The 113,821-nt window shown below is 65.3% G+C and carries 101 protein-coding genes and 1 tRNA gene (2 of these 102 only partly in view); 57 read left to right on the top strand and 45 right to left on the bottom strand.

Translation table 11 applies throughout. From position 1 onward, the window contains the following. Nucleotides 1-707 carry the 3' portion of a glycosyltransferase family 4 protein gene (locus tag AC56LR_RS01930; protein ID WP_497126801.1) on the top strand. 463 nt of this gene lie to the left of the window's left edge, so only the last 707 of its 1,170 coding nucleotides appear in the window; the start codon falls outside the window, past its left edge; it ends in the stop codon at nt 705-707. A gap of 53 nt (nt 708-760) precedes the next feature. Here AC56LR_RS01930 and AC56LR_RS01925 read toward each other — a convergent pair whose 3' ends face one another. The 3 genes from AC56LR_RS01925 to AC56LR_RS01915 form a co-directional block, all read right to left on the bottom strand. Beyond that, a complete protein-coding gene (locus AC56LR_RS01925; RefSeq protein ID WP_497126799.1) occupies nt 761-1,294 on the bottom strand; it encodes an REP-associated tyrosine transposase in 534 nt (177 codons plus the stop codon). Between the two features lie 167 nt (nt 1,295-1,461). After that, nucleotides 1,462-2,454 carry an HD domain-containing phosphohydrolase gene (locus AC56LR_RS01920; protein WP_497126797.1) on the bottom strand — a complete coding sequence of 331 codons (993 nt, stop codon included), beginning with the start codon at nt 2,452-2,454 and terminating at the stop codon, nt 1,462-1,464. Nucleotides 2,455-2,476: 22 nt separating this feature from the next. Beyond that, nucleotides 2,477-5,776: an MHYT domain-containing protein gene (locus tag AC56LR_RS01915; protein ID WP_497126795.1), complete on the bottom strand. Its 3,300-nt coding sequence runs from the start codon at nt 5,774-5,776 to the stop codon at nt 2,477-2,479. Nucleotides 5,777-6,016: 240 nt separating this feature from the next. On the opposite strand from AC56LR_RS01915, the gene AC56LR_RS01910 reads away from it, so the two are divergent. Next, entirely contained in the window at nt 6,017-6,775 is a 759-nt protein-coding gene (locus AC56LR_RS01910) for a substrate-binding periplasmic protein (protein ID WP_497126793.1), read from the top strand. Nucleotides 6,776-6,932: 157 nt separating this feature from the next. Here AC56LR_RS01910 and AC56LR_RS01905 read toward each other — a convergent pair. The 8 genes from AC56LR_RS01905 to hutC all read right to left on the bottom strand — a co-directional run bounded on the left by AC56LR_RS01905 (nt 6,933) and on the right by hutC (nt 13,526). Further along, nucleotides 6,933-7,017 (bottom strand) — tRNA-Leu (locus AC56LR_RS01905). Between the two features lie 96 nt (nt 7,018-7,113). Beyond that, nucleotides 7,114-7,581, bottom strand: coding sequence for a hypothetical protein (locus AC56LR_RS01900; RefSeq protein ID WP_497126791.1), 468 nt, complete (start codon nt 7,579-7,581; stop codon nt 7,114-7,116). Between the two features lie 236 nt (nt 7,582-7,817). Beyond that, complete coding sequence (locus AC56LR_RS01895) at nt 7,818-9,539, bottom strand: ArnT family glycosyltransferase (RefSeq protein ID WP_497126789.1); 1,722 nt, start codon at nt 9,537-9,539, stop codon at nt 7,818-7,820. 131 nt (nt 9,540-9,670) lie between these two features. Continuing rightward, nucleotides 9,671-9,940 carry a type B 50S ribosomal protein L31 gene (locus AC56LR_RS01890; RefSeq protein WP_497126787.1) on the bottom strand — a complete coding sequence of 90 codons (270 nt, stop codon included), beginning with the start codon at nt 9,938-9,940 and terminating at the stop codon, nt 9,671-9,673. A 379-nt stretch (nt 9,941-10,319) separates the two neighbouring features. Next, nucleotides 10,320-11,582 (bottom strand): transcription termination factor Rho, encoded by a 1,263-nt coding sequence (rho, locus tag AC56LR_RS01885; protein WP_171087695.1) that lies wholly within the window; start codon nt 11,580-11,582, stop codon nt 10,320-10,322. A gap of 139 nt (nt 11,583-11,721) precedes the next feature. Then, nucleotides 11,722-12,048, bottom strand: a complete 327-nt coding sequence (gene trxA / locus AC56LR_RS01880; RefSeq protein WP_497126785.1) for a thioredoxin TrxA — start codon at nt 12,046-12,048, stop codon at nt 11,722-11,724. 240 nt (nt 12,049-12,288) lie between these two features. Beyond that, a complete protein-coding gene (locus tag AC56LR_RS01875; RefSeq protein ID WP_497126783.1) occupies nt 12,289-12,690 on the bottom strand; it encodes a response regulator in 402 nt (133 codons plus the stop codon). A gap of 101 nt (nt 12,691-12,791) precedes the next feature. Next, nucleotides 12,792-13,526 carry a histidine utilization transcriptional repressor HutC gene (gene hutC / locus AC56LR_RS01870; protein WP_497126781.1) on the bottom strand — a complete coding sequence of 245 codons (735 nt, stop codon included), beginning with the start codon at nt 13,524-13,526 and terminating at the stop codon, nt 12,792-12,794. Nucleotides 13,527-13,666: 140 nt separating this feature from the next. Here hutC and ada point away from each other — a divergent pair, with 140 nt between their 5' ends. The 8 genes from ada to hutI all read left to right on the top strand — a co-directional run bounded on the left by ada (nt 13,667) and on the right by hutI (nt 23,974). Beyond that, the gene (ada, locus tag AC56LR_RS01865; protein ID WP_497126779.1) at nt 13,667-14,731 is read left to right on the top strand and encodes a bifunctional DNA-binding transcriptional regulator/O6-methylguanine-DNA methyltransferase Ada; all 1,065 of its coding nucleotides are present in this window, start codon (nt 13,667-13,669) and stop codon (nt 14,729-14,731) included. A 127-nt stretch (nt 14,732-14,858) separates the two neighbouring features. Next, nucleotides 14,859-16,529: an amidohydrolase gene (locus AC56LR_RS01860; protein ID WP_497126777.1), complete on the top strand. Its 1,671-nt coding sequence runs from the start codon at nt 14,859-14,861 to the stop codon at nt 16,527-16,529. A 170-nt stretch (nt 16,530-16,699) separates the two neighbouring features. Further along, nucleotides 16,700-18,403 (top strand): urocanate hydratase, encoded by a 1,704-nt coding sequence (hutU, locus tag AC56LR_RS01855; protein WP_497126775.1) that lies wholly within the window; start codon nt 16,700-16,702, stop codon nt 18,401-18,403. Nucleotides 18,404-18,413: 10 nt separating this feature from the next. Beyond that, nucleotides 18,414-19,961, top strand: coding sequence for a histidine ammonia-lyase (hutH, locus tag AC56LR_RS01850; RefSeq protein ID WP_497126773.1), 1,548 nt, complete (start codon nt 18,414-18,416; stop codon nt 19,959-19,961). Nucleotides 19,962-19,982: 21 nt separating this feature from the next. Continuing rightward, nucleotides 19,983-20,771: an N-formylglutamate deformylase gene (hutG, locus tag AC56LR_RS01845; protein WP_497126771.1), complete on the top strand. Its 789-nt coding sequence runs from the start codon at nt 19,983-19,985 to the stop codon at nt 20,769-20,771. Then, nucleotides 20,768-22,135 (top strand): formimidoylglutamate deiminase, encoded by a 1,368-nt coding sequence (locus AC56LR_RS01840; RefSeq protein ID WP_497126769.1) that lies wholly within the window; start codon nt 20,768-20,770, stop codon nt 22,133-22,135. The genes hutG and AC56LR_RS01840 overlap by 4 nt, the downstream gene beginning before the upstream one ends. Beyond that, a complete protein-coding gene (locus tag AC56LR_RS01835; protein ID WP_497126767.1) occupies nt 22,132-22,734 on the top strand; it encodes a HutD/Ves family protein in 603 nt (200 codons plus the stop codon). The genes AC56LR_RS01840 and AC56LR_RS01835 overlap by 4 nt, the downstream gene beginning before the upstream one ends. Continuing rightward, on the top strand, nt 22,727-23,974 hold the full coding sequence (hutI, locus tag AC56LR_RS01830; protein WP_497126765.1) for an imidazolonepropionase: 1,248 nt from the start codon (nt 22,727-22,729) through the stop codon (nt 23,972-23,974). Before AC56LR_RS01835 ends, hutI begins: the two co-directional genes overlap by 8 nt. Nucleotides 23,975-24,199: 225 nt before the next feature. On the opposite strand, the gene AC56LR_RS01825 is transcribed toward hutI, so the two are convergent. From AC56LR_RS01825 to AC56LR_RS01810, 4 genes are all read right to left on the bottom strand, one after another. Next, entirely contained in the window at nt 24,200-24,688 is a 489-nt protein-coding gene (locus AC56LR_RS01825; RefSeq protein WP_497126763.1) for a GNAT family N-acetyltransferase, read from the bottom strand. Next, nucleotides 24,685-25,623 (bottom strand): DMT family transporter, encoded by a 939-nt coding sequence (locus tag AC56LR_RS01820; protein WP_497126761.1) that lies wholly within the window; start codon nt 25,621-25,623, stop codon nt 24,685-24,687. Before AC56LR_RS01820 ends, AC56LR_RS01825 begins: the two co-directional genes overlap by 4 nt. A gap of 162 nt (nt 25,624-25,785) precedes the next feature. Next, nucleotides 25,786-26,232 carry an Mpo1 family 2-hydroxy fatty acid dioxygenase gene (locus AC56LR_RS01815; protein WP_497126759.1) on the bottom strand — a complete coding sequence of 149 codons (447 nt, stop codon included), beginning with the start codon at nt 26,230-26,232 and terminating at the stop codon, nt 25,786-25,788. Nucleotides 26,233-26,264: 32 nt separating this feature from the next. Continuing rightward, nucleotides 26,265-27,224: a LysR family transcriptional regulator gene (locus tag AC56LR_RS01810; RefSeq protein ID WP_497126757.1), complete on the bottom strand. Its 960-nt coding sequence runs from the start codon at nt 27,222-27,224 to the stop codon at nt 26,265-26,267. A gap of 138 nt (nt 27,225-27,362) precedes the next feature. Here AC56LR_RS01810 and AC56LR_RS01805 point away from each other — a divergent pair, with 138 nt between their 5' ends. The 7 genes from AC56LR_RS01805 (at nt 27,363) to AC56LR_RS01775 (ending at nt 35,703) form a co-directional block, all read left to right on the top strand. Next, nucleotides 27,363-27,533 carry a hypothetical protein gene (locus AC56LR_RS01805; protein WP_497126755.1) on the top strand — a complete coding sequence of 57 codons (171 nt, stop codon included), beginning with the start codon at nt 27,363-27,365 and terminating at the stop codon, nt 27,531-27,533. Next, a complete protein-coding gene (locus AC56LR_RS01800) occupies nt 27,530-28,366 on the top strand; it encodes an alpha/beta hydrolase (RefSeq protein WP_497126753.1) in 837 nt (278 codons plus the stop codon). Before AC56LR_RS01805 ends, AC56LR_RS01800 begins: the two co-directional genes overlap by 4 nt. A gap of 141 nt (nt 28,367-28,507) precedes the next feature. Continuing rightward, complete coding sequence (locus tag AC56LR_RS01795) at nt 28,508-29,719, top strand: efflux RND transporter periplasmic adaptor subunit (RefSeq protein WP_497126751.1); 1,212 nt, start codon at nt 28,508-28,510, stop codon at nt 29,717-29,719. 4 nt (nt 29,720-29,723) lie between these two features. After that, entirely contained in the window at nt 29,724-32,906 is a 3,183-nt protein-coding gene (locus AC56LR_RS01790; protein ID WP_497126749.1) for an efflux RND transporter permease subunit, read from the top strand. 1 nt (nt 32,907) lies between these two features. After that, a complete protein-coding gene (locus tag AC56LR_RS01785; protein WP_497126747.1) occupies nt 32,908-34,368 on the top strand; it encodes an efflux transporter outer membrane subunit in 1,461 nt (486 codons plus the stop codon). Nucleotides 34,369-34,511: 143 nt separating this feature from the next. After that, nucleotides 34,512-35,120 (top strand): PH domain-containing protein, encoded by a 609-nt coding sequence (locus tag AC56LR_RS01780; protein WP_497126745.1) that lies wholly within the window; start codon nt 34,512-34,514, stop codon nt 35,118-35,120. A 28-nt stretch (nt 35,121-35,148) separates the two neighbouring features. Then, nucleotides 35,149-35,703 (top strand): DNA-deoxyinosine glycosylase, encoded by a 555-nt coding sequence (locus AC56LR_RS01775; protein ID WP_497126743.1) that lies wholly within the window; start codon nt 35,149-35,151, stop codon nt 35,701-35,703. 17 nt (nt 35,704-35,720) lie between these two features. Here AC56LR_RS01775 and AC56LR_RS01770 read toward each other — a convergent pair whose 3' ends face one another. Both AC56LR_RS01770 and AC56LR_RS01765 read right to left on the bottom strand, forming a co-directional pair. Next, nucleotides 35,721-36,893: a tetratricopeptide repeat protein gene (locus AC56LR_RS01770; RefSeq protein WP_497126741.1), complete on the bottom strand. Its 1,173-nt coding sequence runs from the start codon at nt 36,891-36,893 to the stop codon at nt 35,721-35,723. A 66-nt stretch (nt 36,894-36,959) separates the two neighbouring features. Further along, nucleotides 36,960-37,826, bottom strand: a complete 867-nt coding sequence (locus AC56LR_RS01765) for an HDOD domain-containing protein (RefSeq protein ID WP_497126739.1) — start codon at nt 37,824-37,826, stop codon at nt 36,960-36,962. A gap of 162 nt (nt 37,827-37,988) precedes the next feature. Between AC56LR_RS01765 and AC56LR_RS01760 the strand changes: the two genes are divergently transcribed. After that, nucleotides 37,989-38,567 carry a DNA-3-methyladenine glycosylase gene (locus tag AC56LR_RS01760; protein ID WP_497126737.1) on the top strand — a complete coding sequence of 193 codons (579 nt, stop codon included), beginning with the start codon at nt 37,989-37,991 and terminating at the stop codon, nt 38,565-38,567. Nucleotides 38,568-38,569: 2 nt separating this feature from the next. Here AC56LR_RS01760 and AC56LR_RS01755 read toward each other — a convergent pair whose 3' ends face one another. Together AC56LR_RS01755 and AC56LR_RS01750 are read right to left on the bottom strand one after the other, a co-directional pair. Continuing rightward, nucleotides 38,570-40,288, bottom strand: coding sequence for a methyl-accepting chemotaxis protein (locus AC56LR_RS01755; protein WP_497126735.1), 1,719 nt, complete (start codon nt 40,286-40,288; stop codon nt 38,570-38,572). A gap of 37 nt (nt 40,289-40,325) precedes the next feature. After that, entirely contained in the window at nt 40,326-40,781 is a 456-nt protein-coding gene (locus AC56LR_RS01750; protein WP_497126733.1) for a cache domain-containing protein, read from the bottom strand. 334 nt (nt 40,782-41,115) lie between these two features. On the opposite strand from AC56LR_RS01750, the gene AC56LR_RS01745 reads away from it, so the two are divergent. From AC56LR_RS01745 to AC56LR_RS01735, 3 genes are all read left to right on the top strand, one after another. Next, nucleotides 41,116-42,534 (top strand): KamA family radical SAM protein, encoded by a 1,419-nt coding sequence (locus tag AC56LR_RS01745; RefSeq protein ID WP_497126731.1) that lies wholly within the window; start codon nt 41,116-41,118, stop codon nt 42,532-42,534. A gap of 19 nt (nt 42,535-42,553) precedes the next feature. Beyond that, nucleotides 42,554-43,843, top strand: a complete 1,290-nt coding sequence (locus AC56LR_RS01740) for an MFS transporter (protein ID WP_497126729.1) — start codon at nt 42,554-42,556, stop codon at nt 43,841-43,843. Between the two features lie 97 nt (nt 43,844-43,940). Next, the gene (locus tag AC56LR_RS01735) at nt 43,941-45,260 is read left to right on the top strand and encodes a PQQ-dependent sugar dehydrogenase (RefSeq protein ID WP_497126727.1); all 1,320 of its coding nucleotides are present in this window, start codon (nt 43,941-43,943) and stop codon (nt 45,258-45,260) included. Between the two features lie 148 nt (nt 45,261-45,408). On the opposite strand, the gene AC56LR_RS01730 is transcribed toward AC56LR_RS01735, so the two are convergent. Genes AC56LR_RS01730 through AC56LR_RS01715 form a run of 4 tightly spaced genes read right to left on the bottom strand, consistent with a single transcriptional unit; the run spans nt 45,409 to nt 49,536 of the window. Continuing rightward, nucleotides 45,409-45,738 (bottom strand): hypothetical protein, encoded by a 330-nt coding sequence (locus tag AC56LR_RS01730; protein ID WP_497126725.1) that lies wholly within the window; start codon nt 45,736-45,738, stop codon nt 45,409-45,411. 3 nt (nt 45,739-45,741) lie between these two features. Beyond that, a complete protein-coding gene (gene ctaD, locus AC56LR_RS01725; protein ID WP_497126723.1) occupies nt 45,742-48,258 on the bottom strand; it encodes a cytochrome c oxidase subunit I in 2,517 nt (838 codons plus the stop codon). Continuing rightward, a complete protein-coding gene (locus tag AC56LR_RS01720) occupies nt 48,255-49,184 on the bottom strand; it encodes a cytochrome c oxidase subunit II (protein WP_497126721.1) in 930 nt (309 codons plus the stop codon). Before AC56LR_RS01720 ends, ctaD begins: the two co-directional genes overlap by 4 nt. 7 nt (nt 49,185-49,191) lie before the next feature. Beyond that, nucleotides 49,192-49,536, bottom strand: a complete 345-nt coding sequence (locus AC56LR_RS01715; RefSeq protein ID WP_497126719.1) for a c-type cytochrome — start codon at nt 49,534-49,536, stop codon at nt 49,192-49,194. Between the two features lie 143 nt (nt 49,537-49,679). Between AC56LR_RS01715 and AC56LR_RS01710 the strand changes: the two genes are divergently transcribed. The 3 genes from AC56LR_RS01710 to AC56LR_RS01700 all read left to right on the top strand — a co-directional run bounded on the left by AC56LR_RS01710 (nt 49,680) and on the right by AC56LR_RS01700 (nt 51,505). Continuing rightward, on the top strand, nt 49,680-50,222 hold the full coding sequence (locus tag AC56LR_RS01710; protein WP_497126717.1) for a c-type cytochrome: 543 nt from the start codon (nt 49,680-49,682) through the stop codon (nt 50,220-50,222). Next, a complete protein-coding gene (locus AC56LR_RS01705) occupies nt 50,219-50,578 on the top strand; it encodes a c-type cytochrome (protein ID WP_497126715.1) in 360 nt (119 codons plus the stop codon). Before AC56LR_RS01710 ends, AC56LR_RS01705 begins: the two co-directional genes overlap by 4 nt. A gap of 78 nt (nt 50,579-50,656) precedes the next feature. Then, a complete protein-coding gene (locus AC56LR_RS01700) occupies nt 50,657-51,505 on the top strand; it encodes a fumarylacetoacetate hydrolase family protein (protein WP_497126713.1) in 849 nt (282 codons plus the stop codon). 15 nt (nt 51,506-51,520) lie between these two features. Here the strand turns inward: AC56LR_RS01700 and AC56LR_RS01695 are convergent, their stop codons facing one another. Then, nucleotides 51,521-52,075, bottom strand: coding sequence for a carboxymuconolactone decarboxylase family protein (locus AC56LR_RS01695; protein WP_497126711.1), 555 nt, complete (start codon nt 52,073-52,075; stop codon nt 51,521-51,523). Nucleotides 52,076-52,191: 116 nt separating this feature from the next. Here AC56LR_RS01695 and AC56LR_RS01690 point away from each other — a divergent pair, with 116 nt between their 5' ends. Next, nucleotides 52,192-53,517: an aspartate aminotransferase family protein gene (locus tag AC56LR_RS01690; RefSeq protein ID WP_497126710.1), complete on the top strand. Its 1,326-nt coding sequence runs from the start codon at nt 52,192-52,194 to the stop codon at nt 53,515-53,517. 163 nt (nt 53,518-53,680) lie between these two features. On the opposite strand, the gene AC56LR_RS01685 is transcribed toward AC56LR_RS01690, so the two are convergent. The 3 genes from AC56LR_RS01685 to yjgA are packed head-to-tail and all read right to left on the bottom strand — an operon-like array spanning nt 53,681 to nt 55,580. After that, on the bottom strand, nt 53,681-54,349 hold the full coding sequence (locus AC56LR_RS01685) for an alpha/beta hydrolase (RefSeq protein ID WP_497126708.1): 669 nt from the start codon (nt 54,347-54,349) through the stop codon (nt 53,681-53,683). A gap of 12 nt (nt 54,350-54,361) precedes the next feature. After that, nucleotides 54,362-54,997, bottom strand: a complete 636-nt coding sequence (mog, locus tag AC56LR_RS01680; protein ID WP_497126706.1) for a molybdopterin adenylyltransferase — start codon at nt 54,995-54,997, stop codon at nt 54,362-54,364. After that, nucleotides 54,975-55,580, bottom strand: coding sequence for a ribosome biogenesis factor YjgA (gene yjgA, locus AC56LR_RS01675; protein WP_497126704.1), 606 nt, complete (start codon nt 55,578-55,580; stop codon nt 54,975-54,977). Before yjgA ends, mog begins: the two co-directional genes overlap by 23 nt. A gap of 95 nt (nt 55,581-55,675) precedes the next feature. Between yjgA and pmbA the strand changes: the two genes are divergently transcribed. The 3 genes from pmbA to AC56LR_RS01660 are packed head-to-tail and all read left to right on the top strand — an operon-like array spanning nt 55,676 to nt 57,712. Beyond that, nucleotides 55,676-57,028 (top strand): metalloprotease PmbA, encoded by a 1,353-nt coding sequence (gene pmbA, locus AC56LR_RS01670; protein ID WP_497126702.1) that lies wholly within the window; start codon nt 55,676-55,678, stop codon nt 57,026-57,028. A gap of 12 nt (nt 57,029-57,040) precedes the next feature. Then, a complete protein-coding gene (locus tag AC56LR_RS01665; protein WP_489872546.1) occupies nt 57,041-57,283 on the top strand; it encodes a hypothetical protein in 243 nt (80 codons plus the stop codon). Nucleotides 57,284-57,292: 9 nt separating this feature from the next. Continuing rightward, nucleotides 57,293-57,712, top strand: coding sequence for a DUF1801 domain-containing protein (locus AC56LR_RS01660; protein ID WP_497126700.1), 420 nt, complete (start codon nt 57,293-57,295; stop codon nt 57,710-57,712). Here the strand turns inward: AC56LR_RS01660 and AC56LR_RS01655 are convergent, their stop codons facing one another. From AC56LR_RS01655 to paaX, 5 genes are all read right to left on the bottom strand, one after another. Next, nucleotides 57,713-63,103, bottom strand: coding sequence for a type I secretion C-terminal target domain-containing protein (locus AC56LR_RS01655; protein ID WP_497126698.1), 5,391 nt, complete (start codon nt 63,101-63,103; stop codon nt 57,713-57,715). 221 nt (nt 63,104-63,324) lie between these two features. After that, nucleotides 63,325-68,499: a type I secretion C-terminal target domain-containing protein gene (locus tag AC56LR_RS01650; RefSeq protein ID WP_497126696.1), complete on the bottom strand. Its 5,175-nt coding sequence runs from the start codon at nt 68,497-68,499 to the stop codon at nt 63,325-63,327. A 220-nt stretch (nt 68,500-68,719) separates the two neighbouring features. Next, the gene (locus tag AC56LR_RS01645; RefSeq protein WP_497126694.1) at nt 68,720-68,953 is read right to left on the bottom strand and encodes a hypothetical protein; all 234 of its coding nucleotides are present in this window, start codon (nt 68,951-68,953) and stop codon (nt 68,720-68,722) included. A 13-nt stretch (nt 68,954-68,966) separates the two neighbouring features. Next, on the bottom strand, nt 68,967-70,106 hold the full coding sequence (locus AC56LR_RS01640) for a M14 family metallopeptidase (RefSeq protein WP_497126692.1): 1,140 nt from the start codon (nt 70,104-70,106) through the stop codon (nt 68,967-68,969). A gap of 52 nt (nt 70,107-70,158) precedes the next feature. Continuing rightward, nucleotides 70,159-71,085: a phenylacetic acid degradation operon negative regulatory protein PaaX gene (gene paaX / locus AC56LR_RS01635; RefSeq protein WP_497126690.1), complete on the bottom strand. Its 927-nt coding sequence runs from the start codon at nt 71,083-71,085 to the stop codon at nt 70,159-70,161. Nucleotides 71,086-71,178: 93 nt separating this feature from the next. Between paaX and paaA the strand changes: the two genes are divergently transcribed. Genes paaA through AC56LR_RS01570 form a run of 13 tightly spaced genes read left to right on the top strand, consistent with a single transcriptional unit; the run spans nt 71,179 to nt 83,420 of the window. Then, complete coding sequence (gene paaA / locus AC56LR_RS01630) at nt 71,179-72,168, top strand: 1,2-phenylacetyl-CoA epoxidase subunit PaaA (RefSeq protein ID WP_497126688.1); 990 nt, start codon at nt 71,179-71,181, stop codon at nt 72,166-72,168. A gap of 21 nt (nt 72,169-72,189) precedes the next feature. Next, a complete protein-coding gene (paaB, locus tag AC56LR_RS01625; RefSeq protein ID WP_497126686.1) occupies nt 72,190-72,474 on the top strand; it encodes a 1,2-phenylacetyl-CoA epoxidase subunit PaaB in 285 nt (94 codons plus the stop codon). An 8-nt stretch (nt 72,475-72,482) separates the two neighbouring features. Then, complete coding sequence (paaC, locus tag AC56LR_RS01620; RefSeq protein WP_497126684.1) at nt 72,483-73,244, top strand: 1,2-phenylacetyl-CoA epoxidase subunit PaaC; 762 nt, start codon at nt 72,483-72,485, stop codon at nt 73,242-73,244. Further along, nucleotides 73,244-73,756, top strand: a complete 513-nt coding sequence (gene paaD / locus AC56LR_RS01615; protein WP_497126682.1) for a 1,2-phenylacetyl-CoA epoxidase subunit PaaD — start codon at nt 73,244-73,246, stop codon at nt 73,754-73,756. Before paaC ends, paaD begins: the two co-directional genes overlap by 1 nt. Before the next feature lie 16 nt (nt 73,757-73,772). Next, nucleotides 73,773-74,849 (top strand): 1,2-phenylacetyl-CoA epoxidase subunit PaaE, encoded by a 1,077-nt coding sequence (gene paaE, locus AC56LR_RS01610; protein ID WP_497126680.1) that lies wholly within the window; start codon nt 73,773-73,775, stop codon nt 74,847-74,849. A 49-nt stretch (nt 74,850-74,898) separates the two neighbouring features. Next, nucleotides 74,899-75,690: a 2-(1,2-epoxy-1,2-dihydrophenyl)acetyl-CoA isomerase PaaG gene (paaG, locus tag AC56LR_RS01605; RefSeq protein WP_497126678.1), complete on the top strand. Its 792-nt coding sequence runs from the start codon at nt 74,899-74,901 to the stop codon at nt 75,688-75,690. A gap of 4 nt (nt 75,691-75,694) precedes the next feature. Next, nucleotides 75,695-77,233 carry a 3-hydroxyacyl-CoA dehydrogenase PaaH gene (paaH, locus tag AC56LR_RS01600; protein ID WP_497126676.1) on the top strand — a complete coding sequence of 513 codons (1,539 nt, stop codon included), beginning with the start codon at nt 75,695-75,697 and terminating at the stop codon, nt 77,231-77,233. Further along, nucleotides 77,226-77,663 carry a hydroxyphenylacetyl-CoA thioesterase PaaI gene (paaI, locus tag AC56LR_RS01595; RefSeq protein WP_497126674.1) on the top strand — a complete coding sequence of 146 codons (438 nt, stop codon included), beginning with the start codon at nt 77,226-77,228 and terminating at the stop codon, nt 77,661-77,663. Before paaH ends, paaI begins: the two co-directional genes overlap by 8 nt. A 30-nt stretch (nt 77,664-77,693) precedes the next feature. Further along, nucleotides 77,694-79,010, top strand: coding sequence for a phenylacetate--CoA ligase PaaK (gene paaK / locus AC56LR_RS01590; protein ID WP_497126672.1), 1,317 nt, complete (start codon nt 77,694-77,696; stop codon nt 79,008-79,010). A 12-nt stretch (nt 79,011-79,022) separates the two neighbouring features. Further along, entirely contained in the window at nt 79,023-80,225 is a 1,203-nt protein-coding gene (pcaF, locus tag AC56LR_RS01585) for a 3-oxoadipyl-CoA thiolase (protein WP_497126670.1), read from the top strand. A 2-nt stretch (nt 80,226-80,227) separates the two neighbouring features. Continuing rightward, entirely contained in the window at nt 80,228-80,827 is a 600-nt protein-coding gene (gene paaY / locus AC56LR_RS01580; protein ID WP_497126668.1) for a phenylacetic acid degradation protein PaaY, read from the top strand. Between the two features lie 48 nt (nt 80,828-80,875). Beyond that, a complete protein-coding gene (gene paaZ / locus AC56LR_RS01575) occupies nt 80,876-82,927 on the top strand; it encodes a phenylacetic acid degradation bifunctional protein PaaZ (protein WP_497126666.1) in 2,052 nt (683 codons plus the stop codon). Nucleotides 82,928-82,955: 28 nt separating this feature from the next. Next, nucleotides 82,956-83,420: a cupin domain-containing protein gene (locus AC56LR_RS01570; protein WP_497126664.1), complete on the top strand. Its 465-nt coding sequence runs from the start codon at nt 82,956-82,958 to the stop codon at nt 83,418-83,420. A gap of 20 nt (nt 83,421-83,440) precedes the next feature. On the opposite strand, the gene AC56LR_RS01565 is transcribed toward AC56LR_RS01570, so the two are convergent. From AC56LR_RS01565 to argH, 3 genes are all read right to left on the bottom strand, one after another. After that, nucleotides 83,441-83,668: a hypothetical protein gene (locus AC56LR_RS01565; protein ID WP_497126662.1), complete on the bottom strand. Its 228-nt coding sequence runs from the start codon at nt 83,666-83,668 to the stop codon at nt 83,441-83,443. Between the two features lie 63 nt (nt 83,669-83,731). Then, the gene (locus tag AC56LR_RS01560) at nt 83,732-84,412 is read right to left on the bottom strand and encodes an HAD-IA family hydrolase (RefSeq protein ID WP_497126660.1); all 681 of its coding nucleotides are present in this window, start codon (nt 84,410-84,412) and stop codon (nt 83,732-83,734) included. A 131-nt stretch (nt 84,413-84,543) separates the two neighbouring features. Then, nucleotides 84,544-85,935, bottom strand: a complete 1,392-nt coding sequence (gene argH / locus AC56LR_RS01555) for an argininosuccinate lyase (protein ID WP_497126658.1) — start codon at nt 85,933-85,935, stop codon at nt 84,544-84,546. A gap of 135 nt (nt 85,936-86,070) precedes the next feature. Here argH and AC56LR_RS01550 point away from each other — a divergent pair, with 135 nt between their 5' ends. From AC56LR_RS01550 to AC56LR_RS01530, 5 genes are all read left to right on the top strand, one after another. Next, complete coding sequence (locus AC56LR_RS01550) at nt 86,071-86,628, top strand: hypothetical protein (protein ID WP_497126656.1); 558 nt, start codon at nt 86,071-86,073, stop codon at nt 86,626-86,628. A gap of 107 nt (nt 86,629-86,735) precedes the next feature. Continuing rightward, complete coding sequence (locus AC56LR_RS01545; RefSeq protein ID WP_497126654.1) at nt 86,736-87,173, top strand: GNAT family N-acetyltransferase; 438 nt, start codon at nt 86,736-86,738, stop codon at nt 87,171-87,173. A gap of 68 nt (nt 87,174-87,241) precedes the next feature. Continuing rightward, nucleotides 87,242-88,525 carry a cyanophycinase gene (locus AC56LR_RS01540; protein WP_497126652.1) on the top strand — a complete coding sequence of 428 codons (1,284 nt, stop codon included), beginning with the start codon at nt 87,242-87,244 and terminating at the stop codon, nt 88,523-88,525. 97 nt (nt 88,526-88,622) lie between these two features. Continuing rightward, entirely contained in the window at nt 88,623-90,038 is a 1,416-nt protein-coding gene (locus tag AC56LR_RS01535; RefSeq protein ID WP_497126650.1) for an IgA Peptidase M64, read from the top strand. 142 nt (nt 90,039-90,180) lie between these two features. Then, nucleotides 90,181-90,669 carry a hypothetical protein gene (locus tag AC56LR_RS01530; protein WP_497126648.1) on the top strand — a complete coding sequence of 163 codons (489 nt, stop codon included), beginning with the start codon at nt 90,181-90,183 and terminating at the stop codon, nt 90,667-90,669. Nucleotides 90,670-90,717: 48 nt separating this feature from the next. On the opposite strand, the gene parC is transcribed toward AC56LR_RS01530, so the two are convergent. Then, nucleotides 90,718-93,063 carry a DNA topoisomerase IV subunit A gene (gene parC / locus AC56LR_RS01525; RefSeq protein WP_497126646.1) on the bottom strand — a complete coding sequence of 782 codons (2,346 nt, stop codon included), beginning with the start codon at nt 93,061-93,063 and terminating at the stop codon, nt 90,718-90,720. Nucleotides 93,064-93,114: 51 nt separating this feature from the next. Further along, entirely contained in the window at nt 93,115-95,112 is a 1,998-nt protein-coding gene (locus tag AC56LR_RS01520) for a DNA topoisomerase IV subunit B (RefSeq protein ID WP_497126644.1), read from the bottom strand. Between the two features lie 153 nt (nt 95,113-95,265). Between AC56LR_RS01520 and AC56LR_RS01515 the strand changes: the two genes are divergently transcribed. Together AC56LR_RS01515 and AC56LR_RS01510 are read left to right on the top strand one after the other, a co-directional pair. Then, the gene (locus AC56LR_RS01515) at nt 95,266-96,090 is read left to right on the top strand and encodes a response regulator (protein WP_497126642.1); all 825 of its coding nucleotides are present in this window, start codon (nt 95,266-95,268) and stop codon (nt 96,088-96,090) included. Between the two features lie 145 nt (nt 96,091-96,235). After that, nucleotides 96,236-97,237 carry a gamma-glutamyl-gamma-aminobutyrate hydrolase family protein gene (locus AC56LR_RS01510; protein WP_497126901.1) on the top strand — a complete coding sequence of 334 codons (1,002 nt, stop codon included), beginning with the start codon at nt 96,236-96,238 and terminating at the stop codon, nt 97,235-97,237. 44 nt (nt 97,238-97,281) lie between these two features. Here the strand turns inward: AC56LR_RS01510 and AC56LR_RS01505 are convergent, their stop codons facing one another. Beyond that, nucleotides 97,282-98,424, bottom strand: coding sequence for a YbdK family carboxylate-amine ligase (locus AC56LR_RS01505; RefSeq protein ID WP_497126640.1), 1,143 nt, complete (start codon nt 98,422-98,424; stop codon nt 97,282-97,284). Next, nucleotides 98,414-99,604, bottom strand: a complete 1,191-nt coding sequence (locus AC56LR_RS01500) for a cation:proton antiporter (RefSeq protein ID WP_497126638.1) — start codon at nt 99,602-99,604, stop codon at nt 98,414-98,416. The genes AC56LR_RS01505 and AC56LR_RS01500 overlap by 11 nt, the downstream gene beginning before the upstream one ends. A gap of 412 nt (nt 99,605-100,016) precedes the next feature. Here AC56LR_RS01500 and AC56LR_RS01495 point away from each other — a divergent pair, with 412 nt between their 5' ends. From AC56LR_RS01495 to AC56LR_RS01485, 3 genes are read left to right on the top strand one after another with little or no spacing between them, the layout of a single operon-like run. After that, complete coding sequence (locus AC56LR_RS01495) at nt 100,017-100,427, top strand: hypothetical protein (RefSeq protein ID WP_497126636.1); 411 nt, start codon at nt 100,017-100,019, stop codon at nt 100,425-100,427. After that, the gene (locus AC56LR_RS01490) at nt 100,424-101,755 is read left to right on the top strand and encodes a KGGVGR-motif variant AAA ATPase (protein ID WP_497126634.1); all 1,332 of its coding nucleotides are present in this window, start codon (nt 100,424-100,426) and stop codon (nt 101,753-101,755) included. The genes AC56LR_RS01495 and AC56LR_RS01490 overlap by 4 nt, the downstream gene beginning before the upstream one ends. Next, entirely contained in the window at nt 101,752-103,221 is a 1,470-nt protein-coding gene (locus AC56LR_RS01485; RefSeq protein ID WP_497126632.1) for a hypothetical protein, read from the top strand. Before AC56LR_RS01490 ends, AC56LR_RS01485 begins: the two co-directional genes overlap by 4 nt. Nucleotides 103,222-103,258: 37 nt before the next feature. Here the strand turns inward: AC56LR_RS01485 and AC56LR_RS01480 are convergent, their stop codons facing one another. From AC56LR_RS01480 to AC56LR_RS01470, 3 genes are read right to left on the bottom strand one after another with little or no spacing between them, the layout of a single operon-like run. Further along, nucleotides 103,259-104,428, bottom strand: coding sequence for a vWA domain-containing protein (locus AC56LR_RS01480; protein WP_497126630.1), 1,170 nt, complete (start codon nt 104,426-104,428; stop codon nt 103,259-103,261). 4 nt (nt 104,429-104,432) lie between these two features. Next, on the bottom strand, nt 104,433-105,035 hold the full coding sequence (locus tag AC56LR_RS01475) for a GNAT family N-acetyltransferase (RefSeq protein WP_497126628.1): 603 nt from the start codon (nt 105,033-105,035) through the stop codon (nt 104,433-104,435). Continuing rightward, nucleotides 105,032-105,886, bottom strand: a complete 855-nt coding sequence (locus AC56LR_RS01470) for an AAA family ATPase (RefSeq protein WP_497126626.1) — start codon at nt 105,884-105,886, stop codon at nt 105,032-105,034. Before AC56LR_RS01470 ends, AC56LR_RS01475 begins: the two co-directional genes overlap by 4 nt. 187 nt (nt 105,887-106,073) lie before the next feature. Between AC56LR_RS01470 and AC56LR_RS01465 the strand changes: the two genes are divergently transcribed. Both AC56LR_RS01465 and AC56LR_RS01460 read left to right on the top strand, forming a co-directional pair. After that, nucleotides 106,074-106,412 (top strand): c-type cytochrome, encoded by a 339-nt coding sequence (locus AC56LR_RS01465; protein WP_497126624.1) that lies wholly within the window; start codon nt 106,074-106,076, stop codon nt 106,410-106,412. A gap of 8 nt (nt 106,413-106,420) precedes the next feature. After that, on the top strand, nt 106,421-106,759 hold the full coding sequence (locus tag AC56LR_RS01460; RefSeq protein ID WP_497126622.1) for a c-type cytochrome: 339 nt from the start codon (nt 106,421-106,423) through the stop codon (nt 106,757-106,759). A 76-nt stretch (nt 106,760-106,835) separates the two neighbouring features. On the opposite strand, the gene AC56LR_RS01455 is transcribed toward AC56LR_RS01460, so the two are convergent. Further along, nucleotides 106,836-107,264, bottom strand: coding sequence for a DUF1841 family protein (locus AC56LR_RS01455; protein ID WP_497126620.1), 429 nt, complete (start codon nt 107,262-107,264; stop codon nt 106,836-106,838). A gap of 180 nt (nt 107,265-107,444) precedes the next feature. Further along, nucleotides 107,445-108,092, bottom strand: coding sequence for an RNA pyrophosphohydrolase (locus AC56LR_RS01450; protein ID WP_497126618.1), 648 nt, complete (start codon nt 108,090-108,092; stop codon nt 107,445-107,447). A gap of 204 nt (nt 108,093-108,296) precedes the next feature. Here AC56LR_RS01450 and AC56LR_RS01445 point away from each other — a divergent pair, with 204 nt between their 5' ends. The 4 genes from AC56LR_RS01445 to AC56LR_RS01430 all read left to right on the top strand — a co-directional run bounded on the left by AC56LR_RS01445 (nt 108,297) and on the right by AC56LR_RS01430 (nt 113,582). Then, on the top strand, nt 108,297-110,015 hold the full coding sequence (locus AC56LR_RS01445; protein WP_497126616.1) for a proline--tRNA ligase: 1,719 nt from the start codon (nt 108,297-108,299) through the stop codon (nt 110,013-110,015). A gap of 5 nt (nt 110,016-110,020) precedes the next feature. Next, on the top strand, nt 110,021-110,638 hold the full coding sequence (locus AC56LR_RS01440) for a lytic transglycosylase domain-containing protein (protein WP_497126899.1): 618 nt from the start codon (nt 110,021-110,023) through the stop codon (nt 110,636-110,638). Between the two features lie 95 nt (nt 110,639-110,733). Then, entirely contained in the window at nt 110,734-112,191 is a 1,458-nt protein-coding gene (locus AC56LR_RS01435; protein WP_497126897.1) for an alkaline phosphatase, read from the top strand. A gap of 20 nt (nt 112,192-112,211) precedes the next feature. Then, the gene (locus AC56LR_RS01430) at nt 112,212-113,582 is read left to right on the top strand and encodes an alkaline phosphatase (RefSeq protein WP_497126614.1); all 1,371 of its coding nucleotides are present in this window, start codon (nt 112,212-112,214) and stop codon (nt 113,580-113,582) included. Nucleotides 113,583-113,730: 148 nt separating this feature from the next. Here the strand turns inward: AC56LR_RS01430 and AC56LR_RS01425 are convergent, their stop codons facing one another. Next, nucleotides 113,731-113,821, bottom strand: the 3' portion of a protein-coding gene (locus AC56LR_RS01425) for an SWIB/MDM2 domain-containing protein (protein WP_497126612.1). 299 nt of this gene lie beyond the right edge of the window; the window shows 91 of its 390 coding nt (coding positions 300-390); the start codon falls outside the window, past its right edge; its stop codon occupies nt 113,731-113,733.

Below are 113,821 nucleotides of genomic sequence, written 5' to 3'. Positions count from 1 at the left end.
CGGTGCTGGCGCGCTACCGCGACAAGACGCGCGTGATCACCTACGGCCTCGATAAAACCACCTATCCAAGCGCCGACCCCTGCCGCCTGGCGCACTGGCGCGCGCGCGTGGGGCCGAAGTTCTTCCTGTTCGTGGGCGTGCTGCGCTACTACAAGGGCCTGCATATCCTGCTCGAGGCAGCCAAGGGGCTCGACTACCCGATCGTGATCGTCGGCACCGGCCCGGAAGAGCAGGCGCTGAAGGAACAGGCCGCGCGCCTGGGCTTGAGCAACGTCGTGTTCACCGGCGCGCTGGACGAAGCCGACAAGGCGGCGCTGCTCACGCTGTGCTACGCGCTCGCTTTCCCTTCGCACCTGCGTTCGGAAGCCTTCGGCATCTCGCTGCTGGAGGGCGCGATGTACGGCAAGGCCATGATCTCCTGCGAGATCGGCACCGGCACCACCTATATCAACATCGGCGGCGAGACCGGCCTGGCCGTGCCCCCATCCGACCCGCAGGCCCTGCGCGGCGCCCTGCATACGCTGTGGGAAAACCCCGAGCTCACGCGCCGCATGGGCGCGCAGGCCGAGGCCCGCTATCACGAGCTGTTCACGTCCGAGCAGATGGCGGCCAATTACACGGCCCTGTACCAGGAGCTGGTGGCGCGCAAGGCGCCGGCCAGTGCGGGAGGAAATGTCGGGCTGGCTGGATTACCACCTACCCCGTAGGGTGGGCGGGTCCCCCGCCCGCGCGTTCGACCGGACGATGCTCTGCCGCGACCTTATTCGAACTCCATCCCCTCACACGCCGGATTCCCGCCCCAATCCGCCGCGTACATCCCGTCACGCACATACCGTCCGAACGTCGAATATGGCCATGCCGAGGCCGCATCGACCAATCCATGCTTCACCGGGTTGAAATGGATGTAATCCACGTGCCGCTCCATGTCGTGTTCATTCCGAATCTGGTGTTCCCAGAAGCGGCGCTGCCAGAAAGCGCCTGAGCCCCGGCGTTGCTGGGACTTCGACAGCGCCGTGGGATACAGGTCGCTGCACACGTAAGAGACGTGGTGCTTGATCTGCGCCCAGCGGGATGAGAAGTTTGCGTCTCCGTCGGGAAGCGTCCAGATGCAGTGCAAATGATCAGGCATCAGCACCATGGCATTCGTGTTGAATGGAAGGCGGCGCCGAACCTGTGTGATGGCGTCACGCAGTGCGTTGCGCACCGCGTCGTCGCACAAGATGGGGCGGCGGCGGTGCGTGACGACCGTGAAGAAGAAGGAGGTGCCGGTCAGGGCGCGGCGGTAGTGAGGCATGGCGCATGGTAGGCCGGCGCCAGAGTCAGGATGTGCGACGAATCAAACGTAAGTTGAACGCGCGGGCGGGAGACCCGCCCACCCTACGGATTCGTCTTCGTAGGGTGGGCGGCTTTGCCGCCCGCGCGTCCAACTATCGGATGCACTCCCGCCACGCCGTTCAAACCCTACGCTTCGGCCCAGCGCTGCTGCACCGTGCGCACTGCATCCATCTGTTCGAGGAACAGGTCGACCAGCGCCGGATCGAAATGGCGGCCGCGCTGCTCGCGCAGGAAGACCAGCGCTTCTTCTTCGGTCCATGCCTTCTTGTACGGCCGCTTCGAGGTGAGCGCATCGAACACGTCGGCGATCGCCACGATGCGTCCGACCAGCGGGATCTCGTCGCCGCGCAGGCCGCGCGGGTAGCCGCTGCCGTCGTATTTCTCGTGGTGGGTCAGGGCGATCTGGCCGGCCAGGGCCAGCATGCCGCCATCGTGCTCGCCGATGATCTCGGCGCCGATGGTCACGTGGCTCTGCATGATCTTCCACTCGTCCGGGTCGAGCGGCCCGGGTTTTTGCAGGATGCGGTCGGGGATGCCGATCTTGCCGACGTCGTGCATCGGCGCGGCGTGCAGCAGGTCGTCGGCTTGTGCTTCGGACATGCCGGCGGCGATGCCGATGATGCGTGAGAAGTGGCTCATGCGGATCACGTGCATGCCGGTCTCGTTGTCCTTGTACTCGGCCGCGAGGCCGAGGCGCTGGACGATCTCCAGGCGCGTGGCGCGCAGTTCTTCCATGCGCACCAGCGACAGGTGGGTGCGCACCCGCGCGCGCACGATCGGCGGGCTGACCGGCTTGGTGATGTAGTCCACCGCGCCCGCATTGAAGCCTTCCAGCTCGTCGGCGGTGTCGGTCAGGGCGGTCACGAAGATCACCGGGATCGAGGCCGTCGCCGAATCAGCCTTGAGCGCGGCGCAGACTTCGTAGCCGGACATCCCCGGCATCATCACGTCCAGCAGGATCAGGTCGGGATTTTCCTGGCGCACCAGTTCGAGCGCGCGCGCGCCGTCTTTGGCGAACAGCAGGCGGTAGTGGTCTTGCAGGATCTGGCGCAACAACTGCAGGTTGCTGGCCTCGTCATCGACCGTGAGGATCAGCGGCCGGTTGTTCGGTTGGGTCATGCGGATGCGTCCTGATGTGGTCTTATTCGCCCAGCGTGGCCATCACGGCCTCGAGCTGTTCCAGGGCGAGGTCGAATTCGAAATCGCCGATTGCGCCCTGCACCTGGGCCACGCGCGGCGCGGCCGGGTGGCCGGCCAGCGCCGTTGCCAGCCCGGCCAGCGCGGCATCGTCCAGCGCCCCGCGGCGCAGGGCCTGCAGCAGCAGCGTGCCGGCGCGGTGGGCGCGTGCCAGGTCGACGCCGGCAGCCGCTTCCGGCGCCGCCGGCTGGGCGCTGTCTGCGCGGATCGCGGCCAGCGCCTGGCCAAGCGCCGCGGTCGAGCTCTCCAGTGCGCCGGCGGCTTCGCGCTCGTCGGTCGGTACGGTGTTGGTTGCCTGTTCGAGCCTGGAGAGCGCGTCCGACAGCTGCTCCAGGCCGACATTGGCGGCCACGCCGCGCACCTTGTGCGCCAGCATGCGCAGTTCCTGGTGGGCGCCGCCGGCCGCATGCAGTTTCAGCGTCGTGGCGAGATCGGCGTACTGGCGGCCGAAATGATCGAGCGCCTCGAGGTAGACGTCTTCCCTGTCGGCCCAGCGGCGCAGGCCGACGCGGCGGTTCAGCACCTCTCGCGCCGGGCCCGGGATGCCGTCGGCGTCCTTGTCGGCGGCGGCCTGCGGCAGGCCCAGGACACGCGCGATCTCGTGCGACAGGGTGAACCAGTCGACCGGCTTGCTGGCGAATCCGTCCATCCCCACCTCGACGCTGGCGCGGCGGTGCTCGGCAAGCACGCTGGCGGTCATCGCGATCACCGGCACGCGCGTGCGGCCAGTCGCGGCTTCGTGGGTGCGGATCGCGCGGGTGGCCGACAGGCCGTCGAGCACCGGCATCTGGAAGTCCATCAGGATCAGGTCGAGTTCGCCGGAGGCGGCCTGTTCGACCACGGCGGCGCCGTCCGACACCGCCGTGAGCGTATGGCCGCGGCGCGACAGCAGGAGCTGCAGCAGTTCCAGGTTCTGCGGCACGTCGTCTGCAGCCAGCACGCGCAGCGGCGGCAGCACGGCGGCGCTGCGCACGCGCGGCGCCTGTTGGGCGAAGCGCGCCGGCACCAGCGGCAGGCGCACGTGGAAGGTGGCGCCCTTGCCCGGTTCGCTCTCGGCCCAGATCCGGCCGCCCATCAGCTCGACGAGCTGCTTGCAGATCGTGGTGCCCAGGCCCGTGCCGCCGAAGCGACGCGTCATCGAGGCGTCGGCCTGGGTGAAGGGGTCGAAGATCGCCTGCAGGCGGTCCGGTGCGATGCCGATGCCGGTGTCGATGACCGCGATGCACAGCTGGTCGGCATCGGCCGTCACGCGCAGCGTAACGGTGCCGGACGGGGTGAACTTGATGGCGTTGTCGATCAGGTTGGTCAGCACCTGGCGCACGCGCAGCTCGTCGCCGCGCAGGCCGGTGGGCAGCGCCGGGTCGTACTGGATGTCGAGGTGCAGGCCCTTGGCGCGCGCGTTCGCGGCCAGCGTCGACGAGAGTTCGTCGATCAGCGACAGCAGGTTGTAGTCGTGCTGCTCGAGCTCCACCGCGCCTTTGTCCAGCTTGGCGGTGTCGAGGATCTCGTTGAGCAGGCGCAGCAGGGCGCGGCCGGCGCTGCGGATGGTGTCGAGGTGGCGGCGCTGGTCCTTGTCCAGTTCTCCGTCGAGCAGCACGTCGGTGAAGCCCAGGATCGAATTCATCGGGGTGCGGATCTCGTGGCTCATGTTGGCCACGAAGGAGGCGCGCGCGGCGGCGGCCTGCTCGGCCTTTTCCTTGGCTCCGCGCAGCGCTTCTTCCATCTGGCGGCGCTCGGTGATGTCGAGGATGACGCCGTCGAGCCAGGCGAGCTTGCCCGTATCGTCGCGCACGCCGCTGCCGTTTTCCCACAGCCAGCGGATGCTGCCGTCGGCATGCAGCAGGCGGTACTCGACCAGGTAGGGGCGGTCTTCGCGCATGGCGAGGTCAAGCTCTTCATGCACGCGTATCCGGTCGGTGGCGTGCATCAGGGTGCCGAAGGCACGGCGCGGAGGTGCGCCCACGAAGTCGGCGGCCGGGTAGCCGGTGACCCGTTCGACCGCATCGCTGATGAAGAGCATCGGCCAGTCGCCGTCGATCTCGCTGCGAAAGGAGATGCCGGGAATGTTGCCGATCAGGGAGCGGAACTGCGCTTCGCTGGCGCGCAGCGCCTGCATGATGGCGCGGCGTTCGCTGATGTCGGTAATGAAGCAGACGTACAGGTCCTGCTTGTCCAGACGCGCGTGGCCGATCGCGCGGCGCACCGGCACCATGCTGCCGTCCTTGCGCCGGCCCAGCACTTCGCTGCCCTTGGACAGCGCGTCGGAATGGCCGTCGCGCAGGAAGGCGAGCAGGCCGTCGCGCGCGGAGCTGTCTTCGTCGGCGATCAGGAGGCTCACGCTGCGGCCGACGATCTCGTCGCGCCGCCAGCCGAAGATGCGCTCGGCCGCGGCGTTGAATTCGGTGACGATGCCGTCGCCCCCGATCGTGATGACGCCGTCGACGGTGGTCGTCAGGAGGGCGCGCATCCAGGCTTCGCCGCGCTGCAGCTCATGGAACATCTGGCGGTAGCGCAGCAGGCCGTTGGCGGCCACCACCAGGCCGGTGAAGATCACGGTGGTGAGCGAGATCGCCAACGCCAGGAAGGAGCTGTTGGTGGAGCCGACGCCGCCCACCACCACCTGGCCGACGAAGCGCGCCGCCGCCATGCCGGTGTAGTGCATGCCGGCGATGGCGCAGCCCATCACGATCGCCGACAGCAGCAGGCGGCGCGATTCGCCCAGCGACTGGAAGCGCGACAGCCCCGAGCGCACGCCCAGCGCCACCGTGGCCAGCACGACTGCGACCACGATCGACAGCGCGAACATGGCCGGGTCATAGCGCAGTTCCACGCGCATGCGCATGCCGGCCATGCCCGAATAGTGCATGGCGCCGATGCCGGCGCCGACCACCACGCCACCGATCAGGAGGCCCACCACGCCGAGGCGCTGGCGCGAAATCAGCGACAGGGCAACGGCCGACGCTCCGATGCTCGGCAGGGCCGACAGGATGGTGGTGAGGGGATCGTAGGTGATCGGCGTGCACAGGTTAAAGGCGAGCATGCCGATGAAGTGCATGGCCCAGACGCCGGCGCCCAGCGCCAGGCTGCCGCTGCCGAGGACGATCGCGCGATGGGTGCGGCCGGCCGCGGCCTGGCCGGTAATCTGCAGGCCCATCCATGACGAGAAAATGGCGATCAGGACCGATAACAGCACGAAGCGCGGGTCGTGCGTGCCAAAAGTCAGCAGCGACGGATCATCTGGCACTGAAAATAATTGCAGCATGGTCGGCTTGTTTTGCGTAATTTGGGCATGAAGAATGCCCGGAAGTGTCTTGGCAGTATCTCATTTCCCTAAGGGAAAGTCTTGTTGAGCGCAGTAAACATGCGGGTTTCGGGCGTGTTGTGTCGCATGGACACCACCTCTTGTCACATGCAGTGTGGAAATTCACGCCATCCTGATATGCTGTATTTATCGACGCGCAAGCGTTGTCCGTAGGATACGAAGATGTTGTTCAAGCGATTTATCGCCTTGGCCATGAGCGGCCTCGGCGGCCTGGCCTGTGCTGCGCCGGCGCCGCCGGCGCAGCCGCGCCTGTACATTGCGACCGAACTGTCCGCGCCGTCGAGCATGCTCGATGGGGGAAGGGTGGTGGGCATTGCCACCGACAAAGTGCGCGAGGCTATGGATCGCGCCGGCGTCGCCTACACGATCGAGATGCTGCCCTGGAAGCGCGCCTACAATGCGGCGCTGCAGCGGCCGGATGCCTGCGTGTATTCCACCACCCGCACGCCCGACCGCGAGCCGCTGTTCAAATGGGTCGGCCCGACCGATATTGCCCAATGGGTGCTGATGGGACGCGCCGACCGCAAACTGCAGCTGCGCACACTCGAGGATGCGCGCGGCCTGCGCATCGGCACCTATAACGGCGATGCGCGCGACGCCTATTTGCGTGCGCGCGGCATGATCACCGACCCGACCTCGAACGACGTCTCGAACCCGCAGAAACTGATGTTGGGGCGCATCGACCTGTGGGCAGCCAGCCTGCGCAGCGGCAGCACCGTGCTGTCCCGCTACGGCTACGACAAGCAGATCGTGCCGCTGCTCGTGTTCAATGAGATCGGCGTCTACCTGGCCTGCAACCGGGCCGTGCCGAACCACGTGATCGCGCGGCTGAACGCGGCCTTCGACCAGATCGCGCAGGACGGCACCGGGCGGCGCATCGAGCAGCGTTACGAACGCTGGATGCCGGCCCGGCGGCGCTGAGTGATAAAGGGGTGCGCAACACGGCAAGCTGTAAGATTTATCGACGCAGGAAAATGCAGGCGGATGCCGGGTGCACGATGTTGTCGGGAAATTTTACAGCCGCGCGCGGCGGTAGGCAGGGAAACTGACGAGAGCGGGGTATTGCCGATTGTTGGGATGGTGCCTCCGGCCGGAATCGAACCGGCACGCCTTACGGCGCTTGATTTTGAGTCAAGTGCGTCTACCAATTCCGCCACAGAGGCCCAACAGCAGGCGCGAATCTTAGCACACCCCTTGCCCCGCTGACCAGTACCGTCGCGCTCCTCGATGAATAGGCCGTAGGAAGTCCCGGCGCGGGCTCAGCAGGCAATGCGCTGCTGGAGCAGGCGCAGGCTGCCGACCGGGCCGATGACCTGCAGTGCGGTGGGCGTGACGGCGACCTCGATCGCGCCTTCGCGGCCGCGCAGCCAGGGCCGTGGGCGGAAATAGCTGATGTGATCGGTCTCGGAGGCGGTGCGGCGGTAGCCCAGCGAGGTCAGGGCGTCGTCGAGCGTGCTGATCATGTGGCGGGCGTCGAAACGGGTGTTCATCTCGAAGCGGCCCGGGCCCATCATGGCGACGGGCATGAGCCCGCCTGCCAGCGCCGGCAGGACGATGAAGGGCAGCGGCGTAGCCGGGTCGATCAAGTGCAACACCAGCATCAACAGAGGCAGGCCCAGCGCCAGGGTCAGCACCCAGGGCAGCAACTGACGCCAGGTTCCGCGTCGGCCGAGAAAAAAGGGGCGCTCGTGGATCCGGACAATTTCCGAAAATGTAATGCTTTTCATGACTATCTCCTCGCAGCGCTGCTTGACCGGTGGGGCGCATGACAACAAGCGACCGATTTATTCTGACCACCAACCTGACGGCGAAGTTGACTCCGCTCAAACGCACTGCCATCAAGACGCAGGTTCTCATATCAGGCGGGGGTGGCGCGCACTGGTGGATAAACCATGCATGAATCGTGCCAGCAAAGAAAAAGCCGCCGGCGATGACGCGGGCGGCTTGTCAGGAGGAGATAAACTCAGCGGCTGCGGCGGAATAAACGGAAACGTTCGTCGCGGTCGGAGGCGCGCCGGCCCTCCCACAGCACGGCCGCGCCGCGCACGCCGTAGCGGCGCGCCAGGATGTTGTCGTCGCGGTTCCTGATGCGGTCCTGGAGCAGCACGTAATTGCATTCCCCGCCCGCCAGGCTGGCGAAGGGCAGGCGGCCGAAGTAAGCGAACGAGGCGCGCTGGGCCGGGCCGACATTGGTGTCGATACAGCCGGCGTCGGCCGGCAGGCGCGCCGCGATCTGCTGGGCCACGCCGGCGTAGCTCTTGCTGTAGTTCAGGTCCGGCAGGAACAGGGTCATCAGGAGCACCCACACCAGGATCAGGCCGCTCGACGAGAGCACCACCGCGCGCCACAGCACCGAGGGCTGGCGCGACAGGCGCCAGTGGACCAGCATGATCCAGCCGATGCTGGCTGCGGCGGCCACCAGGAAGGCGATGATGCCTACTTCCGGCTTGAAACCGGGCACCAGCTTGAGCGCATTCTTGGCCAGCTGGGCCGGCCAGCCGGTCAGCTTGGCGATCCAGAACAGCCAGATCAGCGCGCCCAGGATGGTCAGCACCATCACCGAGAACCAGTCGATCGCATTGATGGTGCCGCGCTTCATGGTCGGCAAACCAAACGCGGCCATCAGCGCCAGGGGCGCGAGCATCTTGAGGAAGTCGGCGTTTTCCGGTTCCGGGTCGCACAGCATCAGCAGCATCAGGGCCAGGAAGAACATCACCGGCATCACGATGTGCAGCAGGTGCTGCTGGCGGCGCCAGGCCCAGATCGCCCACAGCGCGAACGGCCAGGCCGGCCAGAAGAACCATACGCCGATGCGCAAGAACCCTTTGAACGAGGCCGCGCCGGGCAGGGCGACCTGGGCCGCGTTCCAGCTCAGCCACTCGCCCACCGGCGACAGGCCGAAGGGCTGGACCAGTGCGGCCGGGACGATCCAGGCCAGGGTGATAAGAAATCCGACACCTGCGGCGATGCCCAGGTGGCGCAAGCTGGCGGCGGTTTGCAGCTTGAGGTAGCGGGTGCAGGCGAACAGGGCCAGCACCAGCACCACGGGCGGCATGATGCCGCGCGTGAGCGCCAGCAACCCCAGCGACAGGCCGACCAGCACGGCGTTGCGGGTAGTGGCGCTCTCGACATAGCGCACCGCGCGGTACAGGAAATAGGCGAGCAGGGCGCCCTGCAGGGTGGCGGACAGCGTCAGGTGGCTCTGCACCAGCAGGCCCAGGCAACCGAGGTAGATCAGGACGGCGGTGTCGCCCAGGGTGCGGCCGTAGTCGTCGGGCTCGGGCTGGCCGCCGAAGGCCAGGCGCAGCGGCTGGGCCTCGGCGCGGCGGCCGAGGTGGAAGGCGGTGTACCAGAGCGACATCGCGCCGGTAACAAAAATGCCGATGGTCGAGACGCGCGCGGCCAGCACGTCGCCCAGGATCCAGCCGAACAGCTTGATGCACAGGGCGCCGAGCCAGAAGGCCAGCGGGCCCTCGTGGCTTGCCGCCAGGCCGGCGATGTTCGGGTAGAGCCAGTCGTGCAGGCCTCCATGCGCCATGGTCCACATGATGCCGAAGGGACCGGCGTCTTCCTTCCACGGGTCGCGGCCGATCAGGCCCGGCAGGATGTACAGCATGCCCAGCGCGAGCAGGGCCCAGCGGGGCAACGCCAGCGTGGCGGCGGCGGGGAGGCGGACGGGTTTCATCGGGGTAGTCTGTTGCAGGATGAGAATAGTCGCGTAGTATAGCCGCGAAAAAAAAAGAAGCCGGTGAACCGGCTTCTTCTCTGGCAACGCCGGGCGCAAGGGCCCGGGTGTGCGTGTCGTGCTGTGGCGAATTAGCCGTTGGCGACAGCGGTCTTCGAACCGACTGCACCGAACTTCTGGCGGAACTTCTCGACGCGGCCAGCGGTGTCGACGATCTTGTGCTTGCCGGTGAAGAACGGGTGCGATTCAGCCGAGACTTCGATCTTGATCAGCGGGTATTCTTTACCTTCGTGCTGGATCGTTTCGCGGGTGTTGATGGTCGAGCGGGTGATGAATTTGAAGTCGCACGACAGGTCGTGGAACACAACTTCACGGTAATTTGGGTGGATATCGTTCTTCATGGTATTGCTTTCTAAGAGTTGGTAGCCAAACAGCACTTCGTCGGTCGTCCTGCTTCTTGACCCGATTGCCGATCACTTGCCAGGGTTGATGACTGCTGAACCGACGATTATAAAACGCTTGGGGCGGCAAGGCAACCGTAGGGTGGGCGGCTCTACCCGATTGTCGGAATTCCTGCGGCATTGACGCCGCCCGCGCGTTCAACGAACGGCTGAGCGACGCGGCTGTGCGCAGGATGGTTGAACGCGCGGGCGGCGCCCAAGGTGCGACGGATCCGGCCATTGGGTGGAGCCGCCCACCCTACAGAAACCACGAACAAGACAGACGTCACCAAAAAAAAGCGGCCCGAAGGCCGCCTCTCGCGCGTCGCTGCGTCGGCGTTTAGCCGCCGCGGCGCATCATGTCAAAGAATTCGACATTGTTCTTGGTCGCGCGCATCTTGTCGAGGATGAACTCCATCGCTTCGATCTCGTCCATCGAGTACAGCAGCTTGCGCAGGATCCAGATCTTTTGCAGCTGGTCCGGCTTGATCAGCAGCTCTTCGCGGCGGGTACCCGATTTGTTCAGGTTGATCGCCGGGTAGACGCGCTTCTCGGCCAGGCGGCGCTCGAGGTGCACTTCCATGTTGCCGGTGCCCTTGAATTCTTCGTAGATCACGTCGTCCATGCGCGAGCCGGTTTCGATCAGGGCGGTCGCGATGATGGTCAGCGAGCCGCCTTCTTCGACGTTACGGGCGGCGCCGAAGAAGCGTTTCGGACGCTGCAGCGCGTTGGCGTCGACACCACCGGTCAGGACCTTGCCCGAAGCAGGGATCACGGTGTTGTAGGCGCGCGCCAGGCGGGTGATCGAGTCGAGCAGGATGATCACGTCTTTCTTCATTTCGACCAGGCGCTTGGCTTTTTCCAGCACCATCTCGGCGACCTGCACGTGGCGGGTGGCCGGCTCGTCGAAGGTCGAGGCGACCACTTCGCCGCGCACGGAACGCTGCATCTCGGTTACTTCTTCCGGACGCTCGTCGATCAGCAGGACGATCAGGGTGCAGTCGGGATGGTTGGCGGTGATCGCGTGGGCGATATGCTGCAGGATGACCGACTTGCCTGACTTCGGCGAGGCCACCAGCAGGCCGCGCTGGCCCTTGCCGATCGGCGAGATCAGGTCGATGATGCGGCCGGTGATGTTTTCCTGGCCGTTCATGTCGCGTTCGAGGCGCAGCGGCTCGTTCGGGTGCAGCGGCGTCAGGTTTTCGAACAGGATGCGGTGCTTCGAGGCTTCCGGCGATTCGCCGTTGACCTTGTCCACCTTGACCAGCGCGAAGTAGCGCTCGCCGTCTTTCGGCGTACGCACTTCCCCTTCGATCGAGTCACCCGTATGCAAGTTGAACCGGCGGATCTGCGACGGCGAGATGTAGATGTCGTCGGTCGAGGCCATGTAGCTGGCGTCCGGCGAGCGCAGGAAGCCGAAGCCGTCCGGCAGCACCTCGAGGGCGCCGTCGCCGAAGATCTGCTCGCCGCTCTTGGCGCGCTTCTTCAGGATCGCGAACATCAGTTCCTGCTTGCGCAGGCGTGCTGCGTTGTCGATATCGAGGCCGATAGCCATCTCCAGCAGCGCGGAGACGTGCATTGCCTTCAGTTCAGATAAATGCATGTTTGTGTGGGTGTCCCGTGACGGGAAAGTAAAGGTAGGGGAGGGAACTACGTGGGTTATCAATAAAGTTGGGAAGCACCGGAGCCGGTCGGCTTCCCGATATTGACGGCAGCGCGGGCGCGCTGCCGTCGCTATGGTATCAGATGTTGCTGTCGATAAACTGGGTCAATTGACCCTTGGCCATTGCGCCAACTTTTTGGGCAGCCGCTTCACCGTTCTTGAACAGGATCAGGGTCGGGATGCCGCGGATGCCGAACTTGGCCGGTACGGCCTGGTTCGCGTCGACATCCACTTTAGCGATGATCAGCTTGCCTTCGTATTCTTTTGCGACTTCTTCCAGGATAGGTGCAATCATCTTGCACGGACCGCACCACTCGGCCCAGAAGTCTACCAAGACCGGAAGCTCGGATTTGAGCACTTCGGTATCGAAGTTTGCATCGCTGATATGTTTAATGTTTTCGCTCATAGGTTCCTCAAAAGAGGTAAGGATCAATTAACGCCTGGCGGCCAATGCCGATCCTGCGTCGTCCCAGCCGGCTTCCGTGCATCGCTTATCGCGCATTGCCACTGAATGACTACCGCTACACAATGGTGGAGGCACTGTGTGCACAATTCAATATGGAAGGACGGCAAGGGGGTGTCAGGCGGGGATGTGCCGAATAATACCCCATTTTTTTAAAAAGTGTGGGCAGGTTTGTACAAAATCTTAACATTGCACCGCAAGGCGCAGCTGCTCGGCAGCGACCGGCTTGCGGAAGGCCCCCGCCACCTGCAGCCCGAGCGCGCGCGCCAGCTCGGTCGCGGCGTCGCGCACACCGTCTCCCAGCGCCGAGACCACGATCACCCGCCCGCTGAATCCCTGGCTGGCCGCGGCCTGCAGGAATTCGATGCCATCCATCTCGGGCATGGCCAGGTCGCAGATCACGAGGTCGGGCAGGTGGCGCGGCAGCTCGGCCAGCGCCGCGCGGGCATCGAACTCGGCGTGCACGTCGAAGGCGCCGAAGCCCTCCAGCATGTCGCGCAGGAACGCCAGCATGAACCGGTCATCGTCGAGCAACAGTACGCGTTGGCGTGCGGCGTGCGGCGTGGACGAAGTCGATGGGTTCATGGGACGGAAAAAGATGGCTGCGCTTGGACCGGGGCCATTATGGCGAAGTTTTCCACTCCCGTGGAAATATTGAACAACTAGTGTTGCATGAGTGTTGCTCGCTAGTCGGAAGCAGGCGCTCGGACGCTGCCGGTGAAGCGCGCCAGGTGGCCCGGATGCCACATCGTCGCCACCGAGGCTACCTTCCCGCCCGAGGTGGTGCGGCGGTGCAGCACCAGGCAGGGCAGGCCTGCCTCGATGGCCAGCATGGCGGCGATCTGGCCGGGCGCCGGCTGGGCTTCGATGCCATAGGTGGCGCCCTGCAGCGGCGCGGCCACCATCAGGTGCTCGTTCGGCGTGATGGTGCTGAAGTCCTGTTCCAGGTAGTGGGGCGCGCAGGCCGGATTGACCCAGCGGTCTTCGACCTGGATCGGCACGTCGTTCTCGAAGTGGACGATGGTCGAATGATAGAGCCGCCCGCCAGGCGCCAGCTCGAATTCGGCGGCCAGCTCAATGTCCGCTGTTTCCTCGCGCAGCAGGCGCAGGGCGCTGCGGTGGGCGCGCCCGCGCGCACGGATCTCGTCGGCGATGTTGCGGATCTCGACCAGCGTGGCCTGGTATTTTTGCGGCGCCACATAGGTGCCCGAGCCCTGGCGGCGCGTGAGCACGCCCTCGGCGGTGAGTTCGCGCACCGCGCGGTTGACCGTCATGCGCGAGACCCCGAACTGGCGCACCAGCGCCTGCTCGGAGGGCACCAGTTCGCCTTCCTTCCAGCGTGCGGACGCGATCTCGCCGACCAGGTAATCCTTGATACGCTGGAAAATGGGGGTGCTGTCTTGCGCGATGGGGTCTTCCAAACTACTCTCCGGGAAGGCAATGACGCCGGGTATGCCATGAGCATCGATTCTAGCATTGCAATTCGAAAGCAAGACCCGGAGTGCAGGGGGCGCAGGGGAGGCTTACGCTGACCTTATCGCTACTGCACCGGGACTCCACCATGAACGCCATGACCAGCCTTTACGATACCGACGAAGCACGCTGGGCCGCCGTGCAGCGGCGCGACCTGGATGCCGACGGCCGCTTCTATTATTCCGTGCGCACGACCGGCGTCTACTGCCGGCCGTCCTGCCCGTCGCGCGGCGCGCTGCGCGCCAACGTCGCCTTCCACGCCAGCTGCCTCGAGGCCGAAGCGGCGGGCTTTCGCGCCTGCCTGCGCTGCCAGCCGACGCTGCCGCCCTTGGCCGAACGCCAGGCTGCCGCGGTGGCGCAGGCCTGCCGGATGATCGACGAAGCCGAAGAAGCGCCCGATCTCGACACCCTGGCGCAGGCCGTGGGCATGAGCCGCTTCCACTTCCACCGCATCTTCAAGGCGCAGACCGGGATCACGCCGAAAGCCTATGCCGGCGCACGCCGCGCTGCGCGCCTGCAGCAGGCCCTGGGGGCTGCGCCGAGCGTCACCGATGCGCTGTATAAGGCCGGTTTCAATTCGAGCGGGCGCTTCTACGAAGCCAGCGCCGGCGCGCTCGGCATGACCCCGACCAGCTACCGCGCGGGCGGGCAGGGCGAGACGATCCGCTTCGCGGTGGGCGCCTGCTCGCTGGGCGCGATCCTGGTGGCGGCCACCGGGCGCGGCATCTGCGCGATCCTGATCGGCGACGAGCCCGAACCGCTGCTGCGCGATTTGCAGGAGCGCTTTCCGCAGGCCGCACTGATCGGTGCGGAACCGGAATTCGAACACACGGTGGCGCAGGTGGTCGGCTTCGTCGAGGCGCCCGGCCTGGGCCTGGACCTGCCGCTGGACGTGCGCGGCACCGCCTTTCAGCGCCGCGTGTGGGAAGCCCTGCGCGCGGTGCCGGCCGGGTCCACCGTCAGTTATGCCGAGCTGGCGGAGCGCATCGGCCTGCCGACTGGCGCACGCGCGGTGGCGGGGGCCTGCGCCGCGAATCCGGTGGCGGTGGCGATTCCCTGCCACCGCGTGGTGCGGCTTGACGGCGCGCTGTCCGGCTACCGCTGGGGCGTCGAGCGCAAGCGCACGCTGCTCGAGCGCGAAGCGGGTCAATGACCGGCGACGCGGTGGTGTTCCGCGACGCCGGCTGAGGCGCTTTTCCCGCTGCTTGCATTCCTATACACTGCTCCGTGCCACGCCCACAAGGCGTCGAACCCATCCAACACGGAGAAAAGAACAGCTTATGCGCGCGCGCCGGATCCCCCTGTCTTCCCTGATTGTCCTTGCCGGCCTCGGCGTGCTGTCGTCGGCGCATGCCGACACCGTCATCACCAACGCCAACGGCTACACCCTCAACAGCAAGGGCGAGCTGGTGCAGTTCAGCGCGCTGGCCTATGACGACAAGGGCCGCATCACGGCCGTCGGCACGGCCGCCGAGGTCGCGGCGAAAGCGAAGGGCGCGCGCCAGGTCGACATGGGCGGCCGCACCGTGCTGCCGGGCCTGATCGACGCCCACGGCCACGTGTTCGGCCTGGGACAGCAACTGACCCAGCTCGACCTCTCCGCCACCACCTCGCTGCTTGATGCCACGCGCGCCATCGCCACCTATGCGCGCTCGAACTCCGGCCTGGCCTGGATCCGCGGACGCGGATGGAACCAGGAAAACTGGAAGCTGGGCCGCTTCCCGACCGCCGCGGATCTCGATCCGGTCGAATCAAGCCGCCCGGTATGGCTCGAGCGCGTCGACGGCCACGCCGGCTGGGCCAACAGCCGCACGCTGGCGCTGGCCGGCATCACCAAATCCACGCCCGATCCGGCCGGCGGCAAAATCATGCGCGATGCGAACGGCGAAGCCACCGGCGTGCTGGTCGACGCGGCGCAGGAGCTGGTGACCAAGGTCATGCCGGCGCAGACCGAAGCCGAGGCGAGAACGGTGCTGGACCGCTCGCTGCAGGAACTCGCGCGCGTGGGCCTGACCGCTGTGCACGACGCCGGCATCGGCGTGGCGGAAGACCGCCTGTATCGCGACTACGCCGACAGGAAGAAGCTCACCGCCCGCGTCTACGCCATGATCGGCGGGACCGACAAGGATTTTGACCAGTTGGCAAAAAATGGCCCGCTGCGCGACTACGCCGACGGCATGTACGCGCTGCGCGCGGTGAAGCTGTATTCCGACGGGGCGCTGGGCAGCCGCGGCGCGGCGCTCATCAAGCCGTACAGCGACGAGCCGCATTCGCACGGCCTGCTCTTCTTCAAGACCGCGCAGATGGACGCCATGATGACCAAGGCCATGCGCAAGGGCTACCAGGTCAACGTGCACGCGATCGGCGACGCCGGCAACAAGCAGATCCTCGATATCTACAAGAAAGAAATCGCCGCCACGAAAACCGGCGCCCAGCGCCACCGCATCGAGCACGCGCAGGTCGTGGCCTTGAACGACATCCCGCGTTTCCAGTCGCTGGGCATCATCCCGTCGATGCAGCCGACCCACGCGACCTCGGACAAGAACATGGCCGAGACCCGCGTCGGCCCGGAACGCATCAAGGGCGCCTACGCCTGGCGCAGCTTCCTGCACCAGGGCTCGCGCATCGCCTGCGGTTCCGACTTCCCGGTGGAGTCGCCCAATCCCTTCTTCGGCATCCACGCGGCGGTGACGCGCATGGACGCCGGCGGCCAGCCGGTCGCCGGCTGGTACCCGAACCAGGCGATGTCGCTGAAGGAGGCCTTCCGCTGCTTCACGCTCGACGCCGCCTATGCCGGCCACCAGGAAAACAGCCTCGGTTCGCTGGAGCCGGGCAAGCACGCCGACTTCATCGTGATCGACCGCGATTTGTTCAGGATGCCGACGTATGACATTCACAAGACCGGCGTGCTCGAGACCTGGGTGGGCGGGAAGCAGGTGTTCAAAAAGTAGGGTGGGCGGGTTTTCCCGCCCGCGCGTTCAACCGGCGGGTGATCGAACGGATCGGCGTTTCATACGATGTTTGAACGCGCGGGCGGCGAAGCCGCCCACCCTACAAAAATCGGGTTGACTTGGTTGTATAGACAACCTAGACTTCATCGCACTTCCATTCAGGAGCCGCCATGACCCAGCCAACGCCCACCGACCCGCGCTTCGACCCGACGCGTTCCATCCGCGCCCCGCGCGGCACCGAACTGACATGCAAGAGCTGGCTCACCGAAGCCGCCTACCGCATGATCCAGAATAACCTCGACGCCGAGGTCGCGGAAAACCCGCAGGCGCTGGTGGTCTACGGCGGCATCGGCCGCGCCGCGCGCAACTGGGAATGCTACGACCAGATCCTGGCCTCGCTGCGCGAACTCGAAGACAACGAAACCCTGCTCATCCAGTCCGGCAAGCCGGTCGGTGTGTTCCGCACCCATCCGGACGCGCCGCGCGTGTTGCTGGCGAACTCCAACCTGGTGCCGAAATGGGCCAACTGGGAGCACTTCAATGAGCTGGACCGCAAGGGCCTGTTCATGTACGGCCAGATGACCGCCGGCAGCTGGATCTACATCGGCACCCAGGGCATCGTGCAGGGCACCTACGAGACCTTCGCCGAAGCCGGCCGCCAGCACTTCGGCGGCGACATGGCCGGCCGCTGGATCCTGACCGCGGGCCTCGGCGGCATGGGCGGCGCGCAGCCGCTGGCCGCAAGCTTCGCCGGAGCGGTGTCGCTCAACATCGAATGCCAGCAGACCAGCATCGACTTCCGCCTGCGCACCCGCTACCTCGACAAGCAGGCCAAGGACATCGACGAGGCCCTGGCGATGATCAAGGACGCGGTCGCGAAGCGCGAAGCCGTCTCCATCGGCCTGCTCGGCAATGCCGCCGACGTGCTGCCCGAGCTGGTGCGCCGCGCACAAGCCGGGGGCATCAAGCCGGACCTTGTCACCGACCAGACCTCGGCCCACGACCTGATCAACGGCTACCTGCCGAGCGGCTGGACGGTGGAGGAATGGAAGGCTGCCCAGCAGGACCCGGCCCAGCATGCGCGCCTGAAAGCGGCGGCCGCCGCATCCTGCGCGGTCCACGTGCGCGCCATCCTCGACTTCAAGGCGATGGGCTGCTACGCGGTCGACTACGGCAACAACATCCGCCAGGTGGCCAAGGACGAGGGCGTCGAGAACGCCTTCGATTTCCCGGGCTTCGTACCGGCCTATATCCGTCCCCAGTTCTGCGAGGGCCGCGGCCCGTTCCGCTGGGTGGCGCTGTCGGGCGACCCTGAAGACATCTATAAAACCGATGCCAAGATCAAGGAGCTGTTCCCGCACCACGCGCAGGTGCACCGCTGGCTCGACATGGCGCGCGAGCGCATCGCCTTCCAGGGCCTGCCGGCGCGCATCTGCTGGCTCGGCCTTGGCGAGCGCCACATCGCCGGCCTGGCCTTCAACGAAATGGTGCGCACGGGCGAACTGAAAGCGCCGATCGTGATCGGCCGCGACCACCTGGACACCGGCTCGGTCGCCAGCCCGAACCGCGAGACCGAAGCGATGCGCGACGGTACCGACGCGGTGTCCGACTGGCCGCTGCTCAATGCGCTGCTCAACACCGCGGGCGGCGCCACCTGGGTCTCGCTGCACCATGGCGGCGGCGTGGGCATGGGCTATTCGCAGCACTCGGGCGTGGTGATCGTCGCGGACGGCACCGATGCCGCTGCCGAACGCCTGGCGCGGGTCTTGGTGAACGACAGCGGCTCGGGCGTGATGCGCCACGCCGACGCCGGCTACCAGAGCGCGATCGACACGGCCAAGCGCAACGGCCTGAACCTCCCGATGATCAAATAAGAGTCACAGCATGAACGAATCGAACCACGGCATCACCCTGCAACCCGGCCAGCTCACCCTTTCCGACCTGCGCGCCGTCTGGACCGGCCACGCGCCGCTCACGCTCGCGCCAAGCGCATGGCCGGCGATCGACGCCTCGCTCGCGCTGGTCGAGGCCATCGTCGCCAAGGGCGACCCGGCCTACGGCATCAACACGGGCTTCGGCATCCTGGCCAAGGCCCACATTCCGAACGAGCAGCTGGCCACCCTGCAGCGTAACCTGATCCTGTCGCACGCGGTCGGCACCGGTCCGCTCATCGACGACAAGATCGTGCGCCTGATCGTGCTGACCAAGATCGGCAGCCTGGCGCGCGGCTATTCGGGCGTGCGCCCGGTCATCATCGAAACGCTGATCGCCCTCTACAACGCGGGCATCATGCCAGCGATTCCCTGCCAGGGTTCGGTCGGCGCCTCGGGCGACCTGGCGCCGCTGGCCCACATGACCCTCGCCATGCTGGGCGTGGGGCCGGTGCGCTATCGTGGAGAGATCGTCGAAGCGGCGGACGCCTTGAGCGCGGCAGGCATCGCACCGGTGACCCTGGTCGCGAAGGAAGGCCTGGCCCTGATCAACGGCACCCAGGTCTCGACCGCACTGGCGCTGCACGGCCTGTTCATGGCCGAGCGCGTGCTCGAAGCGGGCATGGTTGCCGGCTCGCTCTCGCTCGACGCCGCCCGCGGCAGCGATGCCCCATTCGACGCCCGCATCCACGCGGTGCGCGGCCAGCCGGGCCAGATCACGGCCGCCGGCATCTACCGCGAGCTGGTGGCGGGCAGCGCCATCCGTGCCTCGCACCTGGTGGGCGACGAGCGCGTGCAGGACCCGTACAGCCTGCGCTGCCAGCCGCAAGTCATGGGCGCGGCGATGGACCTGATCGCCAACGCCGGCCGCACCTTGCTCATCGAAGCCAATGCCGTCACCGACAACCCGCTGCTGTTCCCTGACGATGGCGCGATCATTTCAGGCGGTAACTTCCACGCCGAGCCGGTGGCCTTTGCCGCCGACACGCTGGCCCTGGCGATTGCCGAGATCGGCGCGCTGTCGGAACGCCGCATCGCGCTGCTGATCGACGCCAACCTGTCCGGCCTGCCGGCCTTCCTGGTGCGCGAGCCGGGCCTGAATTCGGGCTTCATGATCGCCCACGTCACCGCGGCCGCGCTGGCATCCGAAAACAAGTCGCTGGCCCATCCGGCGAGCGTCGACAGCCTGCCGACCTCGGCCAACCAGGAAGACCATGTCAGCATGGCCACCTTCGCGGCGCGCCGTCTGGACCAGATGGCGCACAATACGTCGGTGATCGTGGGGATCGAGCTGCTGGCTGCCGCCCAGGGCATCGAATTCCACCGTCCCTTGACCACGTCCAGCCACCTCGAGCACGTGCATGCCCAACTGCGCGAGAAGGTTGCCCCGTACGACGCCGACCGCTTCTTCGCGCCGGACATCGAGGCTGCCCGCAAGATGGTGGTGAACGGCGAGCTGTCGGCATCGATCAAGGAATTGTTTGTAGCGCTGCACCCTTAACAATCTGACCCAGGAGAGGCAATGGACTTTCGGTTCAAGGCAGACAGGCTTCCGGTGCTCGTGTCGATGCCCCATGCGGGCACCGACATTCCGGACGAGGTAGCAAGCACAATGTCGCCCTGCGCGGCCGCGCGTGCGGACACCGACTGGCACCTGCCCGAACTGTACGGCTTCCTGGAAGAGATGGGCGTCTCCACCATCTCGGCGCGCTGGTCGCGCTACCTGATCGACCTGAACCGCCCGCCCGAGAACACCAACCTCTACCCGGGCATGGACACCACCGGCCTGTGCCCGGTCGACACCTTCGGGCGCGAGCCGCTTTACCTGCCGGGCAAGGTGCCGACTGAATCCGAGGTGCAGCGCCGCCTGCAGCAGTACTGGATGCCCTACCACGCCCAGCTGCGCGCGGAACTCGAGCGCTTGAAAGCCGAATTCGGCCGCGTGGTGCTGTGGGACGCGCATTCCATCGCGTCCACCGTGCCGCGCTTCTTCGAGGGCCGCCTGCCGGACCTGAATTTCGGCACCGCCGACGGCGCCTCCTGCGCACCTGGCCTGGAGCAGGCGGTCGTGGGCGTGGCCCGTGCCCAGGACCGCTTCAGCATTGCCGTCAACGGCCGCTTCAAGGGCGGCCACATCACCCGCAAATACGGCCAGCCCTCAGCGGGCGTGCACGCGATCCAGCTCGAGATGTGCCAGTGCCTGTACATGAACGAAGCGCCGCCCTTCGAGTACCGCCCGGATGTGGCGGCGCAGGTGCAGCCGCTGCTGCGCGCCATGATCGGCTCCGCCGCCGAGTGGGTGGCCACATGAGGGCCGTATTTGCCCGCCACGCGCTGTTGCCTCAGGGCTGGCAGCGCGACGTGCTGCTCGAATGGGACGTCCACGGCGACCTGACCCGCGTGGCGCCGCAGTCCGCGCCGCCGCTGGGCGTGGCGCGCGCCGACTATGTGGTGCCGGGCATGGTCAACCTGCACTCGCACGCCTTCCAGCGCGCGCTGGGTGGCCTCACCGAGCGCGCAGGCCAGGGGCCGGACAGCTTCTGGACCTGGCGCGACCTGATGTACCGCTTCGCCGCGCGCATCACGCCGGAACAGATCGAGGCCATCGCCGCCCAGCTGTTCGCGGAATGCCTGCGCCACGGCTATACCTCGCTGTGCGAATTCCACTACCTGCAGCGTGGCCCGGGCGGCGAGCCCTACGCGCGGCCCGCCGAAACCGCCGAGCGGATCGCGGCAGCCGGCCATGCAACCGGCATGGGCGTCACGCTGCTGCCGGTGCTGTACAGCCATGCCGGTTTCGGTGAGCAGCCCCTGCGTGCCGAGCAGCAGCGCTTCCGCACGGGTGTCGACGACATTCTCGGCATCGTCGATGCACTGGGCGCGCTGCGCGGGCCCCAGCTCGAAGTCGGCGCCGCGCCGCATTCGCTGCGCGCGGCAACGATCCAGCAGGTGCGCGAGCTGGCAGCCGGCTTGCCGGCAGGACGCCCGCTGCACATCCATATTGCCGAGCAGCAGGCCGAGGTCGAGCAGAGCATCGCTGCCACCGGACGCCGCCCGGTCGAATACCTGATGGAGCAGGTTCTCGTGGACGAGCGCTGGTGCCTGGTGCATGCCACCCACCTCAACGACGAGGAAGTACGCGCGCTGGCTCTTAGTGGCGCAGTCGCCGGCCTGTGCCCGACCACCGAGGCCAACCTGGGCGACGGCCTGTTTCCACTGCAGCCCTTCATCGAAGCCGGCGGGCGTTTCGGCATCGGCAGCGACAGCCACGTCTCGCAAAGCCCGGTCGAGGAATTGCGCTGGCTGGAGTACGGCCAGCGCCTGGTGCACCAGCGCCGCAATATCGCCTTCACACGCGAACAGCGCGACGTCGGCCAATACTTGTGGCAAGCTGCCTTGCGTGGCGGCGCCCAGGCGACCGGGCGCAAGGTCGGCGCGATCGAGGAAGGCCGCCGCGCCGACCTGCTGGTGCTGGACGGGACCCATCCGAACCTGGATGGCGTGGCGGACGAAGACGTCCTCGGCCGCTTCCTGTTCTGCGGTAACGACAACCTGGTGCGCGACGTGCTGTGCGGCGGGCGCTGGGTGGTGCAGGCAGGCCGCCACATGGCGCAGGACGCGATTGCGCAGCGCTACCGACAAGCCGTCAATGAATTACGCGAGGTGAGCCAATGACCGTACTGATCCCATTCGCAAGCCTGTCGCCGGTACCGTGGAAAAACGGCGGCGGCAGCACGACCGAAATCGCCATCGGCCCGCCCGATTCCGGCTTCGAGGATTTCGACTGGCGCGTCAGCCTGGCCACCATCGAGAAAGACGGCGCCTTCTCGCAGTTCCCGGGCGTGGACCGCACGCTGGCGCTGGTCGAAGGCCATGGCATGCTGCTGGACATCGACGGCGATCCGGTCTTGATTACCGACGGCGATCCGGTGGTCGCCTTCGATGGCAGCTCGGACGTCACCGCAAAGCTCAGCCGCGGCGGCAGCACCGATTTCAATGCGATGACGCGCAGCGACCGCTGCTACCACACCTTCGGGCGGCGCCGGCTCACCGGCATCTCCACGTTCGTCGCGCGCGCCGACATCACGGTGCTGTTTCTGGCCGAAGGCGAAGCACTGGAATTGCGTAACGAAAAGGAGCGCATCGGCTTGGTGCGCTTCGATGCCGTGGTGCTCGAAGCGGGCTCGGTCTGGAAGCTGGAAGCAGGGCAGGCGATGATCTACATCGTCGACATCACCTACCACAGCGAAGAGGATGAAGAGTCGTATGAGTGAGGCGGCGGACCTGCTGTTCACCAATGTGAATCTTGCCACGATGGTGGATGGCTACGGGCTGATGGAAGATGCCGCGCTCGCCGTCAAGGATGGCCGCATCGCCTGGCTGGGCGCGCGCGGTGTTGCGCCGGCGGCAAGTGCAGAACACGATTGCAAGGGCATGTGGATGACGCCGGGCCTGGTCGACTGCCACACCCACATCGTCCACGCCGGCAACCGCAGCAACGAATGGGAAGCGCGCCTGAACGGCGCGACCTACGAAGACATCGCGCGCCAGGGCGGCGGCATCATGTCCACGGTGCGCGCGACGCGCCAGGCGGATACCTCCGCGCTGCTGGCGCAAAGCCTGCCGCGCGTGGCCCAGCTCCTGTCAGAGGGCGTGACCACCATCGAGATCAAGTCGGGTTATGGCCTCGCGTTGGAGGCCGAAGAGTCCATGCTGCGCGCCGCGCGCGAAGTCGGGCAGCGCCTGCCGGTGCGGGTGGCCACCACCTTCCTGGGCGCCCATGCGCTGCCGCCGGAGTTCGCCGGCCGCCCAGACGCCTATGTCGACGAATTGTGCGAACGGATGCTGCCGCAGCTGGCCGAACAGGGGCTGGTGGACGCGGTGGACGCCTTCTGCGAGCGCATCGGCTTCACGAATGCCCAGACCGAGCGGGTGTTTGCCGCCGCCCGCGCGCTCGGGCTGCCGGTCAAGCTGCATGCCGAACAACTGTCCGACCAGGGCGGCGCCGAACTGGTGGCGCGTTTTGGCGGCCTGTCGGCCGATCACCTCGAATACTTGACCCCAGCCGGCATCGAGGCGATGGCGCGCGCCGGCACGGTGGCGGTGCTGCTGCCGGGGGCCTACTACTTCCTGCGCGAGACCACGCCGCCGCCGATCGCTCGGCTACGCGAAGCGGGCGTGCCGATGGCCGTGGCCACCGACTGCAATCCCGGCACCTCGCCCATGACCTCGCTCCTGCTGGCGATGAACATGGCCTGCACGCTGTGGCGCCTGACGCCGCAGGAAGCGCTGTTGGGCGCCACCAGCCATGCCGCGCGGGCGCTCGGCCTGAACACGGAGATCGGTACGCTGGAAGTGGGGAAGGCGGCCGACCTGGCCCTGTGGGACATCGCCCGCCCGGCCGACCTGGCCTATGCGATGGGGTTCAATCCCTGCCGCGCCGTGGTGAACGGCGGCGTGGTACGTGCGGCGCATATCGCGCCTGGGTGTTATGCGTCACGCATGGGTCACTAATCTGCGGCTGACCCCTGCTTTTCTTGATCAGCGTCAAGTCGCCGGATTCCAGCTCGGGAATTATTACCTAAACGGCCGCAATAACAGTAACCGCCGGTAAAGATTAATCCCAAATTAAGGAAGCACACTTATAGTTCGGCTGTGTGTTTCAACATCTCCCCTCCCCATTTGAAAAAATGGGTTCGCCCACGGCGCCTTACGGTCCCGTGGGTTTTTCTTTGTGCTTTAGCTCCGGCGTTCGGCCATCGCGGTGAGGGTGTCGCCGGTCAGTCGGCAGATGCGCCAGTCGGGCATCACGTCCGCGCCCATCGACTTGTAGAACTGGATGGCCGGCTCGTTCCAGTCCAGCACTGACCACTCGAAGCGGCCGCATTCGCGCTCGACGGCGATCTGCGCCAGGCGCGCCAGCATCTTCGTGCCATAGCCCTTGCCGCGGTGCGACTGCAGCACGTAGAGGTCTTCCAGGTACAGGCCCTTTTTAGTCAGGAAGGTCGAGAAGTTATGAAAGAACAGGGCGAAGCAGACGACCTTGCCATCCTCTTCTCCGATGATGGCTTCGCACGACGGACGCACGCCGAACAGGCCTTCGTGCAGCAGGGCTTCGGTGGAGGCCACCAGGTGTTCGAGTTTCTCGAACACGGCCAGCTCCAGGATCATGGCCTGGATGTGCGCGACGTCGGATGGGGTGGCAGGGCGGATGGAAAATTGGGTCATGGAGTTTCGATGGCGTTGTTCAGGTTTGCGGATTGCACGGTGTTGGCTGCGGGTGCGCGCAGGGCCCAGGCCACGCTGGCCAGGCACAGGATCATGCCGGCGAATTCGATCGGGCCCGGGCGGTAGCCTTCGAGCTGGATCGACAGCAGCACCGACAGCACCGGCGTGACGACGCCGATGTAGACGGTCTTCTGCGCGCCGATGCGGTTGATCAGCGTGAAGTAGGCAAAGAAGGCGATCACCGAGCCGAAGATCGACAGGTAGACCAGCCCGGCCCAATAAGTGGCGCTCGCAGGCAGCACGAACCGGTCGCCATTGAGCAGCGACCACACGGTGACCAGCGAAGCGCCCCACAGCATCGACCAGGCCATGGTCAGCGGCAGGTTGGCGCACTCCTTCTGCACCTTGCTGACCACGATGCTGCCGGCCGAACTGGCGATCGTGGCCACCAGCGCCAGCACCACGCCGGCGATGAACTTGGCGCTGCCACCCGCCTGGTAATCGTTCCAGGCGGCGCCGATCGAATGCCAGAACAGCAGCGCCACGCCGGCCATCGCCGCCACGCCGCACGCAATGGTGCGCGGGTTGATGGCGGTGCCGAAGAACAGGCGGCTAAGCAAGGGCGTCCAGAACACCATCAGCGCGAATACCACCGCCACCAGTCCCGACACCACGTATTGTTCGGATTCGTAGGTGCACAGGTAAGAGATGCAGAAGGTCAGGATGCCCTGCAGCGCGATCCAGCGGTGGGTACGCAGCGGCAGCGCCAGGCGGTCGCGCCGCACGATGCAGATGATGAAGAGCGTGGCCGCGGCCAGGAAGAAGCGGTAGGCCACCGACACTGCAGGCGGGGCTTCGCCCAGCTGCAAGGTGATGGCGAAGAAGGTCGAACCCCAGATCAGCGAGGCGACGGTAAAGAGGGCGGAAGAAGGCATCGCGGGAGTATACGTGCTCCCGGGTTTTGACGCACGGTCCGATCAGCCGCGACCCGTAGGGTGGGCAGGTTTCCTGCCCGCGCGTTCAAATCACGTGTGCATGGACGCACCGTGGCTCCATCGCGTTCGTTGAACGCGCGGGCGGCGGAGCCGCCCACCCTACTAGTAGGTGAGCTTGAAGCGCCGGTAAAGGAAGCTCAAAACAAACAGCGGCCCAATCAACAGGAATTTCAGGTCATCAAAAAACGACGGCTTCTTCCCCTCGATCTTGTGCCCGATGAACTGCCCGATCCAGGCCACCACGAACACGGCAACCGACACCGGCAGCACCGTCATCGCCGGCATCAGCGCCAATACACCCAGCATCGCGGCGCTCATCACGCCCATGCCGACTGCAAACCCGCGCGAGAGCTTGAGGTAGTAATACAGCGAGCCAAGCGTGACCGCGATGGCCACCACCGGATGGATCGCCCACAGGATACCCAGCAGGCTGAAGACGATCAGCGGGATGCACACGAAGTGGATGATCTCGTTGGTGTGGTCCTGGTGGCTGTCGCCGTAGCGCGCCAGCAGGATGTCGATATTGCGGGGTTGGGAACTATGGTTCATCGGTGTCTCCGGCGTTCTTGTTTCAGGCGATTCTACACCGTCTCCGCTTGCACAAGGCTGCTTGTGGCGGCCGCCCGCGGCGCCTGCAGCCGCAAGTTCGGATGCCCGGCAAACAGCTCCGACACCCATTCGACGAACACCCGCACCTTGGCCGACAAGTGGCGGTTCTGCGGATAGACGATGTGCACCGGCAGCGGGTCAATGCGCCAGTCGGGCAGGACCTGGACCATGCGGCCGGCCGAGAGGTGTTCGACCAGCAGGTAGTCGGTCATCATGATCACGCCCAGCCCCGCCAGGCCTGCCTTGACGTAAGCGTTCGAATCGTTGAGGGCGATCGCGCCGGGCAGGGCGACTTCGATACGTTCGCCGTCGCGGGTGAAATCCCAGTTCAGGATCTTGCCGCTCTTGGTCGAGAAGTAGTTGACGCAGCGGTGGCGCTCGAGGTCGCGCGGGTGCTCCGGCAGGCCGAAGCGTTCGATATAGCCGGGCGAAGCGCAGGTGACGAAGTTGATCACGCCGATGCGGCGCGCGATCAAGTTTGGGTCGAGCAGTTCGCCGCCGCGCACCGCGCAGTCGACCCCTTCCTCGACCAGGTCGATCACGCGGTCGGTGCTGCCCAGTTCCATCGTGATGTCCGGGTAGCGCTCGAAGAAGGCCGGCAGGGCGGGGATCAGGATTTCCGACGACAGCCCGGTGGGCGAATCCACGCGCAGGCGCCCGCTTGGGCTCAGGCGATGCCGTGACAGCGATTCCTCGGCGTCGCGCACGTCCGACAGAATCTGGATGCAGCGCTCGTAATAGGCCGCGCCATCCGACGTAATCATGACCTGCCGGGTCGTACGGTGCAGCAGCTTGACCGAGAGCGTGGCTTCGAGCGTCTGCACCAGGGTCGAGACGGTGGCCTTGGGCAGGTTCAGCATCTCGGCCGCCTTGGTAAAGCTGCCGCAGTCGACCACCTGGATGAAGACTTCCATGGCCTGGAGTTTGTTCATGTCGGACCCCCTTTGTCCTGTTTTGCTGCGATTGTTCGGAAATCTGAACAATCAATTCGATATTGCCGTCTTTATCCGATTGTAGATGAAGACTATATTGTGTGCATCGCAGCAAAAAGTAAACACAGGGAGCAGCTCATGAGCATTCGGAACTCAATCTTCAACACGGTCGCGCTGGCACTCGGTGCAGTCGCATTGGCGGGCCTGCTGGGAACCGACGTCTATTCCCAGGCCGCTGGCGCAGAAGCGCGCGGCCTGCAGGCGCTCTCGATGCAGGTCGAAACCCTGGCGCCTGGAGGCCAACCATGAGCGCGGCGCTGGAGATCCAGCAGACCGGCACGCTCGCCGTGCGCGATCTCGACGTCGCCGGCGCCCAGGGGCCACTCGCGGCGCGCCTCTACCTGGCCGGCACGCCGGTCAAGCGCGACACGCTGATCGTGTTCTTCCACGGCGGCGGTTTCGTCGACGGCGACCTGCAGGAAGCCGACGAATTCCTGCGCCACCTCGCCGAAAGCAACGAGGAACGCGCCGTGCTGGCCTCGAACTACACCCTGGCAACCGTCAGCCCCTTCCCGGCCGCGGTGGAAGACGCCCACGCGGTGCTGCTGTGGACGACGAAGAACAAGGCGAAACTCGGCTGGTCCGGCAAGAAGCTGGTGGTGGCCGGCATCGAGGCAGGCGCCAACCTGGCCGCGGTCTGCGCCCTGATGGCGCGCGACCGCGCCGCGCCCAAGCTGGCCGGCCAGATTTTAATCATGCCGATGCTCGACCCGGGCCTGTCCACCGGCTCGATGCGCCAGCTCAACGGCTGCCCGGACCGTGAAAAGCTCAGCACCGATTGCGCCGCCGCCTACCGTGGCTACCTGCCGCCTGCGGCCGACCGCGCCCACCCATACGCGTCGCCGCTGCGCTCGACCCGGCTGAAGAACCTGCCGCCGGCCCTGATCCTGTCGGCCGAAGACGATCCATTGTGCGACGAGGCCGAACAATACGGCGCCAAACTGATCAACGCCGGCGTGCGCACGACGGTGCGTCGCATGCCGCCGGCCCCCCTGCAAGACCCGAACGGGCGCAATGAATGTGCATGCAAGGTGCACGCGCTCGCCGAGATGGCGACCTTCCTTGCAGGACTGGATCGCTGACCCCTCAGCACCCGCTCTAACCCTTCGCGCTTCCCCGAATTCCGTGCCTTCCAGGCGCGGAGGGGGCCTTTTTTTCCCGTTTTCTGCTCGCGCTCACGGCGCCGGCAAAGTTTTTGTCTCCACACATAAGAAAGGTTCATCATGAATAACCACCAACAACGCAAGGGCAGCGTCAGGATCCTCGTCGGCGCCCTGGCGGCCGTGGGCCTCGCAGGCGCCATGCTCACCGGCTGCGCCGACGCCAACAGCAAGGCCGACGCGGCTGCCGCTCCCAGCGCGCCGCCGGTCTCCGCCGCGGTCGTGTTCGAGAAGTCGGTCGCCGAGACCCAGGAGTTCTCGGGCCGCCTGGAAGCCATCGAGGTAGTCGAAATCCGTCCGCGCGTCAGCGGCTACATCACCGCCGTCAATTTCAAGCCGGGCGCCGAAGTGAAGAAGGGCGACGTGCTGTTCGTGATCGACCAGCGTCCCTACCAGGCCGAAGCCGACCGCACCAATGCCGCCGCGACCGCGGCACGCGCCCGTGCCGACCTGGCCCGCCTCGAACTGCAGCGCGCCGAACGGCTGCTCGCCGACAAGGCCATCGCCCAGCGCGAATTCGACGAGAAGTCCGCCGCCCAGAAGGAACTCGACGCCGGCGCCAGGGCCGCCCAGGCCCAGCACGAGTCGGCGCGCCTGAACCTGGCCTATACCCGCGTGACCGCACCGATCGACGGGCGCGTGTCGAAGGCCGAGATCACCCTCGGCAACCTGGTGGATGCTACCGCCGTGCTGACCTCGGTGGTGTCGCTGGACCGCATCTATGCCAGCTTCGACGGCGACGAACAAACCTATCTACGCGTCGGCACCCGCGCCCAGCGCGGCGCCCCGGCCGTGGTCAAGGTCGGCCTGACCAATGAAGAAGGCTTCCCGCACGAGGGCAAGCTCGAATTCGTCGACAACCAGCTCGACGCCAACACCGGCAGCGTGCGCATGCGCGCCACCCTGGCCAATCCGGACCGCCTGCTGGCGCCCGGCCTGTTCGCCCGCGTCCAGGTGGGCAGCGGCGTCGCCGGCCAGGCCGTGGTGATCAACGAGCGCGCCGTCGGCACCGACCAAAGCCGCAAATACGTGGTGGTGGTGGGCAGCGACAGCAAGGCCGAGTACCGCCCGGTCACGCTCGGGCCGGTGGTGGACGGCCTGCGCGTGGTGCGCAGCGGCCTGAAGGCCGGCGAGAAGATCGTCGTCAATGGCTTGCAGCGCGTGCGCCCCGGCGCCCCGGTGACCGTGCAAATGGTGGCGATGGACGCCGATCCGACGGCAACAGCGGCCAAGGGCGGCGCCAAGCTCGCCCTGAACACGGCCGGCAAGGAGTAAGGTCATGAACTTTTCCCGCTTTTTTGTGGACAAGCCGATCTTCGCGGTCGTGCTGTCGGTGATCATTTTTGTCGGCGGCCTGATCTCGATCTTCCAGCTGCCGATCTCCGAATACCCCGACGTGGTGCCGCCTTCCGTGGTGGTGCGCGCCCAGTACCCGGGCGCCAACCCGAAAGTGATCGCCGAAACCGTCGCCGCGCCGCTGGAAGAGCAGATCAACGGCATCGAGGACATGCTCTACATGACCTCGCAGAACACCTCGGACGGTGCGCTGGCGCTCACGCTCACCTTCGCCATCGGCACCGACATCGACCGCGCCGAAAGCCAGGTGCAGAACCGCGTCCAGCGCGCGCTGCCGCGCCTGCCGGAAGAAGTGCGCCAGATCGGTGTCACCACCGTGAAAAGCTCGCCCAACCTGACGATGGTGGTGCACCTGAATTCCCCGGACGGCCGCTACGATGACCTCTACCTGCGCAACTACGCGGTGCTCAACATCAAGGACCAGCTGGCGCGCCTGAACGGCATGGGCGAGGTCCAGCTGTTCGGCTCGGGCGACTACGCCATGCGTGTCTGGCTCGACCCGCAGAAGGTGGCGGCGCGCGGCCTGACCGCGGGCGACGTGGTGTCCTCGATCCGCGAGCAGAACGTGCAGGTCGCGGCCGGCGTGGTCGGCCAGGGCCCAACCAAGGACGCCCAGTTCCAGCTGACCGTGAATACCCAGGGCCGCTTGAGCAGCGTGGAAGAATTCGGTGCGATCGTGGTCAAGGCCGGCGAAGATGGCGCCGTCACGCGCCTGAAGGACGTGGCGCGCCTGGAGATGGGTTCCAGCTCCTACGCCCTGCGCTCCCTGCTGAACAACAAGTCGGCCGTCGCAATCCCTATTTTTGAGGCGCCGAACGCCAATGCGCTGCAACTGTCTTCCGACGTGCGCGCCAAGATGGACGAATTGTCGAAAGACTTCCCCGAAGGCGTCGAGTACAGCATCGTCTACGACCCGACCCAGTTCGTGCGCGAGTCGATCGATTCCGTCATTACCACCCTGCTTGAAGCCGTGGTGCTGGTGGCGCTGGTGGTGATCGTCTTCCTGCAGACCTGGCGCGCGTCGATCATCCCGCTGCTGGCGGTGCCGGTGTCGGTGGTCGGCACCTTTGCCGTGATGCTGATGTTCGGCTTCTCGATCAATACGCTGTCGCTGTTCGGCCTGGTGCTGGCGATCGGCATCGTCGTCGATGACGCCATCGTGGTGGTGGAAAACGTCGAGCGCAATATCGGCAACGGCTTGTCGCCGCGCGACGCCACGATCCAGGCGATGAAGGAAGTATCCGGCCCGATCATCGCGATCGCGCTGGTGCTGTGCGCCGTGTTCGTGCCGATCGCCTTCGTGGCGGGCCTGACCGGCCAGTTCTACCGCCAGTTCGCCCTGACCATCGCGATTTCGACCGTGATCTCGGCCTTCGCTTCCCTGACGCTGGCGCCTGCCTTGTCGGCTGCGCTGTTGAAAGCCCACGACGCGCCGAAAGACCGCCTGACCCGCATCATGGACGCCGTGTTCGGCCGCTTCTTCGCCGCCTTCAACCGCTTCTTCGGCCGTGCCTCGCACAGCTACGAGGGCGGCGTGAAAACCGTCCTGCGCCGCAAGACCGCGACCCTGGGCGTCTACCTGGCCCTCGGTGTGGCCGCGGTCTTCATGTTCAAGGTGGTGCCGCCGGGCTTCGTGCCGGCCCAGGACAAGGGTTACCTGATCGGCTTCGCCCAGTTGCCGGACGCCGCTTCGCTGGACCGTACCGACGCCGTGATCCGCCGCATGTCGGCCATCGCCAAGGACATCCCCGGCGTGGAATCGTCGATCGCCTTCCCGGGCCTGTCGATCAATGGCTTCACCAATGCGCCGAATGCGGGCATCGTGTTTACCTCGCTCAAACCCACCAGCGAGCGCAAGGGCAAGGCGCAATCGGCCGAAGCCATCGCTCTTGAGATCAACAAGCGCATGGGCGCGGTGGAAGACGCCTTCGTGATGGTGCTGCCGCCGCCCCCGGTGAATGGCCTGGGCACGACCGGCGGCTTCAAGCTGATGCTGGAAGACCGCGGCAACCTCGGTTACGACGCGCTCTACCAGGCCACGCAGGCGCTGCAGGCCAAGGCCTGGGGCACGCCGCAACTGGCGGGCGTGTTCTCGAGCTACCAGATCAACGTGCCGCAGCTGTTCGCGGACGTCGACCGCGTCAAGGCCAAGCAGCTCGGCGTGCCGCTGGCGACCATCTACCAGACCTTGCAGGTGAACCTCGGCTCGCTGTACGTGAACGACTTCAACCAGTTCGGCCGCACCTACCAGGTGCGGGTGCAGGCCGACGCCCAGTTCCGCTCGCAGCCCGAGCAGATCGCCCAGCTCAAGGTGAGGAGCAGCAAGGGCGAGATGATTCCGCTGTCGTCGCTGATGCAGGTAAAGGACAGCTATGGCCCGGACCGCGTCCAGCGCTATAACAACTACGTGGCGGCCGACCTGAATGGCGGCGCGGCCCCGGGCGTCTCGTCGGGCCAGGCCCAGGCCATCATGGAGCAGCTGGCCAAGGACACGCTGCCGAAAGGGATCGCCTACGAATGGACCGACCTGACCTACCAGGAGATTTTGTCGGGTAACACCATGGTGTATGTGTTCCCGCTGTGCGTGCTGCTGGTCTTCCTGGTGCTGGCCGCGCAGTACGAAAGCTGGACCCTGCCGCTGGCGGTGATCCTGATCGTGCCGATGTCGATCCTGTGCGCCCTGATCGGCGTGAAGCTCACCGGCGGCGACAACAACATCTTCACCCAGATCGCGCTGTTCGTGCTGGTGGGACTGGCCTCTAAAAACGCGATCCTGATCGTGGAATTCGCCCGCGAACTGGAAGACCATGGCCGCAGCGTCGTCGAGGCCGCGCTGGAAGCGTCGCGCCTGCGCCTGCGTCCGATCCTGATGACCTCGATCGCTTTCATCATGGGCGTGGTGCCGCTGGTGTTCTCGACCGGCGCCGGCGCCGAGATGCGGCACGCGATGGGCGTGGCGGTGTTCTTCGGCATGCTGGGCGTGACCTTCTTCGGCCTGTTCCTGACGCCGCTGTTCTATGTCTTGCTGCGCACGTTCGCCAAGCGTTTCGAGAAAAAAGTCCCGGCCGCGAAGCCCCCGGTGCTGGACCTGGAAGGAGTACATTGAAATGAACACCATGATCGCAAGGGGCGTGGCCCCGCTGCTGGCGGCGCTGCTGCTGACGGCCTGCGCCACCCCTGAATTCAGGCAGCCGGCTATTCAAACGCCGACGGCCTTCCGCGAATCGCAAACCGCGGTCGTCGATGGCGTTGACGGCGCGCGCTGGAAACCGGCGCAGCCGGCCGAACAGCAGCCACGCGGGCAATGGTGGTTGGCCTTCCAGGATCCGGCGCTCACCGCGCTGGTCCAGGAAGCCACGGCCAACAACGCCAACCTGGCGGTGGCCGCCAGCCGCGTCAAGCAGGCGAGGGCGATCGCCGGCATTGCCAACGCCGACCGCATGCCGCAGGTCGGCTTGGGGCTCGGCGCCCAGCGCGCCCGCCCGTCGGCGCTGGAAGCCGGCCTGCCGCAGACCAGCTACACGGCCAGCCTCACCGCCAGCTACGAAGTCGACCTGTTCGGCCGCGTCGCAGCCGGCGTGTCGGCGGCGAAGGGCGACGCAGCCACCAGCGAGGCGAACTACCGCTCGGTGCTGCTGGCCCTGCAGGCGGACGTGGCGCAAACCTATTTCCGGCTGCGCGCCCTCGATGCGGAGCTGGGCACGGTGGCGCAGACGGTGAACCTGCGCAGCGAAAGCGTGAAGCTGACCCAGCGCCGCTTCGACCTGGGCGACATCGGCGAATTCGACCTGTCGCGCGCCAGGACCGAGCTGTCGACGGCGCGCGCCGAGGCCATCGGCCTGCAGCGCGACCGCGCCAACACCGAGCATTCACTGGCGGTCTTGCTGGGTAAACCTGCGGCGAACTACGTCCTTGGCGCCAACCCGCTGCTGGACGCCGCCACCTTGCCTGCGATTCCCGCCGGCCTGCCGTCTTCGCTGCTGGAACGCCGTCCCGACGTCAATGCCGCCCAGCGCGCGATGGAAGCGTCGAATGCCCGCATCGGCGTGGCGCGCGGTGCGATGTTCCCGTCCTTGACGATCAGTGCGGCGGGTGGCGGCATCGGCGGCGCCCTGTCGGACGTGTTCCGCTGGAGCAGCCGTTCCTGGGTGCTGGGCTTATTGACCTCGCTGCCGATCATCGACGGCGGACGCAACCGCGCCAATGTCGAGCGTAGCGAAGCGGTGCTGGAAGAATCGGTGGGCGTCTACCGCCAGAGCGTGCTCACGGCCTTTGCGGAAGTCGAGGACAACCTGGCCGGCCTGCGCATCCTGAGTGGTCAAGCCGAGCAGATCGATGCGGCCCAGGTGTCGGCGCGCCGCTCGGCCGACCTGGCGCAAAAGCTGTACGACGCCGGGCGCTCGAGCTATATCGAGCTGCTGGACGCGCAGCGCAACCTCGCCAATGTCGAGCGCACGGCGGTCCAGTTGCGCGGCAACCGCGCGGTGACGACGGTGGCCCTGATTCGCGCGCTGGGTGGCGGCTGGGATGCCAATCCGGCAATCGCCAACACGGTCGCACTGAAGTAAGCCTGTTTCCCAGGTGTTCTGCCCTTTGCGGCGGGTACGCGAGTGCCCGCCGTTTTTTTAGCGCTGTCCATTGGCTTTCCGCTAGCAAAGCAGGCCTGCTTGCATGTATAAATATGGACCTTTCACACGATGGAGACCTGGACATGTTCAAGCGACTGGCAGCAGAAGCCCTCGGCATCAGCGATATCGGCGTGATCATCGCGCCTGCGGATTACGACAAGGTCGACGCCGACGACTACCTGTTCTCGGAAGACGGCGAACAGATCTTCTTCCTCATCAAGAGCAAGAAGGACGAGTACTGCTTCACCAACCTGGCCCTGATCCACGTCGACGGCGATTCCGCCGTGTCGTCGAAGCGCTCGATCAAGCGCTACGAGTACGCGTCGTCCCGCATCGCCAACGTCAGCATCGAGACCGCCGGCACCCTGGACATGGACGTCGAGCTCAAATTCAGCGTGGGCGAAACGCCCTTCAACATCGATATCAAGAAATCCCATATCGAGCAGCTCAAGGACATCTACAAGGCCTTGATCTCGATCGGCAAGCAGCAGCACCGCGATGAGGTCGGCCGCGACAACGCCCTGCGCGCGCTCGACGCCACCGCCTCGATGCACAAGTTGAATGCGGTGCCGGCCGGCGGCAGCGTGGCAGGCCAGTTCGGCGAGCTGCTGGCCGCGGTGAACACCGCCATGCTCGAGACGCATACCCGGCGCGATTTCAGCGACACCTTCAGCAAATACATCCATAACTGATCGCGGTGGCGGGGACTACAATGTCCCCATGCCGCATTCCATCGACATCCCGACGTCCGCCGCGCTCACCGGGCTCGCGCCGGTGATCGCACCGAGCATCCGCGTGCTGGTCCTCGGCAGCTTTCCCGGCGCTGCCTCGCTCGCGGCGCAGCAGTATTACGCGCATCCGCGCAACCAGTTCTGGCCCCTGATCTCCGCCGTGATTGACGAGGACCTGGCGGCGCTGCCCTATGCTGAGCGCCTTCCGCGCCTGCTGGCGCATCGCGTCGGCTTGTGGGACGTGCTGGCTGGCTGCGAACGCGAAGGCAGTCTCGATTCCGCCATCCGCAAGCCCGCCGCCAACGATTTCGAGCGGCTGCGCGCGCTGTGCCCCGAACTGGAAACGGTCGGCTTCAATGGACAGGCTTCCGGCAAGTTCGCGCCGCAGTTCGTCGCTGCCGGTTACCGCACTGTTGTGCTGCCGTCCAGTTCACCGGCGCACCAGGTAATGACGTTCGAGCAGAAGCTGGCCCTGTGGCGCCAATTGGTCGAGCAGCCCGGAACCAGGCAGTCGGCTCCAGCGGCACAATCCACGCTGTTCTGACGCGCGCGGACAGCGGCTCAGCGGATATGCGTCCCCAGTGCACTCGCCCTGCGCAAATGCGCCAGCTTGGCCGAATACACCTGCCGCATCTCCTGCCGGGTGCTGGTGTCGACCGCCCTGGCGATCTGCTCGCGCGCGTGGGTCAGGTCGCCCAGTTGCAGGTGCGACACGCCGAGCCAGAAGCGGAACTCGTCGTTGTACGGAGCGCGTTTGACCTCGCGCTCGAACAGTTCCCTGGCTTTGCCGTAGTCGCCGGCACGCAGCGCGACCATGCCCTTGTCGAAGTGGTGGTAGGGCGGGAAGGGCTCGATGCTGGCGATGCGTTTGGCCAGGGCCGCGGCTTCGCCCTGCTTGCCCAGCGACGCCAGCACCGGCTGCAGGTTGCGCATGACCGCCATGTTTTCCGGCTCGCGCTCCAGGGCCGCGCGGTAGGTCTGCTCGGCCAGTTGCATGTCGCCGTGCTTTTCGTAGATGACGCCGAGCGTGTTCAGGGCGCGGATCATGCCGGGGCGCTGCTGAACCGCCGCACGCGCCCACCAGTAGGCGTCGTCGATGCGGTCTTGCACCAGCATCTCGGCGGCGCGGTTGTTCAGGTAGAGCGCGACGATGTCTTCTTCGTCCAGCTCGCGCGCACGCAGGCGGGCCGCTTCGTTCTGTGGAATGAAATCGACCAGCAGCATTTCGTCCTGGTCGCTGCTGCGTACGCCGCTCTCCTGGCGGTTGCCCAGGCTGATGTTCACGTGCGCGCTGGCCAGGTACAGGCCCGCGGTGCGGCTCCAGCTGTCCTCCACGTCGACGCTGCGGTAGCGCACCGGCATGCCCAACTCTTTCGCGAAGGCCGCGGTCATGATCACCAGCGACAGGCAGTTGCCCGAGCGGTCGGCGTAGGTTTCCGAAGCGGTGCGGGTTTTCGAGGATTCGTATTCGAGCTTGAGGTCGCTCTTGCTGTAGAGCGCAGCGACCAGGCCGTGGCGCTGGCCCTGCTGGCGCAGCGCGATGGTGAAGGACTGGCTATTGAGGTAAGCCCGCATGGCCGGGCTGAGGGTGAACAAGTCGTCGGCGCCGACTTTCTCGCGCGGTGGCGCGAAGCGCGCATCGGCAAACAGGGGAGGGGCCGCAGGCGGCTGCATGCTGGTGCAACCAGCCAGCAGCGATAGCGACAATGACAACAGGACCGCAAAACGCTTCATGACTCACTCCAAAGGCGTACTTACAGAGCGAGTATCTGCCTGTGCCCGAGGCTTGTCAAAGCTTGTTCAGTCCTCGTGGAAGGCTTCCACCAGTTCGTCCAGCAGTTCGGCAGTTTCCTCGTCGGACAGGCCGAGGTAGGCGCAGGCGGCGGCGCCGCCCTTGGCCCATTCGAGCGAATCGCCATGGCCCTGGTAGCGGCTGATGGCCGCTTCGGCCAGCAGCGACAGGGCGACCAGCGAGCGCACCGCGCCGGAGGTCGAGGCGTCTTCCAGCACGGCGAAATCGTGGTGGTGCAGGATGGCCCAGCCGACATCGCTGGAGAGCCCCCAATTGCGCGCCAGCAGGCAGCCGACCGCGGCGTGGGACGTGCTGTGGCGCTCGTCTTCCAGGGCCGTGAAGGGGCGCTCGGCGTCGAGCGAGGCGGCGGCATAGGTGTCGGCGTAGTCGGCGAAGCGGTCGATCAGCAGCGGCACGCCGGTGTCGCAGAACAGGCCGAAGGTGTGCGCCACGTCGGCCTCGCCGATGCGCAGGCGGCGCGACAGGAAGACCATCGCCTGGGCGCGGCGGGTCGAGATGTCCCAGAAACTGGCCAGGCTGGCGCTGTTGACGGGAATCGCCTGACGCGCCAGCAGGCCGGTCATCAGGGCCGCCACCTGGTTAATGCCCAGGAAGAGGATGGCCTGCTCGATCGACTTGGCCTTGCGGTGGCCGCCGTAGATCGAGGAATTGGCCAGCTTGAGCAGGGCGCCGGACATGCCGACGTCGCTCGCCACGATCTTGCCGATCGCTTCCGGCGACGGATCGTTCGACGCCAGTTCGCGCTGCATGTCGGCGAGCAGGCTCGGACGCGGCGGGATGCGGATCGACTTGATCAGGGCATCGACTTGGTCGAGCTGCGCGAGATGCGGGATAGGATCGGCGAGGGTATTCATGGATGGGGCAGGCAGGCGAAGGCTTCGGCGGGAAGCGAGGGGTTAGCCGCCATGATACCCCAGGCAGGTATTTCTTGCACTGAGGCAATGCTCTAACCCGGCCCCGAGTGTGGCGATTCCACCAAAACGACGCCTTGCCTGAGCCCGCGATAAAATTGGCCCATGGTAGTTTCGACAATAGCAGGAATCGATTTTACGGCGCCGGCGGAGATCGTGGCGCGCCAGCTGATCGGCATGACGGTGCTGGTGGACGGGGTCGGCGGACGGATCGTCGAGACCGAAGCCTACGACCGCGAAGACCCGGCTTCGCACGCCTTTTCCGGCCCGACCGGGCGCAATGCGGCGATGTTCGGCCCGCCCGCCCACACCTATGTCTACCGCTCCTACGGCATCCATTGGTGCCTCAATTTCGTCTGCCGCGAGGAAGGCCATGGCGCCGGGGTCCTGATCCGCGCGCTCGAACCCGTCGCGGGGCTGGAGCAGATGCGGGTGCGGCGCGATACGGGAAGCAGCCACAAGGACTTGCTGCTGTGTTCCGGTCCCGGCAAGCTGTGCCAGGCACTGGGCGTCACGCGCGCCCACAACGGCATGGCTTTATCACGCCCGCCGTTCGAGCTGCTGCCCGGCGCGCGCGACCTGGACATCGTGGTGGGACCGCGCATCGGGATTTCGAAGGCGATGGACGTGCCGTGGCGGTTCGGGCTGGCCGGCTCGCGCTACGTCAGCCGGCCGTTCCGCTGAGCTCAAGTACGGCGCTGGCGCTGCGGTTCGGCCGCGCTCAAGGCACGCATCGGACGCCCGCGCATCGCGCTGCCCGGCCCGCGCCGCTCGTCCAGGCCGTGGAAGCCTGCATCGGCATCGATGGCATCGATGCCCGCGATCTCCGCGGCGTCGGTGGCCCCGCCTTCTTCGCTATCGGTGAATTTGAAGATCGAAACCGCCTTGGCCAGGTTGACGGTCTGCTCGTGCAGGCTTTCGGCGGCCGCCGCGGCTTCTTCGACCAGGGCGGCATTTTGCTGGGTCATGCCGTCCATCTGGCCGACCGCCTTGTTCACTTCGGCGATGCCGTCGGCCTGCTCGGTGCTGGCGATGCTGATGCGGCCGATGATGTCGTTCACCTGGCGCACCGAGGCGACGATGTCGCCCATGCTGGCGCCGGCCTGGCTGACCGAGGCGCTGCCGTCCTCGATGATTTTTACGGAGTCGGCGATCAGGGCCTTGATCTCGCGCGCCGCCGCCGCCGACCGCTGGGCCAGGGTGCGCACTTCGGCCGCGACGACGGCAAAGCCGCGTCCCTGCTCGCCGGCGCGCGCCGCTTCCACCGCCGCGTTCAGCGCCAGCAGATTGGTCTGGAACGAGATGCCGTCGATGACCCCGGTGATCTCGACGATCTTGCGCGAGCTGGCCTGGATCGATTCCATGGTGGCCACCGCGCGCCCCACCGACTGGCCGCCGGTGGAGGCCAGCTGCGCCGCCTCCGCCGCCAGGTCCGAGGCGAGACGGGCATTGTTGGCGTTTTCCTTCACCGCCGTGGTCAGTTCTTCCATGGTGCTGGCGGTCTGCTCGAGCGAGCCGGCCTGCATCTCGGTGCGGGTCGACAGGTCGAGGTTGCCGCTGGCGATTTCCTTCGAGGCGGTGTCGATCGAGCGCACCGAGCGCATGATGCTTTGCAGGGCGCCGTTCAGGCGTCCGATGGAATGATCCAGCGCGCGCGAGGTGTCGGCGATTTCGTCGCGGCCGGCGCCGGGCGTGCCGGAAGGCTGCAGGCGGCCGTCGGCCAGGTCGTTCACCACCGTGGCGATCGAGCGGATGTCGGACAGCATGGCGCGCCGCACCAGCATCGTCACGATCAGCGACAGTGCGATCGACAGCACCACCAGGCCCGCCATGCTCATGCCGAGCATGCGGAACTCGGCCTTGGCGGCGGCGTGCGCTTCCACGCTGAGCTTTTTCTCCAGCGCGGCCAGGCGCTGCAGCTCGGTGTCGAGCGCGACGAACTGCTTTTCCGCCTTCTGCATGGAATTGGTGGCGATCGACTGGTCCACCGCGGCCAGTTCGATCGTCTCCGATACCAGCTTGCGGTAGCTCGCCAGCGCCGCCAGCGAGCCTTCCAGCGCGGTACGCTCGGATGGCTCGGCCAGCTTGGCCAGCTCGCCCAGCTTCGTTCCAATCGCGGCGTGCTTCTTGTGGATGTCCGCGGTCAGGGCCGTGAGGCGGTTCTGCGCGAAACTGCCGTTTACCCAGGCCAGCAGCTGGTAGATATTCGCGTGTGCAAAGCGCGCGTCGCCCGCCACGTCGGCCACGGCCTGCAGGCGCGCGGCGCGCACCTGCACCATGTGCTCGAGCGAGGCGTTCTGGCGCACCATGCCGTAATAGGCGGCTGCCGACAGCATGGTCAGCAGCACCAGCACGAGCCCCGGGGCCAGCAGGAGTTTGGGACCAATCCGCAATTTATTCAGCATGCTTGACTCCGGGGAGGGCAGGACGAGTTAAGTCGGCTTACTTTTTGTAGATGCCGGCTTCCAGCACCACGTCGTCGACCCGCTGGATATAGGTGGTCTTCGGCTCGATCTTGCCGCTGGTCGGGTTCTTGTACTGGTAGTCGACCCAGCCCTTGCCCTTGGCAGCAGCGACGTCGATGATCTCGCGGCGGTATTTCTTGCCGTTCGCGTCAGGCACGTCGGTCAGGTCCTTGCCGACGATCGACGGGTTGTAGGGGTGGGCCAGCACGATGCCGGTCTTCAGGTCGCGCATGTCGATGTACAACTCGCCCTGGACGTATTCGGCATCCTTCGCATTAATCTTCTTCATCATCTCGTCCTTGCCCTTGGCCTTCACGAGGGCGACGCCGCGTTCGACCATGGCGATGGCGTCCTTCTCGGTCGGCGAGTTGGCCAGCACGGGGGCGGCGACGAGGGCCAGGGACAGGGCGGCGGTAGTAGCGAACAACTTCATGGTGTAACTCCTTTGGTGAATGTTCTGGGGCCAACATTGCTAAAGTGCATTGCCAAATGTACCGGGGTGGGAAGGAGTTGGATTGCGGTAGCGCAATCGCAGGGCAGGACCACCCTGCAGCGTTGCGTGTTGGTGTCAGGGCTTGGCTGATTAGCAGCGGCGACCAGGGTTTGTCCCGTTCGCATCCCTTCTTGTTTTAACCCCATCTGTAGGATCAATCTGATTGATTGACGGCAACTCTGCATTAATTTCCGTGACGTAAGATGAATTCTTCCCGGCAACGCTTCTTCCTCTGCCGGTCTTTCGTCCAACGTTTCCTGGAGAACTTCCGATCATGACCGACTCGACGCCATCCAAGTTCAAGCCCTATACCCGGCAAACGATCCACCTGGCGCGCCAGTGGCAGTGGATGTCGCCGGACCTGCAGGAAGCGGTGCAGGTGGTGTCGCATGTGCTGCCGTTCCGCGTCAATGCTTATGTGCTTGAAGAGCTGATCGACTGGGACAAGGTGCCGGACGATCCGATCTACCGCCTGACCTTCCCGCACCGCGACATGCTGCCCGCCGCGGAATACGAGCAGCTGCGCGACCTGGTGCTGTACAAGAAGGACGACGCGGCCATCGCGCGCCTGGTGCACGGCATCCGCATGCGCATGAATCCGCACCCGGCCGGCCAGATGACCCATAACGTCCCGCGCGTGAACGACGCGCCGCTCAAGGGCCTGCAGCACAAGTACAAGGAAACGGTGCTGTTCTTCCCGAGCTCGGGCCAGACCTGCCACGCCTACTGCACCTTCTGCTTCCGCTGGCCGCAGTTCGTCGGCATGGACGACATGAAGTTCGATGCGCGCGAGTGCAGCGAGCTTGTGGCCTACCTGAAGACGCACCCGGACGTCACCGACGTCCTGATCACCGGCGGCGACCCGATGATCATGAATACCCGTTCGCTGGCCGAATTCCTCGAGCCCCTGCTGGCGCCGGAGCTGGCCCACATCCAGAACATCCGCATCGGCACCAAATCGGTGGCTTACTGGCCGCAGCGCTTCGTGTCCGACAAGGACAGCGACGACCTGCTGCGCCTGTTCGAGAAGGTGGTCCGGTCCGGCAAGAACCTGGCCATCATGGGGCACTACAACCACGCCGTCGAACTGCGTCATCCAATCGCCCAGCAGGCCGTCAAGCGCATCGTCGGCACCGGCGCCACGCTGCGCATGCAGGGCCCCCTGATCCGCCACATCAACGAAGACCCGAAGAGCTGGGCCGAGCTGTGGACCACCGGCGTGCGCCTGGGTGCGATTCCGTATTACATGTTCGTCGAGCGCGACACCGGCCCGCGCGATTACTTCTCGCTGCCGCTGGCGCGCGCCCACCAGATCTTCCAGGAGGCGTATTCGATGGTGTCGGGCCTGTCGCGCACGGTGCGCGGCCCGTCGATGAGCGCCTTCCCCGGCAAGGTGGTGATCGACGGCGTCGTCACCATCAACGACGAGAAGTTGTTCGCGCTGCAGTTCCTGCAGGCCCGCAATCCGGAATGGGTGCGCCGCCCCTTCTTTGCGAAATACGATCCCGAGGCCACCTGGCTCGACCACCTCAAGCCGGCCTTCGGGCGCGACAAGTTCTTCTTCGAGGAGGGCGGCAGCGCGCATCAGGGCGCACGGGGGCGGGTGATCCCGCTGGTGCCGGCAGGGCAGCGCGCCGGCGACACCGGCTGCAGCGCGGCCCTGCACGGCGGCACCGAGTCCGACGCCGCCTGATCCTCCGGAGACTTGCACCATGCCGGACCAGGCCACCACGCCACGCCTGTCCGGCATGGCGGTATTCTTCTATGTGTTCCTGCCCTTCGCGCTGGGACACTACCTGTCTTCGCTGCTGCGCAACGTGAACGCGGTGCTGGCTTCGCACCTGGTGGGGGCGCTCGCGCTCACGCCGGGCGAGCTGGGACTGCTGACCAGCGCCTTCTTCTTCGCCTTCGCCCTGGTCCAGCTGCCGATCGGGATCGCCCTCGACCGCTACGGGCCGCGCAAGGTGCAGCTGGCGATGATGCTGGTCGGCGCGCTCGGGGCGCTGCTGTTCTCGCGCGGCCACGATTTCGCCCAGCTGGTGGCGGCGCGCGCCATCATGGGTTTCGGCCTGGGCGGCTGCTTCATGGCGGCGGTCAAAGCCGTCTCCACCTGGATCACGCCGAGCCGGCTGCCGTCGGTGCATGGCTACCTGATCGCCGTCGGCGGCCTGGGCGCGGCCAGCGCCACCATGCCGGTGCGCCAGATGCTCCAGTACACCGACTGGCGCGGCCTGTTCGTCATGCTGGCGGCGCTCACCGCCTGCTGCGGCCTCCTGATCTGGCTGCTCTGTCCGCGCACCACGGGCCCGGCGCCCAAGCGCGGCCCGCTGAGACAGGCGCTGCGCGATGTCTTCCGCGCGCCGGTGTTCCGCACCACGGCCTCGCTGGTCTTGATCCCGCACGCGGTCTTCTTCGGCATCCAGGGCCTGTGGATCGGTCGCTGGCTGAGCGACGTCGCGCTGTTTCCGGAAGATGCGGTTGCCTACCTGCTCTACATGGGCATGGCCGCGGTGATCTTCGGGGCGATTGCGGTCGGCATGATCACCGAATGGGCCGGGCGGCGCGGCATCGCCCCGCTCGACGTGGCCGCCGCCGGCATCGGCGTGTTCCTGCTGGTGCAGCTGGCCTTCGTGGTCAGCTACAAGCCGAGCTTCCAGCTGCTGTCGGTGATGTTCACGCTGGTCGGGACGATCACCGGGATCGAATACGCGATCATCGCGCAGTCGATGCCGAAGGAGCTGACCGGGCGCGCCGCGACCTGCCTGAACCTCCTGATCTTCATCGGGGCCTTCGTGGTGCAGGCCGGCTTCGGCCTGATGGTGGGGTTGTGGACGCCGGACGCCGCCGGCCGCGCGCCGGCGCTGGCCTACCAGGCGGCGTTTGCCGTGCTGCTGCTGGCGCAGTTGCCCGGACTGGTGGGCTTCGTGCGGCGCCGGCGGCGCGAATCGAGCGTCGCGGCCGCCACGGCGAACGAGGAAGACGGGCTGGTCGCCCCGTCGTGACGGTCGGGATTTCTCTGCGGTAACGGACGGCACAATATTGCCAAATTGGTAGCATCGCAGCACAATCGATGCCGTCCGTTACCTCCAAGGGAAAACCATGCGCGACCACACCTTGCCTCGCCTGTCGGCGGGCGCCATGCTCCTGCTGCTCGCCGCCTGCGGCGACAAATCGACCCTCCCGGTCGGCGCCGACGTCGGCCTGCAGCCGACCATCAAGGCGCCGGTCAAGCGCGTGATCCCGACCGTCGACATCGCGCCCGCCAAGGGCTGGCCGCCAGGCGCCGCGCCCAGCGCCGCGCCTGGCCTGGCAGTCAGGCTGTTCGCATCCGGACTCGATCACCCGCGCTGGCTGCACGTGCTGCCCAACGGCGACGTGCTGGTGGCGGAAACCAATGCCCCCGAGCGCCCGGAAGGCAAGAAGGGCATCAAGGGCTACATCATGGGCAAGGTGATGGCCAAGGCCGGCGCCGCCGTGCCGAGCGCGAACCGCATCACGCTGCTGCGCGACCTTGACGGCGACGGCGTGGCGGAAACGAAAAAGGTCTTCCTCAAAGGCCTGAACTCGCCCTTCGGCATGGCCCTGGTGGGCGACATGCTGTACGTCGCCAATACCGACGGCATCGTGCGCTTCCCCTACCGCACGGGCGACCTCGAGATCACGGCGGGCGCCCAGCCGGTGGCCGCGCTGCCGGGCGGCCCGCTGAACCACCACTGGACCAAGAACATCATCGCCAGCGCGGATGGCCGCAAGCTCTACGCCACCTCGGGCTCGAACAGCAACGTCGCCGAGAACGGCATCGACAAGGAAGTCGACCGCGCCGCCATCCTCGAAGTGGACATCGCCACCGGCCAGACCCGTTTGTTCGCCTCCGGACTGCGCAACCCGAACGGCATGGCCTGGCACCCGCAGACCGGCGCGCTCTGGACCGTCGTCAACGAGCGCGACGAGCTGGGCAGCGACCTGGTGCCCGATTACCTCACCTCGGTGAAAGAGGGCGGCTTCTACGGCTGGCCGTACAGCTACTACGGCAAGTACGTCGACGAGCGCGTCAAGCCGCCGCGCCCGGACCTGGTGGCCAAGGCACTGGTGCCGGACTACGCGCTCGGCTCCCACGTCGCCCCGCTCGGGATGGCCTTCTACACCGGCGCGCTGCTGCCGCAGTTCGCGGGCGGCGCCCTGATCGGCCAGCACGGCTCATGGAACCGCAAGCCGCTGTCGGGTTATAACGTGGTGTTCGTGCCGTTCACCGATGGCAAGCCGTCGGGCAAACCGGTCGAGATCCTGGGCGGCTTCGTCGACAAGAACGGCGACGCGCTGGGACGGCCGGTGGGGGTGGCGGTGGACAAGCCGGGGGCGATCCTGGTGGCGGACGATGTGGGGAATGTCATTTGGCGTGTGACGCCGGCAGGGCGTTAAATCCAGCCGAAACGACGGCAGATCGCTACATCGTAGGGTGGGCAGGTTTCCTGCCCGCGCGTTCAAATCACGTGTGAATAATCCGCGCGGCTGTTCACAGGCTGGTTGAACGCGCGGGCGGCAAAGCCGCCCACCCTACGAACAATCCTCAGGCGCAGCCTTCGACCAGCAATATCGGCAACCCCGTCCACACAATCGCCACGAACGCCATTACCGCGCTTAAGGCCGCCGCCCAGTCCAGCAAGCCCGCCTTAGAACCCGCCCGCAACATCCCCCGCTCGCGCCACACCAGCCACGCACACACCGCCAGCGCCACCAGCGTCACACCGCCCAGCAGCACCCGGTCCGGCCCACCCGTGCGCATCGCCGCTGGCGAGCACTGCGCCGCCGCCACCAGATAGCAGAAGGTGAAATGCGCTGCCCACACCAGCAGGGGCAGGGTGCCACGCGTGAGACGCCGCCAGAAATGATCTTCCATGACTTACTCCATCAGCAGCGGCAGGACCTGCACCAGCACCATGCCGGCGATGCCCTGCAGGGTCGTGTAGTGCCAGATGAGGGCGATATTGTCCAGCGTCGCGCGGCTGCGCTCGCCCAGCATGCCGCGCCACGCACGCAGGCACAGGTAAGGGGCGGCAATGGCCAGGATCACGATGTGCAGGCCCTGGTAGCTCAGCAGCGTGGCAATCGCCGCGCCCCAGGCGCTGGCGGTCGGGGCCAGGCCCGCGTACTGGTGCCCGCCGAAATCGAGCACGAAGGAGCCCACCGCGCAGCCCAGCGCCAGCAGCACCAGCCAGGGCAGGCGGCGCTTGCCCAGCGCGCGCACCGCCAGGATCATCAGGATCGAGCTGGCCAGCAGCAGGCCGCTTGATGCGAACGCCCACGGCAGCGCCGGCAGCGCGGCGCCGGGCGGCGGGCAGACCTGCAGCCGCATCGACACGTGGATATAGGTAAAGCCGAAGGAGGCGAAGATGCTGGCATCGACGACCAGGGTAACCATCGTGCCCCACCACGACTGCGAGTTCCGTCCCTTGGCGTTGACCGGCAACACCAGGTCGTCGGAGACGCGCGCTTCATCGATCGACGGCTTGCGGTCGGACTGCCACAGCCAGCCCAGGGTGCCGGCCACCGCCATGAAGCCGAAGATCCAGGCCAGCAGGATCATCTTCACCGTCAGCAGCAGGAAGAAGCCCGCGGTGCCGAGCGCCGCGATCACCGGCAGCCAGCTGTCGCCCGGCAGCACCATCAGGTAGCGCGGCTCGGCGCTCACCGGGCTGGTGGCGATGGTCTCGCGCAGGCCGGTGGCGGTATTGGGCAGGTAGTGCTGGCCGCGGTCCACTTCATCGGACAGCGTCGGCTGCTCCCACAGCGGGTTGCTCGAGGTGATGCGCGGGATGCTGCGGTTGCCATAGGATTCGGAGGTGAGCCATTCGAGCGTCGGCGCATTCCAGGGGTTGCCGACTTCCTTGTCGGGCCGGCGCAGGGTGCGCACCAGGTCGACGAAGAACAGTACGACGCCCGCGGCAAACACGAAGGCGCCGATCGTCGAGAGCATGTTCAGCAGGTTCCAGCCGAGGTTCGCATCATAGGTATAGACGCGGCGCGGCATGCCTTGCAGTCCGGTGATGTGCATCGGGAAGAAGGCCAGGTTGAAGCCGCCGAACATCAGCCAGAATACCCAGCGCGCCAGCGTTTCCGACAGCTGGTTGCCGTTGATGAGCGGGGTCCAGTAATACATCGCCGCGAACACCGGGAACACCATCCCGCCGATCAGCACATAGTGCAGGTGGGCCACGATGAAATAGGTGTCGTGCACCTGCCAGTCGAACGGGATCACGGCCACCATCACGCCGGTCAGGCCGCCCAGCACGAAGATGAACATGAAGCCCATCAGGAACATCGTCGGTGGGTTCATCTTCACGCGGCCGTTCCACAGGGTGGCGATCCAGGCGAAGACCTGGATGCCGGTGGGGATGGCCACCGCCATGCTGGCGGCAGAAATAAAACTCATCTCCAGCACGCCCAGGCCGGCGGTGAACATGTGGTGGGCCCACAGTCCGAAGGAGAAGAAGCCCACGCCCACCAGCGCCACCACCACCGCGCGCTGGCCGACCAGGGGCGTGCCGGCGATGGTCGGGATCATCGTCGACACCATGCCGGCGGCAGGCAGGAAGATGATGTAGACCTCGGGGTGGCCGAAGAACCAGAACAGGTGCTGCCACAGGATCGGGTCGCCGCCGCGGTCGGAGATGAAGAAGGGCCAGTCGAATGCGCGCTCCAGCTCCAGCAGGGCGGTGCCCGCGATCACGGCCGGGAAAGCGAAGACGATCATCACGGCCACCACCAGCATCGCCCATGCGTACACGGGCATGCGGCGCAGCGTCATGCCGGGCGCGCGGGTAAACAGGATGCCGACGATCAGCTCGACGGCGCCGGCGATGGCCGAGATCTCGATGAAGCCGATCCCCAGCAGCCAGAAATCGGCGTTCAGTCCGGGCGAGTATTTTTCGCCAGTGAGCGGCGGATACATGAACCAGCCGCCGTCCGGCGCCAGGCTGAAGAACAGGGTGCAGAAGAAGGCCAGGCCCCCGAAGGCGTAGGCCCAGTAGGCATAGGCGGACAGGCGCGGGAAGGGCAGGTCGCGCGCGCCCAGCATGTTGGGCAGCAGGTAGACCGCGATCGCTTCCACGATGGGGATCGCGAACAGGAACATCATCACCGTGCCGTGCATGGTGAAGACCTGGTTGTAGGTGCCGGGGCTGAGCAGTGTGTTGTCGGGCACGGCAAGCTGCGCCCGCATCATGAGTCCCAGGATGCCGGCCAAGACGAAGAACAGCAGCGCCATGCCGATGTAGAGCAGGCCGATGCTGGTGTTGTTCACCGAGGTCATGAAACGCAGGCCGGTCGGCGTGCGCCAGACTTTTTCCAGCTGCTCGAATTCGCCCTCGGGGCGGGGCAGCGAAGACGGCAGGGATGTTGGTACGACGGCGTCGGTCATTTCAGGTGCTCTAGATAGGTGGCCAGCGCGCTCAAGGTGTCGCGATCGAGGTCGTGCGAGCCGGGCATGAACACGCCCGGCTTGGCCTTGTGCGGGTCGGCGATCCAGGCTTGCAGGCTGCTGCGCTGGGTCGGCAAGGCGCCGGCGCCGATGTGCAGGCGGCTGCCGACATGGGTCAGGTCCGGCCCCAGGCGGGCGTCTTCGGCCACGCCGCGGATGGTGTGGCAGGCCTGGCAGCGCTGTTCCAGGAAGGCAGCGCGGCCGCGTTCCAGCACCTGGCTGCTGGCGGGCGCCGCGGGCCGGCCCTGGCGCGCCAGCCAGGCATTGAATTCGCCGGGCGTGGATGCGATCACGTGCAGCGCCATTTTCGCGTGCTGGGCGCCGCAGTATTCGGCGCACTGGCCGCGGTAGATGCCGGGCTTGTCGGTGCGCAGGGTCAGGCCGGTGACGCGTCCCGGCACCATGTCGCGCTTGCCGGCCAGCGCCGGTATCCACAGGCTGTGGATCACGTCAGCCGAATTCAGGCCGAGGTAGACCGCGCGCCCGGTCGGGATATGGATTTCGTTGGCGCTGACGATCTCGCGCCCGGAAACCGGGTCGTGGTAGCGCACTTCCCACCACCACATCTTGGCCGTCACCGAGATGGTCAAGGCGTCGCGCGAGGACTGCGGCGCCAGCTCGGTGCTGCGCCAGGTGCTCCACCCGAGCAGGGCGCTGAGCACCACGATGGGAAAGGCGATGCCCCCGCCCCCGATCCACAAGGTGGCGCGCGCAGGGCGTCCCTGGGGCCGCAGGCTCAGGGCCAGCAGCAGCATCACGGCCACGAAGATCAGGGCGGCGGCGCCGAACAGCACCCAGGCGAACTGGCTGATGATGGTGGCGTCCCAGCCGGCCGGGTGCAGTACCGATTGCAGGTTGTCGTTCATCCCGGCCTTATCGCAGCGTGTACAGGAAGGCCGCCATGTGGCGCGCCTCCTGTTCGGTGAGGCCCATCGGCGGCATCTCGGTGCCGGGTTTGACGGCATGCGGCACGCGCAGCCACTGCACCATGTTGGCAGGCTGGTTGGGGATGCCGCCCGCGATATAGCTCAGGCGGCCGATGGTGTCGAGCGCCGGAGCCTGTTCGCCGGCCGCGCCCTGCACCCCCGGAATGGTATGGCAGGCGCCGCACTGGTACTGGGTCACCAGGCGCAGTCCCTGCTGCACGTCGCCGCCGGGGACCGTCGTGGCGCCGGACTTCTCGCCGCATCCAGCCAGCGCCGCCATACAGGCGATCATCGCGCCGGCGCGTATGGTTTGGGGGACGAATTCGTGGAAAGAGATGGTGCGCACGCCTGGAAATCACAATTGTGGAGTGGCTTTTATAATACACAAAGAATGATGCAATTTTCTTAACTACTCCAATCGGACGCCCCTCTCGCATGCTCTCCAACCGCCACCGGCTGATCATCAAGACCGCCGTATTGACGCTGCTCGCGGCCGGCGTCACCGCAGGCGCGGCCGGCCTGGCCCTGCTGTACGGCGGCTGGTACAACATCGGCGCCACGGCCCAGCACTTCCCCTTCGTGTACACGGTGCTGGAAGAGGGCATGACGCAGTCGGTCCAGAACCACGCGCGGGAGGTGAAGGTGCCGGCCTTCGGCGGCGCGCAGCAGCTGCGGCGCGGCGCCCAGGTCTACCGCGAGAACTGTGTGCAATGCCACGGCGGGCCCGGGGTCGCCCAGTCGACCATCGGCATGAGCATGCAGCCGATTCCCGGTCCCCTGGTCGACGCCACCCAGCGCTGGCAGCCGCGCGAGCTGTACTGGGTGACGAAGCACGGCATCAAGATGAGCGGCATGCCGGCCTGGGAATACCACCTGGCCGACGAGGACATCTGGGCCGTGGTGGCCTTCGTGCGCACCCTGCCGGCGATGAGCGCCGACGACTACCGCGCCGCCACCGCGAAGGAGGCCACGCCATGAAGGCGCTGCGCTTGTCTTCGATGCTGCTGGCGCTGGGCGCGCTGGCCGGCTGCGTGCCGCCCGTGCCCCCTGGCGTGCAGGGCGACCCGGTGCGCGGCAAGATCGCGCTGACCCAGTATGCCTGCCAGTCCTGCCACATGATCCCGGCGGTCCCCGGCTCGAAGGTGTATGTTGGCCGGCCCCTTGCCGATCTTGGCAAGCGCAAGATACTGGTCGGCACGCTGGAGAACAACCAGGCCAACCTGGTGCGCTGGATCCGCGACCCGCAGGCAATCGACCCGCACACCGCCATGCCGAACATGGGGGTGACCGAACCCGATGCGCGCGACATGAGCGCCTATCTCCTCAGCCAGTAAGCCGGTACGCCCCGGCGATCCTTGGTATCATCGCCGCCTCGGCCCTGCATGGGCCTGACTACTCACGGGAAGACAAGCATGAGATTGGTGCGCTATGGCCGCCCAGGCAAGGAAAAGCCGGGCCTGTTCGACGAAGAGGGCCGCCTGCGCGACCTGTCCACGGTAATCGACGATATCGACGGCTCGGTATTGTCCGACAAGGCCCTGCGCAAGCTGGCAAAGCTCGACTGGAAGACGCTGCCGCTGGTACGCGGCAACCCGCGCCTGGGCGTGCCGGTGAAGGGCGTCGGCAAGTTCATCGGCATCGGCATGAACTATGCCGACCACGCCGCGGAGACCGGCTCCGCGGTGCCGGCGGAGCCGGTGTTCTTCACCAAGGCCATCAGCTCCCTTTCCGGTCCGGACGACCCGATCCAGCTGCCGAAAGGCTCGAAGAAGACTGACTGGGAAGTCGAACTGGGCGTGGTGATCGGCACCCGCGCGCAGTACGTGAACGAAGAAGACGCTTTGACATTCGTGGCCGGCTACTGCGTGGTCAACGACGTCTCCGAGCGCGCCTTCCAGTTCGAGATGGGCTCGCAGTGGGACAAGGGCAAGGGCTGCGACACCTTCGGCCCGGTCGGCCCCTTCCTGGTCACGCGCGACGAAGTCTTCGACGTGCAGGACCTCGATCTCTACCTGGAACTGAACGGCAAGCGCATGCAGACGGGGAATACCTCGACCATGGTGTTCACGGTGGCGCACATCGTCAGCTACGTCTCGCGCTTCATGACCCTGGAACCCGGCGACATCATCACCACCGGCACCCCGCCAGGCGTGGGCATGGGCCGCACGCCGCAGCGCTTCCTGAAAAAGGGCGACAAGCTGCGCCTGGGGATTGCGGGGATCGGGGAGCAGCAGCAGGAAGTGGTGGCGTTTCCTAAGTAAGCGGCGCGCGCCCCGCTAGTCCGGCATCGCCTCCACGCTCGATGCCGGCACCGCCGTCCTGGCCGTATTCATCACCATCGCCAGGAAGGTGTAATACCCGTTCACCCCCATCAAATCCACCACCCCCTGCTCGCCGAACAGCGCAAGCGCATCCGCATAGACCCGGTCCGACACCGATTTGCGCTCGTGCAGCTCGACGCAGAAGTCGTGCACCACCGCTTCGTCCACCAGCATGTCCTCGGGCCGGCGCCGCTCGGCGATGGCCGCGATCACCGAACCCGGGATGCCCACCTGGGCCGCGATCGGCGCGTGAATCGCCCATTCCACCTGCTGGTTCCACTGCCGCGCCGTGACCATGATCGCCAGCTCCGACAGCCGCACCCCGATCGCGCTGCGGTAGCGCAGGTATTCGCCCATGCGCTGCGCATACTCCATCAGCTCGGGGCTGCGCAGCAGCGGCACGAAGGGGCCATAGACCGCGCCGCGCGGGCCGTCGATGATGGCTTGTGCGGCGGCGCGCTGGGCCGGCGTCATGTCGGCGGGGGCGATCGGTCCGAGTCGGTCGGTCATGGGATGGGGCAAATGTTGTAATTGGAAAATAATTGCATAGCGTCCGGTAAAAATCAAAAGAACCGGCGCGCCGCACGCTTATTGTCAAAGTCGTTCTTCTTACGATGGGAGTCGCAATGAGCCATATCCTCCACCGCAACCTGCGCCAGGTACCGCCGCTCGCGGTGGCGGCCAGCGGCATCCGCATGCACGACAGCGTCGGCCGCAGCTATATCGACGCCAGCGGCGGCGCGGCCGTCTCCTCCCTGGGCCACGGCCACCCCGACGTGATCGCCGCCATGCACCGCCAGATCGACCGCTGCGCCTATGCGCATACCTCGTTCTTCACCACCGACGTGGCCGAGGAACTGGCCGACCGGCTGATAGCCGGTGCACCGCAGGACATTGGCGGCGTCTATCTGGTATCGGGCGGCTCGGAAGCGGTGGAGACGGCGCTCAAGCTGGCGCGCCAGTACTGGGTCGAGGCGGGCGAACCGCAGCGCAGGCTATTTGTGGCGCGGCGCCAGAGCTACCACGGGAACACGCTGGGCGCGCTGGCCGTGGGCGGCAACGAGTGGCGCCGCAAGGCATTCGCGCCGCTGCTGATGGATACGGTGCGGGTCTCGGCCTGCTACGAATACCGCGGCCGCGTTGGCTACCGGAGCGTCGACGACTACACCGCCGGCCTGCTCGACGAACTGGAAACCCGCATCCTCGAAGCCGGCCCGGAAAACATCATCGCTTTCGTCGCCGAGCCGGTGGTCGGCGCCACCGGCGGTGCGATCCCGCCCACGCCCGGCTATTTCCAGGGCGTGCGCGACATCTGCGACCGCTACCGCATCCTGTTCATCGCCGACGAAGTCATGTGCGGGATGGGCCGCACCGGCAGCATGTATGCGATCGAGCAGGATGGCGTGGCGCCCGACATCATCGCGATCGCGAAGGGCCTGGGCGCGGGCTACCAGCCGATCGGCGCGGTGCTGGCGCACCAGACCATCGTCGACTGCCTGCGGGGCGGCAGCGGCATCTTCCAGCACGGGCATACCTATATCGGCCACCCGGTGGCGGCGGCGGCGGCGCTGGAAGTGCAGAAGGTGATCGAGCGCGACGATCTATTGGGGCGGGTGCGCAGCCGCGGTGCGACCCTGCGGCGCATGCTGGGCGACGTCTTCGGGACCCACGAGCACGTGGGCGACATCCGCGGCCGCGGCCTGTTCCTGGCGCTGGAATTCGTCCAGGACCGCGCGACCAAGGCGCCGTTCGCGCCGGAGCGCAAGCTGCACGCGGCGATCAAGGCCAGGGCGATGGAGTGCGGGCTGATGGTGTACCCGATGGGCGGGACGATCGACGGGCTGCACGGAGATCATGTGCTGCTGGCGCCGCCCTTCATTGCGACGGCGGCGGATTTGTCGGAGATCGTGTCGCGGCTGGCGGATGCGGTGGAGGCGGCGATCCGCACGTAGGGTGGGCGGCTCAACACGGGGCGGCGATCAGCCTATGGCAGGCGCGCCGCCCGCGCGTTCAAGCACGACATGAACAGCCGCTGCGTCTGCGTTGGGGGGAGTTGACCGCGCGGGCGGCAATCACGGCGCAGGAGAAACACGCCGAAGGGTGCAGCCGCCCACCCTACGCCAGCACCTTCCTGAACCACGTCGAGATATCCCGCACCTCTTCCAGGCACAGCGAGTGCTGCATCATGTACTCGTGCCACTCGACCTGGTAGCCCAGCTTCTTGAGCACTTCCATCGATTCCTGCGCGCGGGCGAACGGCACCACGCCATCCTGGCGGCCGTGGGCCATGAAGATGGGCGTGGCCAGGCTTTCCTCGGTGCGCTCGGCGCCGGCGCTGCTTGCGAGCGGCAGGTAGCCCGACAGGCAGAGCATGCCCGCCAGTTTCTCGGGATGGCGCATGCCGGTTTGCAGCGTCATCGCGCAGCCCTGCGAGAAGCCGGCCAGGATGATGCGCGAAGCCGGAATGCCGCGCGCCTTTTCGCGCGCGATCAGCGCTTCCACGTCCAGCTGCGAGGCGCGCAGGCCGCCTTCGTCTTCGCGGCGGGTCAGGTCGGTGGCGACGATGTCGTACCACGAGCGCATCACGTAGCCGCCGTTGATCGTCACCGGCATGGTCTTCGCATGCGGGAACACGAAGCGGATGCCGGGCAGGCCGGCCATGTCGAGCTCCTGCACCATCGGCACGAAGTCGTTGCCGTCGGCGCCCAGGCCGTGCAGCCAGATGACGGCGATTTCCGGGTTCGGTGCGGTTTCGATCTCGATGTTTTCCAGCAGCTGGTTCATGTGTTTCCTTGTTTATGCAGCAGAAGCGCGCAGCGCCGACTTCGGACGGAAGGTCTTGGAGACGAGAGGATCGGTTTCCATGTAAGGTCCGCCGATCAGGTCGATGCAATACGGGACCGCGGCAAAAATACCGCCGACGACCGTGTTGCCGGCGTCGTCCTTGAGGCCTTCGAGCGTTTCCTTGATCGACTTCGGCTGGCCCGGCAGGTTCATGATCAGCGCCGCGTGGCCGGCTGTCTCGCGGATCACCGCGGTCTGGCGCGACAGGATCGCGGTCGGCACGAAGCGCAGGCTGATCTGGCGCATCTGCTCGCCGAAACCCGGCATTTCTTTCGTCGCCACGGCCAGCGTGGCCTCGGGCGTGACATCGCGCCGCGCAGGGCCGGTGCCGCCGGTGGTGAGCACCAGGTGGCAGCCGACCTGGTCGACCAGGTCCACCAGGGTGCGTTCGATCTCCGCGCGTTCGTCGGGGATCAAACGCGTCTCTAACCGGTATGGCGTGGTGATTGCTTGCGCCAGCCAGTCGGCCAGGGCAGGAATGCCCTTGTCCTCGTAGACCCCGCCGCTGGCGCGGTCCGAGACCGAGACCAGGCCAATAATCAGCTCGTGATGCGCCAGTTCCTGATTACTCGTCGCCGGACTCGTCATCGACCGCTTCCTCGTCGTCGCCTTCCGATTCGGCCTGCTTCGACTTCTTGTTCAGGTCCTTCAGGATCTGGAAGATCTCGCGGTAGGCTTTCGGCGGCTTGTTCTCCGCCTGCTCCTTGCGCGCGTTGCGGATCAGGGTGCGCAGGTGCTGCACGTCCAGTTCCGGCGCTTCTTCGAGCAGCTTGGTCAGGGCCGTGTCGTCGGTGAGCAGCTTCTCGCGGCGGCGCTCGAGGGCGTGCAGCGAGGCGGTTTCGGCTTTGGAGGCGCCTTTCCAGCTGTCGATGGCGCGCTGGATGACGGCCACTTCCTCTTCATCGAGGGTACGCATCTTCTTGCCCACGAACTGCAGGGCGCGGCGGCGGCCTTCGTGGTTGGTGATGGATTGGCAGGTCAGGATGGCGTCCTTGACGTCCTCGGGCATCTCGATGCGCTTGACCCGGTCGCGCGCGGCGTCGACGAGCTGTTCGCCAAGCTTTTGCAGCTCGTTCGAGTGGCGCTTGGCCTCTGACTTCGATGGGCGTTCGTATTCTTGCTCGAATTCGTTGGACTGGAAGCCCACGGAGCCGCGATTTGGATTAGGCATGATTTGGATTGATCCGATTGGCACTGGGCCGATCAGTGAAAACTGTAAACGGCTGCTATGATAACTGTTTTAGGGCTCGCTACGAAAAACACTATATGAACGACTCCGCTTTCACCCACACCCAGGACCAGCTGAAACAGCTCGCCCGCGACGTTTTGGCGTACGCAAAAGAGCAGGGCGCGACCGACGCCTCGGTGGAAATCAGCGAGGGAAGCGGATTATCAGTTTCTGTACGTAAAGGAAAAATCGAGACCATCGAGCAAAACCGCGACAAGGGCATCGGCGTCACCGTCTATGTCGGCCAGTGCCGCGGCAACGCCAGTACCTCCGATTTCTCCAGCGGCTCGCTCAAGGCCACCGTCGAAGCGGCCTGGAACATCGCCCGCTTCACCGCCGAAGACGACTGCTCCGGCCTGCCCGACGCCGACCTGCTGGAAATGAACCCGCGCGACCTGCGCCTGTTCTACCCATGGCAGGTCAGCACCGAAGAATGCGTGGAGCTGGCCCAGCGCTGCGAAAACGCGGCGTTTGAAGTTGACCCGCGCGTGACCAACAGCGAAGGCGCCAGCGTCTACGTGCAGCAGTCGCATTTTGTCGGCGCCAACAGCCGCGGCTTCATCGGCGGCTACCCGTTCTCGCGCCACACAATTTCGGTGGCCCCCATCGCCGGCAAGGGCAACAAGATGCAGCGCGACGACTGGTACACCTCGGCGCGCGACCCGAAAAAACTGGGCAAGCCGGAAGCGGTGGGCCGCTACGCCGCCGAGCGCGCGCTGGCCCGCCTGAACGCGCGCAAGCTCGATACCCGCACCTGCCCGGTGCTGTTCGAGGCGCCGCTGGCCGCCGGCCTGCTCGGCGCTTTCGTGCAAGCCGTCTCGGGCGGCGCGCTCTACCGTAAGTCCACTTTCCTGCTCGACACCCTCGGCAAGCAGGTGTTCCCGGACCACATCAACGTGGTGGAAGACCCGCACCTGATCGGCGCGGTCGGCTCGGCGCCTTTCGATGAAGAAGGCGTGAAAACCGTCCGCCGCAAGGTCGTCGACAACGGCGTGCTGCAGGGTTATTTCCTGTCGTCTTATTCGGCACGCAAGCTGGGCATGCAGACCACCGGCAATGCCGGCGGCTCGCACAATCTCGACATGGTATCCACCCAGACCAAGCTGGCCGACAATTTCGAAGGCATGCTGCGCAAGATGGGCACCGGCCTGCTGGTCACCGAGCTGATGGGGCAGGGCGTGAACTACGTCACCGGCGACTATTCGCGCGGCGCCTCCGGCTACTGGGTCGAAAACGGCGTCATCCAATACCCGGTCGAAGAAATCACCATCGCCGGCAATATGCGAGAAATGTTCCAGCAAATCGTGGCCATCGGCAACGATGTCCTTACCCGCGGCAACAAGTCCACCGGCTCGATCCTGATCGAGAAGATGGTCATTGCCGGCAGCTGACAGGAGCAGGCCATGAGCAAATTCATTCGCATCGACAAGGACAACATCCCGAAGAAGGCGGTTCTGCTCAACCTCGACCTGGTCGCCACGGTCGAGCTGGCGCCGCAGTCCGACCTGCTCAGCTCGAACAACGACGAGAAGCGCATGTACGCCAACCTGCTGTCTGGCGACAAGACCACCCTGGCCACCGTGCATTTCGACAGCGTCGAAGATGCCCACGCCTGGGTCGCGACCCACCTCGACGTCAAGCTGTAACCCCTGCCGATGGCCGCCAACAAGACGGTGGCGAACGATGCCAGCGTGCGCGCCTACCTGGACGCCATCCCTGACGACGCGCGCCGCCGCGACTGCGAGGCGATCGCCGCCATGATGCAGCAGGTGACCGGAGCGCCGCCCGTCATGTGGGGGCCCGGCATCGTCGGCTTCGGCAGCTACCACTACGTCTACGAGAGTGGCCGCGAGGGCAATGCCCCGCTGACCGGCTTCGCCTCGCGCAAGGGCGACATCAGCATCTACCTCGATTGCGACGCGCCGTCGCTGCAGGCCTTCCGCGACACACTCGGGCGTCACAAGATGGGCAAGGCTTGCCTGTATGTGCGCGCGCTTGGCGACGTCGACGCCGCCGTGCTGGAACGGATGGTGGCGGCCTCGGTGGCAGTCACGCGCGCGCGCTACCCCGCTTGACTAGCCGTAAGGCGTGAACGGGATGCCGTTCGCGATCAGTTCGGCCACCCCATCCACGTTCTCACCGCTCTCACTGATCATCGCCAGCACGCCGACCAGGTCGGCCTTCTTGCTGTCCAAAATATCCAGCCAGTAGGCGTAGCCCGCCGCTTCCGGGGCGCGGTGCAGGATGTTGGTGTACAGGCGCGTGACCAGTTCCGCATTGGTCGGCGCGGCGCCATACAGGTCGGCGAACTCTTTCGATGCGATGAAGCCCACGGCCAGGTCGTGCACGGTGGCGCCCTTGTCCATGCTGGCTAACCAGAAGCCCATTCCGCCCAGGTCCGGAGCGCGATCGAACGCGGCCCGGTAGATGCGGAAGGCCTGGCCGGCCACGCCGTCAATGTCGAGCGCCATGCCCACGCCGTCGCCGAAGAGCAGGCGTTCGACGCCGACCAGGGTGTCGGTGCCTTCGCCATTGGCGGTGCGCTGGTCGAACACGCGGAAGTTATCCTGGCCGCCCTTGACGGAATAATTGGCGAAGGCGCCCGCATAGTGGGCGCTGTCCCGGCCTTCGCCGCCGACCAGGGTGTCGTTGCCGGCGCCGCCAAACAGGATGTCGTTGCCGGCGCCGCCGTCCAGGAGGTCGTTGCCGGCGCCGCCGGTAAGCAATTCATCGCCGACAGTGCCGACGCTGGTGACCGGCGGGGCCGTGACGACTGGTGATGGTGGTGGTGGTGGTGGTGGTGGTGGCGGCGGCGGCGGCGGAGGCGGCGGCGGAGGGGGAGGTGGTGGCGGAGGAGGCAGCACAGGCTGATTGGCCGACCCGTCCGGCGCGTAGCCGTTGGCCATGTTCGCCGCCGTCAGCTGGTTCTTGTCGACGTTCTTCAGCGTGAGGAGATCCTTGTGGACCCCGCTGTTGTCAGGGTCGACCTGGAGCACGGCATCGGCGCCGCGCTGGACGAAGCGGAATTGGCCTGTCGCGAACGGCGAGATGGCGCCCTGCAGCTCGGTGTACCACCCGCGCTCGAAGGCATCGAGCACGTCGCCGCCGGCGCCGGCCTGAAAGTCGGTAATCGTGAGCGAGCCTTGTGTTTGCAGGCCGTAGGTCGAGAAGCTGTCCTTGCCTGCGCCGCCGCTCATGACGATGTCGAGCGGCACATACAGTGCCGGCCGGGCCCGGAGCACGTCGTCGCCGGCGCCGCCGTCCATGCTCACCCGCAGGCCAGGCGTCGGGAGCTGGACATTCGACTCGAGCAGCAGGCTGTCGTTGCCATCGCCGCCACGCAGGACATCGCTGCCCCGCCAGCTCACCAGCTGGTCGTCTCCTGCTCCGCCCTCGAGGAGATCGTCGCCGGTGGCTACCGGAACCTTGGCGCCGGGTGGCGAGTCGGAAGACCAATCGCCGTTCAGCCGGTCGTTACCGTCTCCACCCAGCAAGTGGTCGTTGCCGCCCAGTCCATACAAGGTGTCGTTGCCTGCCCCGCCGGAAATGGTGTCGTCCAGCCAGCCGCCCTGGATGGTATCCGGATGGTCCGTGCCTGTGAGGCTGCGGCCGGTGCTGGAGCCGTTGGGGTTGAAGCCCCAGACCACGTTGGCGGCGCCGATGGCTGCCTTGTCGATCCCGGCAAACACGATCACGTCCCGGTAGACCGTCTGGCCTGCCTCGAGTACCGGCGCCTGCAGCACCGCGTTCGCGCCTCGCTGCTCCATGCGCATGCCGTTCCCGTCCGCGAAAGGGTTCGGTCCCCTCGTGTAGTTGACAAACCCCGCGAGGTCGAGCAGGTCTCCGCCTTCGCCGGTCTGGAAATCGAGAATCCTCATTGGCCCGCTGGATGGCACGGTATGCACCCGGTAGGTGTCCTGGCCGGCGCCGCCATCGGCCACGATGTCGACCTGCTGGAGGCCACCCAGGCCGGCAATGACGAGATCGTTGCCATCGCCCCCGTGGATGGTGACAGTCGCCGCCGTCCCCACGGACGCCAGGTTGATGACCACGATGCTGTCGTTTCCCGCCCCACCGTCGAGCGTGATGCTGCCTCCGGCGCCGGAACCGAACAGGTCGTCGTCGCCGGCGCCTCCCAGTAGTTCCCCGCCCTTCACCGACCAGGTAGTTAGCCTGTCGTTGCCGTCGCCCCCGTCAAGCCGGTTGTTGCCGATATTGTCGACCAGTTCGTCCGCGCCAGCACCTCCATACAGCTTGTCGTCGCCGTAGTCGCCGTATAGCCGGTCGCGGCCGGCGTCGCCGTACAAACTATCGGCGCCGTAGTTACCGTAGAGGGTGTCGTCGCCTTCTCCGCCGCGCAGGCTGTCGTCGAGGCGGCCACCGTGCATCAGGTCCGGACCGGCGGTTCCACTGCGTTCATATCCGGCGGACGAGCCGTCGGGGCGTGCGCCATCGCTGAAGTTGTCGCCGGTGAGCGATGCCAGCGCGATGTTGCGAAGGATGACGACGTCAAGCCAGCCCGGGTAGGCGCCCGTCCCATCGCGCTGGATGACCGTGTCGCTGCCGCGCTGCTCGATGCGCAGCGCGTTCAGCGGCCCGAACGGACTGCCGCTGCCATCGACGTAGTTCAGCAGCGAAAAAATGTCGAGCGTGTCGCCATTCGGCCCCGCCGCGAAGTCGGTGATGGCAAGGACCGGCAGCCCTCCGTTCGAGGAAAAGCTGTAGGTGTCGCGGCCTTCGCCTCCGGTGGCCTGGACCGCCAGGCCGGGAGCGCCCCATGCACTGACCTCGATGCTGTCGTCGCCCGCGCCGGCATCGATCTGCATCGTCGCCTGTCCTGGCGCCTGCAGGTGGGACCAGACGACCTCGATGCGGTCGTTGCCCAGGCCGCCGATGACTGTATCGACATCGAGCGAGGCTTTGATGTCGTCGTTGCCCGCACCGCCATCGATGCTGGAAGGCAGGGGCGGATTGCCCAGGTAGTCGGAGCTGGCGGCCCGGATCGTATCGTTGCCGTTGCCGCCTTCGAACACGTTACTGCCGTAGCCGTCCGTCAGCCGGTCATCGCCTTCACCGCCGCGCAGGATGTCATTGCCTTCTCTACCGTCGAGACTGTCCGCGCCGGCGCCGCCGTCGAGCGTGTCGTTGCCCGCGTCGCCACTGAGGCTGTCGGATCCGCTCCCGCCAAGCAAGGTGTCGTTGCCTGCGCCCCCGTACAGGCGGCTGCCTTGGGCAGGATCTCCGGTGGCATCCAGCGTGTCGTTGCCCTTGCCGCCATGGAGCTCATCGCCGCCGCCATTGCCGCGTATCGTATCGTCGAGATCCTCGCCCCGGAGCGTCTCGTTCTGCCCGGTGCCGATCATGGTAAATCCGGTCTCGCTGCCGAGCGGGTCATAGCCGCCACTGAAACTGCTGCGCGACAGGGAATCGAGCGATACGCCGGCCAGCGTCACTGCCGGCTGGAACCCCTGGACCGCACCGGCGCCGCCGTCGGCATCGAGGTAGATCACGGTGTCGCTACCGACCTGCCCGGCCTTCAGGTAACCGGCCGCTCCGAAGGGGTTGCCCTCCAAGGTGCCCGGGAACAGGCCACGCAGCTCGAGCCGGTCGCCCTGGGCCGTGCTGAAATCGACGATGCGTGTCCCGGCGTGCGGCGCCAGCACCGCGAAGGTGTCCGCGCCGGCCCCGCCATGGGCAAGGACGGTGGCCGCGCTGCCGGTGACGTTCAGGATCAGCTGGTCGTTCCCGGCGCCGCCCGCCAGGCTGATGGTGCGCGTTGCGCTGTTTCCGGCATCGGCGACCATGAGCGTATCGTTGCCGTCGCCACCGAGCAGGGTATCGGCGCCCGTGCCGCCGGAAAGCGTATCGTCCCCAATGCCGCCGTCGAGCACATTCGTGCCGGTCGACGCGCTCTGGAGGGTATCGTTGCCGGCGCCGCCCTCCAGGCGATTATTGCCCTTCAGGTCGGCGCGTTCGTCGAGCCAGTCGTTCCCGGCCTCACCCAGCAGCGTGTCGTCGCCGCTGCCGCCCAACAGCCTGTCGTCGCCGTCGCCACCGTGAATGGTGTCGTTGCCGCCATACCCGAACAGCGTGTCCGAACCGCCACGGCCGTCGATGCTGTCGTCCATCACCGTGCCCGACAGTGAGTCGTAACTCTCGGTGCCGGTCTGGCTCAGGCCAACAGGGGAGCCGCCCGGATCGATGTCTCCGATAAAGTTCGCGCGGGTGAGGTGGCTGGTGTCGACACCTGCCAACACCAGCAGGGTGTGATATTCACCGGCTGCGTTGCCGCGTAGCTGGATGAGGGAATCGGCGCCTTCCGCGATCAGGCGCAGGAAACCGTTCGCGAATGGATTGCCATCGAAATCCGATCCCAGCAGTTTGAACAGGTCGATGCGGTCGCCGTTCGCACCCGCCGTGAAATCACTGATGCGCACGCGGGTCGTGGCGCCCGGCACAGTGGACACCTTGAGCGTATAGGTGTCGGCGCCGCTGCCGCCCGCAATGCTCAGCCGTGCGTCGGCCGGCCCGTCGAACGACAGCTCGATCCGATCGTCGCCGGCGCCGGCATCGATCACCGAGACGGAACTGCCGCCGGCCAGCGTGAGGTACAGGCTGTCATCACCGATGCCGCCGATGAAGTCGGCGCCGCTGTAGCCGGTCAGGGTATCGTTACCGCTGCCGCCATCGAGCGTGCCGGTGGAAGCGCTCCCGGCGATCAGCCGGTCGTCGCCCTCGCCACCGGCCAACATGTCGTCGCCGGCGTCGTCCCGGAGTTCGTCGTTTCCGCTGCCGCCGTCGAGCAGGTCGTCGCCCGCGCCGCCAGTGAGGCGGTCGTTGTGCGCATCGCCGTAGAGTTTGTCGTTGCCTTCGTCGCCGAACAGGTTGTCGAGGCCATCGTTGCCATGCAGGGTGTCGTTCCCGGCGCCGCCGACCATGTAGTCGCCGCTACCGTAATACGGATCGCCATTTTCATCGCCCCCATCGAGGGCGTCGTCGCCGCCATACCCATACAGGTAATCGACGCCGCCGGCGCCGGCCATGGTGTCGGCGTAGTCGCTGCCATGCAGGATGTCGTGACCTGGGGTACCCGTGGCATTGACGGGCGTGGTGCTGATGCCGGTCTTGAAATACACGACGACGTCGTATTGTTCAGCCAGGGCATTCCCGGCCAGGTCGAGGATGGCGTTCCGGGGGAAACGGGCCTGGTAATCGCTCTGCAGGATCAAGGGCGCTGGCGGGGTGAAGACCAGGGTGTTGCCCGACACCGCCAGATAAGGGCTGCTTGCGACATCCACCGAATACGAGGCGCCGCTATAGGATGTCAGCGTAAATGTCCCGCTGCCGAGTTTGATGGGCTCGCTGAACGTGAACACCAGGCCGGCGCTGGCGTCCTGGCCATTGACGGGCCCCGACACCAGCGCCGGCGGCGTGGTATCGACGACGTCGCCCGAGGAACCAGACATGGTTCCATATCCGGATTGTTCGACAGGCAGGTGTTCGGCAGGCTTGATCATGGCGCGGATGGGCAAAAAGTGACCGGCTACTATCGCCCACTCATCAAGACAAGTCGAGCAATTATCGCAACGGTTTCAACTTTATGCGCGGCGCATCCAGCCCCTTGTCCAGCCAAAGAAAACGCCCCGGAAAACGGGGCGTTGAAGCTTGCGATACCGCGCGGCGCCGGTCAGCCGTAAGGCGTAAACGGAATCCCGTTCGCGATCAGTTCCGCCACCCCGTCCACGTTCTCGCCGCTCTCGCTGATCATCGCCAGCACGCCCACCAGGTCGGCCTTCTTGCTGTCCAGGATGTCCAGCCAGTAGGCGTAGCCCGCTTGTTCCGGCGCGCGGTGCAGGATGTTGGTGTACAGGCGCGTGACCAGTTCCGCATTGGTCGGCGCGGCGCCATACAGGTCGGCGAACTCCTTCGATGCGACGAAGCCCACGGCCAGGTCGTGCACGGTGGCGCCCTTGTCCATGCTGGCTAACCAGAAGCCCATTCCGCCCAGGTCCGGAGCGCGATCGAACGCGGCCCGGTAGATGCGGAAGGCCTGGCCGGCCACGCCGTCGATGTCCAGGGCCATGGCGCCATCGGCGAAGGCCAGGCGCTCGACGCCTTGGAGGATGTCGCTGCCGTCGCCGCCGGTGGCGCGCTTGTCGACCACTTTGAAGCCGCCGGCGTCGCGCGTGACCGTGTAGTTGCTGGCCGCGCCGCTGTAGCGGGCGCTGTCCATGCCGTCGCCGCCGATCAGGGTGTCGCTGCCGGCGCCGCCGACCAGCACGTCGTTGCCGGCGCCGCCGTCGAGGCGGTCGTTGCCGGCGCCGCCGGTGAGCAGCTCGTCGCCGACGGTGCCGACACTGGTCACCGGCGGGGCGGTGACGACCGGTGGCGGTGGGGGCGGTGGTGGCGGAGTCACTACCACTGGTGGCGGTGGTGCAGGAGGCGTGACCACCGGTGGAGGTGGAGGTGGAGGTGGAGGTGGAGGCGGAGGCGGAGGCGGAGGCGCGACCACGCCGTACTGGACGTTCTCGACGATATTCGCGGACGTGATGTCGCCCACCTTGACGCCGGTGAGTACGACCATGGTAGTGAAAGCCTGGGCAGCAAACAGGCCATCGGCATCCAGTTGCAGGTGCGTATCCGCGCCGTTCTGGATAAAGCGCAGGTAGCCTTTTGCGAACGGATCCGGAATCGCCGCAAGATCGATGCCAAGCTTGGCTACGGCGATCTTGTCACCTCCCGCGCCTGCCTGGAAGTCGGTCACGGTGAAGGTCTGGCCGCGTGCCTCGAACGTGTCGCTGCCGGTCCCGCCGGTGACGACGAAGCGCATGTCCCTGGCGGCGAACGGGTTCTTGTAGATGCGGAACAGGTCGTCGCCGGCACCACCGAGCAGGTCCGCCTGCAGCGCGGGGTTGGTCTTGAATTCCCAGGCGAAGACCAGGAGGTCATTGCCTGCGCCGCCGTCCAGAACCAGGGTGTCGAACAGGGCGGCAGGGGGCACGAAGCCAGAATAAGCCACGACGGTATCGTCGCCGTCCTCGCCCTGCAGCAAGCCGCGACCGGCACCTTGCACATAATCGTTGCCGGCGCCGCCCCGCAGGGTGTCGCCGCCGGACAGGTCGTACAGGTCGTCGTTGCCTTCGCCACCTTCCAGCAGGTCCTTGCCGTAATGACCGTCAAGGATGTCGTTGCCGGCGCCGCCCCGGATAGTGTCGTCCAGCCAGCCGCCGGTATGGTCGTCGTCGCCGGCGGTTCCGTTCCAGGTCACGCCCACCGTGCTGCCGTCAGGCCGCAGGCCATGCATCATGTTGTCGGCGGTGAGGGTGTTCTTGTCCAGGTTCTTGAGGGTGACGAGGTCCTGCTGCTGTAACGGTCCCGCGCCATCGGCATCGATTGCGATGACCGTGTCGGCGCCGCGCTGCTCAACGCGGTAGTGTCCGGTGGCGAACGGCGAGGCGACCAGCACGGGGAAGCCATAAATGTCGAAGATATCGAGCAGGTCGCCGCCCGCGCCGGCCTGGAAATCAAGGATGGTGAGCGAGGCTGTCGGCGTGAGGGTGTCGATGCGGTAGGTGTCGCTGCCGGCGCCGCCATCTGCAGTCACGTGTACCTTCGACTGCGGCATGTGGATGAAGAGATCGTTGCCGGCGCCGCCATGCAGCGTGACCGTGGGGGTGGATGCGCCCGCTTGCACCAGCCAGACGCTGAGTACGTCGTCGCCTTCGCCACCGTCCAGCACGTCGCCCGCACCGGCGGCCTGAAGCTCATCATTGCCATCGCCGCCCAGCAGCACATTGTTGCCATCCAGGCTGGCGTGCAGGGAATCGTTTCCGGATCCGCCTTCCATCCGGTTGCTGCCATAGCTGTCGAACAGGCTGTCGTCGCCGTCGCCGCCCACGAGCAGGTCGTCGCCTTGTTCGCCATTCAGTCTGTCGTCGCCGTCGTCGCCGTACAGGCTGTCGTTGCCGCGACCGCCACGGAGTTGATCGTCGCCCGTGCCGCCGTGCAGCTCGTCCTGCAGGATCCCTCCCAGCATGAGGTCGGCCTCTGCCGTTCCAGTCAGGACCCATCCGGTCTGCGATCCATCGGGACGCGCGCCATCGGTGAAGTTATCGTTGGTCAGCGTCTCGACCTGCAGGTTGCGCAGCACGACGGTGTCGATCCAGGTGGACGGCCCATTGGCGCCATCCGCGTCGCGCTGCAGCACCGTGTCGGCGCCGCGCTGCTCCATGCGCAGCCGTCCGGACCCGAAGGGGTTCGCATCCGATATTCCGGCGATCGAGAAGACGTTCAGGATGTCGCCGCCGGCGCCAGGCTGGAAGTCGGCGATCGTCAGCAGGGGAAGCTGGGCGGCGTATTCGAAGCGGTAGCTGTCCCGTCCGGCGCCGCCGCTTGCTTCGACCGCGCGCAGGGCGCTGCCTGCGCCTTGCAGGCTGAGGGTGTCGTCGCCCTCGCCGCCGGCGATGGACAGCGGCGCAAGATTGGTGCTGGCGCCGGCCTTGACCACGATGCTGTCGTTGCCCTTGCCGCCCTCGATGCCGTCCACGGCGATCGAGACGGTGATCGTGTCGTCCCCGTCGCCGCCGTCCACGGCGCCAGTCCCGGACAGGTCGTTGATCCGGTCGTTGCCCGCGCCGCCCGCGAGGCGGTCATTGCCTTCGCCGCCTTCCATGTAATCGTCGCCTTCGCCGCCGTCGATGTCGTCGTTGCCTTTGTCGCCGATGATGGTGTCGCTGCCGGCAAGGCCAGCCATGACGTCGTCCATGGTGGTCCCGACCAGCGTGTCGTTGTCCGCCGTTCCGGTCATGACCCGTCCGGCATTGCTGCCGCTTGGGTCGTGGCCGCCAGTAATGTTTGCGCGCGTGAGCGAGGTCCGGTCGACGCCGGACAGGGTAGCGACAAGCGTGAACTGGTGAGTGTTCCCGGCTGCGCCGTCAGCGTCGGCGAACAGCAGCGTATCGGCGCCGGCCTGCTCCATTTTCAGGTAACCCGGCCTGCCGAAGGGATTGCCCTCCGAGTCACGGGGCATGAAGGCGTCCAGTGTGAGCTGGTCGCCGTCGGCGGCGTTGAAGTCGGCAATGCGCAGGCTCTGGGCGCCCTGGTTCAGCCAGAAGACGTCGGCGCCGCTGCCACCGCTGGCCGTGGTGACAGCCTTGGCGTTCGCCACCCAAATCTGCAGCTCGTCATTGCCGGCGCCGCCGTCGAGTACGAGCACGGGCGAGGTGGCCAGGTCCCGGTTGTCTGCGATGAGCACGTCGTTGCCGTCGCCACCGAGCAGCGTGTGCCGTCCCGCGCCGCCGTGGAGCCGGTCGTCCCCGCTGCCGCCGTAGAGCAGGTTGCTGCCCATGCCTTCCGCGCTCAGCTGGTCCTGGCCATCCCCGCCCTCGAGGATGTTCTCTTCGCCCGGCGCGGCGAAATCGGCCAGGCGGTCGTTGCCTGCGCCGCCGAGCAGCCGATCATTGCCGCTGCCGCCGGACAGGATGTCGTCTCCATCGAAACCGACCAGCAGGTCATTGCCTTCCTTGCCATTGAGGATGTCGTTTCCACCGAGGCCGTCGATGGTATCGTCGAGCTCAGTGCCGGTCAGTACATCCGCTTCGACGGTACCGGTGATCGTCAATCCTCTGGTCGAGACCCATGGCAGGATGCCGCCGGCGAAGTTGTCGGCGCCAAGGCGGGCAGCCTCGACGCCGGTGAGGTGCAGTATGGTCTGGTACCCGGCATCTTTTCCAGGCAGTGCACGTTGCAATAAGGTGTCTGCTCCCTGGACGAAGAGCCGCAGGCTGTGGTCCCGGAAAGGATCGCCAACATAATCGGCCGGCAGCAGCCGGCGCACGTCGATCTGGTCCCCGCCCGGGCCAACGGTGAAATCGAGCACGCTTACATGAACGTCCTTACCAGGCTGTCCGGCGCGGCTGTCCGGCACGTAGGTGTCGACGCCGTCGCCGCCGATGAGCTCGAGCAGTGCCGCCGCATTGTCCGTGAAACGCAGGACCATCGTGTCGTTGCCGCTGTCACCATAGGCCCGGGTCAGGATCGTGGCCGGGCTGGCCAGCGTGAGGTCGAAGCTGTCGTTGCCCTCACCGCCGGTGAACCAGGCGGTTGTGTAACCGGCCAGGACGTCGTCGCCGCTGCCGCCGTCGAGCCAGCCGTTCGAGTCTTTCCCCGTAACCAGCTGGTCATTGCCTTCGTCCCCATGCAGGTTGTCCAGTCCTTCCGTGTCCACGAGGAGATCGTCGCCGCTGCCGCCGTCGAGCACATCATTCCCTGCACCGCCGCGCAACTCGTCGTTGCCGGCGCCTCCGGTGAGGCGATCGTTGCCGTTGCCGCCGTCCAGAAGATCGTTGCCGTCCGGCCAGCCGCCGCCCCGTAGCGAATCGTCGCCGTCGTAGCCATACAGGCGATCGTCGCCGCCGGCGCCGTCCAGGATGTCCGCCCAATTACTTCCGTGAAAGGTATCGTTGTTGTCGGTGCCGGTCTTCTCGACCCGGATCGGGCTCAGGTCGAGCCTGAAATGCACGACGAGGTCGGTCGACTTGTCGGTGACGGCCCGGTTGCCGGCATTGTCCAGGATTGTTCCGCCGCCAAAGACAACCCGGTAGCTTGTCATGTACTCGAGGCCGTTAGGCGGAGTAAAAATCAGGGTGTCGCCTGACACCGTGATGTTCTGGTTTCCTTCTACCAGGGACGCATATGCGATGTCGCCGGACCCAGTCATCAGCATGACGAGGCCAGTGCCGAGCCGTATTGGTTCGTTGAACTTGAACACAAGCTGGTTGTCGACGATGGGGCCGTGCCAGAGGGGTGCGTCGAGCAGGATGGGTGCCTGGGTGTCCACAGTATCGGCGGAAGCGCGGGACATTGAGCCGACAGCGTCAGGGACGGGTTGCGGCAGAAGAAGGTCGGCGTAATTCATTATAGATAGGCAAGACTTTTAGAAGTCGCAACTATCCTCGAATCAACATTTATTGTCTAGAAATCTAAATAACAAAAGTGTAACCATGCAGGAGGCATAGCGCCGTTCCAGATGTGCAAACGCCCCGGACATCGGGGCGTTTGACCTGGTACGGGAAAGCAGGCCGTCAGCCCTGCTCGAGCCTGCTGAGCCGCTGCCCGAAAATCCCCCAGGTCCGCGGCTCGCCATCCACCGTTGCCTTCAGCACCCAGCCGGTGCCGACTTTTTCCACGGTGACCTCGGTCTCGAGCTCCCTGGCGACCTTCTCGGCCCAGGCCTTGGCCGAGCCCTGGCCCTTGAACAGTTCCTGGCCCTCGAACACCACGGTAGCGTCGAATACGGATGCGGCAAATACAGTCATGGTGGCCTCGTCCTTACTTGTTGCGCAGTGCGCGCACGGTGTTGAGCACCGGCTGGAGCACCGATGCGCCCAGGCGTGCGCTGCGGGCGCCGTCCCAGCCGACCAGCGGGTCCGGATCGTTGGCGTTGTCCTTGAACGGCAGTTCCAGCGTGAGCGACAGGCAGCCGAAGGCGTGGGTAATGTGCGGCGAACCCATGGTGAGCGTTTCTTCGGTGAACGGGGTCTGGCCGTAGCCGTGCACGTCCTGGAAGTCCGGGCTGGCGATCTTGAAGTCGTCGATGAAGCGCTGCTGGGCCGCGGCCTGCTCGGCGCTCCAGGTCGGCAGGGATTCGCTGCCGGCCACGAACACGTAAGGCAGGCCTTCGTCGCCGTGCACGTCCAGGCACATGTCGACGCCTATCTCGTGCATCTTCTGGCGCACCAGGAAGACTTCGGGGCTACGCTCCATGGTCGGGTTCATCCACTCGCGGTTCAGGTTCGCGCCGGCCGCGTTGGTGCGCAGGTTGCCGCGCACCGAGCCGTCCGGGTTCATGTTCGGCACCACGTAGAACACCGACTCGTTCAGGAGCTGGCGGCCGAACGGGTGGGCCGGGTCGAGCAGGGCATCCAGCATGCCTTCGACGAACCACTCGGCCATCGTTTCGCCCGGATGCTGGCGCGCGATGACCCAGACCTTCTTCTTTTCAGGCATTGGCTCGCCGATGACCAGCATGTTCAGGTCGCGGCCGTCGACGGTGGAGCCCAGGTCGAGCATGCGCACGTTCTCGGACATCTGGGCGCGATCGAGCAGTTCCAGGTGGCGTTCCCATGAATACGGTTCGAAATAGGCGTAGTAGACGCTGTCCATGCCCGGGGTATGCTCGATGGTCATGACGTCGCCGTCGAAGCTGGTCGGCACGCGGAACCAGTTCACGCGGTCGTAGCTGGCCATGGCCTGGTAGCCTTCCCAGCCGGCCGGATAGGCGGCCTGGCCGGCGTTGAGGAAGCGGATCGTGCACGCTTCGCCCTGGGCGCCCTGCAGGCGGAAGTAGAACCACTGGATGATCTCGGCGTGCGAGTCCTTACGGATGTTCAGGTCGATGGCGTTGGCGCTCGTGGCGTTCACGATCTCGATGGCGCCGGCGTCGAACTGGCTGCTGATCTTGATAGACATGGTATGTCCTGTTGTTGGGTGATGTCGGAAGATGGTGATGATACCGCAAGGGCTAATCCAGGCCGCCGAAGCGGTCATGGAAGTCGCTGCCGGCCGGCGGCGTGCCTTCGTCTTCTTTCAGCAGCATCGTCATGATGTGTTGCTCGGCCTGCCTGTAAGTCAGGCGATAGATCTGCCTGGCAAGCTCGTAGGCATCCGAGCCGGGCCATGGGCCGGGCAGCAGCTCGACCGGCAGCATCGGGTCGTGCAGCTGCACCCGGCGGTAAGCGTGGACCAGCAGGGTGCGGATGGCGAAGGCGTCCGGCGGGGCGATGCCGGCGCCTCCACCCAGCTGCGCCAGCACCGGCGTGAAGCTGTCGATGAACTGGCGGTAGCTGGCGATCACGCCGGACAGGTCCCAGCCGTCGCCCACCAGTTCCGCCAAAGAGCGCGAGCCGGCGCCGGGCAGCTCGGCCGCCTCGAACACGAAGACCTTGCCGGCGGCCCCGGTGCGCGCCAGGATCTCGCGCAGGGTGTCGCGGTCAGGGGCCGGATGCGCCATCACGCCCGTGGCCAGCATGGCGAAGCCTTCCCATTCCAGTTCCTTGCGCAGCAGGGTGCGCAGGTCGCCGTCGATGCTGCTAGTGGGCGCCAGCACGAAGCTCCAGCGGCCATCCCAGTGCAGTCCGGGCGGCGAATAGATGCGGCGGTTGGCGCGCTCGAAGCGCGGCAGGGCTGCGGGTTCCAATGCGTAGCGGCTGCGCCGGCCCTCGCGGCTGGCGGTCAGCCAGCCTTCCTGCACGAGGCGGAACACGCTGGTGCGCACCAGCCGATCGGACACGCCCAGTGGACCCAGCAGCTCGATCATGCTGCCCAGCCAGAAAGCGCCGCCGTGCGGGGCGATGGCGTCGCCGCAGAGCGTCATCACCAGCGATTTATGGCGCGGCGGGTCGCTCGCGAGGAGGTGGGCGATCCATTCGCTGCTTGAGCCTGGTTGCATGGGATTCTTCGCAATATGATTCAAAATTTCGGTGTACATCTGATTTTTTGTATCGTATTATGGATTCGATAGGTTTGCAAACGGAGAACCAACATGTACGCACAGATGGTGGAGACCGGACTCAAGAAAGTCCGTACCGAAGAGGACATGAGCGCGGAAGAACAAGCGTTCCAGGCGCGCATCGATGCCGGCATCAAGATCGAGGCCAAGGACTGGATGCCCGACGCCTACCGCAAGACCCTGATCCGCCAGATCTCGCAGCACGCGCACAGCGAGATCGTCGGCCAGCTCCCCGAGGGCAACTGGGTCACGCGCGCACCGACGCTCAAGCGCAAGTCGGTCCTGCTGGCCAAGATCCAGGACGAAGCCGGCCACGGCCTCTACCTGTACAGCGCCGCCGAAACGCTCGGCGTGTCGCGCGACGAGCTGCTGGCCGCCCTCCATTCGGGCAAGGCAAAGTATTCGTCCATCTTCAATTACCCGACATTGACATGGGCCGACATGGGCGCCATCGGCTGGCTGGTGGACGGCTCGGCCATCATCAACCAGATCCCGCTGTGCCGCTGCTCGTACGGTCCGTATGCGCGCGCCATGATCCGCGTCTGCAAGGAAGAATCCTTCCACGCGCGCCAGGGCTACGACATCATGATGAGTCTCGCCAAAGGCACGCCGGAGCAGAAGGCGATGGCGCAGGATGCGCTGAACCGCTGGTGGTGGCCTTCGCTGATGATGTTCGGCCCCTCGGACGCCGAATCGGTCAACAGCGCGCAATCGGCCGCCTGGCGCATCAAGCTGTTCTCGAACGACGAGCTGCGCCAGCGCATGGTCGACCAGACCGTGCCCCAGATCGAATACCTGGGCCTGACGGTGCCCGACCCCGACCTGAAATGGAACGAAGAACGCGGCTCGTATGATTTCGGCGCGATCGACTGGAGCGAGTTCCAGAATGTCCTGAAGGGCAACGGCCCCTGCAACCGCGAGCGCCTGCGCACCCGCGTCAAGGCCTACGAAGACGGCGAGTGGTTCCGCGACGCGCTGGTTGCCCACGCCGAGAAAAAAGCCGCTGCCAAAGCGGCCGCATAAAAAAATACACGGAGAGACAAGATGAGCAAAGAATGGCCCCTGTGGGAAGTCTTCATCCGCAGCCAGCACGGTCTGGCCCACAAGCACGTGGGCAGCCTGCACGCCCCTGACGCCGGGATGGCGGTGAATAACGCGCGCGACGTCTACACCCGCCGCAACGAAGGCGTCTCGATCTGGGTCGTGCGCGCCGTCGACATCGTCGCGAGCAGCCCGAACGACAAGGAAGCGCTGTTCGAGCCGGCCAACAGCAAGGTATACCGCCACCCGACCTTCTTCCCGATGCCGGAAGAAGTCAAGAACCTGTGAGCGCCGCCGTGGATTCGACGACTGCAAAAATCGACTACCTGCTGCGCCAGGGCGACAACGCCCTGATCCTGTCCCAGCAGCTGTGCCAGCTGTGCGGCAAGGGCCCGGCCCTGGAAGAAGACATGGCGCTGTCCAACGTCGCGCTCGATCTGCTGGGCCAGACCCGCATGTGGCTGAGCTATGCCGGCGAATTGGAGGGCAAGGGCCGCGACGAAGACCGCCTGGCCTTCCACCGCGACGCGCATGACTATCGCAACTGCCAGCTGGTCGAGCAGCCCAATGGCAGCTATGCCGAAGTATTGACTCGCCAGTTCCTGTTCGATACCTGGCATTACTTCCTGATGGATGGCTTGACGCGCTCGAGCGATGCGCGCATCGCGGAAATCGCCCAGAAGTCGATCAAGGAAGTGACTTACCACCTGCGCCGCTCCGGCGACCTGGTGGTGCGCCTGGGCGACGGCACCGATGTCAGCCACGCGAAGATGCAGGCCGCACTCGACGAGCTGTGGATGTACAGCGGCGAGATGTTCCTCTACGACGAAGTCGATAACGCGATGGTGGAGCAGGGCGTGGCCCCGGCTGCCGACACGCTGCGCCGCCAGTTCCTCAACCACCTGGCCGACGTATTGAGCGAAGCCACCCTGGTCATGCCGTCGCCGGAAGCTTACATGCAGCGCGGCGGCAAGCAGGGCCGGCACACCGAGCGCCTCGGCTTCATCCTGGCCGAGATGCAGTTCCTGCAGCGCGCCTATCCGGGAGCGCAGTGGTAATGACCGCATTGGGCGTGAGCACCGGCGATGTCTGGAGCTGGCTCGGCGAAGTCGCCGATCCGGAGATTCCGGTCATCTCGGTGGTGGACCTGGGCATCGTGCGCGACGTCGCCTTCGAGGGCGACGCCTGCATCGTGACGATCACGCCGACCTATTCCGGCTGCCCTGCGATGCAGGTGATTTCGGATTCGGTACGCGAAGCGCTGCAGGCACATGGCCTGGAAAACGTGCGCATCGTCAGCCGCCTGGCGCCTGCCTGGACCACCGACTGGATGAGCGAGGCCGGCAAGGCAGCTTTGAAAGGCTACGGCATCGCGCCGCCAGTCCAGCAGGCGATCGACATCAGCGGCCTGCACGCCGGCATCCGCCGCCGCGCCGCGCCCGAGGTCTCCTGCCCGAACTGCGGCTCGCCGCATACCCAATTGACGAGCGAATTCGGCTCGACGCCATGCAAGGCGCTGTACAAGTGCCTCGACTGCCGCGAGCCTTTCGATTATTTCAAGTGCCACTGAGAGCACCGAAGGAATCATGAGCAAATTCTATCCACTCACCGTGGCCAAGGTGAAGCACGAGACCCGCGACGCCATCGCCGTCACCTTCGACGTGCCGCCCGAGCTGAAATCCCAATTCGCCTACCAGCAGGGCCAGCACCTGACACTGCGCGCCATGATCGGCGGCGAGGACGTGCGCCGTTCGTATTCGATCTGCTCCGCGGTGCAGGACGATACCCTGCGGGTGGCGATCAAGCGCACCACGGGCGGGTTGTTCTCGACCTGGGCCAACGAAAACCTGCAGCCCGGCGCCCTGCTTGAAGTGATGCCGCCGATGGGCCACTTCAACGTGCCGCTCGAACCCGGGAGCGAACGCCACTACCTGGCCTTTGCCGCCGGCAGCGGCATCACGCCGATCCTGTCGATCGTCAAGACCACCCTGCTGGCCGAGCCGAAGAGCCGCTTCACCATCGTCTACGGCAACCGCGCTTCGTCGAGCGTGATCTTCCGCGACGAGCTGACCGACCTCAAGGACAGCTATATGGACCGGCTCAAGCTGGTGTATGTGATGAGCCGCGAGAAGCAGGACATCGAACTGTTCAACGGCCGCATCACCGAAGAGAAATGCGGCCATTTCCTGCGCCACTGGATCGATATTCGCGACATCGACGTGGCCTTCATCTGCGGCCCCGAAGACATGATGCACGGCGTTTCGCGCTCGCTGCAGGCAGCCGGCCTGGCCAAGGAAAAAATCCGCATCGAGCTGTTCGCCGCCAGCATCCCGAAGCACGAGCACAAGCCGCGCAAGATCGAGGCCGGCGTGCAGCACCTGACCGAAGTCACCGTCATCATGGACGGCAGCGCCGCCAGCTTCACGATGGACAAGGACAAGGAGTCCCTGCTCGACGCCGGCCTGCGCGCCGGCATCGACATGCGCTACTCGTGCAAGGGCGGCGTGTGCTCGACCTGCCGCTGCAAGGTGCTCGACGGCCAGGTGGAGATGGACGTGAACTACGCGCTGGAAGACTACGAAGTCGCCCGCGGGTTCGTGTTGAGCTGCCAGAGTTTTCCGATCACCGACAAGGTGGTTGTGGATTTCGATATCGCCGAATAAGCGCCTGGCCCCCGGGCCGCCGCATAACAATAAAAATCTGGAGACAACCATGACCTACGAATCCATCCAATTCAGCATCAACGCCGGCATTGCCCTGCTCACCCTGAACCGCCCCGATCGCCTGAACAGCTTCACCCAGGCCATGCACCTCGAAGTGCGCGACGCCCTCGAAAAACTCCAGGCCGACAAATCCGTCCGCGTGCTGGTCCTGACCGGCGCCGGCCGCGGCTTCTGCGCCGGGCAAGACCTGTCGGACCGCGCGGTCGAACCCGGCGCCCAGGGCGTCGACCTGGGCGAATCCGTCGAGAAGTTCTACGCCCCGCTGGTCCTGACGCTTAAATCTCTACCTATGCCGGTCATCTGCGCCGTCAACGGCGTGGCCGCCGGTGCGGGCGCCAACCTGGCGCTGGCCTGCGACATCGTGCTGGCCGCAAAATCGGCCAGCTTCATCGAAGCTTTCTGCAAACTCGGCCTGATCCCGGACACCGGCGGCACCTGGCATTTGCCGCGCCTGATCGGCCACGCACGCGCCACGGGCCTGGCCATGCTGGGCGACAAGCTCAGCGCCGAGAAGGCCGAGCAGTGGGGCCTGATCTGGGCCTGCGTCCCGGACGAGGCGCTGATGGATCAGGCCATGGCCATGGCCGAGCATTTCGCCGCGGCGCCGACCAAGGGACTGGCCTTCACGAAAAGAGCACTGAACGCCAGCTACGCCAACACCCTGCCGGAGCAGCTCAAGCTGGAAGGCGAGATGATGCGCGAACTGGGCTACACCCACGACTACCGCGAAGGCGTCGCCGCCTTCATCGCCAAGCGCCCCGCGCATTTCAAGGGAGAGTAAAAACATGCAGGCACTCCCGAAAGAAAGCATCATTGCCGTCATCGGCAGCGGCGCCATGGGCTCCGGCATTGCGCAGGTCGCGGCCAGCGCCGGCCACCAGGTGCTGCTGTTCGATACCCGCATTGACGCGGCCGACAAGGCCGTGGCGGAGATCGGCAAGACCTACGCCAGGCTGGTGGAAAAGGGCCGCATGAGCGCGGCCGACGCCGAGGCTGCGCACGCGCGCCTCAAGCGCATCGCCACGCTGCACGAAGCGAAAGAGGCCGCGCTGGTGGTCGAAGCCATCGTCGAGAACCTCGAGGCCAAGCGCGCGCTGTTCACGGAACTTGAAAGCATCGTAGGCGACGACTGCATCCTGGCGACCAACACCTCGTCGATCTCCGTTACGGCGATTGCCGCACCGCTACGCCGCCCGGAACGCCTGGTCGGCATGCACTTCTTTAATCCGGTGCCCCTGATGGCGCTGGTCGAAGTCATCAGCGGCATCGCCACCGGCAAGGCGGTTGCCGATACCGTCTACGCCACCTCCGAAGCCTGGGGCAAGAATCCGGTGCATGCGAAATCCACGCCCGGCTTCATCGTCAACCGCGTCGCCCGTCCCTACTATGCCGAGGCGCTGCGCCTGCTGCTCGAACAGGCCTCGGACCACGCCACGCTCGACGCCGTGATGCGCGACTGCGGCGGTTTCCGCATGGGGCCCTTCGAACTGATGGACCTGATCGGCCACGACGTCAACTTCTCGGTGACGAACTCGGTGTACGCCGCCTATTTCGGCGACCCGCGCTTCACGCCCTCGATCCTGCAGCAGGAACTGGTGAACGCCGGCTTCCTGGGCCGCAAGACGGGCCGCGGCTTCTACCGCTATGGCGAAGGCGTCGACAAGCCCGCCGTGCAGACGGAAGCACCGCAGGACAAGCCGGAATCGGTATCGATCGTCGGCAGCGAATCTCCCCAACTGGCTCCGCTGGCGGCACGCCTGGCAGGCGCCGGCTTCGACCTGTCGCATGAAGAAACCCTGGACAGCACGCCGGGCTTCGTGTGCCAGGGCGCAGCCGTCTACCTGAGCGATGGCCGCAGCGCCACCGAGCGCGCGGCCGAAAGCTGGCATGCGGACACCGTCGTCTACGACCTGATGCTCGACGCCTCCAAGGCCACCCGCATCGCGCTGGCCCGCGCCGACCAGTGCAGCATTGAAGCCTACAACGCGGTCGTCGGCATGTTCCAGGCCGCCGGTTTCGCCGTCACCCGTTTCGACGACGTGCCGGGCATGCTGGTGATGCGCACCGTCGCCATGCTGGCCAACGAAGCGGCCGACGCCGTCAACCAGGGCGTGTGCAGCGCCGCTGCCGTGGACATCGCGATGCAGAAGGGCGTCAACTATCCGCGCGGGCCGCTGGCCTGGGCCGACAGCGTGGGGCTGCAGCAGGTCGTGACCGTACTGGCCAACCTCGCCGCCACCTATGGCGAAGACCGCTACCGCGTCTCGCCGCTGCTGCGCCGCAAGCTGGCCGCCGACGGCGAGGGAGCGCGCTTCCATGCATAAGGACGCGCTGGCGCTGGCCGAACTGGCCGGCAAGACCATGTACGAACGCGACCCGGCCAGCCAGGCGCTGGGCATGCTGCTGGACGAGATCCGCCCGGGTTACGCGCGCATGTCGATGCGCGTGCGCGCCGACATGCTCAACGGGCATGCGACCTGCCATGGCGGCTATATCTTCATGCTGGCCGACAGCGCCTTCGCGTTTGCCTGCAACTCGCACAATTTCAATACCGTGGGCGCCGGCTGCACCATCGATTACCTGTCCCCGGGGCGCGAAGGCGACCTGCTGGTGGCCGAGGCGGTGGAGCAGGCGCTGGCCGGTAAAACCGGCGTCTACGACATCAGCGTGAGCAACCAGGAGGGACGCACCGTAGCGCTGTTCCGCGGGAAGTCGCACCGCGTCAGCGGCATGGTGGCAGAAGTTTTGCAGTAAAGCATTTTGAAAGTCGACTAGGAGGTCGAGATGGTCCAACGTAACCCTGCTCCTGGAGAGCTGGAACCGATTGAACGCGCCAGCCGCGACGAGCTGCAGGCCCTGCAGCTCGAGCGCCTGAAATGGTCGCTGCATCACGCCTACGAGAACGTGCCGCATTACCGCGCGGCCTTCGATGCGGCCGGCGTGCATCCGTCCGACCTCGAGTCGCTCGCCGACCTGGCGAAATTCCCCTTCACCGACAAGAAGACCCTGCGCGACAACTACCCGTTCGGCCTCTTCGCCGTACCGCGCGAGCAGGTGGTGCGCATCCACGCCTCGAGCGGCACCACCGGAAAGGCCACCGTGGTCGGCTACACCCAGCGCGACATCGATACCTGGGCCGGCGTGGTGGCGCGCTCGATCCGCGCCGCCGGCGGCCGCGCGGGCGACATGGTGCACATCTCCTACGGCTACGGCCTGTTCACCGGCGGCCTGGGCGCGCACTATGGCGCCGAAAAACTCGGCTGCACGGTGATCCCGATGTCGGGCGGCCAGACCGAGAAGCAGGTGCAGCTGATCCAGGACTTCAAGCCCTCGATCATCATGGTCACGCCCTCGTACATGCTGAACATCATCGAGGAATTCACGCGCCAGGGGCTGGATGCGGCGCAGTCCTCGCTCAAGGTCGGCATTTTTGGGGCCGAGCCCTGGACCGATGCGATGCGCCGCGAGATCGAAGAGCGCGCCGGTATCGACGCGGTCGACATCTACGGTCTTTCGGAAGTGATGGGGCCGGGCGTGGCCAGCGAATGCATCGAGAGCAAGGACGGTCCGGTGATCTGGGAAGACCATTTCTACCCCGAGATCATCGACCCCGACACCGGCGAGGTCCTGCCCGACGGCGAAGAGGGCGAACTGGTGTTCACCTCGCTGTCCAAGGAAGCGCTGCCGATCATCCGCTACCGCACCCGCGACCTGACCCGCCTGCTGCCGCCCAGCTCGCGCTCGATGCGCCGCATCGGCCGTATCACGGGGCGCTCGGACGACATGCTGATCATCCGCGGCGTGAACGTCTTCCCGAGCCAGATCGAAGAGATCATTTTAAGAATGCCGGCGCTGGCGCCGCAATACCAGCTGGTGGTGGCGCGCGATGGCCACCTCGATACGCTGGAAGTGCTGGCCGAATTGCGCGATGCTTCGCTGTCGCCGGGCGACGTGGAGCGGATCTCGCGCGAACTCCAGCACAGCATCAAGACCTATGTGGGCGTGACCACGCGCGTGAGCATCATGCCGCCGCAGGGCATCGAGCGCACGCTGACCGGCAAGGCCCGGCGCGTGGTCGACAAACGCCCCAAAACCATATGACAAGGAGATTCCATGACTGACGCATTCATCTGCGACGCCATCCGCACCCCCTTCGGCCGTTACGGCGGCGCGCTGTCCACCGTGCGCGCCGACGACCTGGGCGCGCTGCCGATCGCCGCCCTCATCGCCCGCAACAAGGACGTGGATTGGGGAGCGGTGGACGACCTGTTCTACGGCTGCGCCAACCAGGCCGGCGAAGACAACCGCAACGTCGGCCGCATGGCCGCGCTGCTGGCCGGGCTGCCGCAAGAAGTGCCGGGCAATACCATCAACCGCCTGTGCGGGTCGGGCATGGATGCCGTCGGCACCGCCGCGCGCGCGATCCGCGCCGGCGAGGCGAACCTGATCATCGCCGGCGGCGTCGAGAGCATGACCCGCGCACCCTTCGTGATGGCCAAGGCCGACAGCGCGTTCTCGCGCGCCGCGAAGATCGAGGACACCACGCTCGGCTGGCGTTTCGTCAATCCACTGATGAAGGCGAAATACGGCATCGATTCGATGCCGGAAACCGCCGAGAACGTGGCGCGCGAATTCAACATCAGCCGCGCGGACCAGGACGCGTTCGCGCTGCGCAGCCAGCAGCGCTGGGCGCAAGCCCATGCCGCCGGCTTCTTCAAGGACGAGATCGTGCCGGTCACGATCGCGCTGAAGAAAGGCGAGTCGCGCGTCTTCGACACCGACGAGCAGCCGCGCGAGACCAGCCTGGAAGCGCTGGCGAAACTGAAGGGCGTCGTTTCGCCGGACGGTTCGGTCAGCGCCGGCAACGCGTCGAGCCTGAACGACGGCGCCTGCGCGCTGCTGCTGGCATCAAGCGAGGCCGCAGCCCGCTATGGTTTGACCCTGCGCGCCCGTGTGGTGGGCATGGCCACGGCCGGCCTGGCGCCGCGCATCATGGGCTTCGGCCCGTCGCCGGCGGTAAAAAAGCTGCTGGCCCAGACCGGGCTTCAGTTGGCGCAGATGGACGTGATCGAACTGAACGAAGCCTTCGCCGCCCAGGGCCTGGCCGTGACGCGCGACCTCGGCCTGCCGGACGATGCGCTTCATGTGAACCCGAACGGCGGCGCCATTGCGCTCGGCCACCCGCTGGGCGCTTCCGGCGCGCGCCTGGTGACGACCGCCGTCAACCAGCTGCACCGCACGGGTGGCCGCTACGCGCTGTGCACCATGTGCATCGGCGTGGGGCAGGGCATCGCCATCATCGTCGAACGGGTGTAAGCGTGGTCAAGGTCTATGAGATCGACGGCGTGCGGCCGGTGGTGCATCCGACCGCCTACGTGCACCCGTCGGCGGTGCTGATCGGCGACGTGATCGTCGGCCCGCGCTGCTACATCGGCCCGCTGGCCTCGATGCGTGGCGACTTCGGGCGCCTGATCCTGGAAGAGGGCGCCAACCTGCAGGACACCTGCGTGATGCATGGCTTCCCGGGAGAAGACACCGTAGTCGAGGTCGACGGCCACATCGGCCATGGCGCGGTGCTGCACGGCTGCCGCGTCAAGCGCAACGCCATGGTGGGCATGAACGCGGTGGTGATGGACAAGGCGGTCGTGGGCGAAGAATCGATCGTGGCGGCGATGAGTTTCGTGAAGGCCGGGATGATCATCCCGCCGCGCAGCATGGTGATGGGCGCGCCGGCCAAGGTCATGCGCGAGCTCACCGACGAGGACGTGAAGTGGAAGAGCTTCGGCACGCGCCAGTATCACGAGCTGAATGTGCGCTCGCTGCAGACGATGCGCGAAGTCGAGGCTCTGAGCGAAGTGGAGCCGGGCCGGCGCGGCATCGATTTCGATATGGCGGCGCGGCACAAGCCGAAGGCCTGAACTATCTGGCGGATGCATTCAAAAGACAACTGAACGGAGACTAACAACATGGGCAACATCGCAACCCTGCAAAGCCTGATCGCCGGCCGCTGGCACGGCGCCGAAGCACTGACCCCGCTGCACAGCGCGCTGGACAACGCGTTGATCTATCACACGCACCTTGAACCGATCGACTTCGACGAAGCCCTGACCTACGCCCGCAAGACCGGCGTGAAGGGGATGATGGGCCTGGACTTCCAGAAGCGCGCCCAGTGCCTGAAAGCCCTGGCGCTATACATGATGGAGCGTAAGGAAGAGCTCTACGAAATCTCGCACCTGACCGGCGCCACCCGCCCGGACAGCTGGGTCGACGTCGAAGGCGGCATCGGCACCCTGTTCGCCTATGCCAGCATGGGCGGGCGCGAGCTGCCGTCCTCGAACGTGCTGCACGAAGGCCCGGCGATCGCCCTGGGCAAGCGCGGCGGCTTTGCCGGCACCCACATCCTGGTGCCGCGCGGCGGCGTGGCGGTGCACATCAATGCGTTCAACTTCCCGATCTGGGGCATGCTGGAAAAATTCGCGCCGAGCTTCCTGGCTGCGATGCCCTGCATCGTCAAGCCGGCCACCGCGACCAGCTACCTGACGCATGCCACCGTCAGGATGATGATGGAATCCGGCCTGCTGCCGGAAGGCGCGCTGCAGCTCGTCATCGGCTCGACCGGCGACTTGCTGGACCGCATGGGCGGCTTCGACGCCGTCACCTTCACCGGCTCGGCCGACACCGCGGCCAAGCTGCGCGCCAACCCGAACCTGATCCGCAATTCGGTTCCGTTCACCGCCGAAGCCGACTCGCTCAACTGCGCGATCCTGGCGCCGGACGTGACGCCCGATGACCCGGAATTCGACCTGTTCGTGAAGGAAGTCGCGCGCGAAATGACCGGCAAGGCCGGCCAGAAGTGCACGGCGATCCGCCGCGTGATCGTGCCCGAGCAGCACGTCGATGCCGTGGGCGAACGCCTGCGCGAGCGCCTGGCCAGGATCACGGTCGGCAACCCGAAGATGGAAGGCGTGCGCATGGGCGCGCTGGCCTCGATGGACCAGCACCGCGACGTGTCCGAGCGCGTCGAGATGCTCGCGCGCGGCAACGAAGTGCTGTTCAGCGCCCGCGACGGCTTCAAGCCGGTTGGCGAGAACTGCGCGAACGGCGCTTTCTTCTCCCCGACCCTGATCCTGTGCCGCAACGCGCTGGTCAACGATGCCGTGCACGATGTCGAAGCCTTCGGCCCGGTGTCCACTCTCATGACCTACCGCGACATCGACGAAGGCCTGGAGCTGGCCGCGCGCGGCAAGGGCAGCCTGGTATCGACCCTGGTCACGAAAGATCCGGCCATCGCGGCGTATGCGGTGCCGATGGCGGCTGCCTCGCACGGCCGCGTGCACATTCTCGACCGCGAATCGGCGGTGGACTCGACCGGCCACGGCTCGCCGCTGCCGCAGCTCAAGCACGGCGGCCCGGGCCGCGCCGGCGGCGGCGAAGAGCTGGGCGGCATCCGCGCCGTCAAGCACTTCCTGCAGCGCGCCGCGGTGCAAGGCTCGCCCACCATGCTGACCGCCGTCACCGGCGAATACGTGCGCGGTGCTGCCGTCAAGGAAAGCGACCTGCACCCGTTCCGCCGCCATTTCGAAGACCTGGAAGTCGGCCACTCGCTGCTGACCCACCGCCGCACCGTGAGCGAAGCCGACATCGTCAACTTCGGAGGCGTCTCGGGCGACTACTTCTACATGCACTTCGACGACATCGCCGCCAAGGACACCCAGTTCGGCAAGCGCATCGCGCACGGCTATTTCGTGCTGTCGGCGGCGGCCGGCCTGTTCGTGTCGCCGGCCCCGGGCCCGGTGCTGGCCAACTACGGCCTGGACAACCTGCGCTTCGTGGCCCCGGTGGCCATCGGCGACACCATCCGCGCGCGCCTGACCTGCAAGCGCAAGGTCGACCGCAACCGGACGGACGAAGCCGGCCGTGGCCAGGGCGTGGTGGCCTGGGACGTGCAGGTAACGAATCAACACGACGAACTGGTGGCGAGTTACGATATCCTGACGCTGGTACAAAAACGCGCCTGAGTGCCTGGCCACAACGAGGAGATCGTGCATGTCGAGACTGGACCTGAGCAGCATTCCCGTACTGAAGGGAACGGGCTACCCCGAGCCCTTCGCCGAGCTGGTGGACGGACGCACCAGACAGGCCCTGGGTGACGCCGGCGGCTTGAGTCAGTTCGGCGCCAACCTGGTCGAGCTTCAGCCCGGCGCGGCTTCGTCGCAGCGCCACTGGCACTCGCATGAAGACGAATTCGTGATGATGGTCTCGGGCGAACTGGTGCTTGTCACCGACGAGGGCGAGACCATCATGCGGGCGGGAGACTGCGCAGCGTTTCCTGCCGGCAGGCCAAACGGCCATCACCTGGTCAATCGCAGCTGGGGACCAGGCGTGTTCCTGTGCGTCGGCTCGCGGGTGAAGGAGGACGTGGCGAGCTATCCCGACGTCGACCTGCGCTATGACGGCGCCACCGATTCGTATAGCCACAAGGACGGCAGCCCTTACCCGCCGCGCGGCTGAGCCTGGCGAGCCTGGCGGCCTCAGTCCAGCTTGCGCGCGTAGCGAGTCCGGATGTGCTGGCTGACGAAGGTCGACAGCCCGCGGCCTGCGCGCGCCAGCTCTTGCATCTTTGCAATATTCTCTGGACCGGCACTGCGCGCGGTGTAGAGATAGCGTTCGCCGCCTGCGAATTCGATGGTGATCGCATCCTTGCCGATGTCGTAGGCAAGGACGCCGGATTCGCCGCTGAGGTTATTGTAGCGCTGCATACCATCGCCCTCCCGGCAGCCTGTTGCCATGTGTTGACGCCTAGATGGTGCCGCCGGCGCCTCTCACAAGACCTTGCGCCGCACCCGCAGCATGCCGTTTTCCGTCACCACCGCCTCCAGGTGCGCGTAGTCGGCCACGCCGGCCGAGCGCGTCTCGACCGGATGCGTGTGGGTCGCGGTGACCACGATACTGTCCATGCCTGCCGACTCCGCCGCCTGCAGGCCGATCGGCGTGTCCTCGAACACCAGGCAATCCTGCGGGTTCACGCCCAGCAACTTGGCCCCCAGCAGGAAGGGATCGGGGGCGGGCTTGCCGTGCTGCACGTCTTCGGCCGACACCAGCAGGGGCGGCAGGGGCAGGCCGGCGGCGGCGATGCGCGCCGTGGCCAGCGCGCGCGAGGCCGAGGTGACGATCGCCCAGCGCTCTTCCGGCAGGCTCGCCAGGAAGGCGCCCACGCCGCGGATTTCCTCGATATCGTCCACGTCCTCGATCTCGGCCAGCGCAATGTACATGGCCTGGGCCACCGGGTCGACGCCGGGCAGGCCTAGGTTGCGGATGGTGTCCTCGGTGCGCTTGCCGTGTATGGTCGGCACGAAGGCGATCGGGTCGAGCCCATGGCTGAGCGCCCATGCGCTCCAGACCCGCTCGGCGGACTTGATCGAGGTGAGGATGGTGCCGTCCATGTCGAACAGGAAGGCGGCGTAGTCGCGGGCGGGGAGGATGGAGGGGTTGGTGGGGGCCACGTTGGTTCTCCGGGTTTGCGTAGGGTGGGCGGGTCCTCCCGCCCGCGCGTTCAACCAGAGGATGAGTAGCCGCGCGGGCGGAATTCATGTGATGTGAACGCGCGGCCGGCAAAGCCGGCCACCCTACAAGATTACAGCTGCGAGCGCACCCGCGCGATCGCCTTGCGCACCTGCTCCGGCGCCGTCCCGCCCACATGATCGCGCGCCGCCACCGAGCCTTCCAGCGTCAGCACCGCAAACACGTCCTGCTCGATCAGCGGCGAGAACCCGCGCAGCGTCTCCAGCGACATCTCCGACAGGTCGCATTTGGCGGTATCGCAGGCACGCACCGCATGCGCCACGGCTTCGTGCGCGTCGCGGAAGGGCAGGCCCTTCTTGACCAGGTAGTCGGCCAGGTCGGTCGCGGTGGCGTAACCCTGCAGCGCGGCGGCGCGCATGTTCTCGGCCTTGACCGTGATGCCGCCGGCCATGTCGGCGAAGATGCGCAGCGTGTCGGTCACGGTATCGACCGTGTCGAACAGCGGCTCCTTGTCTTCCTGGTTGTCCTTGTTGTAGGCCAGCGGCTGGCCTTTCATCAGGACCAGCAGGCCGTTCAGGTGGCCGTAGACGCGGCCGGTCTTGCCGCGCGCCAGTTCCGGCACGTCCGGGTTTTTCTTTTGCGGCATGATCGACGAGCCGGTGCAGAAGCGGTCGGCGATGTCGATGAAGCCGATGCGCGGGCTCATCCACATGACCAGTTCTTCAGAGAAGCGCGAGACGTGCATCATGATCAGGGACGCCGCTGCGGTGAACTCGATGGCGAAATCGCGGTCCGACACTGCGTCCAGTGAGTTATGGCAGACGTCGTCGAAGCCGAGGGTTTTTGCCACGCGCAGGCGGTCGATCGGGAAGGTGGTGCCGGCCAGGGCGGCGGCGCCCAGCGGCAGGCGGTTCACACGGCGGCGCGCATCCTGCATGCGCTCGGCGTCGCGGCCGAACATCTCGACATAGGCCAGCATGTGGTGGCCGAAGGTGATCGGCTGCGCCACCTGCAGGTGGGTGAAGCCCGGCATGATGGTGTCAAAGTGGCGCTCGGCCAGGTCGGTCAGGGCGCCGCGCAGGCTCCCCAGGAGCACCAGGATGTCGTCGATCGCCGCACGCACGTACAGGCGGATGTCGGTGGCCACCTGGTCGTTGCGCGAGCGGCCGGTATGCAGGCGCTTGCCGGCGTCGCCCACCAGTTCGGTCAGGCGCTTTTCGATGTTCAGGTGCACGTCTTCCAGGTCCAGCAGCCACTCGAAGCTGCCGGCCTCGATCTCGCTCCTGATCTGCGCCATGCCGCGTTCGATCTCGGCCCGGTCTTGCTGGCTGATGATGCCTTGCGCGGCCAGCATCTCGGCATGCGCCAGCGACCCCTGGATGTCGAACTGCGCCAGGCGCTTGTCGAAGAAAACGGACGCCGTGTAGCGCTTGACGAGGTCGGAGACCGGTTCGGAGAAACGCGCCGACCAGGCTTCGGCTTTCTTGGAGAATTGTTCGTTCATGGTGGGATTCCAGTGTGGTATCCCACGATTATAACTGGCCTGCCAAAGCCCGATCCGTGGTGGGTGACAAGCGCCGGGAAATGCGTGATCATGTGGGCCACGTATTCAACCAAAGACAAAAATACAGGGGGAGACATGCATCGATTGGCCCAGCTCGGCCTGGCGGCAGCATTGGCGACGGCGGCCTGCGTGCCGGCAATGGCGCAACAGGCGCCCGCGGCGCCCGCCATGCCCGCAGCCCGCCCGGCCGACGTCGCCTCGATCGACGCGATCATCGCCGCCGTCTACGAGGTCATCTCCGGCCCGGCCGGCGCGCCGCGCGACTGGAACCGCATGCGTTCGCTGTTCGCGCCCGAAGGCCGCATGGCGGCGGTCGGCATGCGTCCGGACGGCAGCTATCCGCTGCGCATGATGACCCCGGACGACTACATCGCCCGCAACACCAGGGCCTTTGCCACCATGGGTTTCTTCGAGACCGAAGTGGCGCGCCGGCTTGAAGTCTTCGGCCAGGTGGCCCACGTCTTCAGCACCTATGAAGCGCGCCATGCGGCAGGCGACGCCAGGCCGTTCATGCGCGGCGTGAACAGCATCCAGCTAATCCATGACGGCAAGCGCTGGTATGTGCTGAGCCTGTTGTGGCGCGCGGAAGACGCGCAACTGCAGCTGCCGGAGCGCTACCTGCGCAACGGATGAGCTGTGCAATGGGCGCCCCGAGCAGCTTCGCCCGGGGCGTCCAATTGAATGTTATACATCATGCAAACAGCGCTAGAATTGGTTTTTTCGCCAGAGCTACGGTCCCCATGATTACCAACGATTCAAGCTTCCAGGTCAGTACCGACCAGACGCGGCTCGACATTCCGATGATCTACCGCTTCCTGAGCGAACAGGCAACCTGGGCCATCGGCATTTCGCGCCCGGTCGTCGAGCGCGCCATCGAGAATTCGCTGTGCTTCGGCGCTTACCTCGACGGCCGCCAGATCGGCTTCGCCCGGGTCATCACCGATTTCGCCACCTTCGCCAATCTGGTCGACCTGTTCGTGCTGCCGGAATACCGCGGCCAGGGCTATGGCAAGCAGCTGGTCGGTGTTGTGCTGCGTCATCCGAGTCTGCAGAAACTGCGCCGTTTCACGCTCGCCACCAACGACGCGCACGGCCTGTACGAGCGCTTCGGTTTCACCGCGCCCAAGCAGCCCGAGACCCTGATGGAACGTTACTTCCCGAACATTTATTTGTCCTGAGCAGTCGCAACACGGCGACCCCCTTCTCGAATCAGGCTTACGATAGTCTCCATCGAGAAGGAAGCTGTATGTTCCAGGCCGCCGTCAATATTGTCGTCCGCACACTGCTCGCCGTCGTCTTGCTGACGAGCGAATCTCTCGGGGCTGCAGAGGCGCCGCAGCCCAGGGGCTCGCTGGTCATCATCGGCGGCGCGCTGCGCAGCGATAACGCGGCCGTGTGGGAACGCATGGTCCAGCTCGCGGGCGGCAAGGGCGCCCGCATCGCCGTCTTCGCCTCCGCCTCCGCCAATCCCGACAAGGCCGGCAAAGCCCTGGTCGAGCGTTTCAATCACTACGGCGCCAAAGCCTTCTTCGTGCCGGTCGCCGTGCACCTGGCCGGCACCGACTACCAGGCCGCCGCCGATGATTCCCTTCTCGCAGCCGCCGTGCGCGCGGCCGGCGGCGCCTTCTTTGCCGGCGGCGACCAGGGCCGCATCACGCACGCGCTGCGGCGCGCCGACGGCAGCAACACCCGCGTGCTCGACGCGCTCTGGGACATGTACCGCCGCGGCGGCATGATCGCCGGCACCAGCGCCGGCGCCGCCATCATGAGCAGCACCATGTTCGGCCATCCCAAGACGGTGCTGGCCACGCTCAAGCTGGGCCTGGACGATGGCAAGGAAATCACGCCGGGCCTGGGTTTCATCGGGGAAGACGTCTTCATCGACCAGCACCTGCTGGTGCGCGGGCGCTTCGCGCGCATGGTGCCGGCCATGCTCAAGAAGGGCTACAAGCTCGGCCTCGGTGTCGACGAGAATACCGCGATGGTGGTGGGGCCGAACCGCGAAGTCGAGGTCATCGGCTACCGCGGCGCGCTGCTGGTCGATTTGTCGAAGGCGGTGGCGCAATACGGTCCGCTCCACGTCAGCAACGTGCGCCTGAGCTACCTGGACAACGGCGACCGCTTCAGCCTCGCCACCCGCTCGTTCACGCCCTCGCCGGATAAAGCCGAGAACCGGATCGACCCGGCGAAACCCTATTACCGCGAACCGCTGTTCTCGGCCGACATCCTCGGCAACAGCACGGTGGTCGACCTGATGGCCAAGCTGATCGACAGCGACCAGCTTGACGCCATCGGGCTGTCCTTCGACGGCGCCCAGGGCATCGAGCCCGACCTCGGTTTCGAATTCAAGCTCACCCGAACGGGCGACAGCGTCGGCTATGTGTCTGCGCTCACCGAGCAGGTCTCGGTCTACCACCTGCGCCTGGACATCCGGCCGATCGTGGTGCAGCGCCCGCTCTACCGCTACCGCCAGGCCGATACCGTGGCGGCGTCGGCGCCCGACGCCAGCCGGGCAGATGCCGCCAGGTGAAGCCGAAGCCCGCGTCGACGATGATCGCCTGGGCACTCATCAGGAAATCGCCACAGGCCGGCAGTACAATGGATGATCTTCCTGCACGAGGGCATCCATGATCCGCTTCGCTTTCCACTTCATCGCAGCCGCACTGCTGCTCGCCGGCGGCGCAGCCTGCGCCGCCCAGCCGGCCACCGTCCGCGTCGACTACGCCCACAGCGGCAACGCGCTGCAAGATGGCTACGCCCTCGAGCGCATCGTGATCGAACCCTTACCCTGGCCGGGCAATACCGCGCGCAATCTGGACGACACCAACCGCGGCCAGAACCGGGTCGAGGTGGTCGATGCGAAGACCGGCGACCTGCTGTACTCGCGCGGCTTCTCGACCATCTTCGGCGAATGGCGCACGACGGAAGAAGCGAACAAGATCAGCCGCAGCTTCCAGGAGTCGGTGCGTTTTCCGAAGCCCGACCGCCCGGTGCGCGTGCGCATCCTCAAGCGCGACGAACGCAACCAGTTCTCGGTCGCGTGGAGCGTCGAGGTGGACACCGACGCCCAGGAGGTCGTGAAGAAGCAGCCTGCGGCACCCGCGGCGCCGATCGCGATCCACACCAGCGGCCCGTCGGCCGACAAGGTCGACCTCCTGATCATGGGCGACGGCTATACCGCTGCCGACATGAGGAAATTCGAAGCGGACGCACGGCGCCTGACCAGGCACCTGTTCTCGGTCTCGCCCTTCCGCGAGCGCGCAGGCAGCTTCAACGTCTGGGCGCTCGCGGTGCCTACAAATGAATCGGGCATCAGCCGTCCGTCCACCGGCGTGCACCACGCGTCCCCGCTCGGCACGCGCTACGACATCTTCGGCAGCGAGCGCTATGTGCTCACGCTGGACAACCGCGCGCTGCGCGATATCGCCCAGCATGCGCCCTATGAATTCATCGAGATCCTGGTGAACAACGAGACCTATGGCGGCGGGGGCATCTTCGGCCAGTTCAGCACCGCGGCCGCCGGCAACGCATGGGCGAACTACCTGTTCGTGCACGAATTCGGCCACCATTTCGCCGGACTGGCCGACGAGTACTACACCTCGCCGGTCGCCTATGCGGCCGCCAGCACGCGCATGGAGCCGTGGGAGCCGAATGTCACCGCGCTGCGCGACCCGGCCGCCATCAAGTGGAAGCGCCACGTGAAGGCCGGCACGCCGCTGCCGACCAGCTGGCCGAAGGCGCAGTACGAGGAAGCCTCGCGCGCCTACCAGAAGAAGCGCGCCGCGCTACGGGCGGCCAACCGGCCCGAGTCCGAGATGAACGCACTGTTCCGCGAAGACCTGCGCGCGACGCAGGCCCTGTTCGCGGGCAAGCCGCACCGCCACGACGTCGGGGCCTTCGAAGGCGCGAACTATGAAGCGATCGGCTACTACCGACCGGCGATGCAATGCCTGATGTTCGACCGCAGCGAGAGCTTCTGCCCGGTGTGCCAGGATGGGATCAGCGACATCATCGACCTGTATGCGGGGGCAGCCCGGCAGTAAAGTTTGCTTACAACTTGGACAGGCCTAAGTGGGCTGGGCAACAGACCCGGATGTGGCGAATGCGTATTCTGAACTCATCAGCACAGAAAAACGAATCCGCAGACGAACTGACCTGCTTACAGAACCACTGAAAGGATCCACCATGAACAAACTGATCGCCACCCTCATCGCCGGCCTGTTCGCTACCGCAGCCACCGCCCAGGTCACCACCACCGTCCCTGCCACCAAGGCCGTCGTCAAGGCCGAAGCCGGCGCCGAGAAGGACATCGCCAAGGCGGAGTCGAAGGAAATGAAGGTCGCCACCAAGGCCGACGAAAAAGTGAACAAGGCAGCTGCCAAGGCCACCGAGAAGAAGGCCAAGGCCCACGCCGAGGCAGTCGAGAAGCAGGCCGACGTGGCTGAAAAGATCGCCGATGCCGATCCGGAAGACCGCGCCAAGGCCGTCGCCAAGGGCCAGGAGAAGATGGCCGATGCCAACCTGAAGGCCAGCAAGAAGATGATCAAGGCCGACGAAAAGCTGCTCAAGACCCAGGTCGAGGCAGCGGCCGACAAGGCAACCGCCGCAGCCAAGACCGAACAGGTGCGCGCTGAAGCGACCGCCGAAGTGCACAAGGCGGCTGCCAAGCACTAAGCAGTATTGTGTTGAATAAAAACGCCGGCTCGCAAGCCGGCGTTTTTATTACATGGCTTTCGCCGCTTCCCCTTCCGTCACCCGCATCGCCAGATCCTGCGCCTTGAGCTTGGCCGACAGCGGCTTGCCCTTGCGCGCGCGCTTGCCGAAGTGCGGTTCCAGGCCGGAGGCAAACAGCTCCACCGTGCGCGGCTTCGAGCCGGCCCAGGTGCCGATGACGTTCACGCCTTTCTGGTTGATCGGCTGCGCCGCCAGCAGGGTTTCCTTAGGATCGAGTTCCATCAGGATGACGCCGCGGCCGCCGTTGGTCAGCACCTTCATCTCGTCGATGCCGAATACCAGCACGCGGCCCTTTTCGGACAGGCAGGCGATCGCACCCGTGGTGTCCGGGACGGTCCGCGGCGGCAGCGGGACGGCGCCTTCGTCGAGCGTGATGAAGGACTTGCCGCCCTTCAGGCGGCTGACCATGTCGCCGGCCTTGGCAATGAAGCCGAAGCCGTTGGACGAGGCCAGCAGCAGGCGCGTGTCCGGGGTGCCGGCGAAGTAGTGCAGGATGCGTACGCCGCCCGACAGGTCGACCAGGGTCGTGATCGGCACGCCGTCGCCGCGCGCGCCCGGCAGTGCCGCGACCGGCACCGAATAGGCCTTGCCGTTGCTGCCGATGCCCAGCAGGGAATCGACGGTGCGGCACTCGAAGGCCTTGTACAGCGAGTCGCCGGCCTTGAAGGTGAACTGCGCCGGATCGTGGCCGATGCCGGTGCGCGCGCGCACCCAGCCTTTTTCCGACACGATCACGGTCACCGGCTCGTCGACGATCTTCTGCTCGGCCACCGCGCGTTCGGCTTCCTCGATCACGGTGCGGCGATCGTCGCCGTACTGCTTGGCGTCAGCCTCGATCTCGCGGATGATCAGGCGCTTCATGGTCGACGGGTTCTCGAGGATGTCTTCCAGCTTTTCCTGTTCCGAACGCAGTTCGGCCAGCTCCTGCTGGATCTTGATCGCTTCCAGGCGCGCCAGCTGGCGCAGGCGGATCTCGAGGATGTCCTCGGCCTGGCGGTCGGACAGGCGGAATTCTTCCATCAGCGCGGCCTTCGGCTCATCCGAATTGCGGATGATCGCGATCACCTTGTCGATGTTGAGCAGGACGATCTCGCGGCCTTCCAGGATGTGGATGCGGTCCTTGACCTTGCCCAGCTTGAATTCGGTCCGGCGGCGCACGGTGACGAAGCGGAAGTCGATCCATTCCTGCAGGATGTCGGTCAGGCCCTTCTGGCGCGGGCGGCCGTCGCCGCCGATCATCACCAGGTTCATCGGGCTCGAGGTCTCCAGCGAGGTATGCGCGAGCAGCATCAGCATGAACTCGTTCTGGTCCTGGTTCTTCGACTTCGGCTCGAACACCAGGCGCACCGCCGCTTCACGGCCCGATTCGTCGCGCACCGTGTCGAGCGCGCCGAGGATGTTCTGCTTGAGCGCCAGCTGCTCGGGCAGCAGCGTCTTCTTGCCCATCTTGATCTTGGGGTTGGTCAGCTCCTCGATCTCTTCCAGCACGCGCTGGCTCGAGGTGCCCGGCGGCAGTTCGGTGACCACCGCCTGCCACTGGCCGCGCGCCAGTTCTTCGATTTTCCAGCGTGCGCGCACCTTCATCGAGCCGCGGCCGGTGGCGTACATGTCGGCCACGGTCGAGGCCGGGGTGATGATCTGGCCGCCGCCCGGGAAGTCCGGGCCGGGGATCATGGTCATCAGCTCGGCGTGCGACATCTTCGGGTTGCGGATCAGGGCGACCGCCGCCGCCGCCACTTCGCGCAGGTTGTGCGACGGGATTTCGGTGGCCATGCCGACCGCGATGCCCGAGGCGCCGTTGAGCAGCACCATCGGCAGGCGCGCCGGCAGCTGGCGCGGCTCGGTGAAGGAGCCGTCGTAGTTCGGCTGGAAGTCGACCGTGCCCATGTCGAGTTCATCGAGCAGCAGGCGCGAGACCGGCGTCAGGCGCGCTTCGGTGTAACGCATCGCCGCGGCGCCGTCGCCATCGCGCGAGCCGAAATTGCCCTGGCCGTCGATCAGCGGGTAGCGCAGCGAGAAGTCCTGGGCCATGCGCACCAGCGCGTCGTACACCGACTGGTCGCCGTGCGGGTGGAGCTTGCCCAGCACGTCGCCCACCACGGTGGCCGACTTGCGCGGCTTGGCGGTATGGCCCAGGCCCAGCTCGTGCATCGAGTACATGATGCGGCGCTGGACCGGCTTCTGGCCGTCGGACACGTCCGGCAGCGCGCGGCCCTTGACCACCGAGACGGCGTAGTCGAGATAGGCGCGCTCGGCGAAGGTGGAGAGGGTGAGCGTTTCGACGTCGTCGGTCGGCTCGTGTTGTTGTTCGAAGAGGTTTGCTTGGGTCGTCATGATTGCGTGTTCGGTTCTTTGCGGGAGGTGGCTGTTCGCCACGCCGGCATCTTAAATATCCGCCTCGGTTTCATTCCCATGTTCCTCCAGCCACGCCCGGCGCGCCGCGGCTTCGCCTTTGCCCATCAGCATATTGAAGCGCGAAGCCGATTCGGCCAGGTTGTACTGGCCGAAAGCGACCGGCAGCAAACGGCGGGTGTCGGGGTTCATGGTGGTTTCCCACAGCTGTTCGGCGTTCATCTCGCCCAGGCCCTTGAAGCGCGAGATGCTCCAGGCGCCTTCCTTCATGCCTTCTTTTTTCAGCTTGTCTTCGATCGCCAGCAGTTCGCCGTCGTCGAGCGCGTACACCTTCTGCAGCGGCTTCTTGCCGCGTGCGGACACGTCCACGCGATACAGTGGCGGGCGCGCGACGCAGATGTGGCCGCTGCGGAACAGGGCAGGGAAGTGCTTGAAGAAGAGCGTGAGCAGCAGCACCTGGATGTGCGAGCCGTCGACGTCCGCATCGGACAGGATGCAGATCTTCCCGTAGCGCAGGCCGGTCAGGTCCGGGCTGTCGTCCGCGCCATGCGGGTCGACGCCGATCGCCACCGCGATGTCGTGGATCTCGTTGTTCGCGAACAGGCGGTCCCGGTCGGTTTCCCAGGAGTTGAGCACCTTGCCGCGCAGCGGCAAAATCGCCTGGAATTCCTTGTCGCGGCCCATCTTGGCCGAACCGCCGGCCGAGTCGCCCTCGACCAGGAACAGTTCGTTGCGGGTGATGTCGGTCGATTCGCAATCGGTGAGCTTGCCCGGCAGGACGGCCACGCCGGACGATTTCTTTTTCTCGACCTTCTGCAGCGAACGCAGGCGCGACTGGGCCTGCTTGATGACCAGTTCGGCCAGCTTCTTGCCGTATTCGACGTGCTGGTTCAGCCACAATTCGAGCGGCGGACGGGTGAAGAAGGACACCAGCTTGACCGCGTCGCGCGAGTTCAGGCGTTCCTTGGTCTGGCCCTGGAATTGCGGGTCCAGCACCTTGGCCGACAGCACGAAGGAGACGCGTGCGAACACGTCTTCCGGCAGCAGCTTGACGCCTTTGGGCAGCAGCGAATGCATCTCGACGAAACTCTTGACCGCACCGAACAGGCCGTCGCGCAGGCCCGATTCGTGGGTGCCGCCGCTGACGGTCGGGATCAGGTTGACATAGGATTCGCGCACCACCGAGCCTTCTTCGGTCCAGGCCACGACCCAGGCCGCGCCTTCGCCTTCGGCGAAGCCTTCGTCGCCACTTGGTGCGTACTGCGCGCCCTCGAACAGCGGGATCACGGTCTGGCCGCTGGAACCCTGGGCCAGCGCTTCGGTCAGGTAGCCGCGCAGGCCTTCGTCGTAGCGCCAGGTCTGGACGTCGCCGGTCTTCTGGTTGGTGAGCGTGACGGTCACGCCCGGCAGCAGCACGGCTTTCGAGCGCAGCAGGCGCTGCATCTCGGCCAGGGGAATGTTCGGGGAATCGAAATACTTCGGATCGGGCCAGGCGGTGACGCGGGTGCCGTTCTTCTTGCCGCCACGATCAAGCGGGCGCGAAGTGAGTGGTTCGATGACGTCGCCGGCGGAGAAGGCCAGCTCGTGCACGCCGTTGCCATTGTCCTCTTTACGCCAGACCGTGATCTCGAGGCGCGTCGACAGCGCATTGGTGACGGACACGCCGACACCGTGCAGGCCGCCCGAGAACGCATAGGCGCCGCCCGAGCCCTTGTCGAACTTGCCGCCCGCGTGCAGGCGGGTGAATACGATCTCGACGGTCGGCACGTTTTCTTCTGGATGCAGTCCAACCGGGATGCCGCGGCCGTCGTCTTCGACCGTGACCGAGCCGTCCGTATTGAGCGTCACGGAAATGTTGTTGCAGTGTCCGCCCAGCGCCTCGTCGGAGGCGTTGTCGATCACTTCCTGGATGATGTGCAGCGGGTTTTCGGTCCGGGTATACATGCCCGGACGCTGCTTGACGGGCTCGAGTCCCTTGAGGACGCGGATAGATGATTCGCTGTAGTCGGATGCGGGTTTCTTGGAAGCCATGCTTATTTTCGTAAATTAATGCTTGCGCATTCTATCGTGTCGAGCGGGAAAATTTCGATCTTTTCAAGACGCCAAATGGGCTTGTTAGTTCGCACCCTTGTGCTAGATTAAGACGATCGACCCGGAAATGCCCCAGGAAAGGCTGGAAAAGCGATGCGCGCACCCAGATACCCGTTCACCGTCCGACTCGTTGGGTTCGCGCCTGCCGAATGCGCACAGCTGGAAAACCTGCTCGCGCAAGCCCCACGCACGGGGCCGTCCTATTTTTGCCTGCACGACGACAGTTTGCAGGAGCCCGACCTGTACATCGCCGCCGGCGACAGCCCGGCGGCGCTCGCCCGGCTGCGCTGCCTGCCTCCCGGCGCGCTGCAGCCGACGCTCGTCATCGGCGGTCATGGCGCCAGCTGCCACCGTACCCTGGCGCGCCCGGTCGATCCGGTCCATTTCTACGACGCCCTGGCCGACCTGCTCGATGCACGCGTGCAGGCAATGGCGGCCTCGAGGGCACGCGGCGAACGCTGCGTGCCGGAGCGGCGACGAAGGCCGAGGCTGGGGCCGGACACCGAGGCCCCGGCACATTACGCCAGCATGCGCCACGGACCGCACGATGGCGCCGTGCTGATCATCGACAAGGGCGGCGCTTTCCGCGACCATGTGGCCCAGGTCATCGGCACCCAGGGGCGTCCCGTCGAATGGACCGACAGCGGCCGCGCCGCCGTGCGCCTGTGCGACGAGACGCCGGTGTCGCTGGTAATGATCAATACCGCCGCGCCCGGCATCGAGCCCTACGACTTGTGCAGCAAGATCAAGGCGCAGGACGGGGCAAGCCGCACCGCCGTGCTTTTCCTGATTGGGCAATCTTTCAAGTACGACAGCAACCGCGCCCGCGATGCAGGCGTGCGCGGCCTGCTCGACAAACCGGTGGCCGACCGCCACATCGTGGCGACCTTCCAGAAGCTGCTGTCGCTGTCGACCTGAAAACTACTGTAATTGCATACAGTATTAACCGAAAACCGAAATCGTGCAAGCCGTTGCGCGCCGGTAGCACCCATGCCCGTGCGTATGACGATTTTTGTAACACCTTCAAATCGTGCGCGGCCGTGGCAACGTTATATTGATGCTTATGGCGGAAGACGAACCAAAACCCCTCGAGGAAATACCGGGCCCTCCCGTCGAGACGCGGCCGGGGAGCCCGATCCGCGTACCGGACCGGCGCGCCATGCGTGGCCCCGTCGAGCCCGGCGTCGCTCGCTACCAGCGCGACGGCGACACGCCGTTTGCGCTGGCTGGCCGGGTGCTGAGCTCGCGTTGGCGCAGCTTCCGGGAGCGCTTCAGCCGCGACTTCATGCACCGCACCCTCCATATCGGGGTGTCGGCCCGCATTTTCCACCCTGAAGCAGGCGCCAAAGGCCTGCTCAGCAAGAATCTCCAGTATCTCGAAGAATCGATCGCCCAATGGGTGATGTCGCGCGACGTGCTGGTGTTCATGATCCCGACGGTGAATACCAACGGGCTGCTCCACCCCAGCAACATCACCCTGCGCCATTACGCGCGCCATCTCGACGGGCTGGTGCTGCAGGGCGGGGCGGACGTCGCGCCGCAAACCTATTCCGAAGTGCCGACCCGGCCCGAATGGAGCGGCGACCGCGCGCGCGACGTCTACGAGCTCGAGCTGTTGCACGAATTCGTCGATGCCGGCAAGCCGGTGCTGGGCGTGTGCCGCGGCTGCCAGCTGATCAATGTCGCCTTCGGCGGCACCCTTTACCAGGACGTCGCCACCAATGTCCCCGAGGCGCTGGCCCACGTGCACGATCTGTACGACGCCCACCGCCATGCCGTGCGCTTTCCGCCGGGCTCGTCGCTGGGCCGCATGTTCAGCGGCGTGCAGCGCCCGATCGTCAATTCGATCCACCACCAGGCGGTCAAGGAACTGGGGCGCGACATCCGGGTGGAAGCCTATTCCGACCCGGACGGCATCGTCGAGGCGATCCGCTACCAGCGCGCCGATTTCGTCATGGGCCTGCAGTGGCATCCGGAATTTCACCGCGCCGGCGGCACCGAGCTGCTCGACTGCACGCCGGTGCTGGACGAATTCCTGCGGGCGGCGCGCGAGACCCGGTTGTAAAGCGCGCGCTATTGCGCCGCTGCGACAATCATCGGCGCCATCCCTCACCCCCGCTGCCAACGCATCCTGCGATCCCCCCGGAAGCGCTGGATCGCCGCCTGCACCATGCCCTCGACGCTGCCCTCGAGCGCGAACACGTGGCGCAGCTGCGCCGCGTCGCTGCCGCCGCGCGCCGCCGCGGCCAGGTGCTGCAGGGCCTCGACGCTGCCCAGCGCTTCGGCGTGCGGCATCATCTTCTCGAGCGTGGCCAGGATGTCCTCGCGCATCGGCACCGCCTCGTAGGTCTTGGGATGGGTGAGCGAACCCTCCATGCCGAAGCGGCAGGCCTGGAAACGGTTGTAGTTGTAGACCAGGTAATCGTCTTCGCTGGGCGCTTCTTCGGGGCGGGTGAGCAGGTAGCGGCACAGCGCCTGCAGGTAGCCGGCGATCGCCGCGGCGCGCTCCACCGTCAGCGGCGTGTCGCACACGCGCAGCTCGATGGTGCCGAATTCGGGTTTCGGCCGCAGGTCCCAGTAAAAATCCTTCATGCTCTTGATGATGTTGGTGCGCTCCATCTTGGCGAAGTAGACCTCGGTGAACTCCTGCCAGGTCTGCACGAACGGTGCGCGCCCGCTCATCGGGAAGGCGAACACGGAATTCAGGCGCGCCGAATCGAAGCCGGAATCAATGCCCTGCACGAAGGGCGAGGAGCTTGATAACGCGATGAAATGCGGCAGGTAGCGGTTCAACGCATGCAGCAGGTAGAGCGCATCGTCGCCGTTGGCGCAACCGATGTGCACATGCTGGCCGAACACCGTGAACTGCTTGGCCAGGTAGCCGTACAGCTGCGACAGGTATTCGTAGCGCGGCCTGGCTGAAATCTTCTGTTCCGACCAGTGCTGGAAAGGATGGGTGCCGCCGCCCGCGATGCCGATATTGAGCACGTCGCTGGCGGCGACCAGGGTGTCGCGGATCTCGCGCAGTTCCCCCAAGAGCGGCGCGTAGGCCGTGTGCACGCTCGAGTTAATCTCGATCATGCTCTCGGTGATCTCGGGCGTGACGTTGCCGGGGAAGGGCTTGCGCTTCAAGAGGTGCAGCAGGTCGGGGCTGGCCGCCGTCAGGTCGAAGTCCGACAGACTGACCAGCTGCAGTTCCAGTTCGACGCCGAAAGTGAGCGGCCGGGAAGGCGTAAAGGCTTCAAGCGGCATCGGGATGCTCCGGGGCTTCGTGGGCCCACACCAGAGCGCGCTGGATGATCACGGGCCCGAACACTTCCAGCAGCATGGTCACGGCCGCCATCGCGCGCAATTCCTCGACCACGTGCACGCCCGCATGGCGCGCATGTTCGATCAGGAGAATCACGAACACCGACAGGGGCGCCAGGCCCACGCCGGTAAGGGCGCCCTTGCGCCACGAGATGCCGGACAGGTGGGCAAAAGCGGTCACCCCGGCGGTTTTCGTGAGCAGGCGCGCAAACACCACCACCACGGCCAAGGCGCTGCCGGCGGCGATCTGGCGCCAGTCGAGTGTGGACGCCGCGAACACGAACAGCAGCACCGTCAGCATTTCGCCCAGCGCGCCGAAATTGCGCTGCGCCGTGCTGAAGGCGACGCGCCGGTGGCGCGCGCTCAAGCCGAATGCCAGCGCCGCGATATACGGCGAGAGCGCGCCCGCATCGCAGATCGCCACCAGCAGCAGCACCGCGATGGCAAAGGCCACGGTGGCATCCTGGCGCGGGTTGTGGATCGCGCGCAGCAGGGCCGGCACCACCACCCCGAACACGGCGCCCAGCAGCACCGAGCCGGCCAGCATCACGCCGCTCTGCCACAGGGCTTCACCGACGGCATCAAAAGTGCGGAAGATCCAGAAGCCGATGATCACGTTGAATGCGAACACCGCCAGCACGCAGTTCAGCGCCGTCAGGTGCAGCACGCGCTCGGTCACCTGGCCCGAGCTGCGCTGCTCGTTGATGACGCGCACCACGGTGGCGGGCGAGGTGCCCATCGACAGCGCCGCCATCATCAGCGCGATCAGTTGCGGGCTGCCGAAGGCGATGGCGACCAGGTAGACCACGGCGAAGGTGAGCAGCGATTCGGCGAGGCCGGCCACGCCCAGCCAGGGGTTGGTGTGCAGCCAGCGCAGGTTGATGCGGTAGCCGAGTTCGAACAGGATCAGGCCGAAGGCGATGTCGGCCAGCAGCGCGACCGGCCCGCTGTCGGGCAGGGGCAGGATGCCGAGTTGCGGACCGGCCAGCGCGAAGCCGACCAGGCCGTAGAAGCTGATGCGGGGCAGGCCGGTGAAGCGCTGGCCGAATTCGCCGGCCAGCCAGGCGATGGCCATGGCGATGGGCCATGCAAGGCTGGTCAGGATGGGCGGTAGGTCGGGCATGGTTTTTCACTCACTACGATTAATCCGTCATAATGATCGCAACTTATTATCAATTTGACAATCGTGGTTGCGCGTATGATTGTGGTGCGCTACCTATAGGATAGGCCCCTGTTGCATAACCTAGTTGTCGAACCATTAAACTCTAGCTTGCTTCTTGTTGGGAAGACCGGAGCGGTGGGCTCCCTTTTCACTGGTCGACACGTCACGTCAGCTTGCAACAAGGAAACTTCCCTGAACACGAAATTTGTTCATCTACTGTCTACGTGAGCTGCACTATCCGCGTTTTTTAGATCGCGTTCGCAACGATCTAAGCTGCGAATTTGCCTGTGTACCGCGTTAGCTGATATCGTATTGCATTCGAGGAACGACGGTGACCAAATAGCAGTGTGGTTCCACTACTCAGAAGAGGCGGATGTTGACAAATTACTCTAGCGCAGCGACTCGACATTGGAATGATGCCGAAATTTTGCGAGAAAATAATCGTCGGGATAACGCCGATCATCTCTACGGGATAGCTGCTGAGTGTGCTATCAAAACAGCTATTATCACTGGGCACAAATTAGTTGACGACCAACTGCCGAAAAAATATTGGGAGCACGTCGATGTGTTGTGGGACTTGGCTCCGGTTCAACAGCTTTCTCGGAATTATCCAGGAATCGTTCCCATTCTTAAATTGGCGAATCCGTTTTCCGACTGGGCTGTGTCGAACCGTTATGCTGCTTCCGGCACCGTGTTAGCTACTGCCCTCGAGGCGCACCGCTCGGTTACACAACGATTGCTGACCGCAACTCAAATTTTAGGAACGCGGCGGGAGAGAAAATGACAAATACAATACTTTTTGATCAAGCTGCTAACGTCGCTATTGATCAGTTGCGTAAAAAATTTGGTGATTCCAGAGATTTTGGTTCTATACATATAGTGCGCGATGCAGTTGGGGCACTTTCTATTGTACTTCCTGATTCGGCATTGGAAGGCGATCAGTGGGATCTTTTCGCCAATGAATTGCATTCTTCGTTAGGGGTTTATAGTCCAGGGGTCTCTCGTGTTTTGCTTGGTGAAAGCGATCTTATAGATGCCAACGATATATTAAATTCCCCAGATAAGGTAAGTGTAGATCTTCCAAATACATGGCTGATTGATAGGCTATTGACAAATCAAGATTGGCTGCGCCCTTCGCTGATTGGTCGGCCTGAGATTCCGACCGCGGTCGCCTTTAGTGTTAAAGGCGGTGTTGGGCGAAGCACTGCTTTTGCTTTCTTAGGCTGGAGCTTAGCCCGTAAGGGGAAGAATGTCTTGTTGGTAGACTTGGACCTAGAGGCCCCGGGTATTGGCGCAATGCTATTAAAAGAATTGCCGAAATTCGGTCTGATTGATTGGATTGTGGAAAATATTAATGGTCAAGGTAGCGTAGAGCTTTTGGATGCTGCAATCGGGGAGGCACCTATTGCCCACGATGCTCCCGGATCGTTGCGTGTTCTGGCAGCGTATGGTCAAGAAAGTCATCACTACATCTCCAAATTGGGTCGGGTGTACGGGAATAGCTTCGATCAGTCTGGGGCGATGACTGGGTTGGCCGAGAGACTTCGTGACCTCTTGGATACCATTAAACTTCTAGAAAATCCCCCAGACGTGATACTACTGGACGCAAGGGCGGGATTGCATGATATCGGCTCAGCGGCTATTACGCGATTGGGGGCGGAGGTCTTTCTATTTGCACGTAATGATGAGCAGGATTGGTGGTCGTATCGACAAATCTTCAACCATTTGCAACACTCTACAAGTGTTGCTCAGGGGATGGGCAATGAGGATGATCTTCGATGGAAATTAAAAATGGTTGCAGCTCAAACTGCTCCAAATGACGCCGCTAGAAAGTCGTGGATTGATAGGTCATATAAAGAGTGGTCCAATTTTTACGATGATGAGTCATATCAAGAAGTTCCTGATTTTGAGCCAGTGGTATTTTCTCAGGACGATTTGGCAGCACCTCACTTTCCACTTTTCGTCAACTTTGAACCAGCCATCAGGGGACAAACTTTGGCGGATGTGGAGTTGCGACCTGAATGGAACTACGTCAGAGGTATTTTTGGAGATTTCTTTAAAGGGGCAGAACAGCGCCTTTGGCCGAGTGAAAAATATGAGGACCCAGAGTGAAATCTAAGAATTTTAATTTTGCAGCATTGGCGATTAGAGATGCATTGTGCGAGATTAGAGATACATCTCAGGAGTCTCTCAATCCGCCCTCGAAAAACACATTATATATGCCCATCGGACACGTAAAGGCATTGCACTTATCAGCTAGTGTCGTCGTGGGGATGCGGGGTAGTGGCAAAAGTTACTGGACTGCTGTTCTTGCAAGTGACAGTCATCGCGCGCATATCGCTCGGACGGCGCGCATTCCGGATCTTGAGTCAGCTGAAGTGTGCGTTGGATTTGCCCTTGATCCAAGTAGCGATTCGTTTCCTCAGGCGACAGAGCTTAATGCTATTCGGGTAAGTGGATTGGGCGCGGGAATTGTTTGGTACACAGTTATATTAAATCACGCCCTCTTAATGCTGCGGAAACCGTTTCCAATAAAAGGCAATTGGCTAAAAAAAGTTCAATGGTTTTCAAAAAATGAGCAGGATGCTATGGACTTGATCGCTGAGTGCGATCGGGAGATAGCGCGATCAGGGCGCCATTTACTTGTTCTTTTTGATGCATTGGATAGGCTCGCTAGCACTTGGGAGGAAATTCGCCAGTATTTGAGGGCGCTTCTATCGATTGGCTTGGAATGTCGGTCTCGTCGAGGAATAAAGATCAAAGTTTTTCTTCGGCCGGATATGGAGGAAGACGAGGCCATCTGGGATTTTGTGGACAGCTCAAAGCTTCGTGCGTCTATTGTCGTATTGTCTTGGCGACCAGTTGATCTCTTTGGTTTGGTGATACTGAATCTCGCAAACAGCTATGAAGTCGGAGAAGATTTTCGAAATGAGATCACTAGAGTTCTGGATATCGAATGGAAAGAGGATTCTTTAGCATTTCTGCTGCCACGTTTGTTAGCAAGCGGTGAGCAACCAGCTCGCTCTATTATTGAGGCATTTGCAGGTGCCTGGGTGGGAACTTCACATAAGCGAGGGTATGTATATACTTGGATACCGACACATTTGGCGGACGCGAAAGGTCGGTTGAGTCCAAGGAGTTTTCTTTTGGCGTTCCGCACAGCAGCTCAGTGGACTGCAGATCATGAGCCAAGCCATGCAATTGCGCTGCACTTCCGAGGCATTCAACAGGGCGTAAGCAGTGCTTCGGAGATTCGTGTCGGTGAGATAGCTGAGGACTATCCTTGGGTTGAGCCTTTACTTGAGGCGGCCCGTGGTATTACGGTGCCATGTGCTGTGGAGGATTTGACGTCAGCATGGACTCGAAAATTATATGATCAAGTCCGAGGAGCTAAAAAGCTGCCTCCACGTCGATTCAATACTGATCCGATCCGAAAAGGCAAGGCCGAAGCACTAATTCAAGATTTAGTTGAGCTGGCAATAATTTACCGTACAGAAGACAATCGTATAAATATACCGGATATCTTTCGAGTAGGATTTGGGATTCGCCGACTTGGCGGTGTCCGGCCTCCAAGATAACAAAGGTTCTTCAGGTTCAGCTATTTAATCAGGTTGCCTATTTGCTCAACAACCGCATCGCCCGCTCCAGCCCTTCGAGCGTAATCGGGAACATCCGGTTGTTCATGATCTGCCGGATGACCGAAATCGACTGCCGGTACTGCCACAGGTTTTCCGGCTCCGGATTGAGCCAGGCGAACTTGGGAAAAGCGTTGGTGAAGCGCGCCAGCCAGGCCGCGCCGGCTTCCTCGTTGTTGTACTCGACCGAGCCGCCCGGCGCCAGCACCTCGTAGGGGCTCATGGTGGCGTCGCCGACGAAAATGATGCGGGTGTCGTTCGGGTATTTGCGCAGCACGTCCCAGGTCGGGAAGCGCTCGCTGTGGCGGCGCTGGTTGTTCTTCCACAGGTAGTCGTAGACGCAGTTGTGGAAGTAGTAGAACTCCATGTTCTTGAATTCGCTTTTCGCGGCCGAGAACAGCTCTTCGGCGCGTTCGATGTGGTCGTCCATCGAGCCGCCGACGTCGAGCAGCATCACCACCTTGATGCGGTTCTTGCGCTCGGGCTGCATGCGGATGTCGAGCCAGCCGGCATTGCTGGCCGTGGCGCGGATGGTGTCGTCCAGCGCCAGTTCGTCCGCGGCACCTAGGCGCGCGAAGCGGCGCAGCCGGCGCAGCGCTACCTTGAGGTTGCGGGTGCCGAGTTCGCGCTCGTCGTCGTAGTCGCGGTAGCTGCGCTGCTCCCACACCTTCACCGCCGTGCGGTTGCGGCTTTGCCCGCCGATGCGGATGCCTTCCGGGTTGGTGCCGCCATTGCCGAAGGGCGAGGTGCCGCCGGTGCCGATCCACTTGCTGCCGCCTTCGTGGCGGCCGTGCTGTTCCTTCAGCAGTTCTTCCAGCCGTTTCTGCAGCTTGTCGTAGCCGAGCTTCTCCAGCGCCGCTTTCTGCTCGGGCGTGAGCTCGCGCTCGAAGCGCTTGAGCAGCCAGTCGAGCGGGATCTCGGCCTTCTCGTCGAAGACCGCGGCGACGCCCTTGAAGAAGGCGCCGAAAGCACGGTCGAATTTGTCGAAATGGGCTTCGTCCTTCACCAGCGTCAGGCGCGCGAGATAATAGAACTCATCCAGCGAGGGCGCGATGACGCCGCGCTGCAGGGCTTCCAGCAGCGTGAGGAATTCCTTGATCGTGACCGGGACCCTGGCGTCGCGCAGCGTGTAGAAGAAATCGATCAGCATCGGCTCACCCCCGCGCGTGCTGCCCCAGGCGCTCGTGCAGGGCGCTCTTGATCGCCGGCCATTCGCTGCGCAGGATGCTGTACATGACGGTGTCGCGCGCCGTGCCGTCGCGCCGCAGGGCATGGTGGCGGATGACGCCATCCTTGTGCGCGCCGAGGCGCTCGATGGCGGCCTGCGAGGCGAAGTTCTCGCCGTCGGTGCGCAGGCCGACCACGGCGCAGCCGAGCGTATCGAAGGCGTACGACAGCAGGAGCAGCTTGCAGCTGGTGTTCACGTGGGTGCGCTGGGCGCGTTTCGCATACCAGGTGTAGCCGATCTCGACCCGGTCGGCGCTCGGCACGATGTCGTGGAAGCTGGTGGTGCCGAGCAGGGTGCCGCCGCTTTTTCCCTCGCGCGCATCGATCACGGCAAACGCCACCCGATCAGGCATTTCGAGCGCGGTGCCGATGTACTGGGCCGCGTTGTGCGGCTCGGGCACGCTGGTCACGCGCAGGTTCCACAGCTCGCCGTCGCCGGCGGCCGCGCGCAGGCCTTCTTCGTGGTGCGGCGCCAGCGGCTCCAGGCGCAAGCCGTTGAACTCGAGCGTGACGGGCGCGACCCGGATCATCGGTTGGTCCTCGACATCTGGATCAGGCGCTCGAACAGGTGCACGTCCTGCTCGTTCTTGAGCAGGGCGCCGTGCAGGGGCGGGACGATGGCTTTTCCGTCCTGGCTGCGCAGGGCGTCAAACGGGATGTCCTCGGCCAGCAAGAGCTTGAGCCAGTCGAGGAATTCCGAGGTCGAGGGCTTCTTCTTGATGCCGGCGACCTCGCGCAGCTCGTAGAAGCTCTGCAGCGCGGCCGCCAGCAGGTCTTGCTTGAGCGCCGGGAAGTGGACCTTGACGATGTCGGTCATGGTCTCGCGGTCCGGGAATTTAATGTAGTGGAAGAAGCAGCGGCGCAGGAAAGCGTCGGGCAGTTCCTTCTCGTTGTTCGAGGTGATGATCACCATCGGGCGGTGCGTCGCCACGACCATCTCGCGCGTCTCGTAGACGTAGAATTCCATGCGGTCAAGTTCGCGCAGCAGGTCGTTCGGGAATTCGATGTCGGCCTTGTCGATCTCGTCGATGAGCAGCACGACCGGTTCGGGCGCGGTAAAGGCCTGCCACAGCACGCCCTTGACGATGTAGTTGTGGATGTCGCGCACGCGCTCGTCGCCCAGTTGCGAGTCGCGCAGGCGCGACACCGCATCGTATTCGTACAGGCCCTGCTGGGCCTTGGTGGTCGATTTCACGTGCCACTGCATCAGCGGCATGTCGAGCGCCGCCGCCACTTCTTCGGCCAGCATGGTCTTGCCGGTCCCGGGCTCGCCCTTGATCAGCAGCGGGCGGCCGAGCGTCAGCGCGGCGTTGACGGCCAGTTTCAGGTCATCGGTGGCGACATAGTTGTCGCTGCCTTCGAAGCGTTGGGAAGCGTGCATGTGCGGTAAAAAGTAAGTGTGAAATGAGGCCGAGTATATGCCAGAATGGCGCCCACCGAGGACGCCCCCCTGCGCGTGCGTTTGTAGACTGTGGACAACTCTTCGGATAGAATCGACAGGTTGGTGGATCATTTGCTAACTTTTTGTGCGTTTGCGGTATTCGAATTACAACTAACGAGCCACACCCATGAAAACATCTTTAGCTCTACTGGTACTGGCGGCGTTTGCCGGCACCGCAACCGCCGCCGAAGTCGTCGGCAACCCGAAGGCAGCGGCAAGCAAGATCGAAATGTGCATCGGCTGCCACGGCATCCCGGGCTACAAGGCGTCCTTCCCCGAGGTTTATCGGGTACCGATGATCGGCGGGCAGTCCGCCAAATACATCGAATCGGCACTGCACGCCTATAAAAAGGGCGACCGCAAGCACCCGTCGATGCGCGGCATCGCCGCCAGCCTGAGCGACCAGGACATCGCCGACGTGGCTGCGTACTATGCGCAGCAGACCCCAGCCAACGCCAAGCGCTAAGGACAGCCATGAAGAAACTCGTTTCCGCGCTGGTGTTCGGCGCATTTTGCCTCAATGCTTCGGCTGCCGATGTCTCGAAGGGCGAAGCCCTGGTCAAGAAGTACAACTGCGCATCCTGCCACGGCGCCGACTACAACAAGCCGATCGACCCGAGCTATCCGAAGCTGGCCGGCCAGCATGCCGAATACCTGACGCACGCCCTGCACGCCTACAAGCGCGGCGCCGGCCCGAACGGCCGCACCAACCCGATCATGGCGGGCCAGGTACAGCCGCTGTCGAACCAGGACATGGCCGATATCGGCGCCTACCTGGCGAAGCTGCCGTCGCAGCTCGTGGTCAGCAAATAAGCTTCGGCAAACAAGCAGGCCGAAAAAAATCCCCCCGACCGGGCAGCCGGCGGGGGGATTTTGTTTGGGCAGGCGCTTAACGCGCGGCGCGCCGGCGCACGCAATCGATATACGCCTCGGTATCCGGCGGCACGCCGTTGCGCTGAGAGGTCCAGATCATCTCGCCCAGGCATTCCATGATCTCGTGGTGGGCATCGTGCTCGCCGCGTTTGGCCACCAGCAGGTCGTGCGCGGCCTTGATCCCGCGTGGCTGGTCGGTCGATACCTGCTCGACGATCGACAGGTGCATCGACAGGTGCAGGAAGGGATTCGCCTGGCCGCCTTCGACCGAGTAGTCGCGCGCAATCGCCGCCTCGGCGTCGCCCAACTGCTCATGGTATTCGGGGTGCTGGACGATCCAGTCGGCCGCGATGGCGTCCATCGGCGTCAGGATCTCGCCATTGCGCTGCTTGCGCAGGGCTTCGCAGAAAAAGCGGCGCACGTCGTGCGAAGACGGTGTGAACATGTCGGGGAAGGGGCAAAAAGGAAGGAAGCCGGCATTGTAGCGCGATGCGCTTTGGCCCGTGCGGGAGCAGCCGGCCGGCGCCTGGTGTTGCAGGATGCGTGGCGCATGAGAACGCCTGCGCCGCAGGACGGGCGCACAGGAGAGGAAATGGAAACCGGCGCGGGCCGGTTTCCATGGGTCTTACTTGTTCGGCACCAGCACCAGCGGTTCCGCCACCACCGGAACAACGGCCGCCGGCGCCGCCGCCAGCGTGGCCTGCTGGGCCGGCTTGCCGCCGCCCTGCACACGGCCGTGCGGCTGGCGCAGGTAGCGCGCGCTATGGCGGCGTTCGCCATGCGGGCCGCCGCTCTTGGCCGGCCAGGTGATAAAACGCGACAATTCCTGCAGCGCCCGCTGGTAGACATCGCGCTTGAACTCGATGACCACGTCCAGCGGCACCCAATAGTCGTGCCAGCGCCAGGCGTCAAACTCGGGATGGTCGGTCAGGCGAAGGTTGACGTCGTTATCGCGCGCCACCATCCGTAACAGGAACCAGATCTGCTTCTGGCCACGGTAGTGGCCGCGGATCTCGCGCTTGATGAAGTGATCTGGCACCTCATAGCGCAGCCAGTCGCGGGTGCGGCCCACGATCTTGACGTGCTCCTGGCGCAAGCCGATTTCTTCCTCGAGCTCACGGTACATCGCCTGTTCCGGCGTTTCGCCGTATTTGATTCCTCCTTGCGGAAATTGCCACGAGTGCTCACGCACCCGCTTGCCCCACCACACCTCGTTATTGGCGTTCAGCAGGATGATGCCGACGTTGGGGCGAAACCCTTCACGATCGAGCATAAGTGCACCTCGAAACTTTCTGCCAGCCGTACGATCCTTATATTTTTACCCACAAATTGCCGTGCCCACCGTGCCGACAAGTTGCCGGCAGGGCAGGTAGGGCGTGTTCCGGACCCATTTGTAGAAAGATTGGACGCATCAGCCAGCTAATCCTTTAAAATTAGGTCGATTATAACTCTCTCTTTTTAAAAAGAATTCATCGATATGCGTGCCTCACGATTTTTTATTTCAACTCTGAAAGAAGCGCCTTCCGACGCCGAAATCGTCAGCCACCAGCTGATGATGCGTGCAGGGATGATCAAGCGGCTGGGTTCGGGCATCTACACCTACATGCCGACGGGCCTGCGCGTCATCCGCAAGGTCGAGGGCATCATCCGCGAAGAAATGAACCGTGCAGGCGCAATCGAACTCCTGATGCCGCTCGTGCAGCCCGCCGAACTGTGGCAGGAAACCGGCCGCTGGGACAAGATGGGCCCGGAATTGATGCGCGTCAAAGACCGCCACGGCCGTGAATTCGCGATCCAGCCGACCTCGGAAGAAGTCATCACCGACGTCGTGCGCAGCGAACTCAAGTCCTACCGCCAGCTGCCGGTCAACTTCTATCACATCCAGACCAAGTTCCGCGACGAGCGCCGTCCGCGCTTCGGCCTGATGCGCGGCCGCGAGTTCACGATGAAAGATGCATATTCATTCGACCGCGACGTGGCCGGCATGCAGCAGTCCTACCAGGTCATGTTCGACGCCTACACCAGGATCTTCAACCGCTTCGGCCTGAAGTTCCGCGCGGTGGCGGCCGACAACGGCGCCATCGGCGGCACCGGCTCGCATGAATTCCACGTGATCGCCAGCACCGGCGAAGACGCGCTGGTCTACTGCCCGGATTCCGATTTTGCCGCCAACATGGAAGCGGCCGAAGCACTCAGCATCGGCGAACGCGCAGCCGCCACCCAGCCGCTGACCAAGACCTCGACCCCGGGCAAGACCAAATGCGAAGCCGTGGCCGAGCTGTTGAACGTCCCGCTCCAGCGGCACGTCAAGAGCATCGCCCTGACCGTCGAACACGAAGGCAAGAAGCAGTATTTCCTGCTGCTGCTGCGCGCCGACCATGAACTCAACGAGATCAAGGTCTCGAAAGTAGCGGGCCTGAAGGACTTCCGCTTCTCGACCGAAGCGGAAATCCAGGAAGTCTACGGCACCGTGCCGGGCTACCTCGGCCCGATCAATACCAGGGCGCCGGTCACCGTGGTGGCCGACCGCACCGTGGCCAACATGAGCGACTTCATCTGCGGCGCGAACGAAGCGGATTTCCACTACACGGGCGCCAACTGGGGCCGCGACGTGGCCGAGCCTTTGGTTGCCGACCTGCGCAACGTGGTCGAAGGCGACGCTTCGCCGGACGGCAAGGGCGTGCTGGCGATCGAACGCGGCATCGAAGTGGGCCACGTGTTCCAGCTCGGCACCGCCTATTCGGAAGCCATGAACGCCACCTTCCTGGATGAAAACGGCAAGCCGGCCCCGCTGCAGATGGGCTGCTACGGCATCGGCGTGACCCGCATCCTGGGCGCGGCGATCGAGCAGAACTTCGACGCCAAGGGCATCGTCTGGCCGGACGCCATCGCGCCCTTCGAGCTGGTGCTGTGCCCGATGGGCATGGACCGCAGCGAGATGGTCAAGGAACAGGTCGAGAAGCTCTACGCCGAGCTGCAGGCTCTAGGGGTCGACGTCATCGTCGACGACCGTGGCCTGCGTCCGGGCGCGATGTTCGCCGACTGGGAGCTGATCGGCGTGCCGCACCGCGTCGTGATCGGCGAGCGTGGCCTGAAGGAAGGCAACCTGGAATACCAGGGCCGCCGCGACGACGCCGCCACCAGCGTGCCGGTCGACGGCATGGTCGCCTTCATCAAGGGCAAGCTCGGCAAGTGAGCGTGTTGACGCTGGTCTCCTGGGCGGTACGTTTCCTGCTGGCCGCCGGGCTGCTGCTCGGCGCGCCTGCGCACGCCGGAAACCAGAAGGAAGAAGCCATGGCCGACTCGGTGCGCCTGGCCATGGAAAATGCCATCCGCGACAGCCGGCCGCCCAAGCCGGTGCTGCGCGACGACGCCGCGCGGGCGCGCTACCAGGCCTGGTTCAACGAGATGTCGCAGCGCCTGGCCAAGCGGCTTCCCGACGCGCAGTCGCGCACCGAATTCCTCGAAGTGGCCTGGTACGAAGCCACCCGCGCCGGCCTCGATCCGGGACTGGTGCTGGGACTGATCCAGGTGGAGTCGGCCTACCGCAAGTACGCCATCTCGATCGCCGGCGCGCGCGGCTACATGCAGGTGATGCCCTTCTGGACCAAGGTGATCGGCGACGCCGACCGCCGCAAGCTGTTCCACATGCAGACCAATCTGCGCTACGGCTGCTCGATCCTGCGCATGTATATCGACATGGAAAAGGGCAACCTCTACCTGGCGCTGGGCCGCTACAACGGCAGCCGCGGCAAGCCGCAGTATCCGAACGCGGTGCTGTCGGCCTGGAAGAAATGGGAGTTCAAGCCGGCGGTGTGATCGTGGACCAACAATCCCGCAACATATCGATCCGCCATCCCTGCATGCCGAAGGTGTAAACTTCACGCTTTCCCGACGTAGAGGTTCCCATGCGATTGTCCACCCTCGCCGGCGCTGCCTGCCTTGCCATGCTGGCCGGCTGCGCGTCCGCTCCGCCCGCATCCCTTGCCACGCAAGCCCCGCTCGACCAGCGCGCGAAGAACGTGATCTTCTTCCTCGGCGACGGCTTGGGGCTCAATACGCTCACCGCCGCGCGCATCTTCCATGTGGGCGAGGAGGGCGAGCTCACCATCGACCGCCTGCCCGAATCGGCCTTCGTGAAGACCTTCTCGAACGATGCGATGGTCACCGACAGCGCCGCCGGGATGGCCGCCTACATGACCGGGGTGAAGCAGAATAACGGCGTGATCTCGATGTCCGCCGGCACCCGCTCGGTCGCCCCTGGCAAGGACGTCAACGGCAACGCATTGGTGAGCCGCTGCAAGGAGAGCTCTGAAGGCGGCGCGCCCGCGGTCACGCTGCTGGAACTGGCCCGGCGCCGCGGCATGGCGCTGGGTGTCGTCACCAACACCAGCGTCACCGATGCGACGCCCGCATCCGCCTACGGCCACGGCTGCCACCGCAAGCTCGAAACCGATTTCGCGGCTTCGCTGGTGCCGGGCGGCGCCGGCTACAACGGCGCGCTGGGGCCACGCGGCCTGGACGTGATGTTCGGCGGCGGGGCGCAGTTCTTCACGCCTTTCAATCGCGGCGGCAAGCGCGCCGACGGCCGCGACCTGCTGGCCGAGATGAACGCGCAGGGTGTGCGCGTGGTGTCGGACAGTAGCTCCTTCAATGCGCTGGCGCCAGCTGCAGGGCAGCGGGCCATCGGCCTGTTCGCCGACAACCACATGGACTACGACGCCGTGCGCAACCCCGCCAGGCAGCCGAGCCTGAGCGAGATGACGCGCAAGGCCATCGACCTGCTCGCGCCGCATGCCGGCAGCCAGGGCGCCGGCTTCTTCCTGGTCGTCGAGGGCGGCCTGATCGACCACGCGCTGCATGCCACGCTCGGCAAACGCGCCCTGCAAGAGACTGTCTCGTACAACGCGGCCATGCAGGCGGCGCTCGACAAGATGGAAGCGCTCGACCCGGGCCTGAAGAGCACCCTGGTGGTCGCCACCGCCGACCACGACCACACGCTGCTCCTGAACGGCTACACGGTCCGCACCGGCAAGACCACGCCAAGCAATCCGGGCGTATTGGGCCTGGTGCGCAACCTCGACGGTAGCCCGAAGCTGGACCAGGAAGGCCGTCCGTTCACGATCATCGGCTTCGGCACCGGCGAAAACCGCATCAACGGCAACCGCAACACCATGCCTGCCCTGACCGACGAGATCGTGACGCGCGACGACTATCACCAGGAAGCCGTGGTGCGCACGCGCCCCGGCGCCGAAACGCATGGCGGCTCGGACGTCTACCTGGGCGCCGCCGGCGCCGGGGCCGAACTGTTCCGCGGAACCATCGACAACACCCGCGTCTTCAGCCTGATCAAGACCGCTGCCGGCCTGTGAGCCCTGAACTGGACACCATCATGAAACAACGACTTCCATTGCTGCTGGCCGCCAGCCTGTTCAGCGCCGGCGCGCTCGCCGCGCCGCAAGCGAAAAACATCATCTTCTTCCTCGGCGACGGCATGGGCCCGACCACGATCACCGCCGCGCGCATCTACAAGCACGGCGAAGACGGCCTGCTGAACTTCGAGAAGATCGAGCGCACCGCGCGCATCAAGACCTATTCGAACGACTTCCAGACCACCGACAGCGCGCCCTCGATGGGCGCCTACATGACCGGCGTGAAGATCAACCAGGACGGCATCTCGATGAAGGATGCAAAGGCCATCGACCCGGACAAGGACGCGAACGGCAACCGCACGGTCGACAAGTGCGGCGAGAACAACGGCAGCGTCGTGCCGACCATCCTGGAGCTGGCCAAGGCGCGTGGCAAGGCCGTGGGCGCGGTGACGACCACCGAGCTGACCCATGCGACGCCGGCATCGACCTTCTCGCATGCCTGCCACCGCGACGCGGCCTACAGCATCGCGCGCCAGATCGTGCCTGGCGGCGCCGGCTACAACACGGCATTGAAAGACGGCGTGGACGTCCTGATGGGCGGCGGCCGCCACCACTTCACGCCCTACGACAAGGCGGCCAACCCGAAGGGCCGCGCCGACGGGCGCGACCTGATGGCGGAGATGGCGGCGCAGGGCTACTACGTGGCCGGCACCCGCGCCGGCATGATGTCGGCCAGGCCGGGCCGCAAGTTCGTCGGCATCTACAGCGCGGACGACCACCTGGATTATTCGCTGGAGCGCCGTCCCGAACAGCCGACCTTGAGCGAGATGGCGCTCAAGTCCATCGAACTGCTCTCGCAAGACCCGGACGGCTTCTTCCTGATGGTCGAAGGCGGCAAGATCGACCACGCGCTGCACGACAACAATGCCCAGAACGCGCTGGCCGACACGGTGGCTTTCGACGAGGCGATCCAGGCCGCGATCGACCGCATGCGCAGCATCGACCCGGGGCTGGAGAACACGCTGATCGTCATCACGGCGGACCACGACCACACGATGGTGCTCAGTGGTTATCCGAAGCGCGGCAGCAAGGTGCTGGACATCGTCCACGACTACGCCACCGGCGAGCCGAAGAAGGACGCGGACGGCAAGACCTTCACGGCCCTGGTCTTCGGCAACGGCAAAGTGCGCCCGGACGTGCGCGCCGACGTCGACAGCGCCACCGCGCTGGGCAACCGCTACCGGCAGGAGGCGGGCGTGCGCACGGTGTACGAATCGCACGGCGGCGGCGACGTCAAGCTGTACGCGCTCGGCGCGGGCTCGGCGCCGTTCAAGGGGACGATTGAAAATACCAAGGTGTTCCACCTGATGAAGGCGGCGGCGGGCTTGTGATGAAAGTAGGGTAACCGACGTCGCGAAGCCGACTAAACGTCATCCTCAATCAACGTCGTCCCGGCCAGCGCCGGACGACGCCCCCAAAAAACAAAAAGCCCCGGAATCCGGGGCTTTCTGCATTCAAGGCTGTGGACAGCCGCAGCGCTTACTTCAGGTGATCCGAAATGAGCTTGGTCATTTCAAACATCGAGACCTGCGCCTTGCCGCCGAAGACAGCTTTGAGCTTGGCGTCGGCA

Source organism: Telluria sp. ZT3P39 (assembly GCF_059685935.1).
Note: the sequence above shows the minus strand (reverse complement) of the source record. Positions and strands in the feature narration are given on the sequence as shown.

Excerpts from the sequence above, each read along its gene's own strand:
- AC56LR_RS01925 (WP_497126799.1), bottom strand. The coding sequence starts at position 1,294 with ATGCCTCACTACCGCCGCGCCCTGACCGGCACCTCCTTCTTCTTCACG.
- AC56LR_RS01920 (WP_497126797.1), bottom strand. The coding sequence starts at position 2,454 with ATGACCCAACCGAACAACCGGCCGCTGATCCTCACGGTCGATGACGAG.
- AC56LR_RS01910 (WP_497126793.1), top strand. The coding sequence starts at position 6,017 with ATGTTGTTCAAGCGATTTATCGCCTTGGCCATGAGCGGCCTCGGCGGC.
- AC56LR_RS01900 (WP_497126791.1), bottom strand. The coding sequence starts at position 7,581 with ATGAAAAGCATTACATTTTCGGAAATTGTCCGGATCCACGAGCGCCCC.
- AC56LR_RS01895 (WP_497126789.1), bottom strand. The coding sequence starts at position 9,539 with ATGAAACCCGTCCGCCTCCCCGCCGCCGCCACGCTGGCGTTGCCCCGC.
- AC56LR_RS01890 (WP_497126787.1), bottom strand. The coding sequence starts at position 9,940 with ATGAAGAACGATATCCACCCAAATTACCGTGAAGTTGTGTTCCACGAC.
- rho (WP_171087695.1), bottom strand. The coding sequence starts at position 11,582 with ATGCATTTATCTGAACTGAAGGCAATGCACGTCTCCGCGCTGCTGGAG.
- trxA (WP_497126785.1), bottom strand. The coding sequence starts at position 12,048 with ATGAGCGAAAACATTAAACATATCAGCGATGCAAACTTCGATACCGAA.
- AC56LR_RS01875 (WP_497126783.1), bottom strand. The coding sequence starts at position 12,690 with ATGAACCCATCGACTTCGTCCACGCCGCACGCCGCACGCCAACGCGTA.
- ada (WP_497126779.1), top strand. The coding sequence starts at position 13,667 with ATGAACGCCATGACCAGCCTTTACGATACCGACGAAGCACGCTGGGCC.
- AC56LR_RS01860 (WP_497126777.1), top strand. The coding sequence starts at position 14,859 with ATGCGCGCGCGCCGGATCCCCCTGTCTTCCCTGATTGTCCTTGCCGGC.
- hutU (WP_497126775.1), top strand. The coding sequence starts at position 16,700 with ATGACCCAGCCAACGCCCACCGACCCGCGCTTCGACCCGACGCGTTCC.
- hutH (WP_497126773.1), top strand. The coding sequence starts at position 18,414 with ATGAACGAATCGAACCACGGCATCACCCTGCAACCCGGCCAGCTCACC.
- hutG (WP_497126771.1), top strand. The coding sequence starts at position 19,983 with ATGGACTTTCGGTTCAAGGCAGACAGGCTTCCGGTGCTCGTGTCGATG.
- AC56LR_RS01840 (WP_497126769.1), top strand. The coding sequence starts at position 20,768 with ATGAGGGCCGTATTTGCCCGCCACGCGCTGTTGCCTCAGGGCTGGCAG.
- AC56LR_RS01835 (WP_497126767.1), top strand. The coding sequence starts at position 22,132 with ATGACCGTACTGATCCCATTCGCAAGCCTGTCGCCGGTACCGTGGAAA.
- hutI (WP_497126765.1), top strand. The coding sequence starts at position 22,727 with ATGAGTGAGGCGGCGGACCTGCTGTTCACCAATGTGAATCTTGCCACG.
- AC56LR_RS01825 (WP_497126763.1), bottom strand. The coding sequence starts at position 24,688 with ATGACCCAATTTTCCATCCGCCCTGCCACCCCATCCGACGTCGCGCAC.
- AC56LR_RS01820 (WP_497126761.1), bottom strand. The coding sequence starts at position 25,623 with ATGCCTTCTTCCGCCCTCTTTACCGTCGCCTCGCTGATCTGGGGTTCG.
- AC56LR_RS01815 (WP_497126759.1), bottom strand. The coding sequence starts at position 26,232 with ATGAACCATAGTTCCCAACCCCGCAATATCGACATCCTGCTGGCGCGC.
- AC56LR_RS01810 (WP_497126757.1), bottom strand. The coding sequence starts at position 27,224 with ATGAACAAACTCCAGGCCATGGAAGTCTTCATCCAGGTGGTCGACTGC.
- AC56LR_RS01805 (WP_497126755.1), top strand. The coding sequence starts at position 27,363 with ATGAGCATTCGGAACTCAATCTTCAACACGGTCGCGCTGGCACTCGGT.
- AC56LR_RS01800 (WP_497126753.1), top strand. The coding sequence starts at position 27,530 with ATGAGCGCGGCGCTGGAGATCCAGCAGACCGGCACGCTCGCCGTGCGC.
- AC56LR_RS01795 (WP_497126751.1), top strand. The coding sequence starts at position 28,508 with ATGAATAACCACCAACAACGCAAGGGCAGCGTCAGGATCCTCGTCGGC.
- AC56LR_RS01790 (WP_497126749.1), top strand. The coding sequence starts at position 29,724 with ATGAACTTTTCCCGCTTTTTTGTGGACAAGCCGATCTTCGCGGTCGTG.
- AC56LR_RS01785 (WP_497126747.1), top strand. The coding sequence starts at position 32,908 with ATGAACACCATGATCGCAAGGGGCGTGGCCCCGCTGCTGGCGGCGCTG.
- AC56LR_RS01780 (WP_497126745.1), top strand. The coding sequence starts at position 34,512 with ATGTTCAAGCGACTGGCAGCAGAAGCCCTCGGCATCAGCGATATCGGC.
- AC56LR_RS01775 (WP_497126743.1), top strand. The coding sequence starts at position 35,149 with ATGCCGCATTCCATCGACATCCCGACGTCCGCCGCGCTCACCGGGCTC.
- AC56LR_RS01770 (WP_497126741.1), bottom strand. The coding sequence starts at position 36,893 with ATGAAGCGTTTTGCGGTCCTGTTGTCATTGTCGCTATCGCTGCTGGCT.
- AC56LR_RS01765 (WP_497126739.1), bottom strand. The coding sequence starts at position 37,826 with ATGAATACCCTCGCCGATCCTATCCCGCATCTCGCGCAGCTCGACCAA.
- AC56LR_RS01760 (WP_497126737.1), top strand. The coding sequence starts at position 37,989 with ATGGTAGTTTCGACAATAGCAGGAATCGATTTTACGGCGCCGGCGGAG.
- AC56LR_RS01755 (WP_497126735.1), bottom strand. The coding sequence starts at position 40,288 with ATGCTGAATAAATTGCGGATTGGTCCCAAACTCCTGCTGGCCCCGGGG.
- AC56LR_RS01750 (WP_497126733.1), bottom strand. The coding sequence starts at position 40,781 with ATGAAGTTGTTCGCTACTACCGCCGCCCTGTCCCTGGCCCTCGTCGCC.
- AC56LR_RS01745 (WP_497126731.1), top strand. The coding sequence starts at position 41,116 with ATGACCGACTCGACGCCATCCAAGTTCAAGCCCTATACCCGGCAAACG.
- AC56LR_RS01740 (WP_497126729.1), top strand. The coding sequence starts at position 42,554 with ATGCCGGACCAGGCCACCACGCCACGCCTGTCCGGCATGGCGGTATTC.
- AC56LR_RS01735 (WP_497126727.1), top strand. The coding sequence starts at position 43,941 with ATGCGCGACCACACCTTGCCTCGCCTGTCGGCGGGCGCCATGCTCCTG.
- AC56LR_RS01730 (WP_497126725.1), bottom strand. The coding sequence starts at position 45,738 with ATGGAAGATCATTTCTGGCGGCGTCTCACGCGTGGCACCCTGCCCCTG.
- ctaD (WP_497126723.1), bottom strand. The coding sequence starts at position 48,258 with ATGACCGACGCCGTCGTACCAACATCCCTGCCGTCTTCGCTGCCCCGC.
- AC56LR_RS01720 (WP_497126721.1), bottom strand. The coding sequence starts at position 49,184 with ATGAACGACAACCTGCAATCGGTACTGCACCCGGCCGGCTGGGACGCC.
- AC56LR_RS01715 (WP_497126719.1), bottom strand. The coding sequence starts at position 49,536 with ATGATCGCCTGTATGGCGGCGCTGGCTGGATGCGGCGAGAAGTCCGGC.
- AC56LR_RS01710 (WP_497126717.1), top strand. The coding sequence starts at position 49,680 with ATGCTCTCCAACCGCCACCGGCTGATCATCAAGACCGCCGTATTGACG.
- AC56LR_RS01705 (WP_497126715.1), top strand. The coding sequence starts at position 50,219 with ATGAAGGCGCTGCGCTTGTCTTCGATGCTGCTGGCGCTGGGCGCGCTG.
- AC56LR_RS01700 (WP_497126713.1), top strand. The coding sequence starts at position 50,657 with ATGAGATTGGTGCGCTATGGCCGCCCAGGCAAGGAAAAGCCGGGCCTG.
- AC56LR_RS01695 (WP_497126711.1), bottom strand. The coding sequence starts at position 52,075 with ATGACCGACCGACTCGGACCGATCGCCCCCGCCGACATGACGCCGGCC.
- AC56LR_RS01690 (WP_497126710.1), top strand. The coding sequence starts at position 52,192 with ATGAGCCATATCCTCCACCGCAACCTGCGCCAGGTACCGCCGCTCGCG.
- AC56LR_RS01685 (WP_497126708.1), bottom strand. The coding sequence starts at position 54,349 with ATGAACCAGCTGCTGGAAAACATCGAGATCGAAACCGCACCGAACCCG.
- mog (WP_497126706.1), bottom strand. The coding sequence starts at position 54,997 with ATGACGAGTCCGGCGACGAGTAATCAGGAACTGGCGCATCACGAGCTG.
- yjgA (WP_497126704.1), bottom strand. The coding sequence starts at position 55,580 with ATGCCTAATCCAAATCGCGGCTCCGTGGGCTTCCAGTCCAACGAATTC.
- pmbA (WP_497126702.1), top strand. The coding sequence starts at position 55,676 with ATGAACGACTCCGCTTTCACCCACACCCAGGACCAGCTGAAACAGCTC.
- AC56LR_RS01665 (WP_489872546.1), top strand. The coding sequence starts at position 57,041 with ATGAGCAAATTCATTCGCATCGACAAGGACAACATCCCGAAGAAGGCG.
- AC56LR_RS01660 (WP_497126700.1), top strand. The coding sequence starts at position 57,293 with ATGGCCGCCAACAAGACGGTGGCGAACGATGCCAGCGTGCGCGCCTAC.
- AC56LR_RS01655 (WP_497126698.1), bottom strand. The coding sequence starts at position 63,103 with ATGTCTGGTTCCTCGGGCGACGTCGTCGATACCACGCCGCCGGCGCTG.
- AC56LR_RS01650 (WP_497126696.1), bottom strand. The coding sequence starts at position 68,499 with ATGTCCCGCGCTTCCGCCGATACTGTGGACACCCAGGCACCCATCCTG.
- AC56LR_RS01645 (WP_497126694.1), bottom strand. The coding sequence starts at position 68,953 with ATGACTGTATTTGCCGCATCCGTATTCGACGCTACCGTGGTGTTCGAG.
- AC56LR_RS01640 (WP_497126692.1), bottom strand. The coding sequence starts at position 70,106 with ATGTCTATCAAGATCAGCAGCCAGTTCGACGCCGGCGCCATCGAGATC.
- paaX (WP_497126690.1), bottom strand. The coding sequence starts at position 71,085 with ATGCAACCAGGCTCAAGCAGCGAATGGATCGCCCACCTCCTCGCGAGC.
- paaA (WP_497126688.1), top strand. The coding sequence starts at position 71,179 with ATGTACGCACAGATGGTGGAGACCGGACTCAAGAAAGTCCGTACCGAA.
- paaB (WP_497126686.1), top strand. The coding sequence starts at position 72,190 with ATGAGCAAAGAATGGCCCCTGTGGGAAGTCTTCATCCGCAGCCAGCAC.
- paaD (WP_497126682.1), top strand. The coding sequence starts at position 73,244 with ATGACCGCATTGGGCGTGAGCACCGGCGATGTCTGGAGCTGGCTCGGC.
- paaE (WP_497126680.1), top strand. The coding sequence starts at position 73,773 with ATGAGCAAATTCTATCCACTCACCGTGGCCAAGGTGAAGCACGAGACC.
- paaG (WP_497126678.1), top strand. The coding sequence starts at position 74,899 with ATGACCTACGAATCCATCCAATTCAGCATCAACGCCGGCATTGCCCTG.
- paaH (WP_497126676.1), top strand. The coding sequence starts at position 75,695 with ATGCAGGCACTCCCGAAAGAAAGCATCATTGCCGTCATCGGCAGCGGC.
- paaI (WP_497126674.1), top strand. The coding sequence starts at position 77,226 with ATGCATAAGGACGCGCTGGCGCTGGCCGAACTGGCCGGCAAGACCATG.
- paaK (WP_497126672.1), top strand. The coding sequence starts at position 77,694 with ATGGTCCAACGTAACCCTGCTCCTGGAGAGCTGGAACCGATTGAACGC.
- pcaF (WP_497126670.1), top strand. The coding sequence starts at position 79,023 with ATGACTGACGCATTCATCTGCGACGCCATCCGCACCCCCTTCGGCCGT.
- paaZ (WP_497126666.1), top strand. The coding sequence starts at position 80,876 with ATGGGCAACATCGCAACCCTGCAAAGCCTGATCGCCGGCCGCTGGCAC.
- AC56LR_RS01570 (WP_497126664.1), top strand. The coding sequence starts at position 82,956 with ATGTCGAGACTGGACCTGAGCAGCATTCCCGTACTGAAGGGAACGGGC.
- AC56LR_RS01565 (WP_497126662.1), bottom strand. The coding sequence starts at position 83,668 with ATGCAGCGCTACAATAACCTCAGCGGCGAATCCGGCGTCCTTGCCTAC.
- argH (WP_497126658.1), bottom strand. The coding sequence starts at position 85,935 with ATGAACGAACAATTCTCCAAGAAAGCCGAAGCCTGGTCGGCGCGTTTC.
- AC56LR_RS01550 (WP_497126656.1), top strand. The coding sequence starts at position 86,071 with ATGCATCGATTGGCCCAGCTCGGCCTGGCGGCAGCATTGGCGACGGCG.
- AC56LR_RS01545 (WP_497126654.1), top strand. The coding sequence starts at position 86,736 with ATGATTACCAACGATTCAAGCTTCCAGGTCAGTACCGACCAGACGCGG.
- AC56LR_RS01540 (WP_497126652.1), top strand. The coding sequence starts at position 87,242 with ATGTTCCAGGCCGCCGTCAATATTGTCGTCCGCACACTGCTCGCCGTC.
- AC56LR_RS01535 (WP_497126650.1), top strand. The coding sequence starts at position 88,623 with ATGATCCGCTTCGCTTTCCACTTCATCGCAGCCGCACTGCTGCTCGCC.
- AC56LR_RS01530 (WP_497126648.1), top strand. The coding sequence starts at position 90,181 with ATGAACAAACTGATCGCCACCCTCATCGCCGGCCTGTTCGCTACCGCA.
- parC (WP_497126646.1), bottom strand. The coding sequence starts at position 93,063 with ATGACGACCCAAGCAAACCTCTTCGAACAACAACACGAGCCGACCGAC.
- AC56LR_RS01520 (WP_497126644.1), bottom strand. The coding sequence starts at position 95,112 with ATGGCTTCCAAGAAACCCGCATCCGACTACAGCGAATCATCTATCCGC.
- AC56LR_RS01515 (WP_497126642.1), top strand. The coding sequence starts at position 95,266 with ATGCGCGCACCCAGATACCCGTTCACCGTCCGACTCGTTGGGTTCGCG.
- AC56LR_RS01510 (WP_497126901.1), top strand. The coding sequence starts at position 96,236 with ATGGCGGAAGACGAACCAAAACCCCTCGAGGAAATACCGGGCCCTCCC.
- AC56LR_RS01505 (WP_497126640.1), bottom strand. The coding sequence starts at position 98,424 with ATGCCGCTTGAAGCCTTTACGCCTTCCCGGCCGCTCACTTTCGGCGTC.
- AC56LR_RS01500 (WP_497126638.1), bottom strand. The coding sequence starts at position 99,604 with ATGCCCGACCTACCGCCCATCCTGACCAGCCTTGCATGGCCCATCGCC.
- AC56LR_RS01495 (WP_497126636.1), top strand. The coding sequence starts at position 100,017 with ATGTTGACAAATTACTCTAGCGCAGCGACTCGACATTGGAATGATGCC.
- AC56LR_RS01490 (WP_497126634.1), top strand. The coding sequence starts at position 100,424 with ATGACAAATACAATACTTTTTGATCAAGCTGCTAACGTCGCTATTGAT.
- AC56LR_RS01480 (WP_497126630.1), bottom strand. The coding sequence starts at position 104,428 with ATGCTGATCGATTTCTTCTACACGCTGCGCGACGCCAGGGTCCCGGTC.
- AC56LR_RS01475 (WP_497126628.1), bottom strand. The coding sequence starts at position 105,035 with ATGATCCGGGTCGCGCCCGTCACGCTCGAGTTCAACGGCTTGCGCCTG.
- AC56LR_RS01470 (WP_497126626.1), bottom strand. The coding sequence starts at position 105,886 with ATGCACGCTTCCCAACGCTTCGAAGGCAGCGACAACTATGTCGCCACC.
- AC56LR_RS01465 (WP_497126624.1), top strand. The coding sequence starts at position 106,074 with ATGAAAACATCTTTAGCTCTACTGGTACTGGCGGCGTTTGCCGGCACC.
- AC56LR_RS01460 (WP_497126622.1), top strand. The coding sequence starts at position 106,421 with ATGAAGAAACTCGTTTCCGCGCTGGTGTTCGGCGCATTTTGCCTCAAT.
- AC56LR_RS01455 (WP_497126620.1), bottom strand. The coding sequence starts at position 107,264 with ATGTTCACACCGTCTTCGCACGACGTGCGCCGCTTTTTCTGCGAAGCC.
- AC56LR_RS01450 (WP_497126618.1), bottom strand. The coding sequence starts at position 108,092 with ATGCTCGATCGTGAAGGGTTTCGCCCCAACGTCGGCATCATCCTGCTG.
- AC56LR_RS01445 (WP_497126616.1), top strand. The coding sequence starts at position 108,297 with ATGCGTGCCTCACGATTTTTTATTTCAACTCTGAAAGAAGCGCCTTCC.
- AC56LR_RS01430 (WP_497126614.1), top strand. The coding sequence starts at position 112,212 with ATGAAACAACGACTTCCATTGCTGCTGGCCGCCAGCCTGTTCAGCGCC.